This window comes from Chelativorans alearensis, assembly GCF_010993735.1.
Classification (GTDB): domain Bacteria; phylum Pseudomonadota; class Alphaproteobacteria; order Rhizobiales; family Rhizobiaceae; genus Chelativorans; species Chelativorans alearense.
In genome coordinates, this window is sequence record NZ_WQNI01000009.1 from 166,428 (window position 1) to 277,696 (window position 111,269).

Sequence of the window (111,269 nt, forward strand, 5' to 3'; positions counted from 1 at the left end):
TGAGGGCACCGGCATCGCCTTCTCGGCCGACCACGTGATGGCCTGGTCGACCACTATCGTCGCCCCGCCCGATGGGGCGATGGCCGATTTCATGGCCTCGTTGGACAAGCTCCTGGAGCGCCGGGACCGGCTGTTTCTGCCCGGCCATGGCGGACCGGTGGTAAAGCCGCAGCATTTTCTGCGCGGGCTGAAGACGCACCGCAAAATGCGCGAGCGGGCGATCCTGGAGCGGATTTCCTCCGGCGACCGGACGATCCCCGAGATCGTGCGCGCCATCTACCGCGACACCGACCCGCGCCTTCACGGCGCGGCGGCGCTCTCGGTCCTGGCGCATCTGGAGGATCTGGTTTCCCGCGGCCGCGCTTGCGCCGAGGGCGAACCGTCGGTCGATGCGATCTTCCGGCCGGCCTGACTATTCTCCCCCCGACAAATCGCTGAGCGCTTCCATGCGCCTGTCGAGATCGTTCAGGAAGCGCGTTATCCGCTGGGCGTTGTCGCCCATGTCGTGGCGGCCGTAACGGGAGGCGGAGCGCATGTCGACATAGGTGGCGTTGCCCCGGTCCTCGATGCGGATGGCGACGTCCGACAGGAAGCCGAGCAGGAAGGAGTGGGCGACCACCTCCACGGTGAGGCTGCTTGATCCCGCGGCGGGCGGCATGGGTTCGAGCGGCCGCCACCGGCGGGCGGCGATAAGCGCGCTCACCGCCTGCATCACGCTCTCCCTGGCATGCTCATAGCGCCGCCCGCTGAGTTGGGGATAGGCTTCCTGTTGCAGGAGCGCATCTTCCTCGCGCCCCGGCCGCAGGGCATTCATGGGCGGCGTGCGCAGCGCGGCGGCATTCAGGAACTGCGGTGGCCGTGAAATGTCCGTCGAGATGTCTACCAGCGGCGGATGGACGGCAAACCGGTAGGCCGAGACGGCATAGGGCAAAAGCACCAGCACCGAGAAAAACGCCCCGAGCCCCGCCGCCTTCAGGCCCGACAGCCCATGTTCCCACATCTGCACGAAACCGGCGACGGCGAAAAGCAGGCCGGAAAGCGCCAGAAATCCCGAGAGACCAAGGAGCCACAGAAACGGCACCGTCTCCAAGAGGCCGAAGCGGTGCGACAGGCCGGAGACGACGAAGAGCATCGCCGAAAAGGCGCCGAGCCGGCGCGACCACCGTGCAGCCGGCGAAAAACGCCGTTCCAATATTGCCGTCATCCGACACCCGTGCCCAGGTCTGCCCGCCTGTTGTCTTATCGGTTCGCCGGCGGGCGGTCAAAGCACTGGCAAGGGTCCGAAACCGCCGCGCTGCATGAATATGGAAGACCCTACCCGTCCACGGCGCGAGGTGGACCGAATCATTCACTGACTATAACTATCGCCGGCAGGGAACTTTTCCGGGTTCCCACGCGTTTGATTTCTTCTAGGGGTTGGGGGAAGTAATGGTAGGCAATGGACAGGTCGGCTGGACGAGATTCCAACACTCCCGCACTCCCCCTTGAGATCGTAGAGTTGGAGTTGGCGCTCCGGCATCAGGATTTTCTGCAAACAGGGTTCGAAGGAGCCGTTCTGCTGGCGCTCAAGCGCATCGGCGGAACGATGCTCTTCCGCATGCGCATGAACGGCATGGCCGGCTGCGACTGGATCGCCGCCGTGGCGCTCGAAGGCGGCGGCGAAGAGAGGATCGCGCTCGTCGCGCAGCCGGCCGAAGGCGGGCCGCTCAGGGTAGAGGACGCGGCGACGAGCGACCTGCCGGTGGCGCGCATCGCCGAAGCTTATGCGGAGATCATGGGGCGGCTCGGCACGCCTGCGGCCGAGGACGACAAAACGCAACAGGACCCGAAAGCCGAAGCGTGAACCGGCCTTACCGGCGGCAGGCCGCCTGCGCCGCCGCCAGCCGCGCGATGGGCACGCGGAAGGGCGAGCAGGAGACGTAGTCGAGCCCCACTTCCTCGCAGAAGGAGATCGACGCCGGATCGCCGCCGTGCTCCCCGCAGATGCCGAGCTTCATGGCCGCGCGTTTTGCCCTGCCGTTCTCCGCCGCCAGCCGCACCAGCGCCCCCACCCCGTCGACGTCGATCGAGACGAAGGGGTCCTGCTCGATAATGCCCTTCTTGCGGTAGACCTCCAGGAAGCTCGCCGCGTCATCGCGCGAGATGCCGAAGGTGGTCTGCGTCAGGTCGTTGGTGCCGAAGGAGAAGAACTCCGCCTCGCCGGCGATCTCGCCGGCGTTCAACGCCGCGCGCGGCAGTTCGATCATGGTGCCGACGAGATAGTCGATCCTGACGCCCGCCTCTTCGAGCACCGCCTTCGCCACGCCCTCGATCAGCCCCTTCACGAAGGAAAGCTCCGAGGCCATGCCGACGAGCGGCACCATGACCTCCGGCACCACCGGCGCACCGGTGCTGCCCGCGGCCTCGATCGCCGCCTCGAAAACGGCCCGCGCCTGCATCTCGGCGATCTCGGGATAAGAGACGGCGAGCCGGCAGCCGCGATGGCCGAGCATGGGGTTGAACTCGTGCAGCGCCTCCGTGCGCTGGCGCAGCCGCTCCGGCTCGACGCCCATGGCGGCCGCCACCTCGGATATCTCTTCCTCCGTCTTCGGCAGGAACTCGTGCAGCGGCGGGTCGAGCAGGCGGATGGTGACCGGCAGGCCGGCCATGATCTCGAACAATTCGACGAAATCCGCCCGCTGCATGGGAAGGAGCTTGGCAAGCGCCGCCCGGCGCTCCTCTTCCGTGTCGGACAGGATCATCTCGCGCATGGCAAGAATGCGCTCGTCGTCGAAGAACATATGCTCGGTGCGGCACAGCCCGATGCCTTCCGCCCCGAACGAGCGCGCCGTCCGTGCATCGGCCGGCGTTTCGGCGTTGGCGCGCACCTTCATGCGGCGCGCGGCATCGGCCCATTCCATGATGGCGGAGAAATCGCCCGAAAGCGCCGGCTGCCGCATCGGCACGGCGCCGGCGAGCACCTGGCCGGTTGAACCGTCGATGGTGACGACGTCGCCCCTGCGGAACGTGCGGCCGAGCGCGGTCATGGTGCCGGCGCGGTAGTCGACGCGCAGCGTGCCGGCGCCGGAAACGCAGGGCTTGCCCATGCCGCGGGCGACCACCGCCGCATGGCTCGTCATGCCGCCGCGCGTTGTCAGGATGCCCTCGGCCGCGTGCATGCCGTGGATATCCTCCGGGCTCGTCTCGACGCGCACGAGGATCACCTTCTCCCCGCGCCCCTTCATCTCCTCCGCCTCGTCCGGCGAAAAGACGATGCCGCCCGTCGCCGCCCCCGGCGAGGCGGGCAGGCCGGCGGCGATCATGTCGCGCGCCGCATCCGGGTCGATGGTCGGGTGCAGCAGTTGATCGAGCGAGGCGGGATCGATGCGGCAGACGGCCTCCTCGCGCGAGATCAGCCCTTCATTGGCCATCTCGACGGCGATCTTGAGCGCCGCCTTGGTGGTGCGCTTGCCGGCGCGCGTCTGCAGCATCCACAGTTTGCCGCGCTCGATGGTGAACTCCAGGTCCTGCATGTCGCGGTAATGCGCCTCGAGCTTCCCGGCGATCTCCACGAAGGCGGCGAAAGCCTGCGGCATCACCTTTTCCAGCGACGGCTTGTCGGAGCCGGCCTCCAGCCTTGCGGCCTCCGTCAGGCTCTGCGGCGTCCTGATGCCGGCCACCACGTCCTCGCCCTGCGCGTTGACCAGGAACTCGCCGTAGAGCGCCTTCTCGCCGGTCGAGGGGTTGCGCGTGAAGGCGACGCCCGTCGCCGATGTCCCCCCCATATTGCCGAACACCATGGCCTGCACATTGACCGCCGTGCCCCATTCCTCGGGAATGTCGTGCAGGCGGCGATAGGTGACGGCGCGCGGGTTCATCCAGCTTGAGAAAACCGCACCGATGGCGCCCCAGAGCTGCCTGCGCGGGTCCTGCGGGAACGGCTCGCCGAGTTCACTTTCCACCCGCCCCTTGTAAAGCGCGATGACATGCAGCCAGTCGGCGGCGGAAAACTCCGTGTCGACGTCGTAGCCGAGCCGCCCCTTCTCGTCGGCCAGGATCTCCTCGAACACCTCGTGATCGAGGCCCAGCACCACGTTGGAATACATCTGGATGAAGCGGCGGTAGCTGTCGTAGGCAAAGCGCGCGTCGCCGGATGCGGCCGCCAGCGCCTCCACCGTCTTATCGTTGAGGCCGAGGTTGAGCACCGTATCCATCATGCCCGGCATGGAAGCCCGCGCCCCCGAGCGCACGGAAACGAGCAGCAACCGCTCGGGGTCGCCGAAACGCCGGCCGGCGATCCTGCCGACCTCCTCGAGCGCCTCCTCCACCTGGGCAACGAGCTCGGGGGGATAGGCGCGGCCGTTGGCATAATAGTGGGCGCACAGTTCGGTGGTGATGGTGAAGCCCGGCGGCACGGGCAGGCCGAGACTGCACATCTCGGCAAGGTTCGCCCCCTTGCCCCCCAATAGGTTCCTGTCGGATGCCCTGCCCTCGGCGCGACCGTCCCCGAAGCTGTAGACCCACTTGGTCATGCTGTCCCCGCTTGAGAAATAGCAACGGCGCGTGCGGCGCCTCGACATGTGGAGCGATAAGGGGGGCTTGTGGCGAAGGCAAGATGCGGCCGCGCCTTCCTCCTCATCTCAATCGATTTGGGTGACAACATGCCGCTTGACGCGGTGCGCCCGATGCGGCAGATTTGGAACATAGAGTGAACATGGAGGACGTCATGCGCGAGACGGGAAAGCTCGACTACATCGAGATGCCGGCCACCGGCGGCGCGCTCGACAGTGTCAAGGCGTTTTACGCGAATGCCTTTTCCTGGACATTCACCGACTACGGCGCCAGCTATTCGGCCTTCAGCGAAGGGCTCGACGGCGGTTTTTACGGCAGCCCGCTGGAGGGCACCGAAAAGCCCCTGCCCGTTCTTTATTCGCACGAGCTGGAAGAGACGCTCAAGCGCGTGGAGGAAGCCGGCGGCCGCATCGTCAAGCCGATCTTCCCGTTCCCGGGCGGGCGGCGGTTTCATTTCGCGGATCCGGCGGGGAATGAGCTGGCGGTGTGGAGCGAGGAATAGGGCGGGCGGTTGGTTGGCGGCATACCCCCACCCTCAATCCCTCCCCTCAAGGGGGAGGGAGGCTTCTTTCGTGCCCGGCGCCAAGGTTGAAGCCAATCGCGCGACGCCGACGTCCCCCTCCCCCTTGAGGGGAGGGATTGAGGGTGGGGGTCGCTTATGCCAAGGCCGACAAAAAGCAACTGTAGAGCTAGGACCTATCCACCCTCCGACACCGGAAGCTTACTCAGCACCCGGCGCAACCCTCCGGTGGCCAGGGCGACATCCGGCGCCTTTTGAAGAGCCGTCAGGTAGCGCAGGCGGAATTCGGCGCTCTCGCCTTCTTCCTCGCCCAGCATGCGGGCAACCTCGTCGCGGAAGGGCAGAAGATCATCGGCGGTCGAGAATTCTTCCTCTTGCAGCATCTCGTCCAGCCGCACGATGAGCTGTGACAGCCGGCTCGTCCAGGCAAAGCGCGGGTCGTCGATCAGGGCGAAAAGCAGCGTATAGGGGTTCTTCAGAGCTTCTTCGTCCCCAGCCTCGGCCAGGATGAGCGCCCTGTGCAGAGACTTCAGCGCCGAGGACAGCGCCCCGGCAAGGACGGCTACGGAGTCGGTCGGGTCTTTCATGTCGTTGCTCCTGTCTTTCCGGAGCCACTTCCTGCGAAAGGCTGCCGCCTCTCACACCTGCCTTGTCCCTCAACTCGCCTCACGCATCTGCTCCGCAGTCTGCAGGTCGACCGAAACGAGCTGGCTCACCCCCTGCTCGGCCATGGTGACGCCGAACAGACGGCTCATGCGCGCCATGGTGATGGGGTTGTGGGTGATGATGACGAAGCGCGTGTCGGTGGAGGCCGCCATCTCGTCCATCAGGTTGCAGAAGCGCTCGACATTGTGGTCGTCGAGCGGCGCGTCCACCTCGTCGAGCACGCAGATGGGCGCCGGGTTCGTCAGGAACACGGCGAAGATGAGGGCGGTCGCCGTCAGCGCCTGCTCGCCGCCGGACAGAAGCGTCATGGTCTGCGGCCGCTTGCCGGGCGGGCGGGCGAGGATCTCCAACCCCGCCTCCAGCGGATCGTCGGATTCGATGAGCTGCAATTCGGCCGTGCCGCCGCCGAAGAGGTGCGTGAAGAGACGCTGGAAATGCCCGTTCACCACGTCGAAGGCGGCGAGCAGCCGCTCGCGGCCCTCGCGGTTCAGGTTCTGGATGGCGTGGCGCAGTTTGTGGATGGCCTCGATCACGTCCCCGCGCTCGGAAACCAGCGTGTCGAGCCGCTCGGCAAGCTCGGTCTTTTCTTCCTCGGCGCGCAGGTTCACCGCGCCCAGCCGCTCGCGCTCCATCTTCAGCCGTTCGAGGCGCCGCTCCACCTCGCCCACGTCCGGTAGCGGATCGTCCGGCGAAAGCCCGGTCTGGCTGACAACCAGATGCGGCGCCACGTTGAGCGCCTGCTGGATGCGCGCCTCGGTGTCCTGGCGCCGCTCCTCGGCGGCCGCCTGGCGCTCCTCGGCGCGGGCGCGGCCCTCGCGCGCGGCAGCCAGCGCCTGGATCGCCTCCGTCGCCTTCCTGTCGAGTTCCGCCTGTTCGTTCTCGGCCTCCTGCAGCCGGTCGGCGGCGCTTCTGCGCAGAACCTCCGCCTCGGAAATGCGCGACAGGAGTTCACGCCCGCGCGCCTCGATCTCGTCCGGCGCCTCGGCCAGCTTCTCCATCTCGCCCGCCGCCTCGACACGCCGTTCGGTCAGCGAGGCGATCTGCCGGTCGGCGTTTTCCGCGCGCGCGATCCAGCTCTTGCGCTCCTCGCCGATGGCGGCAAGCCGGCGCTGGCGCGCTTCCGTCTCGCGCTTCAGTCCTTCATGGGCCGCGCGCGCCTCCGCCGCCCTGCCCCGCGCCGTTGAAACCTCGGCCGTCACGCGCTCCAGCCGGCCCTGCAACTCGGAGATGTCGGGGGCGGCGGCAAAGGCGGCTTCCGCCTCGGTCACCGCCTTCAGCACCTCCTCGTGATCCTCGGCCAGCCGGCTGCGCGAATCTTCCAGCGCCGAGCGGCGGCTCGCCAGTTCGCCGGACGCCTTCTCCGCGCCGGCCAGCGCATCGCGGGCGCTGCTGACGGCGCGGCTCGCCTCGCGCAGGCGCTCGCGCGCCTGCCGCTCGCCCTCGACCGCCTGCCTGACGGCATTTTCGGCACCGGCAAGAGCCTCTTCGGCGGCGCGCAACGTCTTCCTGGCGGAGACAGCTTCGCTGTCGAGCTCGGCCAGGCGGTTCTTCTGCGCAAGGCGCTGGGCGGCGGCCGTCGGCGCGTCGGCGCTGGCCCTGTAGCCGTCCCAACGCCACAGCGCGCCGTCCGCGCTCACCAGCCGCTGGCCGGTCTTCAGATGCTCCTGCAGCCGCGCTCCATCGGCCGTCTCGACAATGCCGATCTGCGCAAGCCGCCGGGCAAGCTGCGCCGGCACGGTCACCACTTCCGAAAGGGGCCGCACGCCCGCCGGCAGCGCCGGGTCGTCGCCCGCCGGCGCGACGTCGCCCCAATGGGCGGGGGCGGCCTTGTCCAGCGGCACGTCGAGGTCTTCGCCAAGGGCCGCGCCCAGCGCCGTCTCGAAGCCGCGCTCCACCCGCACCCGCTCGAGCACGGCAGGGAAGAGATCGTTGCCGCCGGCATTCAGCACCTTGGCGAGCGTGGCGGCCTCGGTCTCGATGCGCTGCAGTTCGGCGCGCGCCTCGCTCACCGGCTGGCGCGCCGCGTTTTCCGCCGCACGGGCGGCGGCAACGGTTTCTTCCGCCGCGGCCGCGTGTTTTTCCGCCTCTTCCTGGGCGGTGACCGCATCCTCCAATTCGAGCCGCTTCTGCGCCGGGTCCGGCAAGGTGCTGATTTCGGTGGCGATTTCCGAAAGCTGTCGGTCGGCGGTTTCCAACTGGCGGGCCAGCCGGTCGCGGCGCTCGGCGCTGTCGCGCATGGCGCGCTCGGCCTGGCTGCGCGTTGCCGTCGCCTCGGCCTTCTCCGCCGTCAGCGCCGTCAACTCGGCCTCGCGCTCGGCAAGCTCCGCGCTCGCCTTGTCGAGGGCCGCCCGCGTCTCGGTCTCGCGTCCTTCGGCGCCGGCCTCGGCGTCCTTCAGCCCGGTCTCTTCCGTCTCCAGCCGTTTCAGGATGTCCGCATTGTCGCGGACCATCTGCTCCTCGCGCGCAATGTCGGCGTCGAGCTGTCGCACGCGCTTGTGGAGCTCCTCCGCGCGGTCGCGCACGCGGCGGGCCTCTTCCTCGATCTGCGTGCGGGCGATGGTCAGCCGCTGCAGGGCCGCGGCGGCCGAAGCTTCCGCCTCGCGCAGCTCCGGCAGGCGCTTGGCGGAGATCGCCTGCGCCTTCGCGGCCTCCATCTGCTGGTTGGCGCGCTCGGCGACCAGCCCCATCGCCGCAGAAAGCGCCGACTTTGCCTCCGCCTCCTGCGCCTTGGCCTGCGTCCAGCGCAGATGCAGGAGAACGGCCTCGGCCTTGCGGACCTCGGCCGACAGGTTCTTGAAGCGGGCGGCCTGGCGGGCCTGGCGCTTCAGGCTCTCGATCTGGGTTTCCAATTCGGTCACCACGTCGTCGAGCCGCTCCAGGTTCTGCTCGGCGGCGCGCAGGCGCAACTCCGCCTCGTGGCGGCGCGAATGGAGGCCGGAGATACCGGCCGCCTCTTCCAGCAGCGCCCGGCGGGCCTGGGGCTTGGCCTGGATGAGTTCGCCGATGCGCCCCTGCCCCACCATGGAGGGGGAGCGCGCGCCGGTCGACTGGTCGGCGAAGAGAAGCTGCACGTCGCGGGCCCGCGCCTCCTTGCCGTTGATGCGGTAGACGGAGCCCGCCTCGCGCTCGATGCGGCGGGAGACCTGCAGTTCGTCGGCATCGTTGAAGGCCGCGGGCGCGGTGCGGTCGCCGTTTTCCAGAAACAGCGTCACCTCGGCCGTGTTGCGCGCCGGCCTTGTCGCGGAACCGGAGAAGATGACGTCGTCCATGCCCGAGGCGCGCATGTTCTTGTACGAGCTTTCGCCCATCACCCAGCGCAGCGCCTCGACGAGGTTCGACTTGCCGCAGCCGTTCGGCCCGACGACACCCGTCAGGCCGGGCTCGATGACGAACTCGCTGGGCTCGACGAAGGATTTGAAGCCCAGGAGGCGAAGCTTGGAGAACCTCATGCGCGCGCACCCCGGCGCGCGGGGCGGGTGCGCCCTGCGCGGTCGGCTGCCGCCCTAAAGCAGCGGATCGATGATCGCCGCCATCTGCTCAATCGACATCGCTCCCGAATACTTCTTCCCGTTGATGAAGAAGGTGGGTGTCGCATCGACGCCGAATTCCTCGGCGCCGCGCGCGCGCACGGCTCTCACATCGTCCAGAAGTTTCTGGTCCGTCAAGCAAGCCTCGAAGGACTCCTGTGAAAAACCGGCAAGTTTTGCGATGTTGAGCAGCGCGCTCTGCGCATCCTGCACCGGCGCCCAGCTGTTCTGCTGCTTGAACAGGACGTCGACCATGGCGAAGTACTTGTCGTCCGCGCAGCGCGCCAGCATGAAGCCGGCCTCGGCGCGCGGGTCGAACGGGAACTCGCGCATGATGAGGCGCGCCTTCCCGGTGTCGATGTACTGCTCCTTCAGCGCCGGATAGGTGTTGACGTGGAAATTGGCGCAGTGGCTGCAGGTCATCGAGGCGTATTCGACAATGGTCACCGGCGCGTCCTCCGCGCCTTCCGCCTTCTCGGGCAGGGCGCCGGGCTCGAGCAGCTTGTCCATGTCGACGTCGCCCGTGGATTGCGGTGCGTCGACCGCCCCGGTGGTCATGGGCGAGGTGCCCTGCGCATCCGCCTCGCCCTCACCCTCGCCGCTGTCGCTGCAGCCGGCCAGGAGGGCGGCTGCAGGCAGGGCGGCCAGGGAGATGAGGATGCGCCTGCGCGCGATCGGTCCAGTCATGCGAATCACCCGAGTTTGTTCAAAATCCTAGCGATGGCAGAGAAAATAGCGATAGTCGGCGTGGAATTAAGGCATCCGCGGCCAAGCGCCAAACGCTAATTGCCGCAGGCCCCTCACGTTTCCGCGAGCGGCTTCTTGCGCGCCGCCATCACGTTCGCCCCCAGCCGCTCCAGGCTGGCCCGCAGCCCATCGTCCTCGATGTGGTCCGTCAGGCTGGCGAGCCTGCGGCGCTCCGGCTCGGAAAGCGGGCGCGGGGCCGGCCTCCTTTCGCTGCGCGGCGAGGAAACCTGCTTCTGCACGATCTTGACGCGGCCGATGGCGCCAAAGCCGAGGAACGCATTGGCGCGGGCGATGATCTCCGACGTCTCGTGCTGCACGTGAAGGGCGGCCGGCCCGCTGCAGGCGATGATCAGCGTCGCCGGCTCGAACGGGTCGTCCTCATGCGCCCGGCGCGGCCAGGCGATCTTCTCCGGCCGCGTGCGGGAGGCCAGCCGCTCCCCGACGATTTCCGCCCACGACTGCACCAGATCGATGGAAAGCCCGGCGCGCCGCCGCAACACCGGGTCGAGCAGCGCCGTCGCCAGGTCGCTCACCGGGACGGGATTGCCGCCTTGCCATTTCCCTGCCATGTGCTCATCCCTTGTTCCAAGCTTCACCCTAGCGCATAACGGCCGCCGATGACACGTCCCCTGACGGCAGAACGCTTGAACGCAACGCAAGGCACCTCCCCCGCCGCCCGCCTGCTTGCCTGGTACGACCGGCACCACCGGCGCCTGCCCTGGCGCCTTGCCCCGGAGGCGATCCGGCGAGGCCGGCGGCCGGACCCCTACGCCGTGTGGCTGTCGGAGATCATGCTGCAGCAGACGACGGTGGGCGCGGTAAAGCCCTATTTCGACGCCTTCATGGCGCGCTGGCCGACGGTGGAGGCGCTCGCCGCGGCCGGAACCGAAGACGTCATGAAGGCCTGGGCCGGGCTCGGCTACTATTCGCGGGCGCGCAACCTGAAGAAATGCGCCGACGAGGTGGCGGCGCGGCATGGCGGCGCCTTTCCCGACACGGAGGCCGGCCTGAAGGCGCTGCCGGGCATCGGCGACTACACGGCGGCCGCCATCGCGGCAATCGCCTTCGGCCGGCCCGCGGCGGTGGTCGACGGCAATGTCGAGCGCGTGGCCTCCCGCCTTAATGCCATCGAAACGCCCCTGCCCGCCGCCAAGCCGGAGATCAGGAAGGCCGTCGCCGCCATGGTGCCCGCCGGCCGCCCCGGCGATTTCGCCCAGGCGATGATGGACCTCGGCGCCACCATCTGCACCCCGCGCCGCCCCTCCTGCATCCTGTGCCCCCTCACCGAAGACTGCACCGCGCGCCGGTTGGGCACGGCCGAGCGCCTCCCCCTGAAGGCGCCGAAGGCGGAAAAGCCGGTGCGCCGCGGCGCCGCCTTCGTCGCCATACGCGAGGACGGCGCGGTGCTCCTGCGCCGGCGGCCGGACAAGGGCCTCCTCGGCGGCATGAGCGAAGTGCCGACCAGCCAATGGACGGCCCGCCTCGACGGCGCGCACGAGGCAACGGCCGCTCCCTTTCCCGCGCAATGGTCGGGCAGCGGCGTGGTGACCCACGTCTTCACCCATTTCACGCTTCGGCTCTCGGTGTTCCATGCCGCCGTTACCGAGATGGCCGCCCCCGCCGGCCATTGGTGGTCGGCGCCCGCCGCACTCCACGGCGAGGCCTTGCCGACAGTCATGAAAAAAGCAATCGAGGCGGCTATACCCGGCGCCACCAAGGCAAAGCGAGGAACGACGGCAAAATGAGCGAAATCCGCCACATCGTGTTCGATATCGGCAAGGTTCTCATCCACTACGACCCGGAAATCCCCTTCTCCCGCCTCATCCCGGACGAGGAGGAGCGGCGCTGGTTCTTCGCCAACGTCTGCACCAACGACTGGAACCTCGAGCAGGACCGCGGGCGCGGCTGGGCCGAGGCCGAGGCGGAGCTGATCGCCCTTCACCCCGACCGCGAGGCACACATCCGCGCCTTCCGTCGCCACTGGCACGAGATGGTCTCGCATGCCTATGAAGGCTCGGTGGCGATCCTGGAAAGCCTCATCAACGGCGGCCACGACGTCACCATGCTCACCAATTTCGCCGCCGACACCTTTGCCGAGGCGAAGGAGCGCTACACCTTCCTCAAGCGGCCGCGCGGGGTGACGGTTTCCGGCGAGATCAGGCTGGTGAAGCCGGACCCGGCGATCTACGCGCACCACGCCGAGAGCTTCGGCCTGGAGCCGGCGGCAACGCTGTTCATCGACGACAGCGCGAAGAACGTCGAAGGCGCGAAAGCGGCCGGCTGGCAGGCGGTGCAGTTCGTGGGGGCGGAGGCGCTGCGGGGGGATTTGCAGCGCTTCGGATTGGCGGCTTAAGGATGGGCGCTGCCTCTCCGACCCATTAGTCTCCGGCCAACACCAGCCTCACGCCCCCACCGCCTGCAGGCTCTGCCGCGCCACCTGGCGCAGTTCGTCGATGGGCTTCAGCGCCCCCGCCTCCTCGAAATGCCAGAAGGTCCAGCCGTTGCAGGCCTCCAGCCCCTGCACGCGGGCGCCGAGGCGGTGGATGGAGCCGGCCTCGTGGCCGATGGCCAGGGTGCCGTCGGCGCGCACATTCGCCGCCCAGCGCTTCTTGTGGTCGAAGAGCTGGGTGCCTGGCTTCACCAGCCCCGTTTCGATCAGGCTGACGAAGGCGACGCGCGGCTCGGCGCGCTTGCCCGCCATGAGGGTGAGGCTCTCCTCGTCCAGCGACTCGATCGCGGCGATGCGCTGCCGGGCCGCCTCGATGTAGCCCGGATCGCGCTCGATGCCGATGAAGCGGCGGCCGAGGCGCTTGGCCACCGCGCCCGTGGTGCCGGAGCCGAAGAAGGGGTCGAGCACCACGTCGCCGGGCTTGGAGGAGGCAAGCAGAACGCGGGCGAGCAGCGCTTCCGGCTTCTGGGTCGGGTGCATCTTGGCGCCCTCGGCGTTCTTCAGCCGCTCCTTGCCCGTGCAGATGGGGAACAGCCAGTCCGAGCGCATCTGCACGTCGTCGTTGGCCGCCTTCATGGATTCGTAGTTGAAGGTGTAGCCCTTGGCGTCACGGTCGCGCGAGGCCCAGATCATGGTCTCGTGCGCGTTCTGAAAGCGGCGGCCGCGGAAATTCGGCATCGGGTTCGTCTTGCGCCAGACGATATCGTTGAGGAACCAGAAGCCCAGGTCTTGCATGATGGCGCCGACGCGGAAGATGTTGTGGTAGGAGCCGATCACCCAGATGGTGCCGTTCGGCTTCAGGACACGGCGGGCGGCCAGAAGCCAGGCGCGGGTGAAGGCGTCGTAGGCGGCAAAGCTGTCGAAATGATCCCAGGCGTCGTCGACCGCGTCGACCAGCGATTGGTCGGGCCGGTGCAGCGCCCCCTCGAGCTGCAGGTTATAGGGCGGGTCAGCGAAGACCACGTCGGCCGACTTCTCCGGCAGCCTCTCAAGCGCGGCGACGCAATCGCCCTTCAGGATCGTATCCAGCCATTCGGCCTTCACGGGAGCCGAGGAGAGTTCCTCGAGACGACGCACCGCGGACATACGCAACACCTCAACGCTGACTGTTAACCTGCCGTTATGGTTACCGAAGAGAGTAAAAATTTTCGTAAAGGCTGTGACCGCATTTTGGATGCGCGGCATCCCCACCGGCGTCATCCCGGAAGCCGGAGCGAAGCGGAGGCTGTCCGGGACCCACTCCGTGACTCATCCACCTTCCGGCCCGCTTCGCCGGAGCTTTAGCACGGCGAGAATGGATCCCGGACAAGCCTTCGGCTTGCCCCTGATGACGATCACATCCTCACCGGAGGCTTTCAACATTCACTCCCGGCGGTTGCAGGCATCGCACGGAAGGTCTATCTGCCTGCCGTCCCGCCCAGAAACTTCCAGCCACAACGGATACACGCCATGCCTGCCCCGGACCTCATCATCTTCGATTGCGACGGCGTTTTGGTCGATTCGGAGATTGTGGCCGCGCGCGTCGAGGCGGAGATGCTGCGCGAGGCGGGGTACGAGATCTCCGCCGAGGAAATCGCCCAGCGCTATTCCGGCCTCACCTTTCGCGACATCCTGATGTCGATCGAAAAGGAGGCGGAGATGCTGTTCCAGGCTTCGCTCATCGACCATGCGGAAGCGCGGACGGACGAGCGCCTGCGCAGGGAGGTGAAGGCTATTTCCGGCGTCGCCCAGGCGGTGGCCGCGATCACCGTGAAGAAGTGCATCTGTTCCAACTCCACCGGCGAGCGCATCGCCGCGATGCTCAAGAAGACCGGGCTCAGCCCCCTCTTCCACGGCGTCATCTTCTCCTCGCTGGAGACGCCGAGCAAGCGGCCGAAGCCGGCGCCGGACGTCTTCCTCTTTGCTGCTGAAAAGATGGAAGCCGACCCCTCCCGCACCTTCGTCATCGAGGATTCCGTGCACGGCATCGCCGGCGCGCGGGCGGCCGGTATGCGCGTCATCGGCTTCACCGGCGCCTCGCACAGCCATCCCAACCACGCCGACATGCTGATGGAAGCGGGCGCCGAGACCACCATCAACCGCATGGCCGACCTGAACGGCGTGATCGCCGCGCTATCGGAGTGGTCGGCGGACGTTTGAGCCTGCGCAGGATTGGAGGGGCCGGCCCCCTCAAGAACAGGGCTATCGCATATAGGTCATCTTTGCCGGCTTCGCCGGACCCCCACCCTCAATCCCTCCCCTCAAGGGGGAGGGAGGCAGGCCGCGCACGACTTCGTCCCCCTCCCCCTTGAGGGGAGGGGTTAGGGGTGGGGGTCCGAGCAAGGCTCCTGGATTTCACCCCTGAACCGGCCCCACCTAATCCCTCCTACTCATACGGCCCCTCGTCATACCCCACGATGAGCTGCACCCCGCGGTCCACCTGGCCGGGAATGACGACATTGGGATCGGTGAAAAGGAACTGCGTGGCGCCCGACGTATCCGCGATCGAGACGGAGTGCCTGAAAAGCTGGGAATAGAGCACCTCGTCCCCGCGCACGGCGGCCACGCGGATGGGCATGGTGATCGTGCCGGTCCGGCCCTTCGGCCCCGGCACCACCTTGCCGGCAACGGCCACCGTCATGGTCATCGACCCGTCGCCGCGCTTGCAGGCGCGGGTCACGTCGGCGATCGAGGCCTGGTAGACGATGTTGTCGGGGTTGCCCTCGCTCCCCCGCTCGTAGGTCCTGAAGTAAGCAGTGCCGTCGCGCAGGGTGGCGGGCGGGCAATAGGCCCTCAGCTCGCTTTCGCGGATCGGCTCGTTCTGCGCGCCCCCTGCCCCGAGGCCGCCGGCATTCGGCGTCGCCCCTTGCTGGCAGCCTGCCAGAAAAACCGAACCGAGGAGGATGAAAGCCGCAGCACTATGTCTTATGAACAATGGTCGTCCCATGAACTCACACTTTCCTATGACTAGGTCGCTGTTCTATACCAACCGCGCGAGAGAATTTCGACCAGCAGTTTGGCGCATTTCTCCCCAACCTTTGTGGCGGCTTGTAGACCCGGAGCAATACAGATGAATTACGTGAGTACGCGCGGCGAAGCGCCGGTGCTGGGCTTCTCCGACGCGCTGCTTCAGGGCCTCGCCCGCGACGGCGGCCTCTACCTGCCGCGCGAGTGGCCGCGTCTTTCCCACGAAGAAATCCGCGCGCTGCGCGGCCTCTCTTACGCCGAAGCCGCCTTCATCCTGATAAAGCCCTTCGTCAACGAGGAAATCGCCGACGCGGCGCTGAAGCGCATCATCGAGGAGAGCTACGCCACCTTCCGCCACAAGGCGGTCTGCCCGCTGGTGCAGACGGGGCCGGCGGAATTCGTGCTGGAGCTCTTCCACGGCCCGACCCTTGCCTTCAAGGACGTGGCGATGCAGCTTCTGGCGCGGCTGATGGACCATGTGCTGGCGGAACGCGGCAAGCGCGTCACCATCGCCGGTGCCACCTCGGGCGACACCGGCGGGGCGGCGATCGAAGCCTTCGCCGGGGCGCAGCGCGCCGACGTCTTCATCCTGTTCCCGCACGGCCGGGTCTCGCCCGTGCAGCAGCGGCAGATGACCACCTCGGGGGCGGCCAATGTCGAGGCGATCGCCGTCGAGGGCAATTTCGACGACTGCCAGGCCCTCGTCAAAGCCATGTTCAACGACCACGCCTTCCGCGACCGTGTGTCGCTGTCGGGCGTCAATTCCATCAACTGGGCCCGCATCATGGCCCAGATCGTCTACTACTTCACCGCCGCCGTATCGCTGGGCGCGCCGGAGCGGCCGGTCTCCTTTACGGTGCCGACGGGGAATTTCGGAGATATCCTCGCCGGTTACGCGGCAAAGCTCATGGGCCTTCCCATCGGCCGGCTCGTCATCGCCACCAACGAAAACGACATACTGGCGCGCGCATTGGCGGGCGGCGATTATGTCACGCGCTCCGTCGTCCCGACGACCTCGCCGTCGATGGACATCCAGATATCGTCCAATTTCGAACGGCTTCTGTTCGAGGCCTCGGGCAGGAACGCGGCGGAGGTGCGGGGCTACATGGAAAGCCTGCGGCAGTCCGGCAGCTTCCTCATCAACGCGGGCACATTGTCGCGCATCCGCTCCGAATTCGCCGCCGGCCGCGCAAGCATGGACGAGACGGCCGAGACCATCCGCGCCACGCTTGCCCAGAGCGGGTATCTCGCCGATCCGCATACGGCGACGGCGCTCAACGTGGCACGGGCCCATGCCCTCCCCGGCGAGACGATGGTGGTTCTTTCCACCGCCCATCCGGCCAAGTTCCCCGATGCCGTCAACAAGGCGTGCGGCGTCACTCCCTCTTTGCCCGCATGGCTGAAAGGGCTTATGGAGAAAGAAGAGATCTACACGGTCCTTCCATCGGACCTGAAAATGGTGGAAGATCACATAAGCCGCCGAACAAGGGCGGAAGGTTAGGGAGTGAGTACCATATGAACGTAGAGGTAAGCCGTCTGTCGAACGGCTTGACGGTGGCGACCGAAACCCTTCCGCATCTTGAATCGGTTGCGCTGGGCATATGGGTCAAATCCGGCTCGCGCAACGAACACGAAAACGAGCACGGCATCGCCCACCTGCTCGAGCACATGGCCTTCAAGGGCACCGGCAAGCGCAGCGCCCTCAAGATCGCCACGGATATCGAGGATGTCGGCGGCGAGATCAACGCCGCCACCAGCGTCGAGACCACCGCCTTCTACGCCCGCGTGCTCAACGACGACCTGCCCCTGGCCATCGACATCCTGGCCGACATCCTGACGGATTCCAAGTTCGATCCGGAGGAGCTGGAGCGCGAACAGCACGTGATCCTGCAGGAGATCGGCGCCGCCCACGACACGCCGGACGACGCCGTCTTCGACCGCTTCACCGAAACCGCCTTCCGTCACCAGGCGGTGGGCCGCTCCATCCTCGGCACGCCGGAGACGGTGGAATCCTTCACCTCGCCCCAACTGCACGGCTTTCTGGAGCGCCAGTACGGCGCCGATCGCATGGTGGTGGTGGCCGCCGGCGGCGTGAAGCATGACGACTTCGTGCGCCAGGTGGAAGAGCGGCTGGGCGCGTACCGCGAGAAGGCCGACGCCGTGGCGCCGCAATACGCCCACTATGTCGGCGGCGACTATCGCGAACATCGCGAATTGATGGACGCGCAGATCATCCTCGGCTTCGAGGGCCGCGCCTATCACGTGCGCGACTTCTACGCCTCGCAGGTGCTTTCCATGATCCTCGGCGGCGGCATGTCCTCGCGCCTCTTCCAGGAGGTGCGGGAGAAGCGCGGGCTGTGCTACTCCGTCTACGCCTTCCACTGGGGCTTCTCCGACACCGGCGTCTTCGGCGTGCACGCGGCCACCGGGCGCAGCGACATCGAGGAACTTATCCCGGTGATCTTGAGCGAACTGCAGAAGGCGGGCGAGCGCATCGACCAGGCCGAGCTCGACCGGGCGCGGGCGCAGTACCGCGCCGGCCTGATGATGTCGCGCGAAAGCCCGGCAAGCCGCGCCTCGCAGATCGCGCGGCAGCTTCTGCTCTACGGCCGGCCGATCAGCATGGAAGAATTGATGGACCGTCTCGCCGGCCTCACCGTCGAGCGCCTGGCCGACCTTTCGGCGCGCCTCTTCTCCTCCAAGCCGACGGTCACCGCCATCGGCCCGGTCGGCGCGCTGGCCCCGTTCGAATCCATCCAGGATACGCTCACCGCGCCGCGTCCGATGCTGCGGAAGCTGGCGGTCTAGTGGTGCGATCCTGACAGATGGTACCCATCTGTCAGGACAAATCGCCCCACCAGATTAATAGCTTGTGGGCTGACTTTTCCAAACAGATGGGTACCATCTGTTTGGGTCAGACCACTAGGTGTGTTGAGATTCAGGTCAGGGCGAGGCGAAAATGGTGATTTTCGAGAACCGGAGCGCAGTGTACGTACGGGTACATGAGCACCGGAAGCGCAGAAAATCGCCATTTGCAGCCCGCCATGGCCTGAATATCGGCACACCCTAAGCGCCCGACGGACATGTTTCAGACGCCCTTCTTCCGCCGCGACGTTCCGGCGCTCGAGGGCGGGAACGTGCGTCTGCGCATGCCCCTATCGCAGGATTACGCCGAGTGGGCGGCGCTGCGCGAGGCAAGCCGCGCCTTTCTGGAGCCCTGGGAGCCGCAATGGGCGCCGGACGAGTTGTCGCGCCGCTCCTTCCGCCAGCGGCTGAGGCGCTATCACGACGAATACGACCAGGGCACGGGCATCTCCTTCTTTCTCTTCGAGCGCACGGGCGGCCGCCTTGCGGGCGGCATCTCTCTTACCAACATCCGCCGCGGCGTCGCCCAGTCCGCGCATGTGGGCTACTGGATGGGCGAGCGCTTCGCCGGCCGCGGCATGATGCTGGAGGCGCTTAACCTGGTAATTCCCTTCGCATTCGAGACACTGAGCTTGCACCGCCTGGAGGCCGCCTGTATTCCCAAAAACACGCGCTCCATACGGTTACTTGAAAAAGCCGGATTTCAGCGCGAAGGGCTTTTAAGGTCCTACCTGCGGATCAACGGTACATGGCAGGACCATTATCTCTACGCCCTCATCGCGGGGGAGCATCGGGGCAAATCGAGGCGAGGCTGATACGTGTTGCGTTCCTTACCAGCCGCAAAGCATGCTGTTGCCCTTCTTCTTGCGGCACTGCTCCTCGCCTTGGCCGCCCTTCCGGCCTCGGCGGTCGAGCCGATCAAGATCTCGCCCGACGATGTCGCGCTCGACCTGTCGCGCGCCGTCGAGATCCACCGCGACCAGGGCGAGAACTTCCAGATATCCACCGCGCCGGGCGCCGACGGCATCGTGCGGCGCATCGAGGTGGAGGCGCAGGACGAGCGCTCGACCGGCGACTGGGCCGTCTTCGCGCTCGCCAACACCACGGACGAGCAGCTCGACCGGCTGATCGTGGCGCCGCATTTCCGCCTCGTCGATTCGGGCCTCATCTGGCCGGACCTCGGCTCGCAGCGCATCTCCGCCATCACGCCCAGCGAGGGCTTCGCGCTCGACCGGCAGGAGAGCGGCGATGCCGACGAGTTCCTGGTCACGCTCAACCCCGGCACCGTCGTCACCTTCGTCGCGGAGCTGTCCTCCCGCAACCTGCCGCAGGTCTATCTGTGGGACCCCGCCGCCTATAAGGAGACCGTCAACTCCTACACCCTCTTCCGCGGCATCGTCATCGGCATCGCCGGTCTTCTGGCGCTGTTCCTCACCATCCTGTTCGTCGTCAAGGGCACATCCATGTTCCCGGCCACGGCGGCGCTGGCGTGGGCGATCCTGGCCTATATCTCGATCGATTTCGGCTTCCTGACGCGCCTCGTCGATATCTCGCCCGGCAGCGAGCAGCTGTGGCGCGCCGGCAGCGAGATCGCGCTTGCCGCCACCCTCGTCGTCTTCCTCTTCGCCTATCTCAACTTGAACCGCTGGCACGAGCGCTTCAGCTACGGCATGCTGGCCTGGATCCTCGGCCTCGTCATCATCGCCGGCGTCGCGTGGATCGACCCGGCCATGGCCGCCGGCATCGCCCGCATTTCCTTCGCCGCCACCGCCGTCGTCGGGCTCGGCCTCATCGTTTATCTCGGGCTCCAGGGCTACGACCGCGCCATCATGCTGGTGCCGAGCTGGCTGATGGTGCTGGTGTGGCTCGTCGGCGCCTGGATGGCGGTGACGGGCCGGCTCGACAACGACATCGCGCAGCCGGCGATCGGCGGCGGGCTCATCCTGATCGTGCTCCTCATCGGCTTCACCGTGATGCAGCACGCCTTTGCCGGCGGCGCCCTGTTCCAGGGCCTGTTCTCCGACATGGAGCGCCAGGCGCTCGCCATCACCGGCTCCGGCGACGTCGTCTGGGACTGGGACGTCCTGCGCGACCGCGTGGTCACGAAGCCCGACATCAGCCGCCAGCTCGGCCTGCCGGAGGCGAGCCTCAACGGCCCGGCGCGCAGCTGGCTGCCGCTTCTCCACGCCGACGACCGCGACACCTTCCGCACGACGATGGACGTGGTGCTGGAAAACCGGCGCGGCCGCATCGCCCAGAGCTTCCGCCTGCGCGGCGCCGACGGGCACTACCACTGGTTCACCCTGCGCGCCCGCCCCGTCATCGGCTCGGACGGCGAGGTCATCCGCTGCGTCGGCACCATGGTCGACGTGACGGAGCAGAAGAAAGCGGAAGAGCGGCTCCTGCACGACGCCGTGCACGACAACCTGACGGGCCTGCCCAACCGCGAGCTGTTCATCAACCGGCTGGACGCGACCATCGCCATGGCCGGCAGCGAGCACAACATCCGCCCCACCGTCTTCGTCATCGACATCGACCGCTTCAAGCAGGTCAACGACGAGCTCGGCATCTCCGCCGGCGACACGATCCTGCTCACCATCGCACGGCGGCTGCACCGGCTCCTGAAGCCCGGCGACGCGCTCTCCAGGGTCGCAGGGGACCAGTTCGCCATGATGCTCCTGTCCGAGCAGGAGCCGGCGCGCATCGCCTCGGTCGCCGACGCGGTGCGCCAGGCGATCCGCTCCCCCGTCACCTTCGCCCGGCGCGAGATCGTCCTGACGCCCTCCATCGGCCTCGTCTCCTGGACCTCGGCGCAGAACGCGGCCGAAGAGATGCTGAAGGACGCGGAGCTTGCCATGTACCAGGCCAAGCGCTTCGGCGGCGACCGTATCGAACCCTTCCGCCCCGCCTTCCGCTCCATCGGCACGGACCGTCTGCAGATGGAATCGGACCTGCGCCGCGCCGTCGAGCGCAAGGAGTTGAGCCTCGTCTATCAGCCCATCGTGCGGCTCGAAGACAGCAGCATCGCCGGCTTCGAGGCTCTCCTGCGCTGGGAGCACCCGCGCCGCGGCGCCATCCCGCCTGCCGATTTCATCCCCATCGCTGAAAGCTGCGAGCTCATCGTGCCGCTCGGCCTGTTCGCCATGAGCCAGGCGGCCGAAGACCTCTACGCCTGGCAGAAGCAGCTCGGCGACCTGCCGCTGTTCATGTCGGTCAACCTGTCGAGCCGCCAGCTCATCCGCCGCGATCTCGTCGGCGACGTGCGCTCCATCATCGCCCGATCCAACATCAAACCGCGCTGCTTCCGCCTGGAGCTGACGGAATCGCTGGTGATGGACAATCCCGAGCAGTCCGCCCACGTGCTCGGCAAACTGAAGAAACTCGGCATCGGCCTGTCGCTCGACGATTTCGGCACCGGCTACTCTTCCCTCGCCTATCTCACCCGCTTCCCCTTCGACACGATCAAGATCGACAAGAGCTTCGTCGACGACCCGAGCTCGAAGGGCGACGTGCTTTTGAAGTCCATGATCACCATGGCCCACGAACTCGGCCTCTCGGTCGTCGCCGAGGGCGTCTCGGAAAAGCGCGACCTGAAAGCGCTGCGCCAGGTCGGCTGCGAATACGCCCAAAGCTTCCACTTCGGGCCACCGGCCGACGCGGAGGCGAGCCTCAGGCTGCTGATGGAACAATATCCGGGGCCGGTGGCGGGGTGAGGGGTCAGCCAACGATTTGGCTTTTTGAGCGACGAACGCCCGGAGCCATAGCGGAGGGCAGCACCCATGGGTAGGCCGGGATTTAAAGCTTTTTCGGCCATTTCCGGGCGCCATGCATGACGCAGAGAATGGTCACTACCTCGCTCTCAACCAGATATGGAACCACGAAGGGCGTCCCGGCAATGACCAACTCACGCGTTCCTTTCACACGGCCCGGCCGGCCGATCCCTGGATATTCGGCCGGTTTCGCCGTTTGCTGCCGGATCGCTTCATGGACATCATAGGCCGCTTGAGGACTGTCAGCGGCGATGAAACGGACGATCTCTCCAAGGTCGCGCTCTGCGAGCGGTCGCCACTCAACCCTCACGGCGTGCCTTTGCCGCGGCGATCTCGTCAATGATGGCGCGCGTTCGCTCCATCACAATGTCGCGGGGAACGCTCGGCCGCGGATCGTCGATCGCCTCTTGCACCTGGTCTCGGAACCATGCGTCATATCCTGGCTCCGCTGGCCGATTTTGCTCGACATAGGCGCGCATGAAGTCGCGGAGCACCTGCGCGGCCGGGCGATCGGCTGCGTCGGTAGCAGCCTTGAAGGCAGCCTTCAGATCGGCCGGGACGCGGAAATTGAAGTTCTCTTCCTTGGGGTAGCGAGTAGTCCGGGGCATGGCCAGATCCTGAACTGCACTGATTTTGTAATCACATAATACGTGCATCCATTAATGGCAAGGTCTTGCCGTGGCGATCTGTTCCCTGCCGTCGCTTAAGATTGGAAGCAGATCTCCCACGAGCCAATATTTCGAGAAAGACGCGGCGCCGTCACCGCCGACTTCGGATCGATGCCACAGAGCTTGATTGATGCGAAGAATCCCGATCACAGCGCGGCGTCATGGATCACCGGTCCCGTGTTGGCAAAGGGCTTTCCCGCCGCCTAGGCGCATAATCCGGCGCGGAGGTTGCCCCTATGCCTTCCATGTACGAGAGCAAGACGTAAGCGAAGGTCAGCACCCCCGCCATTTCGAGACCCTCCTCGATGTTCGTCAGCATTCGATAGCGAAATGACTCCGTGCCTTCTACCTCCGCAATGCTGCCGCCGACCATTTCGAAGCCGACAGCGCCGCTGAGGAAAAGAACGGCGGAAAGCACCAGGAGTATCTCGAGCCGCGGCGGAAACGACCGGATGAACGGAATGAAGGCGGCAAGTCCCAACAGACTGATGACGCCGGCCGGCGCCGCCCAAGCGAAATACAGGATACCAGTGTTTTGGACCCTCGACGCCAAGGCGGCGGAAATCTTCTCGTGAACGGTTACGAATTCATCGAACGATACCAGCAGGAAAAGAACGGCGAGGAAGTACCAGTGCCACTTGAACCGGCTGCCGCGCATCGCTGCATCGCCCCCAGCCACAAGAAGCAGCCATGCCACGGAAAATGCCGCCACCACCGAAAGCCACGTGAAGGCGCTCTGCTCGGAGTCCACGTCGAGCAGCCATATCTTGTTGGAGAGATCCAACCTCGTTCCAGAATACAGGATCAAATCCTGTGAAACGCTTGCGCAGAAAAGAAGCAGGGAAAAGAGGCAGGAAAGCGCGAATAGCTGCTTCCATTTCACCAAAAATCGCCATGGCGAATGGAAGCTCGTTGCATGGGACCCGCGGAACTGGACGTTCACAGGCGTCTGCGAATGGAAGGTCGCTATACGGGATCCCCGGAGATGGGCGTTCACAGGTGTCAACGGGCCGTCTCGTAATCTCGTGTTTATGAGCTGTCGTATGAACTGTCATAAATATGTCATAAAAGCGTCATCCCGCCGGATGGCTCCTGTCACAAGAAATTTCAATACCGCGCCCGGCGTGTTTGCGGGCTGTCCTGCCGGACATCTCCCCCACCCGCGCGCGTCATCCCGGAAGTCGGAGCGAAGCGGAGGCTGTCCGGGATGACGCGCGTTGGTGAGGCGGCCGGCGCCCTTCACCTCAGCCGGCGATGCCTCGCCTGCGCGGGGATAAAATGTGGCGACAAGAATTCTTTCTTCCCCACCAACCCATTGTTTTCACTCACTGCAGAAAGATTTCTCCGACTTTTTTCGCAGGATTTTATCCCCCCTCCCCAGCCCACCCTTATAATCCTCCCCATCGCCCTCACGGGAACCTTGGTCCGGACCGGGGACACGGGGAGGGCGGCGGAGACCTCGCCCTGCAGGAACGGTACCTGCAGGCGTGAGGGCCCGCGACAGGCCGGCGGTACCGGGGGTGCTGGGTATGAGACAGCATCACGGAAAAGCCGGGCACCGGGTGAGAGACGGTGCCAGGCGACCGCGGAGAAGCCGCTAGGGCCTTTGTTCGGCCCGGCTAAGACCACCCCCTAATTGGGTGCAGCCGGGAAGGAGAAAGGCCCAAGTGACCGGCCGACTGTCGGGACAGCCTCCGGTGGGGCGCGTTGGACGCGCCTTATTTGAGGCGCTCCCAAAGCGCCTCGTGCGGTGCCGAAGACGCGCCCCGCTTCCCACCTACTCAATGGCCAGACGGTGAAAACCGGGCGTGGCAACGATGGCGCTTGCCCCTGGTTCACAGCCCAAAAAGAGAGATGGATGGACGAGAACGATCTGCTTCCACCCGAACCGGCGCGAGCACCCGGTCGACAAGACCGCGATTCTCCCTCCTCAGGCGTGTCCCGCCGTCTGGCTCAGATGCGCCAGATCGACGCCGATGGAGGCCAGGATGCGGTCGTAGAGGGAATCGATGTCGCCCTCGAACAGGAGGTCCGGCGAGGCCGGGCAGGCGAGCCAGCCGTTTTCGGCGATCTCCATCTCGAGCTGGCCGGCGCCCCAGCCCGAATAGCCGAGCGCCATCAGCGCGTGGCGCGGGCCCTTGCCGGAGGAGATGGCGCGCAGGATGTCCATCGTCGCCGTCAGGCACACCTGCTCGGAGACGGGCATCGAGGAATCCACCATATAATCGCCCGTGTGCAGCACGAAGCCGCGGCTGCGGTCGACCGGGCCGCCGCTGCGCACCGGCATCTCACGGGCGCGGGCGGGAAGGCGGATCGACTGGCTGCGGTCGAGGATGCCGAGCTCGACCAGGACATCCGTGAAGCCGAGCTGCTGGGTGCGGTTGATGATGAGGCCCATGGCCCCGTCCTCGCTGTGCGCGCACAGATAGATGACGGAGCGCGCGAACCTCTCGTCGCGCATGCCCGGCATGGCGATCAGGAAGTGGTTCTGCAGCGTGCCCTCTGGGCCCGCCCTATTGGCGCCTATCTCCCATTCCATGGCATAAGCCTACCGCGTTTTGACCAAGCTTGAAAGACGCCAACCGTGCCTGCCTCACGCGAAAATGATGATCGGCGTTACCGGGAGCGCATTGCGCTGAGGCGGCGTAGCCGGCAATGTCCGCCAATGTTTTACGCGCTCGCAATCCCGGTGTTCGCCCTCACTCTCGCCACGCCCGCGGGCGCGGCCTCCAGCCAGTGGTTCGAAAGCGACGGCGGCGCCGTCCGCATCGTCACATCGGGCCTGGCGGACGAGGAAGGCCGCCTGCGCGGGGCTCTGGAGATCAAGCTGGAGCCCGGCTGGAAGACCTATTGGCGCGACCCCGGCGAAGCGGGCGTGCCGCCGCAGATAGAGCTTTCGCCCTCCTCCGACATCAGGCACGCGGAAATCCTCTTCCCGCCGCCCAAGCGCATCACCGATCCCTACGCGACATGGGCGGGCTATCCACAAAGCGTCGCGCTGCCGGTTGTCTTCGGGCCCGCCACGCCAGGGGCCGCCGGCATTATCGAGGGCAGCATGTTCCTCGGCATCTGCGAGACGATCTGCATTCCCTTCGAGGCTTCCTTCTCCTTCGACGCCGGCGCCGACCCGGACAATGCGGCCGACGGCATCGTGGTGACGGCCGCCTTCGCCGCCCTGCCCGACGATGCCGGCCCCGGCTTCGAACTGACCCGCGTTTTACGGCAGGGAAGCCGCCTGCTGCTTGATGCCGATCTGCCCCCGGAGGCGGGCGAGCCGGTGCTTTTCCTCGACGCACCGGAAGGCATGCGGCTGGCAACACCGGCGCTCGAGGAGCGTGAGAACGGCACCGCTGCCTTCGTTGCCGAAATCCTCGACGCGCCCGATGAGGCGGTGGAGCTCCACTATACGCTTGTCCTCGGCGGAAAGGCCGTCAGCGGCACGGTCGCAATGCCATAGAGCGATACCAATTCCCTACACGGCCCTACTGGCCGCGCCGCCGTTTCCGCCTTAGGTTTCAGGCGCGCCGCATCCTTCTCAACGGCAGATCCAATCCAACACCATCCAGGAGACTATAAATGACGATTTCCATCGGCGACCGGCTACCCGACGTGATGCTCAAGAAGGCCTCTCCGGAGGGCGCGGAGGATGTCGGCACCGCCGATTTCTTCGCCGGTCGCAAGGTGGTGCTGATCGGCGTGCCTGGGGCTTTCACGCCCACCTGCAGCAACGATCACGTGCCGGGCTTCGCGGAGAATTACGATGCCATCCGCGCCCGCGGCGTGGACGTCATCGCCGTCCTCGCGGTCAACGACCACCATGTCATGGGTGCCTGGGCGCGCTTTACCGGCGCCGAAGACAAGCTCGTCTTCCTGGCCGATGGAAACGGCCAGTTCACCAGCGCACTGGGCCTCGAAACGGACCTGTCGAAAGCCGGTCTCGGCACGCGCAGCCGGCGCTTTTCCATGCTGGTCGAGGATGGCGTCGTCAAAGAGCTCAACATAGAGGAAGCGCGCGGCCAGGCGGTCACCAGCGGCGCGGCGCGCATTCTCGAGCAGCTTTAGGCGTTAAGAGGGCGTGGCCCGCGCAGCCGGCCTGGTGCGGCGCTTCTTCTTGAAAGGCGCCATGCCGGCGCGGGCGAGCGCGTCGGCGCGCTCGTTCTCGGGATGCCCGGCATGGCCCTTGACCCAGTGCCAGCGCACCTTGTGGCGGTCGGTCGCCTCGTCGAGGGCCTGCCACAACTCGACGTTCTTCACCGGCTTCTTGGCCGCCGTCTTCCAGCCGTTCCGCTTCCAGCCCTTTATCCAGCCGGAGATGCCGTCGCGCACGTAGTTGCTGTCGGTGTAGAGGTCCACCTCGCAAGGTTCCTTGAGGGCATTGAGCGCCTCCGTCGCCGCCTTGAGCTCCATGCGGTTGTTGGTGGTCTCCGCTTCACCCCCCGAAAGCTCCTTCTCGGCGCCGTTGTAGCGCAGCACCGCCCCCCAACCGCCGGGGCCCGGGTTGCCCGAGCAGGCGCCGTCGGTGAAAATCTCGATCTTCTTCACGCGATGTCGATCCCATATTCGGTGGGCGCGGCGATCTGCCGGTGGAAGCGCAGGCGGCGGACGTATTCCATCGGATCGCGCTTGTTGACGAGGGCGCCGTCGGGGATGGTCAGCCAGTCGTGCAGGCGCGTCAGCATGAAACGCAAGGCAGCCCCCCGCGCCAGAAGCGGCAGCGCCTCCACCTCGGAAGGCTGCAGCGGCCGCACGCTCTGATAGCCGGCAAGAAGCGCCGCGCCCTTGGTGAGGTTGTAGGAGATGTCCTTTTCGAAACACCAGGCGTTGAGACAGGTGGCAATGTCGTAGGCCAGGAGGTCGTTGCAGGCGAAGTAGAAGTCGATGAGGCCCGAAACCTTGCCGCCGAGGAAGAAGACGTTGTCGGGAAAGAGGTCGGCATGGATGATGCCCGAAGGCAGGTCCGTCGGCCAGTGGCGCGCGATCTCGGCGAACTCCCTTTCCACTTCGCGCGTCAGCCCCGGTTCCACCTCGTCGGCGCGCCCCTTCGCGCCCTCCCACAGGTGCATCCAGCCCTCGGGCGAGAGCGCGTTCTTGCGTTTAAGCGGGAAATCGGCCGCTGCCTGGTGCAGGCCCGCCAGCGCCTTGCCCACCTCGCGGCAATGCTGCGCCGTCGGCCGGCGCATCCACATGCCTTCCAGGAAGGTGATGAGGGCGGCGGGGCGGCCGGCAAGCTCGCCGATCGTCTGCCCGTCGCGCCGGTGGACAGGCAAGGGACAGGTGACGCCTTTTCGCGCCAGATGCTCCATCAAGCCCAGGAAGAAGGGCAGATCCGCTTTGTCCACCCGGCGTTCGTAGAGGGTGAGGATGAAGGCCCCTTCGGAGGTGTGCAGGAGGTAGTTCGAGTTCTCGGTACCCTCGGCGATACCCTTGTAGGAAAGCAGCTCGCCCACCGGATACTCCCGCAGGAAAGCGCCAAGCTCTTCCTCCGAAATGTCGGTGTATACGGCCATGTCAGCTCACGCCGTTGACGAAGGCCATGTCCGACTTCGTCAATTCGACATCGCGCAAGGGGCGCATGACGGGGAAGTTCTCGCGCTCCTCCGCGGTGATGGCGAGGTCGACGGTCACCTCATAGCGCTCGGCGAAGGCGTCGATGATCTCATCGACGATGATCTCCGGTGCCGAAGCGCCAGCCGACAGGCCAAGCACGGCGATCTCGCCGATCTCGGCCCAGGGAATTTCCGAAGCGCGCTGCACCAGGAGAGCGCGGCTGGCCCCTGCCCTTTCGGCGACCTCGACCAGGCGGCGCGAGTTCGACGAATTGGGGGCGCCGACGACGAGGAAGAGGTCGGCGCCGGGGGCGGCTTCCTTCACCGCCTCCTGGCGATTGGTCGTGGCGTAGCAGATGGATTCGGCCGACGGCGCCCGCAAGGTAGGAAGACGCTTCTCCAGCGCGCGGATGATGTCGGCCGTGTCCTCCACCGAAAGCGTGGTCTGGGTCACGTAACCGAGTTCCATGCCCTCGGGCGGGGAGAAGCGCTCCGCATCCTCCACCGTCTCGATGAGCGAGACGGTCCCCTCCGGCAACTGCCCCATCGTGCCGATCACCTCCGGATGCCCGGCATGACCGACGAGAAGCACATGGCGGCCCAGGCGCTGATGGCGCATGGCCTGCTTGTGCACCTTGGAGACCAGCGGACAGGTGGCGTCGAGATAAAAGAGGTTGCGGCTTTCCGCGTCGGCCGGCACGGATTTCGGCACGCCGTGGGCCGAGAAGACCACGGGGCGGTCGCGGTGCGTGTCGGGGATCTCGCTCAGCTCTTCGATGAAGACGGCGCCGCGCTCCTGCAGGCCCTCCACCACGTAGCGGTTGTGCACGATCTCGTGGCGCACATAGACAGGCGCGCCATATTTCTTGAGCGCCAGGACGACGATCTGGATGGCCCGGTCGACGCCGGCGCAAAAGCCGCGCGGCCCGCACAGCCGCACGATCAGCTTCCGCTTGTGCCCATTCATCGGCATCGCCTCAAAAAACTCCTGTCGTCCCGCCCGGAAAGTGGGTGCGGCCTGCGGCCGGTGTCAAGTATCGCCCGCGCTGCGACGGCGCAGGAACCAGTAGCCCAGGACGCAGACGAGCGCAAAGGCCAGGCCGTACCAAGTGACGGCGTATTGCAAATGACTGTTCGGCAGGTCGATCCGGGTGACGCCGCCAACCGGCAGGCCGCCGGGATTGGGCGCATCGTCGGCATCGACGTAGAACGGGTAGACCTTCTCCCCGGCAAGCCCGGCCGAGCGGGCCATAGAGCCAAGGTCCTTCCAGTAGAAGATGTTTTCCGTCGTGTCGTTGTCGGGCACGATGAAGGAAGGTTTCTCCGCCGGTGCCGTGCGCGCGAGGCCGCCGACTTCCACGCTACCGGGCACCTGTCCCGCGGAACGGGTGGCCGGGTCCTTGCGGTCATACGGCACGAAGCCGCGGTTGACGAAGATGTAGTGGCCGTCGGCGAGCCGCAACGGCGTGTGCACAAAGAAGCCGGACTGGCCATGCCAGGTGGCGAGATAGTGCCGCTCCGCCTCGTGCAGGAATGAACCGGTGACCGCCACCGGGCGGTAGTCGACATCACCGCCCTCGGCGTTGAGGCGGGCAACCTCCTCAAGCGGCCTGGGCGCGGCGGCAATCCGCTCTTCGATGCGCTGGACCAGCCCTTCTTTCCATTGCAGGCGCTTGACCTGCCACGTGCCGAGCACCAGGAGCAGCACCAGCACGGGGATGCTGATGGCGAGAAGCAGGAAGCTCCCGCGGGGGCCGGTGTCGTGCACGGCTACACTCATTCCGCCTTTTCCAACCGCCCTTCGGCGGCCTTGTTCCGGTATTGCAGGGCGATGAGAAGCCCCTTTATCAGCCGAAGCGCCGTCAGTGAAAGCACCAATGTTAGCGGTACCCACAGCAGAAAATGCAGCCAGAGCGGCGCGCCGGTCGTCACCTCCAGCCACAGGGCAAGGCCGACGACGATGAAGCCGATGATGAGGATGACGAAGGCAGCCGGGCCGTCGCCCGAATCGGCAAAGCCGTAGTCGAGCCCGCAATTGGCGCAGCGCTTGCCGACGCTCAGGAAGCCGGAGAAGAGCCGGCCCTCGCCGCAGCGCGGGCAGCGGCCGGAGAGCCCGGCGCGGACCGGATCGACCGGCGGCCAGATGGCCTTGTCTTCACTCATCGCAGGTTTCCCGTTTCACCAAAAAGGACAGGGGCAGCCGTTCGTCGCGGCCGCCCCCTCCACAAATTGCGATCTTCGCCGGTCAATGCGCGATCGTCGCGCCAGCCGAGGCCCACACATAGACGAAGGAGAAGAGGAACAGCCACACGACGTCGACGAAGTGCCAGTACCAGGCGGCGGCCTCGAAGCCGAAATGCTGCTGCGGCGTAAAGTGGCCGGCCATGGCGCGCAACAGGCACACGGCCAGGAAGATCGTGCCGACGATGACGTGGAAGCCGTGGAAGCCCGTCGCCATAAAGAAGGTCGCGCCATAGATCGAATCGCTGAAGGCGAATGGCGCGTGCATGTACTCATACGCCTGAACGGCCGAGAACAGAAGGCCGAGCACCACGGTCAGCGTCAGGCCATAGACCAGGCCCTTGCGGTCGTTCTCCAGAAGCGCGTGATGCGCCCAGGTGACGGTGGTGCCAGACAGGAGCAGGATGATCGTGTTGTAGAGCGGCAGGTGGAAGGGATCGAGAACCTCAACGCCCTCCGGCGGCCAGACGCCGCCGGTGAACTCGGCTCGGCTTACCTGGGCCGCCTCTCCCGGGAACAAGCTGGCATCGAAGAAAGCCCAGAACCAGGCCACGAAGAACATCAGCTCCGAGGCGATGAACATGATCATGCCGTAGCGCAGATGCAGCGAGACCACCTTGGTGTGATGCCCCTCCTGGGCTTCCTTGATGGTATCGCTCCACCAGGCGAACATGGTGTAGAGCAGGATCAGCATGCCGACCAGGAAGAGCCAGAAATTGGCGGCCGCGAGGTTTATGCCGAAGAGCGGGAAGGTCGCGCCCTGCGCTGCTTTCATCCAGGCGATGGCGCCGATGGCCGTCACAAGCGCGCCGACCGAGCCGATGAAGGGCCAGGGGCTCGGATCGATGATGTGGTAGTCGTGGTGCTTTGCGTGGGCGCCAGCCATGTTATCCCTCGATCTTCTGGTTCTTTGCTTCCTCGGGGCGCGGCGCTTCGACCGATTCCTGAGGCAGCGGGTAGAATGTGTAGGAAAGCGTGATCACCTTCAGGTCTTTCAATTCCGGCACGTTCACGATCTCCGGGTCGACGAAGAACTGCACCGGCATCTCGTATGACTGGCCGGGCTGCAGCTCCTGCTCCGTGAAGCAGAAGCACTCGACCTTGTTGAAATAGGCGCCTGCAAGACCCGGCGCGACGTTGAAGGTTGCGGTACCGGTGGTGGGCCTGGAGGAAAGGTTGCGCGCCACGTAGGCGATCTCCACCGTCTCGCCGATCTTCATCGTCACCTGACGCTGCTTGGGCTTGAACTCCCACGGCAGCGCGGCGTTCGTGTTGGCGTCGAAGCGGACGGTGATCTCGCGGTCCAGGATGGTGTCGGAATACTGCTCCACCCGCTGCGTCGTGCCGCCGTAGCCGGTAACCTGGCAAAAGAGCTGGTAGAGCGGCACGGCCGCATAGGAAAGCCCCACCATGCCGGCGAATACGCCGACGCAGAGCACGGCCACGCCGCGGTTGCGGCGGTCGCGAGCGCTGTCGGAACTCGTCGTGCTCATCGCGCTCCTCACATGGCCCGGTCGAACAGGGACGGCCCCAGCTTCATGAGGCTGCCCAGATAGACGATGATGACAAAGGCGGCGAGCGCCAGAGCGATCGCGATGGAGCGGTTGCGCCGCGCCTTCAACTCTTTCTCCGTCGGCTTGATACGATCGTCGTCCGGCATCGCATCAGCCTCCAACACGCGAGATCATGCCGTCGACGAGCAAAGCGGCGAAGATGGCGAAGAGGTAGACAAGCGAATAGGCGAACAGCGCTTTGGCCGGGCCCATCGCCCGGTCGCCGTCAGCCATCCTCAGCACATGCCAGGAGTACCAGACGAAGCCGCCGCCCAGCACTGCCGCCACGGCACCGTAGGCCATGCTGGCGAAGCCGAGAACGCTCGGCAGAACGCCGCTTGCGGCGACCAGAACGGCATAGGCGAAGATTTGCCGCTTGGTGTGCCCCTCGCCGGCAACATTCGGCATCATGGGAATGCCGGCACGGGCATAGTCGCCGGTCTTGAACAGCGCCAGCGCCCAGAAATGCGGCGGTGTCCAAAGGAAGATGATGAGGAAGAGCACGAGGCTTTCCAGCGTCACCGAGCCGGTGATCGCCGCCCAGCCGATGACCGGCGGCAGCGCACCGGCGGCTCCGCCGATAACGATGTTCTGCGGCGTCGAGCGCTTCAGCCACATGGTGTAGATGACGACGTAGAAAAAGATGGTGAAGGCCAGAAGGCTGGCGGCCAGCCAGTTGGCCATCAGGCCCAGCGTCATCACCGAGAAGGCCGACAGAAAGAGGCCGAAGCCAAGCGCCTCGCCCGGCGCCACGCGCCCTCTCGGCAAAGGCCTGCCCGCCGTGCGCGCCATCTTGGCGTCGATATCGGCGTCGTACCACATGTTCAGCGCGCCCGCCGCACCCGCGCCGACGGCGATCGCCAGGATGGCGATGACAGCCAGAAGCGGGTTGGGCGTGGCCGGCGCCAGGACCATGCCGACGAAGGCGGTGAAGACGACGAGCGACATGACGCGCGGCTTCAGAAGCGCGATGAAATCGCCCGCCGTCGCCTCGGAGAGGCGACCGACGTCTCCATCCACATGCTTTCGTTCGACCAACGCCATGTTTCTACATTTCACTCAAAGCTGGCGCGCCCGGACATCGGTTCCGGGCCACGCCGTTTCCCAGTTTACCTGATCCTCGGCAGCTCTTCCCACTGGTGGAAGGGCGGCGGCGAGGGAAGCTGCCACTCCAGCGTCGTTGCGCCCTCGCCCCACGGGTTGGCGCCGGCGATGCGCTTCTTCGCGAATGCCTCGATCACGCCGTAGAGGAAGACGAGCACGCCGATCGCCGCCAGATAGGAACCGTAGGAGGAGACCATGTTCCAGCCGGCGAAGGCATCCGGGTAGTCGATGTAGCGGCGCGGCATGCCGGCGAGCCCGAGGAAATGCTGCGGGAAGAAGATCAGGTTCACGCCGATGAAGGTGATCCAGAAGTGCAGCCGGGCGACGAAGGAATTGTACATGTAGCCCGTCATTTTCGGGAACCAGTAGTACCAGGCCGCGAAGATGGCGAAGACGGCGCCCATCGACAGGACGTAGTGGAAGTGGGCCACCACGTAGTAGGTGTCGTGCATCGCCCGGTCGAGGCCGGCATTGGCAAGCTGCACGCCTGTCACGCCGCCCAGCGTGAACAGGAAGATGAAGGCGACCGCCCACAGCATCGGCACGCGGAAGGAGATGGAGCCGCCCCACATGGTGGCGATCCAGGAGAAGATCTTCACGCCCGTCGGCACCGCGATCACCATCGTCGCGAAGACGAAGTAGCGCTGCGCGTCGAGCGACAGGCCCGTGGTGTACATATGGTGCGCCCACACGACGAAGCCGACGGCGCCGATCGCCACCATGGCATAGGCCATGCCGAGATAGCCGAAGATCGGCTTCTTCGAGAAGGTCGACACGATGTGGCTGACGATGCCGAAGCCGGGCAGGATGAGGATGTAGACCTCCGGGTGCCCGAAGAACCAGAACAGATGCTGGAAGAGCACGGGATCGCCGCCGCCATCCGGCGCGAAGAAGGTCGTGCCGAAATTGCGGTCCGTCAGGAGCATGGTGATGCCGCCGGCCAGAACGGGTAGCGACAAGAGCAGCAGGAAGGCCGTGATCAGCACGGACCAGGCGAAGAGCGGCATCTTGTGCAGCGTCATGCCGGGAGCGCGCATGTTGAAGATGGTGGTGATGAAGTTGATCGCGCCGAGGATCGAGGAGGCGCCGGCGATATGCAGCGACAGGATGCCGAGATCGACGGCGGGGCCAGGCTGGCCGACGGTCGAAAGCGGCGGATAGATCGTCCAGCCCGTACCGGCGCCGTAGCTGCCGGCCGCACCAGGCACGAACATGGTGAGCAACATCAGGATGAAGGCCGGCGGCAGGAGCCAGAAGGAGATGTTGTTCATGCGCGGGAAGGCCATGTCCGGCGCGCCGATCATGATCGGCACCATCCAGTTGGCAAAGCCGCCGATGAGCGCCGGCATCACCATGAAGAAGATCATGATAAGGCCGTGGGCGGTGGTGAAGACGTTGTACATCTCCTTGCCGGCATCGATGGCCGCCGCACCCTCATAGCCGTAGACCATGGACGCCAGGCCGTGGAAGATCTGGATGCCCGGCTCGGCAAGCTCCCAGCGCATCATCACCGACAAGAAACCACCGATGACGCCGGCGAAGATCGCGAAGATCAGATAAAGGGTGCCGATGTCCTTGTGGTTCGTGGAATACACCCAGCGCACCCAGCCCTTCGGCTTGTGGTCATCGTGGTGGGTCTCAGTCGCAGCGCCTGCCATGTTTCCTACCGCTCCAAGTTATTCTTAGCGTCGCCCGGCTTACTCAGCGGCGGCGACCTTGTCCTCGCCCTTGCCGTCCTCGATCGCCGCCATCAGCGCCCTGTTGGCGCCTTCCAGATCTTCCTGCGCGGCCGCGTACCAGCTCTGGTACTGGTCCTGCGAGACGACGCGGATGGCAATCGGCATGAAGGCATGGTCCTTGCCGCACAGCTCCGAGCACTGTCCGTAGTAGAGGCCTTCGCGTTCCGCCTTGAACCAGGTCTCGTTGATACGGCCGGGCACCGCGTCGGCCTTGATGCCGAAGGCCGGCATGGCGAAGGCGTGGATCACGTCGCTGGAGGTGACCAGCACGCGCACGGTCTGACCGGCCGGCACCACGACTTCGTTGTCGACGGTGAGAAGGCGCGGATACTGAGCCCTGTCCTCCTTGCCGGCGCTTGCACGATCGCCGTCCTGAAGCATCAGCGAGGTGAAGGAGAGCGGATTCTCGGTGTCCTGGTACTCGTAGTCCCAGTACCACTGAACGCCGGTAGCCTTGATGGTCACGGCCGGCTCTTCCTCCGGCGTGTACTGGGCCGTCAGAAGCTGGAAGGAGGGTACGGCCAGAAGCAGAAGCACGATCACCGGGCCGACGGTCCACAGGATCTCGATGAGGGTGTTGTGGCTGGTGCGCGAGGGCACCGGATTGGCACTGGCGCGGTAGCGGACGATGCACCAGGCCAAAAGCGCCATCACCAGAAGGGTGATCGGCACGATGAACCACAGCGTGTAGGCCTCGAACCAGCGAATCTGCTCCATGATGCCCGTCGCGGCGGGCTGGAACCGTACCTGCCAGGGTTCGGGTTGCGCGGCGTGGGCACCGGTGGCGACCAGCGACAGCGCGAAGACCCAAAGGCTCGCAACAAACTTCTTCATAACCCTCGTCATCTCCCGATCAATGCGCTTTCCGCCGGCGGTGCGCCGGATACGCCAAAAGCCTGCAGCCCGGCGAGAAGCCGCATCGAGACCTGTTCAATACAGGCGCGTTCAAATCATACTCTCATGCGAACCGCAAGAAAGGCGTAGAGCCTCGCATGCGGCATTTTTGCGCTGCCGCCCCGCCAGCGCCGGCTTGTCCGCAATTCTGACCGATTCGGCAACGAGTGTGGGCGGCGCTTTGGGTAAAGGCCCGCTGGAATGGCTATTTCCTTTTCGGGCATGCATCGTCAGGATGGGTGGCCGTGATTCGTCGGGGAAAAGAGGTTCATCATGCCGTTGGTCGTACGTGTGGTGGCGGTGCTCGCCGCAACATTGGCCGTCATCCTGCCCGCCGCCGCGCAGCAGCAACAGCAGGAGGGATCTGTGCGCTCGACCCACGGCGCCTGGTCGATCCTCTGCGACACGCCGGCAGGCGCCGCCAGTGAGCAGTGCATCATGATGCAGAACGTGGTGGCGGAGGACAGGCCGGAGGTGGGCTTGTCCGTGGCGGTGCTGCGCACCGCCGACAACAAGGCGGAAATCATGCGCGTTCTGGCGCCGCTCGGTGTGCTCTTGCCGAACGGGCTCGGCCTCTACGTCGACGGCGAGGATATCGGCCGTGCCTATTTCGTGCGCTGCTTCCAGGATGGCTGCTATGCCGAGGTGATCCTCGAGGATACGCTTCTCGGAAAGTTGAGGAACGGCGAATCGGCCACCTTCATCGTCTTCCAGACTCCCGAGGAGGGTATAGGCATCCCGGTCGACCTCAAGGGCTTCGGCGAAGGCTTCGACGCTCTGCCTTAATGAAGACGCGCCGGGTGGCATCTTCGGTCAGATGCAAGAGGCAATTCCGCCCCGGCACTGGATCGGATCGTCCTCTGCCCTTAGATGAGGGAAGAAAGAACAGGATACCCGTCCATGCCCCGCTCGCTCATCGATTCCTTCGATTGTTCCGCTGACAAGCTCAAATCCCTCGTGTCCGATACCGTTTCGGGCGCCGATGATGGAGAGCTGTTCCTCGAATACCGCGAAGGCGAGGCTCTGGTCTTCGATAACGGCCGGCTGAAGACGGCCAGCTTCAACACCGACCAGGGCTTCGGCCTGCGCGCGGTGGCCGGCGAAGCCACGGGCTATGCCCATTCGAGCGAGCTTTCGGAAGCAGCGCTGAAGCGGGCGGCGGATGCCGTCTCCACCGTCAAGCATGGCTATTCCGGCACGCTCGCCGCGGCGCCATCCGGCACCAACCAGCGCCTTTATAGTGAGGACAACCCCATCGCCGCGCCCGGTTTCGAGGAGAAGGCGAAGCTCCTGCAGGAGATCGACGGCTGGCTGCGCGCGAGGGACTCGCGCGTGCGCCAGGTGACGGCCTCGCTCGCCGCGTCCTGGCAGCATGTGGAGATCCTGCGTGCGGACGGGCAAATCGCGCGCGACATCCGCCCGCTGGTGCGCATGAACGTTTCCGTCGTGGTCGGTGACGGCGACCGGCAGGAGACGGGCTCCTACGGCATGGGCGGGCGCAAGAGTTTCGGCGAGTTCCTGGTCGAGGATTCCTGGCGTTTCGCCGCAGAGGAGGCGCTGCGCCAGGCGCTGGTCAACCTGGAGGCGGTCCCCGCGCCCGCCGGCACCTTCGATATCGTGCTTGCCAATGGCTGGCCGGGCGTGATGCTGCACGAGGCGGTGGGTCACGGGCTCGAGGGCGACTTCAACCGCAAGAAGACCTCGGCGTTCGCCGGCCTGATGGGGAGTCAGGTTGCCGCCAAGGGCGTCACCGTCGTCGACGACGGCACCATTGCCGAGCGGCGCGGCTCGCTCACCATCGACGACGAGGGCACGCCATCCGGCCACAATGTGCTGATCGAGGACGGCAAGCTGGTCGGCTACATGCAGGACCGGCAGAACGCCCGCCTGATGGGCATGCGCCCGACCGGCAACGGCCGGCGCGAATCCTATGCGCATGAGCCCATGCCGCGCATGACCAACACCTACATGACGGCTGGCGACAAGACGCCCGAGGAGATCATCGCTTCGGTGAAGAAAGGCGTCTACGCCGTCTCTTTCGGCGGCGGACAGGTGGATATCACCTCCGGCAAATTCGTTTTCGGCTGCACTGAGGCCTACCTGATCGAGGACGGTAAGGTGACCCGGCCTATCAAGGGCGCCATGCTGATCGGCAACGGGCCGGACGCCATGCACCGCGTCTCGATGGTCGGCAACGACATGAAGCTGGACACCGGCATCGGCATGTGCGGCAAGAACGGCCAGGGCGTGCCCGTGGGCGTCGGCCAGCCGCATCTGAGGATGGACAAGATGACGGTGGGCGGCACGCAGGCGTGATGCCGGCCTCCATCGTCATTCTTACCGGCGCCGGCGTCTCGGCCGAATCGGGCGTCGACACCTTCCGCGACACGGGCGGCATCTGGTCTCGATACGACTACCGGAAAGTGGCCACACCGGAAGGTTTTGCCGCCGATCCGGCGCTGGTGCACGATTTCTACAATCAGCGCCGCAGCGGACTGGTCAAGATCGCGCCCAATGCGGCGCATTACGCGCTGGCGCGGCTTGAAGCCGGGCATCCGGGCCGACTGACCCTTGTCACGCAGAATATCGACGACCTGCATGAGCGGGCAGGCTCGAAGAACCTGATCCACATGCATGGAGAGCTCACCAAGGCGATCTGTGTCCGCTGTGGATCCCGGCATGAGTGGCACGGGGATCTTTCAACAGAAGTGCCCTGCCCCGCTTGCGCCGAAGCCGGCGGCCTGCGGCCGGATGTCGTGTGGTTCGGCGAGATGCCTTATCACATGGAGCGCATCTACGAGGCGCTGGGCGACTGTGATCTCTTCCTCGCCATCGGCACCAGCGGCAGCGTCTATCCGGCGGCACAATTCGTGCAGGAGGCGAGCCGTGCCGGCGCGCATACGGTGGAGCTCAATCTGGAGCCTTCGGAGACGTTCGGCGATTTCGATGAGGCGATCCATGGGCCGGCGAGCCGGGTGGTGCCGGACTATGTGGAAAAGCTTTTGAAGGGCAAATAGAGCCTTAGAACACGGCTTGAATGCCACGTCATACCGATCACCACGCCGCCCACGGTGCCGCGCAGCTTTCGCGTCCCGCATAATCGAACGGGGTGCGCGGCTACCGCGCGCTCTGCAAGACGGCGCGGCGGGCAACGCCGGGGCCAGAGGATGGCGACGGCATAAGTGGGCTAGCGCATGATGACCGGAAGCGGGCGCGGGCGCTCCTGAGCGACCTCGGCTCTGGGTGCAGGTACCCGAAGCCCCGGGACCAGGCAGGCCGCCAAAAGCGAGATCGTAACAAGAATCAGGAAAGAACCGGCATAGGCGGGCTCGAGCAGCGACCCGCCGAGCCTGCCGAGCGCCGGGCTGAGCAGTGCGGACGTGTAGGCGTGCGGTAAGACGCTCCGGTTCAGCCGCGTTTCCCCGGCCTTTCCAGAAGCGCCACCACCTCGACATGCGGCGACCACAGGAACTGGTCGACGGGGATCACTCGAGTGAGGCGGTAGCCGCCTTCAACGAGGATCGCCAGATCGCGGGCGAGCGTGCCGGGATTGCAGGAGACGGCGGCCACGCGGCGGACCGTGGAGCGGGCGACCTGCCGGCACTGATCTTCCGCGCCGGCGCGCGGCGGGTCGAAGACGAGACCGTCGAAGGCGGCAAGTTCCTTCGCTGTCAGCGGGCGATGGTAGAGGTCGCGCTTCTCGGCCGTCACCGGCTTCAGGCCGGGCGTATTTCTTGCCGCTGTCTCCAGTTCAGCCAGGGCGGCCGCATCGCCCTCCACAGCATGGACGCGCATGCCGCCGGCAAGCCGCAGCGCAAAGGTGCCGCTGCCGGAAAAGAGGTCGGCCACGTGCTTCGCGCCCATCAGATGCGCCGCCACAAGGCCAGCCATCGCTTCCTCCGCCGCAGCGACTGCCTGCAGGAATCCGCCAGGCGGCACGCTTACCGGCACCTCACCGTGAAGCACTGTCGGCTTCTGGCGCTCCACAAGCACCTCACCGTCGAGCGAAAGGCGCGCATACCCCTTGGCCAGCGCGAACGCCACTGCCTGTTGCCGGCGCTTGTCGTTCAGCCTGCCGGCGCCTTCCGCCGCGGCGTCCAGCCCGGTGCGGGTGGCTGTGACCGTGAGGCGGAACGGCTTTGGCGTGGCCGCCAGCAGCCTGGCAAGCTGGCGCAGATCCGGAAGGGCAGCGACGATCCGCGGATCGGCGACCGGGCATTCCTCGACATCGATGAGGCGGTGCGACTGGACAGCGTTGAAGCCCAGCAGCATGCGCTGCCCGATTGCCCGCGCGGTGAAGGCAAGGCGGCGGCGCGAGGCGGGCGGACAGGCAACGAGCGGCGCCACATCGGCGTCGAGGCCACGGCTTTGCAGGGCGTGGACGACCTTCCCGCGCTTCCACCCGGCATAGGCTTCCCTATCGAGATGCTGCACGGCGCAGCCGCCGCAGGCGCCGAAATGCCGGCAGGCAGGCTCCGCACGCCGCTCGGAAGCCTGGTCGATCTCGACAAGTGTGCCCCGCCGTCCCGATACCCGGACCTTCACCTTCTCTCCCGGCAGCGCGAAGGGAACGTAGAGGGGGCCGGCCGCCGTGTTGGCCACGCCGTCGCCCTGGGCGCCCAGCGCTTCGATGTGCAGCGTCTCGTTCATCACACCTTCCGCCCGGCGAGCAGAAACTCGCGGTTGCCGTCGCCGCCCTCGATGGGCGACGGGACGAGGCCGACGGCACGCCAGCCGTCGTTCGTCTCCAGCCAGTCCCTCATTTCGCTTGCGACCTCCTCCGCCTTTTCCGGCGCGCGCAGCAGGCCTCCCTTGCCGATCGCCTCGCGTCCCGCCTCGAATTGCGGCTTGACGAGGAAGAGGCCCTGCGCGCCGAGTGTGGCCATTGCAAGCGCCGCTGGCAGTGCCAGCTTCAGCGAAATGAAGCTGACGTCGGAGACCAGGAAATTCGGCCGCCGCCCGCCGATCGCCTCGAGCGTGAGATGGCGCGCGTTCACGCGTTCAAGGCAGGTCACGCGCGGATCTGCCTTCAGCCGCTCGTCCATCTGGTCGGCGCCCACATCGATAGCCGTCACTTGGGCCGCACCGCGCTCCAGAAGCACCTGTGTGAAGCCGCCGGTGGAGGCGCCGATATCGAGCGCGTGGGCGCCTTCTGGGTCGAGGCCGAAGGCGTCGAGCCCGTGGATGAGCTTGAGCGCGGCGCGCGAGACGTAGCGCTGCGCTGGGTCGTCCACAGCGATTTCCGCATCGGCCGCCACCGCCTGCCCCGGCTTCACCGCCGCGGTGCCGGCCACACGCACCGTGCCGCGCAAAATGGCGTCGCGGGCGCGGGCGCGGCTTTCAAACAGGCCGCGCTCGACCAGAAGCTGGTCGAGACGGAGACGGGTCGTCAGTGCGGTCATCGGTGTTCGGTGAAGGATAGTGGCGGGGATTGGCAAGTGCGCCACTCAAGCCCGCGCCACCTGCTCCTCCTGTCCAAGTGCGGCGAATACCGCACGCACGATGCCGGCAGCGTCGAGGCCCGCGTCGGCGTACATCTTCTCCGGCTTCGCCTGGTCCATGAAGACGTCGGGCATCACCAGGGGGCGCACCTTGAGGCCGCTTTCCAGGAGGCCCTGGTGGGCGAGGAAGTGGAGCACATGGGCGCCGAAGCCGCCGATGGAGCCTTCCTCGATGGTAAGAAGCACCTCATGCCCGCGCGCCAGTTGCGTCACGAGGTCGGCGTCGAGCGGCTTGGCGAAGCGCGCGTCGGCGACCGTTGTCGACAGGCCGGCGGCTTCCAGTTCGTCGGCCGCTTTGAGGCATTCCGCCAGGCGACCGCCCAGCGACAGAAGCGCCACCTTGGTGCCCTCGTGGACGACGCGGCCCTTGCCGATCTCCAGCGCCTGTCCGCGCTCCGGCAGTTCGACGCCAACGCCGTTGCCGCGCGGATAGCGGAAGGCGATGGGGCCGTCATCGTGTAGTGCCGCCGTGCGCACCATGTGCTTCAGCTCCGCCTCGTCGGCGGCGGCCATGACGGTGAAGTTCGGCAGCGTCGCCAGATAGGCGATGTCGAAGGCGCCGCAATGGGTGGCGCCGTCCGCACCCACGAAGCCGGCGCGGTCGATGGCAAAGCGCACCGGCAGGTTCTGGATCGCAACGTCGTGCACCACCTGGTCGTATGCGCGCTGCAGGAAGGTGGAGTAGATGGCGGCGAAGGGGCGATAGCCTTCCGTGGCAAGCCCGGCAGCGAAGGTCACGCCGTGCTGCTCGGCGATGCCGACGTCGAAGGTGCGCTCTGGGAACTCCTTGCCGAAGAGGTCGAGCCCGGTGCCGGACGGCATGGCGGCGGTGACGGCGACAATGCGCTCGTCCTCACGCGCTTCCTGGATAAGGCTTTGCGCGAAGACTTTCGTGTAACTCGGTGCATTCGCTGGCGACTTTGCTTGTGCACCGGTGATGACATCGAACTTGGCGACGCCGTGATACTTGTCGTCCGCCGCCTCCGCAGGGGCGTAGCCTTTGCCCTTCTGGGTGACGACATGGATGAGCACCGGGCCGTGGCCGTGGTCGCGCACGTTCTTCAGGACGGGCACGAGGTGCTCCAGATTGTGCCCATCGATAGGGCCGATGTGGAGGAAGCCCATTTCCTCGAACAACGTGCCGCCGGTGACATAGCCGCGCGCGTGCTCGACGGCGCGGGTGATTGCGCGGTCGACGCTCTTGCCGAGATAGGAGGTGAGCTTCTTGCCGAAGTCGCGGATGCCCTGGTAAGCGCGGCCGGAAGCAAGGCGCGCCAGATAGGCGCTCATGGCGCCGGTGGGCGGGGCGATCGACATGTCGTTGTCGTTCAAGATGACGATAAGCCGCGCGTCGAGCGCGCCGGCGTTGTTCATCGCCTCATAGGCCATGCCGGCGGACATGGCGCCGTCGCCGATGACGGCGATCACGTTGCGCCGCCCGCCCGAAAGGTCGCGCGCTACGGCCATGCCGAGGCCGGCGGAGATGGAGGTGGAAGAGTGCGCCGCACCGAAGGGGTCGTACTCGCTCTCGGCGCGCTTGGTGAAGCCCGACAGCCCGCCCTCCTGGCGCAGCGTGCGGATACGGTCGCGACGGCCAGTCAGGATCTTGTGCGGATAGGCCTGGTGGCCGACATCCCATATGACCCGGTCTTCCGGCGTGTCGAACACGTAGTGCAGCGCCACTGTCAGCTCGACCACGCCGAGCCCGGCGCCCAGATGCCCGCCGGTCTGCGAGACGGCGTCGACCAGTTCCGCGCGCAGCTCGTCTGCGAGCTGGGGCAGGTCTTTCTCGTCGAGCCCTTTCATGTCCGCCGGGATGCGGACACGATCAAGGAGAGGTGTTTCGGGAGGCGATTTCACGCTTTGCTCGCTCGTTGCAGATTGCAGGGACATAAGCGTTCGCGGACGCAAAGTAAACGCGGCAAGGCCGCGCTGCTTCTACTGCGGGTCGAGCGGCTCGGTGCCGGCAGGCACGCCCTCGCGGGAGAGGCGGATCTTCTCCACCTTGTCTTCGGCCGCCTTCAGGAGCCGGTCGCAATGGGCCTTCAGCGCCTCGCCGCGCTCGTAGATGCGGATCGACTGCTCAAGAGGCACGTCGCCCTGCTCCAGGTCGTTGACGATCTTCTCCAGCGCTTCCAGCGCCTGCTCGAAGGTCATCGCCTTGATGTCGTCGTTGGCTGCGGCATTGTTGGCGTCGGCGTTCATCCTTTACCCCTTCATCAAGCGCCCGACATGGGCGGCCACCGAGAGGGCCAGCCCTTCGAGGTCGTAACCGCCCTCGAGCAGGCTGACAAGCCGGTTGTCCGACCAGCGCCCCGCCCGTTCCATCACTCTCGCCGTGGCCCAGCTGAAATCGTCCTCGGTGAAATTGAGCTCGGCCAGCGGGTCGCGATAATGCGCATCGAAACCGGCCGAAATGATGATCAGATCGGGACGGAACTCGTCGAGCCGCGGCAGGATCGTACCCTTGAACGCCTCGCGGAATGCTTCGCCGTCGGTACCCGCGGAGAGCGGCACGTTGACGATGTTGCCGGCGCCGGTCTCTCCAGCCGCACCCGTGCCGGGATAAAGCGGCATCTGATGGGTGGAGCAGTAGAGCACCGACGGGTCGTCCCAGAAAATGTCCTGGGTGCCGTTGCCGTGGTGCACGTCCCAATCGACGATGGCCACGCGCTCGGCTCCATGCGCGTCCTGCGCGTGGCGAGCGGCGATCGCGGCGTTGTTGAACAGGCAGAAGCCCATCGCCTGGTCTTTCTCGGCATGGTGGCCGGGCGGACGGATGGCGGCGAAGGCATTGTCGGCGCGCCCGGCGAACACGTCGTCCACCGCGGCAGTGGCCGCGCCTATGGCCCTCAGCGCGGCCTCCCAGCTCCTGGGGCTGACGGAGGTGTCGGCGTCGATGCGCGCCAGGCCTTCGGCGGGGATCGTGCCCTTTACCCGGCGGGCATAGCTTTCCGGGTGTGCGAGGAGGATTGCCGTCTCGTTCGCCATCGGCGCCTCCACCCGATCAAGCGGGGCGAAGATTTCGTGCGACAACACCTTTTCAATAGCGCGCAGCCTGTCCGGCCGCTCGGGATGGCCGAGCGGGGTCAGATGCTCCAGGCAGACGGGATGGGTGTATAGCCGCGTGGTCATGCCCCGATATAGGCGTTGACGCCGGCTTTGGCCACGCCGCGCGGCGCCCTTCAACAGGGTTTCGGGCGTCAAGCGCCGCAGTGACCCTATTCGCGCTCCTTGACCCGAAGCCCTTCCAGAAGTGCCTTGAAGGCGTGCACGGCCTTGCGCGAGGAGGCTCGCGGCTCCGGCGAATTGGCGATCCACAAGGAAGCGCTCAGCATCGCGCCGTTGAGGAGACGCGCCAAGGCCTCGGCATCCGTGGCGACGATCGTTTCCTCCTGCACGAAACGCTCCAGGCTCGCGGTCATGGAGTTGATACAGGCGCTCTGATTGGGCCAGTTGGCGGGATCGCCCAACACCGCCGGCCCGTCGCGCAGCACGATGCGCTGTATCTCCGGCTCGAGCGCCATCTCGATATAGGCGATGCACTCGTCGACAAAGCCCCGCCACGGATTGCTCGCCTTTGCGGAGATGGCGCAAAGGCGTGCGTTCATCTCCGCATCGATCTCGGCGATAACGGCCTGCAGAAGCCCCTTCTTGTCCCCGAAATGGTGATAGAGCGCACCGCGGGTCAAACCGGCCTCGGCGGTGAAATCGTCCATGGAAGCATCGGCATATCCCACGGCGCCGAAGGCATGACGGGCGGCCGTGACCAGCTTGCGCCGGGTCTCCGTTATCATTTCGCTGCGAGGTTTGTGGGCCATTCTCTTCCTTTCACATACGGCACGTATATATTTAGTTGACATACGCTGCGTATGCAATTACCTCATTGACATACGCCGCGTATGTCAGCGGCGCGCTCTTACCAATCGAAGGATCGCGTCATGCCGAACCCGTATAGTGAAGTCTTCCAGGCGCCAGGGGCCAAGGGCTTTGCCGCCGCCGGATTTCTGGCGCGCCTGCCTGTCGCCATGGCCACCATGGGTATCGTCACCATGCTTTCCCAGAGCCATGGTGAGTACTGGTTGGCCGGTGCGGTCTCCGCTACGTTCGCCCTCACCAACGCCTTTGTCGCGCCGCAGATTTCCCGGCTCGTCGACCGCCACGGCCAGAGCCGTGTCCTGACGCCTGCAACAGCCGTCTCCGTCGCGGCCTTTACCGGGCTCATTCTTGCCACCCATTTCAGGTGGCCTTACTGGACGTTATTCGCCTTCGCCTTCATCGCCGGCGTCATGCCCAGCATGCCGGCCATGGTGCGGGCGCGGTGGACGGGGCTCTATCATGGCACGCCGAAGCTTCACACCGCCTTCGCCTTCGAGTCGGTGCTCGACGAGGTGGTCTATATGGCCGGCTCTGTGCTGGCGATCGGGCTAAGCGTCAGCCTCTTTCCGGAGGCAGGACCGCTGGCGGCCACACTGTTCCTGGCCGTGGGCACGGCGCTGTTCGTCGCGCAGAAATCCACCGAGCCGCCGGTCCGCCCGGTCGAGGAGAAGGCAAGCCGGTCAGCCCTCGGTGTCCCGGCGGTGCAGATCATCACCTTCACGCTGATCGCGGTCGGCACGATCTTCGGCACGGCCGAGGTGACTGTGATCGCGTTTTCGGAAGAGCTCGGCCAGAAGGGCGCGGCAAGCTTCGTTCTGGCCGGTTATGCGGGCGGCTCGCTGGTCGTCGGCCTCGTCTTCGGCACGCTAAAGCTCAAGGCCTCGCTTGGCCGGCAGTTCCTGGTCGCCAACGCGATCGCCATGCTGACAACCCTGCCCCTTCTTTGGGTGAACAGCATTCCGCTCCTGGCGCTCATGCTTTTCCTCGCAGGCGCTTCGATCTCGCCCACCTTCATAACCGCGTTCGGGCTGATCGAGCGGCTGGTACCCTCCTCGCAGCTTACCGAGGGCATCACCTGGGCCATGACCGGCATCTTCATCGGTATGGCCGTCGGCTCTTTCATCTCGGGCTATGTCATCGATGCCTTCGGTGCGCAAAGCGGGTTCTGGGTGTCGGTCGCGGCGGGCGGCGTGGCTCTGGCCACCGCGCTTTCCGGCCAGCGCATCCTGCAGAGGCCTTCAGCCGCCATCATGCCCAAAACAGCGGTGGCCTAGCGGCTACCCTCCGTGTCCGGCAAGGCCATCCGCAAGGCGGATGGCCTTACAATATCTCCGTCGAGGCGATCTTGATGCCGAAGCCTTCGAGGCCAACATAATGGCGCTCACGAGAGGCGAGCAGCTTGATGGAGGTGATGCCGAGATCCTTGAGGATCTGTGCTCCAAGACCGACCTCGCGCCATTCGCTCTCGCGCTTCACCGCTTCCTCGTGTGCTTCGGCCTCCCCGGCCCGGGGGCGGTGATGATGATGGGCGACGCCGACGGAACCCTCACGCAGATAAACCAGCACGCCACGCCCCATGGTGCCCATGGATTTCATGATGTCCTGCAGCCGGTATTCCGTGCCGAACACGTCGGCGACGACGTCCTCCGTATGCAGACGCACCGGTACATCCGTGCCATCGCGGATGTCGCCGAAGACGATGGCCAGATGCTGCATGGCCTCCCAGGGCAGCGTGTAGGTATGGACGGTGGCCGTGCCGCCGGGGGTCTCGATCTTGAAGCAGGCGATGCGCTCGACCAGCGTTTCCTGGCGCTGGCGGTAGGCGATGAGATCGGCGACGGAGACTTGGCTGAGGCCGTGCTCTTCCGCAAACGCCGTCACCTGCGGTCCGCGCATGACGGTACCGTCGTCGTTGACGAGTTCGCAGATGACGCCGATTGGCGGCAGACCGGCCAGCTTGCACAGATCGACGGCTGCCTCCGTATGGCCGGAGCGCATGAGCACGCCGCCCTCGCGGGCGATCAGCGGAAAGATGTGGCCGGGCCGTACGAAGTCGCTACTGCCGACATTGGGATTGGCAAGGTTGCGCACCGTCAGCGTGCGATCTTCGGCAGAGATGCCGGTGGTGGTGCCGTGCTTGAAATCGACGCTGACGGTAAAGGCCGTCTGATGGGGGGCGTCGTTTTCCGCCACCATGGGCGCGAGGTTCAGCCGCCGCGCCTCCTCCCGCGGCATCGGCGCGCAGACGATGCCGGAGGTATGGCGCACGATGAAGGCCATCTTCTCCGGCGTGGCATGGACCGCGGCGACGATCAGGTCCCCTTCGTTCTCGCGCCCGTCATCGTCCATGACGATGACGATCTCGCCGCGCTCAAAAGCGCGCAGGGCGTCGACGACTTTCCGCTGGTCATAGGGCATGGTTTCTCGCTGCGGTTAGGGGAATAGGGTCTACCCTTTCCCCGTTTGTCCTCGGTGACGCAAGTAGTGATCGGCGATGGTGCAGGCAAGCATGGCCTCGCCGATGGGCACGGCGCGAATGCCCACGCAGGGGTCGTGGCGGCCTTTGGTCGTCACGTCGACCTCCGCGCCTGTCTTGTCGACCGATTTCCGCGGGGTGAGGATGGACGAGGTGGGCTTCACCGCGAAACGGGCGATCACCGGCTCGCCGGTGGAGATGCCGCCCAGCACGCCACCGGCGTTGTTCGACAGGAACACGGGCTTGCCGTCAGCGCCGGTGCGCATCTCGTCGGCGTTCTCCTCGCCGGTGATGCGGGCGGCCTCGAAGCCGTTGCCGATCTCCACGCCCTTCACGGCGTTGATCGACATGAGGTTGGCGCAGATGTCCTGGTCGAGCTTGCCATAGATCGGCGCGCCGAGGCCCACCGGCACTCCCTCGGCCACCACCTCGATCACCGCGCCGACGGAGGAGCCTTTCTTGCGGATGCTGTCGAGATAATCGGCGAAGACGGCGACGGATTCCGGGTCGGGCGTGAAGAAGGGATTGTCGGGGTGGCCGATGAAATCCCAATCCCAGTTGGCGCGGTCGATTGCCTTCTCGCCCATCGAAACCAGCGCGCCGCGCACCTTGAGGCCGGGAACCACCTTGCGGGCAAGCGCGCCGGCGGCCACACGCACCGCGGTTTCGCGCGCCGAGGAGCGCCCGCCGCCGCGATAGTCGCGCAGGCCGTACTTCATCTCGTAGGTGTAGTCGGCATGGCCGGGGCGATAGCGCTGGGCAATCTCGCTATAATCCTTGGAGCGCTGGTCGACGTTCTCGATCAGCATGGAGACCGGTGTGCCGGTGGTGACCAGCGTTTCGCCGTCGTCTTCCGGCAGCACACCCGACAGGATCTTCACCTGATCGGGCTCGCGGCGCTGCGTGACGAAGCGGGACTGGCCCGGCCGGCGCCGGTCGAGATCGGCCTGTATCTCTTCGCGGGTAAAGCGGATGCCGGGCGGACAGCCGTCGACGACGCAGCCGATCGCCGCCCCGTGGCTTTCTCCCCAAGTGGTGACGCGAAACAGATGACCGAAGGTGTTGTGCGACATTGTAAGCGTTTCCTTGCGCGGCGGCGCCGGAACCGCTTCTATTTGCCTTTGCGGACGCGGTCAAACAGTGGAGGGGGACACTTTTGACACATTTTATCATTTCAATTCGGACAACCGTCACCCGCTTGCATTACGCTTCTTGCAACACGACATCTTGAGGTTCCGCCCCATGCGAATCCCTACCGCCGTCTTATCCCTTGCCCTTCTCGCCACGCCGGCCATTGCCGCCGACACGGAGGGCACCATCACCGCGGTCGACGAGGAGCGGATGACGATTACGCTCCATGACGGCGATACCTATAAGCTGCCCCCCGAGATCGACATGTCCGCCATCTCCGACGGCATGGAAGTCGTGATCGCTTACCGGGTCGATGATAACGGCGAAAAGCAGATCATGGACATGCTGCTGCCGGAATAAGCTACAGCCATTCCAGCGCGCCATTGTCCACCCGCAGGATCAGGTCCTGCGGGACGTTCAGTTCTGCCGCCTCTTCGGCCGACAGCCCACCCACCCAATGAAACACGGCGCGCATGACGCCGCCATGGGTGACGCATATGGTCGGCCTTTCCAGAGCATCCAGCCAACCCCGTACGCGCCACGCCAGCAGCTCGTAGCTTTCCGCCTCCGCCCCCGGCGGCAGGAAATGCCATTTGCGCTGCGCGCGTGCTCTGGTGCAGCCTGGCTCACGAGCTTCCAGCTCCTCATATGTGAGGCCCTGCCAGTCTCCGAAATGCACCTCCTTGAGGCGCGGGTCGGTGCTGTAGCCATGCGGGGGAAGGCCCATCTCGGTGCGCACCCGCTCCATGGTCTCGCAGGTGCGGCGTAGCGGGCTTGCAACGAAGTCGAAAGCGGCGGGGTCGTCTATGAGACCCGCCAGGCGACGGCCGTTGCGGTCTGCCTCGGCGCGGCCCTTGGCGTTGATATCGGTGTCCGCCTGCCCCTGAAACCGCTCCTCGACGTTCCAGTCGGTCTGGCCGTGCCGGATGATGTAGAGAAGCGGAAGCACGGAAACCTCATGGACGGGCGCCCTGCCCGTACTAGTCGTTCACCACGGAGATATCGGGCGCATCGACGGCCTTCATGCCGACAACGTGGTAGCCCGAATCGACGTGCAGAACCTCGCCGGTCACGCCGCGCGCCAGATGCGAGAGGAGGTAGAGGGCGGTGTCGCCCACCTCCTCGATCGTCACCACCCGCTTCAGCGGCGAGTTGTACTCGTTCCAGCGTAGGATATAGCGGAAATCGCCGATGCCAGAGGCGGCGAGCGTCTTGATGGGGCCGGCCGAGACCGCGTTGACGCGGATGTTGGACCCGCCGAGATCGACGGCGAGATAGCGCACGCTGGCCTCGAGCGCTGCCTTGGCAACGCCCATGACGTTGTAGTGCGGCATCACCTTCTCGGCGCCGTAATAGGTCATGGTCAGGATGGAGCCGCCGTCCGCCATCAACGGCTCGGCGCGCTTGGCGACCGCCGTCAATGAATAGACCGAGATGTCCATGGTGCGCAGGAAATTGTCGCGTGTGGTCTCGACATAGCGCCCGGTCAGTTCGTCCTTGTCGGAGAAGGCGACGGCGTGGACGAGGAAGTCCAGCTTGCCCCAGCGCTTCTCGACTTCGGCGAACACCGCGTCGACGGTGTCTAGCTCGGTGACGTCGCAGTGACCGACGACGATGGCGCCCAGTTCGGCGGCCAGCGGCTCGACCCGTTTTTTCAGCGCGTCGCCCTGATAGGTCAGCGCCAGTTCGGCCCCTTCGGCCGCGCAGGCTTTGGCGATGCCCCAGGCGATCGAGCGATTGTTGGCTACACCGAGCACAAGCCCGCGCTTGCCGGCCATCAGGCCGTTACCACCTGCCATAGACGATTCTCCGAACTTGTTACGGCGAACGCCCTATCGCACAGCGATAGCAAAGCATCAAGTTGGCAGAAGGAGATGTGGGGGAAAAGGAGAAGCCCTACTCGCTCTCCACGTTCTTGCGAAACAGCTTCTCCAGCGCCGCATCCCCTCCTTCCGGCAGCATGATGCGCACATGGGCATAAAAATCGCCGTTGCCGCCGCTCTTCAAAGGCAAGCCACGCCCCTTGAGCCTGAGCGTGCGGTCGGAGCTCGACCAGGCGGGCACGGCAACGGCCACCTTGCCGGTCGGCGTCTCCACCGCCACCTTGGCGCCGAGCACGGCGTCGCGCAAGCTCACGGGAAGGTCGGCATGCAGATCACGCCCCTCCACGCGGTAGCGCTTGTGCGGGCGCAGCTTCAGCTTCACCAGCGCATCGCCGCGTTCGCCGAAAGGTGTCTCGGCCCCCTGGCCCTTGAGGCGGATCGTCTGGCCGTCCTCGACATAGCGCGGCAGCTTCACGGCAATGCGCCGGTCGTCGGGGAAGACCGCCGTCACCTTGGCCGCGGTCGCCACGTCCTCAATGCTGACGGAGAGCGTGGCGTTGAGGTCGCCCAGCCCTTCCGGACGCGTGGTGCGCCGCGCACCCTGCGGGCCGCCATGCGAAAAAGCCTGGCCGAAGATTTCGCTGAAGATGTCGGCGCCGCTGAAAGGCTCGCCGTCCATGCCGCTCGTGCGGAACTCGAAGTGGGTACGGCCCTGTCCGGCACCGGCACCGGCACGCCGGAAGCCGGCAAAGGGGTCGCCGTGGGCGCCACCCTCGAAGCCGTGGAAGCGCGGCTTACCGCTGGCGTCGATCTCGCCGTTGTCGAAGGCTTGCCGTGTCTTTTCGTTGCCGAGGATTTCGTAGGCCTGGCCGATTTCGGCAAAACGCTCCTTCGCCCGCGGGTCGTCCGGCCGCTGGTCGGGGTGGTACTTCTTGGCCAGGCGGCGATAGGCCGCCTTTATGTCCTTCGCCGGTGCGCCCTTCTGCACGCCCAGCGCCTCGTAAGGGTTCTTCATCGTCAGCCTTGCCCAAGGAGCGGCGGGAAAGCCGTCAACCGGGTGTTTTGCATAGGTTTTCGGTCGCGCCAGTTATATGCGCATTGGCGGAGCAGAATTCCAGTATCCTGCGGTATGGCTACAGCATTGCAAAGGCGCGCGTGTGCAAAAAGCCCGTTGCGCCCTCACAAGCAAGCCCTCGGTAGAGGTTGATGCCATCAAAGCTTTGGCGCGTCGTGGTGAAGGCAAGGCAATCTTGCCCGTCCGCTTCCTGCTTTGTCACGGCGGTAATCCTGCCGCGTGCGCCGCTTACCGGGTTCTCCCATTCGTGGCCGACAGCATCCAGTACTTCGCGCGCCAGGACGGCGAGGACGATCTCGGCATCGGTCTCCTTGCCAGACGCGGTGATAGCCGGCACGGAGGCGGTGGTGATGGTCCCGTCCGACCGCTGGCCGACGGTGTCTTGCGCGCTGGCCGCACAGCCGTGTGCCAGCGCCGCAAAAACACAAAGAAGTGCCGCCTTTCTGAGAAGGCGCAGCACCAAACGGGCTCCGTTATCTGCCCCTTGCATCGGCCCCCGCAATCGGCATGCTCCGCAAAACAGCATAAGTGAGCAGGACGATGGTTACGAATGCCTTAAACGAGAGCGATTTCACCGAAAGCGGCGACCCCTATCGCCTGTTCGGTGAATGGCTGGTGGACGCCGAGGGTTCGGAACCGAACGATCCCAACGCCACGGCGCTGGCGACCGTGGACGCGGACGGCATGCCCAATGTGCGCATGGTGCTGCTCAAGGGTTTCGACGAGCGCGGCTTCGTCTTCTACACGAACTTCGAAAGCGCCAAGGGGCAGGAGATCCTCTCCTCGATGAAGGCCGCCATGTGCTTCCATTGGAAGAGCCTGCGTCGGCAGGTGCGCGTGCGCGGGCCGGTGGAACAGGTGAGCGAGGAGGAGGCGGACGCCTATTTCGCCTCCCGCCCCCGTGGCAGCCGCATCGGCGCCTGGGCCTCGAAACAGTCGCGGCCGCTGGAGAGTCGCTTTGCGCTGGAAAAGGCGGTGGCGGAATATACGGCCAAGTTCGCCATCGGCGCGATCCCGCGGCCGGAGTACTGGTCGGGCCTGCGGATTGTGCCGGACAGCATCGAATTCTGGCACGACCGCCCCTTCCGGCTGCACGACCGGGTGATCTTCAGGCGCGTGGAGGGCGGCTGGGAGAAGACGCGGCTTTATCCCTAAGCGGACCCTTGCTTGTAAGGCGGACGCTCAGGCGCCGTCCCGCTTCCGGTTCATGAAGGCCGTGAAGGCGGCGCGGGCTTCGTCCGATTTCAGCCGCGCGCGAAAGTGTTCGCCCTCCTCCCGTATACGCGCAAAAACCTCATCACGGGGTCCGCGCAAAAGATCACGCGTGATCCGCAGCGCCTCCGGCGGTTTTGCCGCAAGGGCTCGGGCGGCGGAAAGGGCCGTTTTCTCCAGCGAGGAAGCGTCGACGATGCGGTGGATAAGGCCCGCCGCGAGCGCCGCCTCGGCGTCCAGCGCCTCGCCCAGCGCCAGAAGCGCGAAGGCGCGCTGGGGGCCGAGGACGCGGGGGCCGAGCAGGCTGGAGCCTGCCTCCGGCACAAGGCCGAGGTCGACGAACGGTGTCCGGAAGACGGTCTCCGGCGTGGCGAAGGTCAGGTCGCAATGCAGGTTGATCGTGGTGCCGATGCCAACGGCGATGCCGTCGACGCCCGAAACCAAGGGCTTCCTGCAGCCGGCGAGCGCCAGCAGAAAATCGAACACCTCTTCGCCGCCCTCCCCGCCGGTGGCGACGGTGAGGAAATCGGCAAGGTCGTTGCCCGCGGAGAAGGCCTCCGGTCCACCGAAGATCGCATGGCATCGCACCGCCTCGTCGCCGTCGCCCTCGGTGAGCGCAGTGGCCATGGCGGCGTACATCGCCCGGGTGATGGCGTTCTTCTTCTCCGGCCGGTTGAGGCGGATGATCTGCACCGCATCGCGGCGCTCGACGAGGATGTGGTCGGTCATGCTCAGCCCTCCACCAACGCGCCGGCAGCCGCGATCAGGCTTTCCGCGCCCTCGATCACCGTGCGTTTCAACGCCGCCGTCTCGGCCAAATGGTTTTCCGCGAGATAGCGGCTGAGGCGCGCCTGCGCGGCATTTCCCGCCGAAACCGCGCCGCGCGCCACCATGACAGCGCCGGCGGCGAGCGCGAAAAGACGCAGATAGGGCGTGGCGCCGCACAAGGCGGCCTCCGCCTGCCCCTCCCCCTGAAGGCGCAGAAGATGCTCCGTCGCTTCCTCCAGATCGTCCAGCGCCGCGCTTAGGCGCTCCCCGGTCTCGCCCAGTTCCGGCATGTTGGCGCCACGCACGGTCTCGGCGTCCTGCCGCAATTCGGCGATGAAGCCGCGCACATGCGCGCCGTCAGCCTGCGGCAGCTTGCGCATGACGAGATCGATAGCCTGGATGCCGTTGGTGCCCTCGTAGATCGGGGCAATGCGCGCATCGCGCAAAAGCGCGGCCGCGCCGGTCTCCTCGATATAGCCCATGCCGCCGTGCACCTGTAGGCCGAGCGAGGCGACCTCGACGCCGACGTCGGTCGGGAAAGCCTTGGCGAGCGGCGTGAGCAGGTTCGCCCGATGCTGCCAATGGGCGACCTCCTCTCCACCGGTGAAGCGGGCCATGTCCATCGCATGGGCGCAGGAATAGGCGATGGCGCGCGCAGCCTGCGTCATGGCCTTCATAGTCAAAAGCGTGCGCTTGACGTCCGGGTGTTCGACGATGGGGCTCATCTCACCGCCCTTGTCGCCCTCGGCCCGGCCCTGGCGGCGCTCGCGCGCGTAGGCGAATGCCTTCTGGTATGCGGCCTCGGCTACCGCCACGCCCTGCATGCCAACGGCGAGGCGAGCGTTGTTCATCATGGTGAACATGCAGGCGAGCCCGCGGTTCTCCTCGCCGACCAGCCAGCCGACCGCGCCGGGCGTGGCGCCGAACTTTCCGTCGCCGTAGATCATGGTGCAGGTGGGCGAGCCGTGGATGCCCATCTTGTGCTCGATCGAGGCGCAGAAGACGTCGTTGCGCGGGCCGAGCGAGCCGTCATCGCCCACCAGGAACTTCGGCACCAGGAAGAGCGAGATACCCTTGGTGCCGGCCGGCGCATCCGGCAGGCGTGCCAGCACGAGGTGCACGATGTTTTCAGTGAAGTCCTGCTCGCCGTAGGTGATGAATATCTTTTGGCCGAAGATGCGGTAGGTGCCGTCGGCAGCACGTTCAGCGCGCGCCTTGAGCGCGCCGAGGTCGGAACCGGCCTGCGGCTCCGTCAGGTTCATGGTGCCCATCCATTCGCCGGTGACGAGCTTTTCCAGATAGGTTTTCTTCAGGTCCTCGCCGGCGTGCTTTTCCAGCGCCTCGATGGCGCCCATGGTGAGCGTCGGGCCGATGGCGAAGGCCATGGAGCCGGAATTCCACATCTCGAGCGCGGCCACGGCAAGCATCATCGGCAGGCCCTGCCCGCCCCAATGCTCGGGCGCGGCCAGCGCATTCCACCCACCCTCGCACCATTTGCGGTAAAGCTCGGGCCAGCCGGGCGGTGTGGTCACTTCACCACTCTTCAGCTGCGCGCCCCTCTCGTCGCCGATGCGGGCCAGTGGCGCGATCTCCTCGCTGGCGAAGCGGCCGGCCTCGGTCAGTATGGCCGAGACGAGATCGGGCGAAAGGTCGCCGGCGAGCCCCTCGTCCAGCATCTTCTTCAGCCCGGCGACATGAGTGAGCGTGTGGCCGATCTCCTCCACGGGTGCGCGATACATGGCTTGCCTCCTCGATACCCGGCGCTTGGGAAGGAGCCTAGTCGCGCCCTGCCCGCACGACCAGCCCTGCCCGCACGACCGATAGTTTCTTTTTACGTAAACGTCAAATACAACCGCCTTGAGCTGCCGACGAGCAGGCGGTAGGACAGATCCAACCGCTATCCTCGAGGAGGCGCCCATGCTCGCGCGGCCGGAAAAGTACCAATGCATCGAGTGCGGCAAGGCCATGGGCACGCCCGACTTCGCCTATCACGAGGGGCGCATCGAGCATGGCCCTGCCTACTGGTGCGACCGCGGTATCCTCTGCTCCATCCAATGCTCTTTGGCCCACCACCAAAAGCGCCAGGCAGAAGGCACGCAGCCGCAGCGACCAGCACCGAATCCCTTCGAAGACGATTGAGCACGGCTCGAAGGCGTCGGCGCCCGCGACCACATCGGCTTCCAATCTCCCTCCCCGCAACGTGGCGGAACGGCTAGAGACCCGACGCCTCGCGCTTGACGGCGCGCCAGCCGATGTCGCGGCGGCAGAAACCTTGCGGCCAGTCGATGCGGTCGACGGCGCGATAGGCTGCCTCGCGCGCCGCGGTGACGTTCGCGCCCAGCGCCGTCACGTTCAAGACGCGCCCGCCATTGGCGACGAGCACGCCGTCGCGTAGCGCGGTGCCTGCGTGGAATATCTCGACACCTTCCTCGCCCGCCGCTTCAACACCTTTGATCACGCTGCCCTTCTTGGGGGCTGCGGGGTAACCGTCGGCCGCCAGCACCACGGTCAGCGCCGCCTCGTCGCGCCAGCGCGCCGACATGTGCGCCAATTGGCCGTCGGCGGCGCCCTTCACCAAGGCGAGGAGATCGTCCTTGAGGCGGGGCATCAGCACCTGACATTCCGGATCGCCGAAGCGGACATTGTATTCGATGAGGCTCGGGCCGTCGGGGGTGATCATCAGCCCCGCATAGAGCACGCCGGTGAACGGCGCGCCCATTTCCGCCATACCCTTCAGGGTCGGCTCGATGATCTCGCGCATGCAACGCTCGACCATCGCCTCGGTCATCACCGGCGCCGGTGAATAGGCGCCCATGCCACCCGTGTTCGGGCCGGTATCGCCTTCGCGCACGCGTTTGTGGTCCTGTGCCGTGCCGAAGGGCAGCGCCGTCTTGCCGTCGCACAGGCAGAAGAAGCTGGCCTCCTCGCCTTCCAGGAACTCCTCGATCACCACTTCCGCGCCCGAGGCGCCGAAAAGGCCGGAGAAGCAATCGTCAATGGCCGCGTAGGCCTCGTCCTCGCTCATGGCGATCGCGACGCCCTTGCCGGCGGCGAGCCCGTCCGCCTTGACGACGATGGGCGCGCCGACGTTGCGCACATAATCCTTGGCGTGGGTTGCATCGGCAAAGCGGGCATAGGCGGCGGTGGGAATGCCGTAGCGGCTGCACAGGTCCTTGGTGAAGCCTTTGGAGCCCTCCAGGCGTGCCGCTTCCGCCGTCGGACCGAAGACGGGAATGCCGGCGGCGATCAGGTCGTCGGCCAGCCCCGCCACCAGTGGTGCCTCGGGCCCCACCACCACCAGATCGATCGCCTGGCCGTGGCAGAAGTCGACCACCGCCCGGTGATCCTTCTCGCTGAGTGCCACGCACTCGGCGTGCTGCGCGATGCCGGGGTTTCCGGGAGCGGCGTAAAGCTTCTCCAGCATGGGCGAGGCGGCGATCTTCCAGGCCAGCGCGTGTTCGCGACCGCCCGAACCGATGAGGAGAACCTTCATGTCGCCCAAAGCCCTGCTTCAATCCACTCTGCCGGCAACGGGCTATGGCCGAAATGGCCAAAGGTCAAGCGCGCGCTCGGCATGTCCAGAAAGAAGTGAAAGGCCATTCGGGCTTTATACGCCAATCATCGTACCAATCACCGCCGGCATCTTGACGGCGCGCCCGCGCCTTGCCACTCCACAGGGACACAGCGACGAAAGGCAAGGGCATGGATATCATCCAGTCACGGCAGGCACGGGGCCGCGTGGCCGATGCGCCGTCGGGCCATTGGGCCTATCGGCTCCTGCCGCGCGCGGCGTGGCCTTACGCACAGCTTGCGCGGTGGGACAGGCCGATCGGCTGGAAGCTTCTCTTGTGGCCGTGCTGGTGGTCGCTCGCCATGGCGGCGAGTGCGGGCGCCGAGCCCGGCGCGCCGCTTCTGAGCGTCCTGCCGTCGCCCTTTCTGCTGGCGCTCTTCCTCGTCGGCGCGGTCGCCATGCGGGGGGCCGGCTGCACCTACAACGACCTGGTGGACCAGGATATCGACGAGGCGGTGGAGCGCACGCGCTCGCGGCCTCTTCCTTCCGGCCAGGTGTCGCGGCGCCAGGCCTGGGCGTTCCTCCTCGCGCAGGCGCTCGTTGGTCTTCTCGTGCTCGTGCAGTTCAACGGCTTTGCCATCCTTCTCGGCTGCGCATCGCTCCTGGTGGTGGCGGTCTACCCCTTTGCAAAAAGATTCACGAACTGGCCGCAACTCTTTCTGGGGCTTGCCTTTTCATGGGGTGCGCTGCTCGGGTGGGCAGCGCATTTCGGCAGCCTCTCGCTGGCGCCCTTCCTGCTCTACTGCGGCTCCATCCTGTGGGTGATCGGCTACGACACGATCTACGCCCACCAGGACAAGGAGGACGACGCCATCGTCGGTGTGCGCTCCACCGCACGGCTTTTCGGAGAGAAGACGAAACCCTGGCTTATCGGCCTCTACGGCATGGCCCTCCTCTTCTTCGCCGTCGCCTTTGCCAACGCCGCCGTCCCCATGCCGGCACTGGCCGGGCTGGTGGCGGCGGGCGCGCATATGGCGCGGCAGGTGCGCACGCTCGACATCGACGACCCCGACCAGTGCCTGGCGCTCTTCAAGTCCAATTCGGTGGTCGGCTGGCTGATCTTCCTCGGCCTTCTGGGCGGCGGCGTGTGGGCGACGGTCAGCCCTTATTTTTGAGATGGCGTGAGGTTCACCACGGAGAGGTAGTGCATGCCTTCACCCTCGTCCTTCGTCCCTCGACAAGCTCAGGAGGCTCAGGATGAGGGCGAGGCATCGTCGTGCCGGCACTGACCTTGGAGGTCAAGCGCAAACACAAGCCCTCATGGTGAGCCTGTCGAACCACGAGGGCGGGATGTCGCGCATCCCCCCTAAACGCATCGTCCCCTAATCGCGCGCGATGATCTCGTCGCCGTCCACCACAAGGCGCAAGCCGAGCGTGCCCTGCTTGCGGCGGGCGAGGAAGCGCGGGCGGCGCTGGCGCACGGCGCGGCCCTTGCGGCGCTCCTTCGGCGGCTCGGCCTTCACCTGGCCGATGGATTCCTCCAGTGTGCGGGCGACGCCGTCGGCCTCAACCAACAGCATCGGCAGGCGGTAGGCGTCCGCCCAGGCGCGCCAGTCGGCGGCCACGTCGTCCAGATCGCCGGCGACCAGCAGCGGGACCGACAGCATCGGATCGCTGTGGAGCAGTTCCAGCGTCACCGTCACCAGGCCGCCCTCTTCCTCGATGGCCCGCGCGGCGACGCCGCGAAAAGCGCTGGGCGGCAGGGCGAAGGTGACGGGAAGCTGGCTCTTGTCGAGCAGTCGGCGCATGCGCACGCCGCGCTTCGTGATGGTGAACGTCACCTCGCCGAAATCGTCCTGTGTTGCGTAGCTGACCGCCTGGGGCAGGCGGAAGGGGTCGAGCCGCATCTGGCGGCCCGCCCATACCGGCTTGAGACCACTCGCCATTCTTATGTGCCTTCCTGTTACTCCTGAGAGCCCGTTTTCCGGTTCTCTCCGGGCCGCTTTTGCGGCCTCTTATGGAGGAGGAGACTAGCGTGCGGGTGTTACTTCCGGCCTTAGAAAGTCGGTTAAATTTTGCTGACTTGCCAGTTGGTTAGCGCTTTGCAACCGGGTGAAAGATGCCGGAAAGGTTTGTCTACGAAGGGTAAATTCCAGCGAAGCGCACCCGGCTAAATCACCTTCCCCGGATTCATGATCCCCGCCGGGTCGAACGCCTTCTTCACCCGCCGCATCAGGTCGGTTGCCACCGCCGGCTGGGTGGCGATCAGCTCGTCGCGCTTCATCCGCCCGATGCCATGCTCGGCGGAGAACGAGCCGTTCAGTTCGCGCACCACGGCATGCACCGCATCGTTCATGGCGCGGTAGTGTGTGAGATATTCGGCGCGGTTCATGCCCACCGGCTGAGAGACGTTATAGTGCAGGTTGCCGTCGCCCATATGGCCGAAGCAGACGACGCGGCTTCCCGGCAGCACCTTCTGAACCGCCTCCCCCGCCCAGACGATGAACTCCGGGATGGCGGCGACGGGCACGGAGATGTCGTGCTTGATGGAGCCGCCCTCGGGCCTCTGCGCTTCAGACATCGCTTCGCGCAAATGGCGAAGGGCGAGCACCTGCGCCTCGTTCTGAGCGATCACGGCGTCCGCCACGTGCCCGGCTTCAAGCCCCTGCGTCAGCACCTCTTCCATCAGCGCTTGCGCATCCTCGGCCGAGCGGCCGGAGGAGATCTCCAGCATCACATACCAAGGGTGCTCGCCGGCAAGCGGGGGCTGCACGCCGGGTATGTGCTTCAGCACGAAGTCGAGCGGCGTGCGCTCCATCAACTCGAACATGGTGAGCGCGGTGCCGGCCCTATCGTTGGCCGCCTCGAAGAGGGCAAGGGCGGCGATGGGCGAGCCGACCCCGGCTAAGGCGAGTTCACGCCCCTTCGGCTTCGGATAGAGCTTCACGACGGCAGCGGTGATGACGCCGAGCGTGCCTTCGGCGCCGATGAACAGGTTCTTCAGATCGTAGCCGGTGTTGTCCTTCTTGAGCTTCCTCAGGTCGTCCAGCACCTCGCCCGTCGGCAGCACCACCTCCAGCCCTAGGCACAGGTCGCGCGCCGTGCCGTAGGCGAGCGCGCCGATGCCGCCGGCGTTGGACGAAAGGTTGCCGCCGATCTGACAGGAGCCCTGAGAGCCAAGCGATAGCGGAAACAGCCGGTCGTTGGCGCTTGCGGCCTCCTGTAAGGTCTGCAGAACGACGCCGGCTTCGACCACGGCCGTATTAGAGCTAAGGTCGATCTCGCGGATGCGGTTCAGGCGGGAAAGCGAGAGTACCACCTCGCGGCCCGTCGCATCCGGCATCTGCCCGCCGACGAGCCCGGTATTGCCGCCTTGCGGCACGATGGGCGTGCCTGTCTCCGTTGCAAGCTTCAGGATGCGGCCCACCTCTTCGGTGCTACCCGGCTTCAGCACCAGCGACGTGACGCCTGCAAAAAGCCCGCGCGGCTCCTCCAAATGGGGCGCGATATCCTGGGGGACCGTCAGCGCATGGCGCTTGCCGACGATCGCGACGAAGCGGTCGACAATGGCGGGGTCGAGGGTCTCGGGTTTCGTATCCATGGCCGGCAACGCTAGCGCTCCTCGTCTTGTCTGTCACGCGGGGCGGCAGCGCGGGACAGCCGGTCGTTGATGGCCTCTCCGAGACCCGCCATCGGCACCGGCTCGACGGCAATCGTTGCTGCGCCGGCGGCATCGAGCGCCGAAAGGTGCGAGAAGAGGTTAGCAGCAGCCTCGCGCAGATCGCCCGAAGGAGACAGGTTCAGCACCTGCGCCGCCGCCTCCGCCCCCTTCGCCCTTGCCGGACCGAAAGCCAACAGCGCCTCACCCGGCATCACCTCGGCCACACTGAGCCGCATGCGGGCATGGGGCGCGTAGTGGGAGGCAAGCATACCGGGCGCCTCGATCCCCTTCGCACCGCGCGAAAGCGGCATTCCAGCCACCCGCTCGATCTCCTCGGCGGCAACCCCGCCCGGCCGCAGCATTGTCAGGCCCTCGTCCGTCACCTTGAGAATGGTCGATTCAAGCCCCACCGGCGTCGGCCCGCCATCGACGATCAAGGGGATGCGGTCGCCGAGGGCGGTGTCGACGGCTTCCGCCGTCGTGGCGCTGACGCGGCCGGAGATGTTGGCGCTGGGGGCGGCGAGCGGACGGCCGAGGCGGGCGATGACGTCACGGCCGAAGCCCTTCGGACAGCGCAGCGCAACGGTCTCGAGACCGGCCGTCACCAGCGGGTGAACGCCGGAACTCTCTCGATGCGGCAACACCAGGGTGAGCGGCCCCGGCCAGAAAGCCTCGGCCAGCCGCACGGCCAGCGGCGAAAAGACGGCGATGCGCTCGGCCATCTCCTGATCCGCCACATGGGCGATCAGGGGATTGAAGCGCGGCCGGCCCTTGGCCTCGAAGATGCGCGCCACGGCCTCGCCGTTGGTCGCGTCGGCGGCCAGCCCATAGACGGTCTCCGTCGGGATAGCCACCGGCTCCCCGGCCGCCAGCAGGCGGCAGGCTTCCTCCAGTGCCCGGTCTTGCCGCAGGATCTCGGCCAAGAGTACGCGTCTCCTTTTCCGAGCGGTGCCTACCCTGCCGGCGCTTGGCGGGCAAGAGTGGTGCAACGGATTGCCCTGAAAGGGATATGCTGTCGCGGAACGATACCGTTAGAATGCCGCCTTTCCCATCACCCGTTTATTAATCCCCCGGCGCTACCTTTCCGTGAAAGCGGGCGGGGGATTGTCGCAATGAGGATACGCATTATCGGGCCGTTGGTGGTGGCTGCCGTTCTGGCGGCCGGTCATGCCGGCGCCTCCTCCATTCTCGAGCTCGAGGCGATGGAGTTGGATACCGCCGCTGAGGCCGCACCGGGCGAAGCGCCTGTCGCCATCAGCACTTCCGTTTCGATCATCGGCGAGCCGGAGGTGACCTTCGAGAGCACCGCCGCCGTCAAGAAGGAAGACAGGCGCCGTTTCGATCCCGCCCCTCTGGTCATTCGCGGCGGTCTTGCGGGCGATCCCTTCGTGCATGCCGCGCCCAAGCAACCGGCGTCCGCCGCCCCGCGCCAGGCAAGCGCGCCCGCAGCCGCCGCACCGGCGCCGGCCGCCCCCCCGTCGCCGGTTGTCAGGAGACCCGAATAAGCCGGCTTGACGGCTCTGCCCTTCCGGCGCAACGTCCGCCCGTTCGATTGGTTGAGAGGGCGGACAATGCTCACGTTCATGAAGATCCTGCACCTGTTCGGCCTCATGCTGGGCGCCGGCGGCGGCCTTGGAAGCATGATGGTCGGCATCCAGGCAAAACGCGCGGAGGGACCGCCGCCGCCCGCCCTCCTCGCGCTCAGGAAGAACTTCGCGCTTGCCGCCCTGACCGGCGTCCTGCTCCTCTGGGTGACGGGCCTGTGGATGTGGCTAGTCGACTATGGCGGCGCCTGGCTCGGCACCGCCTTCGCGCTGAAGATCCTCGCCGCGGCAGCGATCCTCGCCATCCTCATCGCCGCGCGTATCGCCATGGCGCGCACTGCGCCCGGCAGCCCGCCGCCGGCCTTCCTCCAGCGGCTGGGGCCGGTCTCGGGCCTCTTGTCCTACATCGCCGTGGCGCTGGCGGTGATCGTCTTTACCTGAATTTAACCGGCGATCTTCGAGAAGTCGGCCACCTGAACCGTCGCCTCGCGGATGCGGGACAGAAGCGCCAGGCGGTTGGCGCGAAGTGAATCATTCTCGATATTTACGAGAATATCTTCAAAAAACGAGTCAACCGGTCCGCGAAGATCGGCCAGCGCCTTCATGGCAGCGGAAAAGTCTTGCTTTTGAATCGCTTCGCCGGCTTTCTTCTCGGCCTGATTCACGGCCTCGAAAAGTCGAATCTCGGCGCCTTCCTGCAAGAGCGCGGGATCGACGGCATCGGCAATCCGCGTACCCTTTTTCTCCTCGATGTCGACGATGCTCGCCGCCCGGTTAGTGCCGGCGAGCAAGTTCTTGCCGTCCTCGGTTTCGAGCAGTTCCGAGAGGGCCTCGACGCGGCGGACGGTGAGGAGGAGGTCGTCGTTCTGCGCCTCCCCGCCGCCGCTCGCCAACACGGCGTCGATGAGGTCGTAGCGAGCGCCCTGGTCGCGGAGATAGACTTTTAGGCGGTCGTGGAAGAAGGAGAGGAGATCTTGATGCAGAGGATGGGCACCAAACAGATTATGCGACGCCTCTTCAAGAAGAACATACTCTGAATCGTCTACACCCTCGAATCTGTTGACCGCTATTGCGTTAAGCGTGAACTTCGCGGCGCTTTCCAGTTCTTTCCTCAAAGAATCATCTACCTGTACAGATTCATCATGAATAAATTCTTCCAATGCAATATTGTTTATCAAATCAAGCTGAACTTGAAAATCCTCCAAGCTCTCTTTGTACTGATCATTCTTTTGAATGGTATAAACAGGCAGCAAATTAAGTGGTAAGCGAACCCCATTCTCCACCACGATCCTGATCACCCCCAGTGCCGCTCTTCTCAGCGCGTAAGGGTCCTTGCTCCCAGTCGGCCTCTCATCGATCGCCCAGAAGCCCACAAGCATGTCGAGCTTGTCGGCCAGTGCCACGGCCACCGATACAGGGTCCGTCGGGACCACGTCGGAGGGTCCTAGCGGCTTGTAGTGCTCCTCCAGCGCCGCCGCCACGGAAGCATGCTCCCCCTGCAGCTCGGCGTATTTCCGACCCATCGCCCCCTGTAGCTCCGGGAACTCCCCCACCACCTCCGTCGTGAGATCCGCCTTGGCGAGCACCGCCGCGCGCTCGGCCAGATCGGGATCGGCGCCGACGATGAGCGCAAGCTCGCGCGCCAGCCGCCGGATGCGCTCCACGCGCTCACCTTGCGTGCCGAGCTTCGCGTGGAAGGTGACGTTCAGATGGTCGAGCCGCGCCATGCGCTGGTCGAGCGGCTTGTCGAGGTCGAGGCCGAACTTTTCCGCCGAAGCGTTCAAGGTGGCGAGGTCCGGCAGGTCGGCCTGGTCCGTCTTCCAGAAATAGAACGCGTCGGAGAGGCGGGCGCGGACCACCTTGCCGTTGCCGTAGGCGATCTCCCTGCCGCCGTCCTTGGCCTCGATATTAGCGGTTATGACGAAGCGGTTGGAAAGCTTCTCCGCTTCCCCTTGCGGGCGGGTGACGAAGCACTTCTGGTTGGCGCGGATCGTCAGGCGGACGACCTCGGGCGGGATCGCCAGATAGTCCTCCTCGAACTCGCCCATCAGCACTACCGGCCATTCGACGAGGCCGGAGACCTCCTCCAGAAGCCCCTCGTCCTCTACCAGTTCCAGCCCGTTGGCGAAGGCCAGGTTCCTGGCGTCGTCAAGGATCATGCGCTTGCGGCGTTCGGGGTCGAGCACGACCTTGGCCTTCTCGAGGCTCGCCACATAGTCGTCGAAACGGCGCACGGTGATCGCCTCGGGCGCGTGGAAGCGGTGGCCGTAGGTGACGTTGCCAGAGCGGATGCCGTCGACCGCGAAGTCGACCACCACCGGCTCCTCCGTCTCCGGGCCGAAGGTGCACAGGATCGATTGCAAGGGACGCACCCAGCGAAGCGATCCGGGGTTCTTCGAGGCCGCCCCCCAGCGCATGGATTTCGGCCACGGGAAGTCGCGGATGATGCCGGGCATCATCTCGGCGACGATCTCTTCGGCAGCCCTCCCCTTCTTCTCGATCACGGCGACGTAGAAATCGCCCTTCTTCGGGTCGGTCTGCACCTTGGCCTCACCGACGGAGGAAAGACCGGCCGCCCGCAGAAAGCCTTGAACCGCCTTTTCCGGCGCATCGACACGCGGCCCCTTGCGCTCCTCGCGCACATCCCTGGAGCGGACGGTGACGCCGCGCACGTCGAGCGTCAGGCGGCGCGGGGTCCAGTATTCCTGGCAACCCTCATAGGTCAGCCCGGCTTCCACCAGACCGTCGGTGACCAGCTTCTTCAGGTCGCCCGCCGCCTTGCGCTGCATGCGGGCGGGGATTTCTTCCGAGCGAAGTTCAAGAAGCAGGTCTGGCATGGATCAATTCTTTCGTGAGGGTCCGGCGCGGCAATAGCAAGTCCGCTGTCCCCTGTCACCTTTTTGGATGGCAATCCGATACACGACAACGCAAACAGCTGCGTCCGCGAGGGGATGAGATTGTCGTCCCAACTTCATCCCGCTCCAGACATAAAAAAATTTCACCCGCCATGTCGGACCGGCGGGCACATGCCCGTCCTCGGGACGAAATCCCCGATGAACCAAGTAAGGCGCGCTGAAGCGGCGGTCGCTTCAGACAAGGGAGTCTTGCGCGCCGAACCGCGGCTTAACGGTAGCTTAACGGCGCCGCCACGCCCGGTTCAGCCGCCATGTGCACAATGGGGAAAGGATGAACTCTCGGCCGGCCAGGAGGAAGAAGAGGCCGGGAGGTTCGGGAAAAGGAAAGGGACGATGAAAGCCGCTTCGACGCTCATTCAGGTCTTCGCACTCAGCGCCTGCCTCGCAGTGCAGGCCTCGTCGGGCGGCGAACTCAAAATGGCCGGCGTGCGCCGCGCGATCCAGACCATCGCGACAACCGGAGCCTCCACGCAGCTCATGCTGCCGGCCGAAATAGAGGCTGCCGACGACGGCGCCGCCTTTACCGGTTGACCCTCAGGCCGCTTCCGCCAATCCGCCAGCTTGCGTCTTCAGGAACGCCTCTCCACAGGCCTTCGCTAGGTCGCGCACGCGCAGGATGTAGCTCTGCCGCTCGGTCACCGAGATGACGCCGCGCGCGTCCATGAGATTGAAGACGTGGGAGGCCTTGATGCACTGGTCGTAGGCTGGGAAGACCATCCTGTGCAGGGCGGAATTGTCGGTGGAGGACGGCGCTCCCGCCTTAAGCAGCGCCCGGCATTCCTTCTCCGCATCCTCGAAATGGCGGAAGAGCATGGCGGTGTCGGCGTATTCGAAATTGTGCCGCGAATACTCCTGTTCCGCCTGCAGGAAGACCTCGCCATAGGTCACCTTGTCCGGGCCTTCCAGCCCGTTGAAGTTGAGGTCGTAGACGTTGTCGACGCCCTGCACATACATGGCAAGCCGCTCCAGCCCGTAGGTGAGCTCGCCCGAGACCGGCGCGCATTCTATGCCGCACACCTGCTGGAAATAGGTGAACTGCGAGACCTCCATGCCGTCGCACCAGCATTCCCAGCCGAGCCCCCAGGAACCCGTCGTCGGGTTCTCCCAGTCGTCCTCCACGAAGCGAATGTCGTGGGTGAGCGGGTCGAGGCTGATGGCCGCCAGCGAGCCGAGATAGAGCTCCTGGAGATTGGAGGGATTGGGCTTCAGGATCACCTGATACTGGTAGTAGTGCTGCAGCCGGTTGGGGTTTTCGCCGTAGCGGCCGTCCTTCGGCCGGCGCGAGGGCTGCACGTAGGCGGCGTTCCACGGCCGCGGCCCCAGGGCGCGCAGCGTTGTCGCCGGATGCAGCGTGCCGGCGCCCACCTCCATGTCATAGGGCTGCAGGATAACGCAGCCGCGCTCCGCCCAGTAGTTGTGGAGCGTCAGGATAAGGCCCTGGAACGAGCGGGCGGGATGCATGTGCGGCAAGGGTTCGGCGTTCACGCGGGCGTCTCCGGCGATTGCGGGCGCTTCGTCCTATTGCGCGGGGGTGTGGGCGTCAAGCGGGGGCAGGTGGTGCCGAGCGCCGTCTTCGACGTCACCTTTCGCCCCTTTCCCTCGACGGCAGTTTCAATTCCTGACCGGCACCAACGCGATCCGGGTCACCTCGCAGGAACGGGTTCAGCTCGAGGATATCGTGGTAGCGGTTCCCGTCGCCCAGCTCTTCCACGGCGATGGACCACAGGGTCTGCCCCGGCTTCACCGTGTAGGACCTTGTTGAAGCCGCATCCGCCGGTGCGCCGGCTTCCCCAGTGTTACCGTCGTTCATTGCGTTGCGCGCCGTGCCGGCGGCGTCGGCAAACTTCTTGCCCTCCTCGGGCGGCAGGCCCTCGGCCAGCTTCTTCTCCACTTCGGCCAGAAGCTCGGGCTCGGGCTCGAGGCTGCGCGCGTGCGACCACTGGAAATGCGCCTCCAGCCGGCGGCCGACGCGCCAGTAGGCGTCGCCCAGATGATCGTTGAGCACCGCATCGTCCGGGCGCAGGGAGACCGCGCGCTCCAGCTGCTCGACCGCCTCCTCGTATTCGCCCAGCCGGTAATGCGCCCAGCCGAGCGAATCGACGATGTAGCCGTCGCTGGGCCTGAGCTCCACGGCGCGGCGGATGAGGTCCATCGCCTCCTCCAGGTGCATGTTCATGTCGACCCAGGAATAGCCGAGGTAGTTCATGACCTGGGGATGGTCGGGGTAGAGTTCCAGCGCCGTCTTGAAGTTCGGCTCGGCCTTCTCCCATTCCTTCAGCCGCTCATAGGCGATGCCGCGCTGATAGAAGATGTTCCAGTGCTGGCGCTCCGGCTCTTCGATCTGGTCCACCGCACGGTCGTATAGGTCGGCGGCGGAACGGTAGTCCTTCTGCGCGGCATAGACCCCGCCGAGGGCGAGATAGGCACGCATGTCTGACGGATCGGCGTCCAAAACCCTCTTCAGATGATCGACCGCCTCGTCGTTGCGATCGAGGTCGGCGAGGTTGAGGCCGATCTGGAACTCGGCGATGCGCGCCCATGGCGAGCTTTCGTCGATTTGCTCGTAGAAGGCGATGGCGCGCTCGGATTCCTGCTGCCTTTCGGCCACTTGCGCAAGCTGCAGGAGAATGGCGTCGTTTCCGGGTCGCAGCGCCTCCGCGAAACGAAGGTAGAGCCGGACAAAGGCATCGCCGCCGCCGCTGGCAAGCTCGGTGGCGATGTTGAGCAGGATTTCCGATGCTCCTCCGGCGAGTGCCGCCACCGGCGGGACGAGTGTTTCGCCGGCCGTCAGCCGCTCGCGCAGCACGGGGATCGAGGCGACTGCGCCGCCCAGCTCCTCCGTCCGGTCGAGCACCTCCATCGCTTTCTCGGGCTCACCAAGTTGCGACAGATGGGCGGCATAGGCCTCGCCCAGGCGCCCAAGCGTCTCCGGCGCCACGGAACGGGGCGCGATCCCGCCGAACAGCCCCTCGAAGGCCTCCGTGGCTTGCGGCTCCCTGCCGCCCTGGCTCAACATAAGCGCACGGTGGTAGTCCTTGAACAAACCGTACCAACTCGGCCCATCGAGACCGTCCAGTTGGTCTAGCGCGCCGTCCAGGTCGCCCTGCCCCGCGATGCTCCAGGCGGTCATGATGCCGGTGATCAGCCGGTCAAGGTCGGATTCCACGACGATCTCCAGCCAACGCTCGGCGGCGGCGAAATCGTCCTTGCGAAGAGCGTCCACGGCAAGCGTCAGCCGCGAGAAGCGCTCCACCTCGGGCTCCGACTTCAGTTTTTCGGCGTGGGGCAGCGCCTCGTCCAGCCGGCCCTGCGAGACGAGCGCCAGGAGCAGGTTCTGTTGCAGCGCCACGTTGTCAGGATCGTAGGAGAGCGCGCGTTCGTAATAGGTGGCCGCGCTTTCCAGGTCGTCGTCGGCTTCCGCCGCCCTGCCGGCAAGATAGGCGCCGGAGAAGGAATGGGTGGGCACGGTCTCGACCGGCTTCGTCGTCTCTTTGGCGAATCCCGCATCGAGCGAGAATGCCATGAACGCCGCCAGCGCCGCGGTCGCTTTCAATCCTGTTTTCATCCGCCGCATTTTATCCCTTCTGTCCAGCCGTATCCGTTGCAGCGCCCGGCAGCGCTGGAAGGCTGTCCCCTATGGCAAGAGCATGGCCTTTTTGCGATGAGGCTTCAACGTGTAATGGCAATTTTCGGCCGATCGCCGATCACGTCACCCGGCTGATGCAGAAATCGATGACGTCGAAGAGTGCCGCTTTCTGCGGTGTGGACTTCAGGGGCGCCAGCGCGTCGCGGGCGATCTCGCCGAAATGGCGGGCGCGGCCGATCGTATCGCCGATGGCGCCGTGCTTGTTCATCAGGTTGATGGCCTTTTCGAGCGCGGCACCATCGCACTCGTTCTCCTCGATGGCGCGTTTCCAGAAGTGGCGCTCCTCCTCGGAGCCGCGGCGGTAGCTGAGGATCACCGGCAAGGTCACCTTGCCCTCGCGGAAATCGTCGCCGATGTTCTTGCCGAGATCGCTGCTGTTGCCTCCATAGTCCAGCGCATCGTCGACGAGCTGGAAGGCGAGGCCGAGATTTGCACCGAAGGAGCGGAGTGCGGCGCGGTCGTTGCGCGAGGCCTCGGCGATCACCGGGCCAACCTCGGCCGCAGCGGAAAAGAGCGCGGCTGTCTTGGCCTTGATGACCGCCAGATACTCGTCTTCCGTCGTCTCCAGGTTTTTGGCCACGCCAAGCTGCATGACTTCGCCTTCGGCGATGACGGAGGCAGCGGCGGAAAGAATATCGAGCGCGTCCAGAGAGCCGACGTCGACCATCATGCGGAAGGCCTGGCCAAGCAGGAAATCGCCGACCAAAACGCTCGCCTGGTTGCCCCAGATCATGCGCGCTGTCTTGCGGCCGCGCCGCATGTCGCTCTCGTCCACCACGTCGTCGTGCAGGAGCGTGGCCGTGTGCATGAACTCCACGCTGGTGGCGAGCTTCACGTGGCCTTCGCCCGCATAGCCGAACATCTGTGCCGCGGCCAGCGTCACCATGGGGCGGAGGCGTTTTCCCCCGGAGGAGATCAAGTGGCGGGCAAGCTCGGGGATCAATTCTACGTCCGAGCCGGCCTTGGAGAGGATGAGCTCGTTGACGCGCCCCATATCCTCCTTGGTCAGGTCGATCAGACCCTCGATCGAAGCCGCACCGCGTTTGCCGCCTTCGAGATTCACTACGACGCCCACCGGGAGATCCTCCATTCCACTGGTTTCCGGGCAGACGCCCGGTTCGGACTGTATGGCCGCAATCGCCCTTGCCGCAAGCGGCGAATTCGCGCGTCAGCGGGTTAGGACAACCGCTCGGCATTTACAAGCGTCGGTCAACCTGCCAACGTCGCTGACCATGATCGAGCTCATCCGCACCAACGACGCCGTTACCATCTCCTTCATAGAGAGCCTGCTGCGCGATGCCGGCATCGACTATCTGGTCGCCGACCAGAACATGAGCATCATGGAAGGCTCGCTCGGGGTGCTGCCACGCCGCGTGCTCGTCGATGCGGTAGAGGCGGAAACGGCGCGGCGACTTCTGGCCGATGCCGGCGTGATGGATGGCGGCGACGCCGGCTGAGCCGATGCGCGAAGCGATGGCCTTCACCACCGACGCCTTTCACCGCGGCCGATTCCATCTCGTTCAGCCTGCGGGCAAAGGGCACCGTGCCGGCCTCGACGCCATGCTGCTCGCCGGTGCAGTGCCGGAAGGCTTCGGCGGGCTCCTGGCCGATCTGGGCGCCGGCGCCGGCGCGGTGGGCTTTGCCGTCGCCGCGCGCTGCGCGAAGGCGCATGTCGTGCTGGTGGAGCGGGCGGCGGAGATGGCGGCCTGCGCGCGCGAAAGCCTCGCCCTGCCTGAGAACGACGTACTGGCGTCCCGGATCGCCGTTGTCGAGACGGATGTGGAGCTGTCCGGCCGGGAGCGGCAGAGCGCAGGGCTTGCCGACCGATCCTTCGACTTCGTCGTCATGAACCCGCCCTTCAACACCGCGCGCGACAGGGCGACGCCGGATACGCTCAAGCGGCAGGCGCATGTGATGGAGGACGGCCTGTTCGAGCGCTGGCTGAGGACGGCGGCCGCCATCGCGAAGCCCGGCGCCGGGCTGGCGATCATCGCCCGCCCCGGCTCGATCGCCGAAATCCTCGCCGCGCTGGCCGGCCGCTTCGGCAGCCCGGAGGTCATGCCCATCCACCCGCGCCCGCCGGTAGAGGCGATCCGTATTATCGTCAGGGCACGCAAGGGCGCACGGGGCGGCCTGCGCCTTCAGCCGCCGCTCGTGCTGCATGGAGAGAGCCATGGCTTTACGCAACGCGCCGAGATGGTGATCAACGGCCGAGCAACCCTTTTTGGCGATTGACGTTCATTCATGCCGCGCGCCATTGCGCGGCGATGGCAAATGCCTACATGAAAGCCGACCCGAGGCACTGGAGACCCCGCATTGAAACAGCCGCTGTCGCGCCTTCTGCCGAAATCGCTCCGTTCCGACATCGTCACCATCCCGGTCATCAGGCTGCAAGGCACCATCATGGCCAGCGGCAGCCCAGTGCGCCAGCACCTTTCGCTCGCTTCCACCGCCGGTCTCATCGAGAAGGCATTTTCCTATTCGGCGCCAGCGGTAGCGATCGCGCTCAACTCGCCCGGCGGCTCGCCGGTGCAATCGCGCCTCATCTACAAGCGCATCCGCGATCTGGCGGAGGAAAAGACCCGGAAGGTGTTCGTCTTCGTCGAGGACGTGGCGGCTTCCGGCGGCTACATGATCGCGCTCGCCGGCGATGAGATCATCGCCGACCCCTCTTCCATCGTCGGCTCTATCGGCGTGGTGTCGTCCGGCTTCGGTTTCCAGGAGATGATCGGCAAGATCGGCATCGAGCGGCGCATGCACACGTCCGGCCGCAACAAGGCGATCCTCGACCCCTTCCAGCCCGAAAAGAAAGAGGATGTGGAGCATCTGAAGTCGATCCAGGAAGAGCTGCACCAAGCCTTCATCGCGCTAGTGAAGGCGCGGCGCGGAGCCAGGCTCGCCGATGACGACGACCTCTTCACAGGCCTGTTCTGGAGCGGCGAGCGGGGCAAGGCGCTGGGGCTTGTGGACGGGCTCTCCGACATGCGCTCCTATCTGAGGAGCCGTTATGGCGACAAGACCCGGCTCAAGCTGGTGAGCCAGCCGCGCGGCCTGTTCGGGCGCCGGCTGACGCTTTTCGGCGCGGCGACGCGCGGGGTCGACATCGCCGCCGCGGCCACGGATGGGCTTCTGCAGGCGGCCGAGGAGCAGGCACTGTGGCGCCGCTACGGGCTCTAGTCTGCGCATCGTGCTTTCCGAAAATCGATTCCGATTTTCGGGCCGATGCTGTAGAGCGCCGCGCATCCGGTTCCAATCTTCGAGCCGGTGCTGCCGCGCTTCCTTTGCACCTTTCGGCAAACAGGCTTATCATGGAATGACCGCCAGGGAGGCAACACACATGCCGCAACTGATCTTCTTCTCCCTCATCGCCTTCGTGGCCTACTACGGCTATCGGGCCTTCGTACGCGAGGCCGAGCGGGTGACCCAGCGGGCCGAACGTGCCCGCAGGGAAGCAGCAACAGGGAGCATGGGGACGCTCGTCAAGGACCCGGAGACGGGCGAATACCGGCTGGCGAAAGACTGAGACGACCTTCATGCCGACAAGTCTGGAGCGCGCCGCACCGGCGAAGGTCAACCTGGCGCTCCATGTCACCGGGCGCCGTGCCGACGGTTATCACCTCCTGGAAAGCCTTGTCGTCTTCACTCGCCATGGCGACCGGCTGCGCGCCGCGCCGGCGGAACGCGACACCTTCTCCCTTACCGGACCTTACGGTGCGCAGGTACCGCGCGACGCGGACAACCTCGTGCTGCGCGCCCGCGACCTTTTGCGCCGGCATTTCGGGGTGGAGAAACCGGTGGCGCTGACGCTGGAGAAGAACCTGCCGGTCGCTTCAGGCATCGGCGGCGGATCGAGCGATGCGGCCGCCGCGCTTCATTTGCTTTCACGCCACTGGCGCCTTGAGGCCGGGCAGCGCGATCTCGCAAAGATCGCCCTGGCGCTCGGTGCCGACGTGCCCATGTGCCTGGCGGCCCGGCCGCTTCTGGCGCGCAGCATCGGCGAAGCGCTGGAGCCGGTCCGTCGCCTGCCGGCGTTACCCCTCCTCCTCGTCAATCCCGGGCGGATGCTCGCGACGCCGCGTGTCTTCGCCGCGCTCGAAAGGCGCGATAACGCCCCTCTCCCGCCCTTTCAGGGCGGCGAGGTGTCCGACGTCGTGCACTGGCTCGGCTCGGTGCGCAACGATCTGGAGGCGCCGGCGCTGGGGCTTGTGCCGGAGACCGGCATTGCGCTGAAGGAACTCCGTTCGGAAGGCGCGCTGATCGCCCGCGTGTCCGGCTCAGGCGCCACCTGCTTTGGTATCTTTAAGACGGAGGGAGAAGCACAGGCGGCCGAAAAGGTTATTGCCGGCCGCCGCCCCGAGTGGTTCGTTCAGGCGACGATAACCACGCCTTCCGCGGAGGCAATCCACAATGGCTGACCGTAGCTTCATCCCGGTACGCTTCGCCGTGCTCACGGTCTCCGACAGCCGCACGCTCGAGGACGACAAATCCGGCGACACGCTGGCCGAGCGCATCGAGGCTGCCGGCCATCAGCTCATCGATCGCGCCATCGCCCCCGACGAGACAAAGCGTATCAGCGACATCGTCGGCGCCTGGTGCGTCGACAGCGAGATCGATGCCGTAATCACCACCGGCGGCACGGGCTTCACCGGCCGCGACGTGACGCCGGAGGCGCTGGAGCCGCTGTTCGACAAGCGCATGGACGGCTTCTCGCACCTCTTTCACCGCATCTCCTTCGACAAGATCGGCACCTCCACCATCCAGTCGCGCGCTACCGCGGGCCTTGTCGACCAGACCTTTGTCTTCGTGTTGCCCGGATCGCCCGGCGCTTGCCGCGACGCCTGGGACCATATCCTGAAAGACCAATTCGACTACCGGCACAAGCCCTGCAACTTCGTCGAGATCATGCCACGCCTCGACGAGCACCTGCGGCGCGGTGGCGGGTAGGCGCCGCTGTCCGCATTGAGCCGTCGTCCCTGAAAGCCGTAGGCTTGTCCGGGACCCACTCCGTCACTCCTCCACGTTTCGGAATGGATTCCGGACAACTCGCTTCGGTTTCCGGGATGATGCCGCTGCTATGCTTACCCACAACGCCCGCAAAAAGTTCTTGCTTTGTTCTCATTCCTAAAATAGGAATAGATTCATCGACGAATCGCGGAGGTGCAGAGCCATGGATCAGATTGCGCGAGCAGATCTTGCCGCCTCGGAAGGTGGTGGCGCTGCGATGGCCAATGCGATGATCGAAGAGGCGGGCCTGCGCATCGGCGAAGACCGCCGCCGCGGGCGCGCCGCCGGCATCAACCCGACAGGCCGCTTCGAACCGCTCACGCGGCACGTCTTCGACGACGGGTGGGAGACGCTGGAGGATCTGCCGCCCTTCAAGACGGAAGTGCAGGTGGAAAAGCCGCGCACCATCATCACGCGCAACACATCGCCCGACATCTCCTTCGACCGCTCCATCAATCCCTATCGCGGCTGCGAGCACGGCTGCGTCTACTGCTTCGCGCGGCCGACACACAGCTACATGGGCATGTCACCGGGGCTCGACTTCGAATCGCGGCTGTTCGCCAAGCCGGATGCGGCGCGGCTTCTGGAAAGGGAGCTTTCCAAGCCCGGTTACGAGCCGCGCACCATCGCCATCGGCACCAACACCGATCCCTACCAGCCGGTCGAGAAGAAGTGGCGCATCATGCGCGAGATCCTCGAGGTGCTGGAGGCGCACGGGCATCCGGTTGGCATCGTCACGAAATCGGCGCTGGTCACGCGCGACATCGATATCCTGTCGCGCATGGCCGAAAGGGGGCTTGCCAAGGTGGCGCTGTCGGTGACGACGCTCGACCGCAAGCTCGCGCGCACCATGGAGCCGAGGGCGGCCACGCCGTCGCGCCGGCTGGAGGCGCTGCGCAGCTTGAGCGATGCCGGCATTCCCGTCTCGGTGATGATCGGCCCGGTGATCCCCGGCATGAACGACAGCGAGATGGAGCGTATCCTGGAATCTGCCTATGCCGCAGGTGCGCGCGAGGCCGGCTACATCATCCTGCGCCTGCCGCTGGAGGTGAGCCCGATCTTCAAAGACTGGCTGCTGCGCCACTATCCGGATCGCTACCGCCACGTCATGTCGCTCATCCGTTCCATGCGCGGCGGCAAGGACTACGATGCCGAGTGGGGCAAGCGCATGAAGGGAACAGGGCCTTATGCCTGGCAGATCGGCCGCCGCTTCGAGATCGCGGCTAAACGCATCGGCCTCAACATCCAGCGGCGCAAACTGCGCACGGATCTGTTCAAACCGCTCAACGGCCAGGGAGAACAACTCGTGCTTCTTTGAGTTTGGCTTCGGACAGACCTTAACGCTCATGCTTTCCAGTCTTCCCGTCGCGAGCCCGTCCCCCGGCCCGACGGCGCCTTCCCGGTTTTTCTCCGCCCCCTGACCGGGAAAGGCTTGCGGAGAATCGGAAGCGATGCGAGCATCGCCGACAATGGCTCCTTCGCATTCCGATTCTCCGCTTCTTTTCGACCTGCCGGTGCGCCCAGACTTCGTGCTGGAAAAGGGCATCATGCGTGATGGCCATGCGCCCGTGGCGGGCCTCGACGAGGCCGGACGCGGGCCGCTGGCCGGTCCCGTGGTGGCGGCAGCGGTGGTGCTCGACCCCGAGCGTATTCCGAATGGTCTAGACGATTCGAAGCGACTTTCGCCAGAAGCCCGCGAGAGCCTGTTCCTAGACATTTTCGAGGCAGCGCTTTGCGTTTCCGTCGCCTCGCTGTGCGCCAGCTCCATCGACGGATCGAACATTCTCAAGGCGAGCCTGGAGGCCATGCGCCGGGCGCTGGACGGCCTCACCCTACGCCCGGCCTATGCGCTTGCCGACGGGCGCGACGTGCCGCCGGGCCTTGCCTGCCCCTGCCGCGCCGTCGTCAAGGGCGATCAGCGCTCGCAGTCCATCGCCGCCGCATCCATCGTCGCCAAGGTCGTCCGCGACCGCATGATGGTGCGCACCGGGGCGCTGGTGCCGCACTATGGCTTCGACAGCCACGTCGGCTACGCCACGACGCGCCACCGCTCGGCGATCGCCGAGCACGGCCCCATCGCGCGTCTTCACCGCATGAGCTTCTCGCCCTTCAAGCCGGTCGAGGTCTGAACCGTCTCAGAGAGGCGACACGCCGAAGAGCACCCAGTGCAGCCCGCTGACGAAGACGACGTAGACAAGCAATCCGCCGACCACCGCGATCACGTCGTTCCTCAATGAAGGTGCCCTGGAAGAAGCACCCCCCTGCGGCCGCCGCGTCACCGAAGCCCAATCGGCAGCAGCCCAAAGGGCAACGCCTCCGAAAAGGAACAGGTCGGCCAGTGTGCCATTGGAGAGAAGATGTGCCGCACCCCAGAGGATGGTGGCGATGAGCATGGGATGGCCGATGGCGGCCTTGATGTGCCCGGGAGCATAAGCCGCGATGAGAAGCGGAAAGACCGGCAGCATCAAGAGCAGCGTTACGTGCCGCAGCGCCAGAGGCGGCGCGTAGAGAACGGTCGGATCCTGCCGCGCCAGCCCGTATCCCCAGACGATCAGCACGAAGCCGATGATCGAGGCGATGGCATAGGGCAACATCCAGGCGCCCTTGCCGTGGGCCGCCGTGACGCTCTCCCGCAGATGCGGAGCGGCCATGCGAAGCGAGTGTGTTCCCAGGAACAGCAGAAGACCGAGGATGAGGACCAGCATGCGACTTCCTCCGCTTCCCGCTCCGCCCTATCCCCAGTCGCGACATGGGCGGCTTCAAGCGGTTCACTTGCACCACTTACTAATGTTAGATACTCTAACTAACGTTATTAGCAATTTCGTGTCAACACACCGATGATCAAACAAGCCGTCACCGCTAAGCAGTCGATGAGCCGGAGAGAAAAACTCCGCGAGGCCACGCTGGTGGAAATCCGGACAACAGCGCGCAAACTGCTCGTCACCAAGGGGAGCACCGCTGTCACCATCAACGCCGTCGCCCGAAAGATGGGGATGAGCGGTCCGGCACTTTACCGCTATTACGCCAGCCAAGCCCAACTGATCGAGGCGCTCAGGGCGGACTTCTATCGCGAGCTGATTGCCAAGATGCGCCACGCCGGCGAGAGCCGTGCTGGCACGGCCGGCTGCCGGCTCCTGGCCATCTGCCGCGCCCTGCGCGGCTGGGCGGTTGCGCATCCGGCCGAGTTTCGCTGGCTTTTCGCCAGCCCCGCGCCCCCACTGGAAGAGCGGCGGTGCGATCCATCGACAAGCGGGTCGGGCCAGGCCTTCGGCCTTGTGTTCCTGGAACAGGTGGTGGAGATCTGGCAGACGCGACGCTTTCCCATCCCCAGCCTCGAAGACATGGACCCCTCGATCGCCGGCCAGCTTCGCGCCTATTCGGAGAAAATCGGCGGGAGCCTGCCCCCCGAGGCGGCCTATATCTTCCTTTCCTGCTGGATGCGGCTCTACGGCCTTCTATGCATGGAGGTGCTGGGCCAGATTAGCTTCGCCTACAGCGATCTGGAGCCGGTCTTCGAGGAGTGCCTGCAGGAGTTGTGCCGGTTGCTGGATATTCCCTACGAAGCGCGGGCTTGAGAGGTGGGGGCCGGTGGCCCCACACCAACACGTCCCTCATCAACAAACAAAAATGCCGCCGGAGACCGGCGGCATTCGGTGATCCCGGAGGACGCACAGCCCTCAATTCAGCTTCGACTTCACTTCCTTCAGCGAATTGTCGAACAGCGCCCCGCTCACTTTGCCGTCTACCTTCTCGGCCAGGATGCTGCTGGCCGCGGCAACGGCCACATCGACGGCACGAGCGCGCACCTCGTTCACGGCGTCCTGCTCGGCCTGGGCGATCTTCTGCTCGGCCAGCGCGGTGCGACGGGTGACGTACTCTTCCGTCTTCGTCTTCGCCTCGGCGACGATGATCTTCGCCTCGCGCTTGGCGGCAGCGACCATCTCCTCCGCCTCCCGCTCGGCTTCCTTGCGCTTGCGCTGATACTCGGCCAGAAGCTGCTGAGCTTCCTCGCGCAGGGCACGTGCCTCGTCGAGTTCATTCTTGATGCGCTCGGCCCGCTTGTCGAGCGCGCCGTTCAGCATCGCCGGCACCTTCAGATAGGCGAGAATGGCGAGGAAGATGATGAGGGCGATCAGAGCCCAGAATGTCGCGTCCATGGCCTTCTCCTACTGCCGTGCAGCCTTGACGGCGGCGGCAAGCGCCTTCTTGTCGACCTCGCCGCCGACAAGCTCGCCGACGATGGCGCCAGCGGTCTCCTCGGCGATAACGCCGACATCGGCAAGGGCCGTGGCCTTGATGTCGGCGATGCGGCCCTCGGCGTCTTTCAGCTTGGCATCGAGCGCTTCTTCCACCTTGCGGCGCTCGGCCTCCGCCTCGGCCTTGGCACTATCGCGCGCTTCCTGGGCGATGCCGCCGGCCTTCCTGCGGGCCTCGGCCAGTTCCTGCTCGTAGGCCGCCACCGCCGCGTCCGCCTCGTCCTTCATGCGCGCGGCCTCGTCGAGGTCCTGGGCGATGCGGTCGCGCCGCACTTCCAGGATACCGGCGATGCGCGGCAGTGCCACCCGCTTCAAGAACAGGTAGAACAGGCCGAAGGTGATCGCCAGCCAGAGAAGCTGCGAGGGATAGGTCTCGGTTTGAAACGGCGGAAAGCCCCCGCCGCCGTGGCCAGAGTCCTCCACGGTATGGGCTTCGTCCAGTGCAGGCGGTGTTTCCTGCGCGAATCCCGGTGTCACAAACATACGCTTCCCCTGTTCACATCGGCCGGCCACGCATCCCGTGGCCGGCGTTGCCAGCGATGCCGCGCTCTTAGGTAAAGAGCAGGAGGAGTGCGACGAGCAGCGAGAAGATGCCGAGAGCCTCGGTCACGGCAAAGCCGAAGATGAGGCGGCCGAACTGGCCGTCAGCCGCCGACGGGTTGCGCAGGGCGCCCGCCAGATAGTTACCGAAAATGTGACCGAGGCCGATGCCGGCGCCGCCCATGCCGAGGCAGGCGATGCCCGCGCCGATTGCCTTCGCTGCTTCTACTTCCATCTTGCAACTCCTTGTGGATCGTAGCTTTTTTTCAAACTGCCTGGATTATGGCGGAGAAGCCCGCCGATGAGGCTTCCTAGTGACCGGGGTGCAGTGCGTCGTTGAGGTACATGCAGGTCAGGACCGCAAAGACATATGCCTGCAGGAATGCCACCAGAAACTCGAGACCGGTCAAGGCCACCGTCATGGCGAGCGGCAGCACGGCGCCTGCAGCACCCGCCACGCCGAACGCCCCAAGCGAGGTGACGAAACCGGCAAAGACCTTGAGCGTGATGTGGCCGGCCAGCATGTTGGCGAACAGGCGCACGGACAGGCTGACAGGCCGGGAAAGGAAGGAGACCACCTCGATCGCCACCACGAGCGGCATCAGCACGCCGGGCACACCGTCGGGCACAAACAGCTTCAGGAAGCCGAGCCCGTGCTTCCAGAAGCCGTAGACCAGCACCGTGCCGATGACGAGGATGGCAAGCGCGAAGGTGACGATGACGTGGCTGGTGACGGTGAAGAAATAAGGGAACATGCCCAGAAGGTTGGCCACCAGAACGAACATGAACAGCGAGAAGACGAAGGGGAAGAACCGCATCCCATGGCTGCCTGCCGCATCGCGCAGCATAGAGGCGATGAACTCGTAGGCCATCTCGGAAATGGACTGCAGCCGACCGGGGACCAGGCCGCGGCTCGACGTCGTCAGGAAAAGAAAAGCGCCGGCGCCGGCCACCGTGGCGACCATGAAGGCGGAGGCGTTGGTGAAGGAAAAGTCCAGCCCGCCGATTTCGATCGGAATCCATTTCGAGATCTGAAACTGGTGGATCGGGTCTGTGGCCACTGGGAGCCCCTCGCTTTCACGCAGCGGCCAAGCGCCGCTTTCCTTCCTTAAAGATCGTCGTCGCCCTTCTTCGGCGCCTTCGATCCAAACTCGGCAATCAGCCCCGCGGAACGCAGGACATTGAGAATGCCCGCCCCGAAACCCAGGAGCAGGAAAATGATCAACCCCCAAGGCGACGTGCCGGCCATCCGGTCGATGAACCAGCCCAGCGCCACACCGACCACGACGCCGGCGATGAACTCGCTGGAGAGTTTCAGCGCATTCGCGAAATCGCTCTTACCGCCCCTCTCCGCGCCCTCGCCGCCGCTCGGCCTTTCCCGCCGCCTGGCTGCCAGCGCCGCCTCAAGGTCACGCCGGCGTCCGTCCAGATCGCCCGGCTTTCCTCGATTGGCCACCGCAACCTCCGCACCGGCTACCGGTCAGCTTCCGTCGCCTCAAAGTCGCGCGCAACATAGAGAGCGGCCCGGCGCCAGTCAAGCCGCGCGACCCCGACTCCAACAGACCATTTTCTACAGCAGTAACAATGTGTTAGCCAGGTGCGACAAAGCGCCTTCGGCGGTGCACACTCTTCGCCCAGCGGAATCGGGCGCTTTTGCGCGTCAAGCCCGGCCCACGCGTGTGCTCAGTTCCAGCCGCCGCCATAGGTGCGGTAGAAGATATGCTGGCCGATCTTCTTCATGCGTTCCATGGCCGAGGCCCAGCGCGGGCGCACATAGGTGGCGTGGTAGTGGGTGGAGGAGCCGACCTCCTCCAGCCAGATCTTGCCGGCGGTGACGGCCATCGCCACCTGGCCGGCGGTCTCGAAATGGCCAGGGCTCTTCACCCGATCGCGGATGCCATCGCAAGCGAAGGAGAACTGGCAGCGGTTGCGCCACTTCTCGTTCTGGTAGACGACGCCGCAGATGGAATCCGGATAGGCGGGATTGCGGACGCGGTTGAGGATGACCTGGGCAACCGCCGCCTGCCCCTCCACCGGCTCGCCGCGCGCCTCGAAGTAGATGCCGGCGGCAAGGCACTGCTGCTCGCGCTCGGAAAAGACGGCGGCGGGAAGCGGCTGGCGTGCCCACGGATGGTCGCTCGGCGGCACCGGCGGGACGAAGCGCCCGTCGTTCTCGTCGCGCAGGATGCTGGCAAACGGAGAAGCCTTCGCATAGTCGGGCTCGGGCGGTGCATAGGCGGTGGCCAGGATGTCGGCCTTGTCGTTGTTCACGAGGCTGGCGATCATGGACGGCAGCGCGGGCCCGGCCGGCTCGTCGTGCTTCAGGTGAAAGGCGGAGGCGATCTGCACTTCCTGGCCTTCTATCTCCGGCTTTACGAAAGCCATCAAGGTATCGCCCGCCTGCGGGGGCGCCATAAGCACGGCGCTCTTTTCCTGAAAAATGGAGCCGGCGTTGAAGAGCCTGGGCGGGGCCATAGGCAGGGTCTTGACCACACGCCCTTCCTTGTCGGCACGGTTGATACGCTCCTCATCCGGCGTGGCCGCCGCCTTGCCCTTGGTGCGAAAGGCGACCTCGCCGATGCCCGGCGCGGCAACCCCGGAGCCGGAGATCGCGCCGAGCTTGGCATCGGCGCTGGCAAACGGCATCTCCGCCTGGTGTACGGAACCGGCCACTGAACGTTCGATGACGGCGGCCCAGCGGTTAGCGCCTTCCTGATTGGCGATCAGGCTCGTCATATCCTGGTAGGCGGCAACGGTCGGAAAGCCGATCCACATGCCGAAGCCCACCAGCAAAGGAGAAAGAAGAGAACGATTCCGGCCGAAAAACCGACGCAGCCACTCTACACCCGAAGCAAGCACCCGACCCCTCACTGAAACGCACGCAACGCCACCTGACGGGCAAGCTAATTCATTAACCTTGACCACCCGTTAACGACCGAAACGAAATTGTATCCACCCCCTCGCCGCAGGCAGAAGAACCGCCACGGAGCGCAGCGGCGGCGGAACCTGTGGAGCGAACACGCCGAATCGTGGCTGCGCCCACGACAACTTGATGCGACGGCCGCATCATATGCGGTATGCTGGCGCCGGCGGCGGAAACGGGAGGAGAAAGACGATGGATGCCAGCACGCTGCGCGCCCTTCAGGCGCCGATCAAGGAACGCTACAAGTCCGACCCGCAGGCCGCCCGCATAACGCTTTGCGCCAGCGGCACGCTCGACGAGCAGAATGTCGCCTGCAAGGTGGAGACCGGACGGGCGCTCGCCGTTGCCGGCCTGCACCCGGCGACCGGCGGAACGGGCCTCGAGCTCTGCTCCGGCGACATGCTGCTGGAGGCGCTAGTGGCGTGCGCGGGCGTGACCATGAAGGCTGTGGCGACGGCACTGGAAATCCCGCTCCACGCTGCCGCCGTATCGGCGGAAGGCGATCTGGACTTCCGCGGCACATTGGGTGTCGCCAAGGATGCGCCCGTGGGCTTTGCGCAGATCCGCCTCAGCTTCGACGTCGAGACCGACGCGCCGCAGGAGAAGCTCGATCAGCTCCTCAAGCTCACCGAGCGCTACTGCGTGGTCTACCAGACCATCCGCAGCGGGCCGCCGGTCGAGGTGAGACTGCAGCGCTCGGGCAAGGCCGGCGCTTAATCCCGCCGACGCTTGGCGCGCCCCGCATAGGGGTTGTCCGATGTGCGCAGGGCGATGCGGATGGGCACGCCGAAGATGTCAAAGGTCTCGCGCAGGCCGTTCACGAGGTAGCGCACATAGGCTTGCGGCATGGCTTCCGGGCGCGAGCAGGACAGCGCGAAGCCCGGCGGCCGCGTCTTGATCTGCGACATATACTTCACCTTCAGCCGGCGCCCGGCCACGGCGGGCGGCGGATGCCGCGCGGTCGCCGCTTCCAGCCAGCGGTTGAGCGGGCCGGTGGGTACACGCCGGTTCCACACCGCGTGGGTGGCAAGTGCGGCCTCCATCATCTTATCAAGGCCGCGGCCGGTCTCCGCGGACACGGGTACCGCCCTCAGTCCACGCGCCTGCGGCAACAGGCGTTCCGTCTTCTCGCGCAGCTCGGCCAAAGTCTGCTCGCGGTCCTCGATCAGATCCCATTTGTTGAAGACGACGACGGGGGCGCGGCCCTCGCGGATGACGAGATCGGCGATCTGCAGGTCCTGCTTGTCGAAGGGCATGGTCGCGTCGAAGACGATGATCACCACCTCGGCAAAGCGGATGGCGCGCAGCGTCTCGGCCACGGACAGCTTTTCAAGCTTGGCCTGCACGCGCGCCTTGCGCCGCATGCCGGCAGTATCGAACAGCTTTATGCCGCGTCCGCGCCAACGCCATTCGACGGAGATGGAATCGCGCGTGATTCCCGCCTCCGGTCCGGTCAGCATGCGCTCCTCGCCGATCAGCGCGTTGATCAGCGTCGACTTACCGGCATTGGGCCTGCCGATCACGGCGACGCGAACCGGCTTGTCCGGGTCGTAGGCCGGCTCTTCCGCATCCGCGTCGATGTCGTCGCCCACCAGCGCCTCGTCGGCAGGCACTTCCATCTCCGCCTCCTCAGCCATCTTGCCGGCCACGGCGGCAATGGCGTCGCGCAGCTCCGCCATGCCGTTCCCGTGCTCGGAAGAGACGGCGATGGGCTCACCGAGCCCCAGGTTCCACGCGTCCAACACGCCGGCTTCGGCACTGCGCACATCCGTCTTGTTGGCAACCAGCACGACCGGCTTGCCCTTGCGGCGCACGATCTCGGCGAAGGTCTGGTCGTCAGGCAGCACCCCGGCCTTTGCATCGATCATGAAGATGATGAGATCTGCCTCGTCGATGGCAATCTCCGTCTGCGTGCGCATGCGCGCTTCCAGCGTGGGAGCGGCGGCATCCTCCAACCCGGCCGTGTCGATGACGTCGAAACGCAGATTCTGCAGGCGCGCCGGATGCACGCGCCGATCCCGCGTCACGCCGGGCGTGTCGTCGACGAGCGCTATCCTGCGTCCCACCAGCCTGTTGAAAAGGGTCGACTTGCCGACATTCGGCCGGCCGACAATGGCGACCTTGAATGCCATGGCTAGCCGGGCTCGCCGGAGCCGGCGATCAGTTCGGACATCATCTCCGCCCGCTGGCGCGCGCCGGCCGGAGCCTGCGGGTCGTCGATGATCTGCCCGAACAGGGCAAGCGCGTTTTCCCGGTCGCCTTCATTCCAGGCGGCAAGGGCAAGGGTCTCGCGGGCGGTGTGGCGCATGGCATTACCCTCGGCTGTCAAAGGCTCGACGCGGGTGGCGACATCGGTATAGCTGCCATGGTCGACAAGCAGGAGCGCGGCGCGCAGGCGCGCCATGTCGCGGATGGCAGAAGGCACCGAGTTGTCGCCGGCGACAGCATCATACTTGGCGACCGCCTCTTCAGCTTTGCCGCCGTCGGCAAGGGTCGCCGCCGCGCGCAGGCGCGCCAGCACCGGATATGAGCCATAGCCGGAGGTCTCCAGTTCCTCCAGGGCGGCGAGCGCCTCATCCGTGTTGCCCTCGTCGGCCAGTTCCAGAGCGCGGGCGAAGGCGTCGCCCGCCTGGTTGGCGCGCGACGTCGACCAGTATTCGTAGCCCACATAGGCGGCCGTCGCGAGAATAACGAGGGCCGCGGCGGCAATGGCCATGGTCCCATAGCGTCGCCACAGTGCCTTGAGCTGGTCCTGGCGAAGCTCTTCGTTGACCTCGCGGATGAAACTGTCGTCTGACATGAAAACCCTGTTCACGGCCGGGCGGCGCCCGGATTACTTTTCTGCCCGCGTTTTAGCGGAAATTCGCGCGCATGGAAGGGGGGTGGCGGAAAGAGACGATTGCGGCCCCGAAGCCGCATGCCTACGATGGCGCCATGGCGATCGACCCAGACCTGGCGCAGCGGCGGCTTGCCGCGAAGCGCTCCGAACTCGAAGAGTTTTCCCGCCTCTCCGAAGAGGCGCGCAAGCCGGTGGAACTCGACCAGCAGTCGGTGGGTCGTTTGTCGCGTATGGACGCCATGCAGCAGCAGGCAATGGCGGAGGCAACCGAGCGCGCGCGGCGCCGCGACCTCGCCCGCATCGAATTGGCCGAGCGGCGGCTGGCGGAAGACGAATACGGATACTGCCTCGACTGTGGCGAGGAAATTCCCGAGCGGCGGCTGGAGATCGATCCGATGGCGGAGCGCTGCGTACGGTGTGCGGGCAGCCGGTAGCACCACGCCGCTTCCCACTATCCAAACCTGTGCAAACCCCGTCGCGGGCCCACACCGCGCCATAATTCCCCCCTACCCGGCGTGCGGGGTTGTTCTTTCATACATGGCTGTTGAATGTCGTTCCTATTGCGTCTTGTCGCGTCCGTGCTTCTTCTCCTCGCCTTTCCCGCTCATGCCGTCCAGCGGCCGCAATATGTGATCGTCTCCTTCGACGGCGCGTCCTTCATCGAGCAGTGGGAGCGCAGCCGCGAACTGGGAAAGCGGACAGGCGCGCGCTTCACCTACTTCCTGTCCTGCGTCTATCTGCTCTCGCCCGAGACGCGCGATGTCTATCGAGGCCCCGGCACGGCGGCGGGCAGGTCCAATGTCGGTAACGGCGCATCCAAAGAGGACGTGCGCCGGCGGCTCATGCAGATTTGGCAGGCGCGTGGTGAAGGCCATGAGATCGCCAGCCACGGCTGTGGCCATTTCGACGGCGGCGAATGGAGCGTTTCCGACTGGAAACAGGAGTTCGGCCAGTTCAGCACTATTCTGCGGAACGCTTGGAAGATCAACGAGATCGACGGCGAGCCCAAAGGGTGGCACCGTTTCGCCGACAGCGAGATCGTCGGCTTCCGCGCGCCTTACCTTTCCACCGGCCCCGGCCTCTTCGCCGCACTGGATGAGGAGGGCTTCCGCTACGACGCCAGCACCGTGTCGCGCGGGCCGGCAGCGCCCGCTGCCAAGGGCTTCGTGACGCATTTCTCCCTGCCTCTCATCCCTGAGGGGCCGAAGGAGAAGCGCATCATCGCCATGGACTACAACCTCTATGTGCGCCATTCGGGCGGGCTGGAGCGGCCGAGCCAGACGCAGGCCTTCGAGGACCGCGCCTATAACGCCTTCGAGGCCGCCTTCGAAAAGGAATATGCGGGGGAGCGCACGCCGCTGCAGATCGGCTTCCACTTCACCCTCATGAACGACGGTGCCTATTGGCGCGCGCTGGAGCGCTTCGCCGAGGCCGTCTGCGCCAAGCCGGCGGTGCGCTGCGTCAGCTATCGGCAATACCTCGACGAGACCGCGCCGGCATCTGCCGCACTGCGGGGAAGCGTCGACGGGTGAGAATACCTCCGCCATGCGCCCTCGTGGTTCGGCAAGCTCGCCTGAGGGCGCTTGGCGCCGTCTAAACCTCACGCCGCCGGCTGGTCCTCCGGCGTCACGCCAGCCTGCTCGCGCTCCATGTAGTGCCGGTCGATGTCGGGCAGCGGCTCGCCCTTGAGCGTCGCCTCGAAGGCCTTCAGGCGCTTGTAGATCGACATCAGCTCGACGATCGTCGTCCAGGAATTCACCAGATACTGGAAGGAACCTTCAACGCGGCTGAAAGCGCGGATGATCTGCTGCATGACGCCCAGCGTTATGGCGCCGCCGACGATGGAGGGTCCGAGCGCGATATAAGGCACCAGGTTGCCGATCTGCAGATAGAAGATACGCACCAGGTTGAAATACATGTAGTTGAGATAGAGGCGGAAATAGTTGCGGCGGACATTGTCGAACAGCTCGCGCACTGTGGGCGGCTCGGCGCGGTCGGCATGGTCCTCGCCATAGACCAGTTCCTTGCGGTAAGCCGCCTCCACCCGCTGGTTGCGGAACTCCAGGCCCGGCAGCCGGATGCCGGCCACGGCCACCAGCGCCGTGCCCAGTACAGACCACAGGATGGCCACAAAGACGAGCCCCTGGCTCACCTCGCCGATGATCGGCAGTTCCTTCACGTTCGCCGACAGACCCCACAAAAGCGGTAAGAAGGCGATCAGCGTCATCAGCGAGTCGAGCAGGCTGATGCCCAAGCTCTCGGTGATCGAGGCGAAGCGCATCGTGTCTTCCTGCACACGCTGCGCCGCGCCCTCGATGTGCCGCAGCTTCTGCCATTGCGCCATGTAGTGCGCGTTCATCGCCGTGCGCCAGCGGAAGATGAAATGGCTGACGAAGAAGCGGAAAAGCGTGCCGAAGAAGACATAGACCAGCGCAATGCGCAGAAAGGCGGCGATCTGCCAGTAGAATTCGCTCGCCTCCACGGCGTTCGGCGTGCCGAGGGCCGTCTGCACCATGTCGTAGAAGGTACCGAACCACTCGTTGATCATCACGTCGAGCTGGACGAGGAACCAGTTCACGAACAGGATGAGCGCCGAGCCGGCAACCGACCAGCGCGCCCATGTGTGCGGCGAGTACCACATCCAGCCGCCGACGAAGATGCCGATGACGGCGATGAAATACTGATAGAACCAGAAACCCCCGGCTGACGACGCCGCTTCGGCAGCGGCGGCACGCGCCGCCTCCTCCGCCTCGGGGCCGAGCGCGGCGGGATAGCCGTAGCCGAAGAAGCCGCCGAGGCTCAGCGACGGTCCGAGGCCCTTTGCCAATCCGTACCACAGGAGAATGCAGAAGAGGCTCCAAAGAATGAAGCTGGCGAAGAACAGACGCGGACGGGGGAAGAAGGAGACGAACATGGTGCATTCCTGAGTGCGGGTATAGAGCTGACGCAGGCCCCGCGGGGCGTTATCTATCGCGCCGTATCCGAAGCGATACGGCGCGCCGCACATTACGGACGCCCATCACGCACCACAACATACGATTCTGTAACGTTGTGGTGACGGCCGTAAGCCCTACAAGTAAAGGGCCCGCCGTTTATGGCGGGCCCTTTATCCACCAGATAACTGACTCTGCCTTGTCTTTCCTCAGCGCTCCTCTGTCGCCAGTGCCCGCCAGGTGGCGTAGAGCATGAGCATCAGCAGGATGGCGAACGGGAAGCCGGTGGCAATGGCGCCGGCCTGCAACGCCGTTAGGCCGCCGCCCAAAAGCAGAACGATCGCCACCAGCCCTTCGAAGATCGCCCAGAAGACGCGCTGGGCCACCGGAGCGTCGATCTTGCCGCCGGCGGTGATGGTGTCGATCACCAGTGAGCCCGAGTCGGACGAGGTGACGAAGAAGACGATCACCAGGATGATGCCGATCAGCGAGGAGATGGCGGCCAACGGCAGGTCCGCCAGCATGGCGAACAGCGAGAGTTCCGGCACATAGTCGACCACCGTCTGCTGGACGCCCGTATAACCCTCGACCAGGAACTGATCCAGCGCCGTGCCGCCGAACGTGGTCATCCAAAGGATGGACACCAGCGTCGGGATGATGAGCACGCACGTGATGAACTCGCGCACCGTGCGGCCCTTGGAGACGCGGGCGATGAACATGCCGACGAAGGGCGACCACGATATCCACCACGCCCAGTAGAAGGTGGTCCAGCCGTGCACGAAGCCAGTGTCGTCACGGCCGACCCAGTTGGAAAGTGTGGGCAGGTTCTTCACATAGGCCCAGACGTTACCGAAGAATCCGGTGATGATCGCCAGCGTCGGCCCGAGCAGGATGACGAAGAGCAGGAGGGCGATGGCCAACACCATGTTGATCTCCGACAGCCGCTTGACGCCCGCATCGAGCCCCGCCACGACCGAGACCAGTGCAATCGCCGTGATCCCCATGATGAGAAGCACGGTGTTGGTGTCGTTCACCGCAACCCCGTAAAGCTCATTGAGGCCGGCCATGGCCTGCGAGGCGCCCAAACCCAGCGAAGTCGCCAGGCCGAACAGGGTGGCGAACACCGCCATGGTATCGATGACATGGCCGACCCAGCCGCGCACGCTCTCGCCGAAGATGGGATAGAAGGCGGAACGGATGGAAAGGGGCAGGCCCTTATTGTAGCTCGCCAGCGCCAGCGACAGCGCGAGTACCGCATAGATCGCCCAGGGGTGCAGGCCCCAGTGGAAGATGGTGGCCGCCATGGCCATCTCGCGCGCTTGGGCCACGGCGCCCGGCACCACCGCGCCGTCGACCACCGGCGGCGCCACGCCGAGTGGCGGGTTGTTGAAATGATACATCGGCTCCAGCACGCCGAAGAACATCAACCCGATGCCCATGCCGGCGGCGAAAAGCATCGCGAACCAGCCCGCATAGGAATATTCGGCCACGGCGTCCTTGCCGCCGAGGCGCACCTTCCCAAGCGGCGTCAACGCCACCACGAGGCAGAAAATGACGAACAGGTTGGCCGAGATCATGAAGACCCAGTCAAAGGTCGAGGTGAGCCAGGTGCGCAGCCCCTCGAGCACCGGGCCGACGCTGTCACGGAAAATCAATGTGACGATGACGAACGCGACAATGACGACGGCAGAAACGAAGAAGACGGGATTGTGGACATCCAAGCCCATGATCCGGACATTGTCCTGCCCCGGCGCAAGGCCGTGCTCCTCCTGGACGGGCGTATCAGCCATATTTAACTCCATTTTTGTCCGGCACAGGCAAGAATAAAGGCCCCACGGCCCACGCGCCGGAACATTCCTCCGCACAACGAGCCTGTAGAAAAACAGACGTCGGAAATGGTCTCTTTGCGACCTCAACCGTGCGGAATGAGACGAAAGTCCAACAATTCAGGCGGAAAATGAACCCCGCGGCGGCAAAAATGTGGCGACATCGGCGCGTTTCCAGAAGATTCTCGCCGCTTGGGCGCATGACGCTTGACGCGAGGAGTGCGACAGGGAAGCATCTACAACGTTCATAGCCGGAACAATTCGTCGCAGGGCGCATTATATCCGGTGCAACGTCACGTTGGAGAGTCTTATGAGAAAGCTCATTCTTTTGGTGCCGTTCCTGGTTGCCGCCGCAGCATGCACGCCCACGGAGCAGGGCGCGGCAATCGGCGGTCTGGGTGGCGCGGCAGTCGGCGCGGCGGTGGCTGGTAACGAGCTCGAAGGCGCAGTCGTCGGCGGCGCAGCCGGCGCTATCGCCGGCGCGCTCATCGGACGTGCGTCCGAGGGCCGTAACCAATGCATCTACCGCGACGAGTACGGCCGCCGCTATACCGCACAGTGCCCGCGCGGCTACTGAGCTTTCTGCCGCGGCACCTGCCGAACGGCAAAAACCAAATGGAAAGGCCGAAGCGCGCTTCGGCCTTTCTCCTATTCGCGACGACCCGTTGATTTCGGGAAGACTGCTCGCTTAGCTAGGCTACCCGCCGCTTCGTCTCCCCCCCGCGCCCACTCGGGCAGCATGTCGCCATGGGCGGCGATGAGGTCATCGGTAAGGTTCCATATCTGTTCAAGGTCGAGTTCCGCCGCCGCGTGCGGGTCCATCATCGCCGCGTGATAGATATGCTCGCGGCTCTCCTTCATGAGCGCGGCCACCGTCAGTTCCTGTACGTTGATGTTGGTGCGCATCAGCGCCGTGAGCTGGGGCGGCAGGGAGCCGACCACCGTTGGCTGAATGCCGTTGGCGTCCACCAGGCACGGCACCTCCACCGCACAACCCTCAGGCAGCGACGTGATGTAGCTTTTGTTGGAGACGTTGCCGTAGATGACGGAAGGCTCGCCGGTCCACACGGAGTTCATGATCGAGGAGGCATATTCGTGGCTCTCCTCCACTTCGATGCGCTCGGCTTTGCGATAGGCGTCGGCCTGCGCCTTCCAGCGCTCGATCTGCTCCACGCAGCGCTTTGGATATTCGTCGAGCGGGATGCCGAACTTCTCGATGAGGTCGGGCCGGTCGCGCTTGATGAACCATGGTACGTATTCGGCGAAATGCTCGGAGCTCTCGGTGACGAAATAGCCGAGCCTCGTCAGCATCTCGTAGCGCACCTTGTTGGGGCAGCGCGGGTTCCAGTGGCTAGGCTTCGGGAAACGCTCTTCACGGTAGCCCTTGAGAAGTTCGGGATAGAGGTTCTTGTAGCTCCCGTCCGGCTGCCGGTGCTCGAAACTCAGGTAGAAGGCCATGTGGTTGATGCCGGCGGCACGGTAGCGGATATCCTCCACCGGGATGCCGAGATCGCGCGCAAGCTCCCACGCCGTGCCCTGTACGGAGTGGCACAGCCCCACCTGCCGGATCTGCGGATATTTTTCGGCGATCGCCCAAGTATTGATGGCCATCGGGTTCACATATTGCAGGAGGATAGCCCCGGGGCATACCTCCATCATGTCCGCACACACGTTCCACAGGTGCGGCACGGTCCTGATGGCCCGCATGATGCCACCCACGCCCAGCGTGTCGGCAATCGTCTGGCGCAGGCCATACTTCTTCGGCACCTCGAAGTCGATCACCGTCGATGGCTCGTAGCCGCCCACCTGGAAGGCGACGATGACGAAATCAGCGCCATCGAGCGCAGCACGCCGCTCCGTATACGTCTCCACCTTCGCCGGCCCCCCCAGCGTCGCCACCAGCTTATTGGCGACGACCGCGCTTTCCTCCAGCCGCTGCCGATCGACGTCCATCAGCGCGACGGTGGCGCCGGCAAGGGCGGGACGCTGCAGCACGTCGCCGATGATGTTCTTCATGAACACCGTCGAGCCCGCGCCGATGAAGGCAATTCTCGGGTATGCCATTCTGCTTTCTCCGAAATTCAAGCGGCAATTTCAAACGCGGCACGGACGAGCCGCGCCGTATAGTCGGTCTTGGGGTTGGACAACACGTCTTCCACCGGGCCTTCTTCGACGATCTTGCCGAACTGCATCACCATCACCCGATGGCACAGAGCCCGCACCACCTTCAGGTCGTGCGAGATGAACAGGTAGGAAAGGCCCTTCTCGTCCTGCAGCTTACGCAACAGCTCGATGATTTGCGCCTGCACCGACAGATCGAGCGCCGAGGTCGGCTCGTCGAGAAGGATGAATTCCGGCTCTAGAGCGATCGCCCTGGCAATGGCGATGCGCTGGCGCTGCCCGCCGGAGAATTCGTGCGGAAAGCGGTTGAGGATCGTGTCTGGCAGCCCGGCGTCGACGAGTGCCTGGCGCACGCGGTCCACCCGCTCGCGCGTGTTCGCGCCAATGCCGTTGACGATCAGCCCCTCCTCGATGATCTGCCTGACCGACATGCGTGGGTTGAGCGAGGCGAAGGGGTCTTGGAACACCACCTGCATGCGCGAACGCAGCGGCTGCATGGCCTTGCGGTTCCGCCCGTGGATCGCATCACCATTGAAGAATATCTCGCCGCCCTGGTTGTCGATCAGCCGGATGAGGGCCTGGCCGAAGGTGGTCTTGCCCGAGCCGCTCTCACCGACGAGGCCAAGGGTCTCATGGCGCTTCAAGCCCAGGTCGAGATTATCGACGGCCACCAGGTCGAAATAGTCGGGCTTGAACATGCCGCCGCGCCGGAGCTTGAAGGTGACGTTGACCGTTCTGCCCTCCAGCACGATCGGCTCACCCCCGCCGAGTGGCTTTGCCGAACCCTTGGGTTCAGCGCCCATGAGACGTTTGGTGTAGGGGTGTTGTGGCTTGCGGAACAGCGCCTCTGTCTCGTTGTGCTCCTGCACGACGCCGTTCTGCATCACATAGACGTATTCGGAGAACTGCCGGACGATGGTCAGGTCGTGGGTGATCAGGATCACCGCCATCCCGTACTTATCCTTCAGCTCCTTGATAAGATTGAGGATCTGCGCCTGCACCGTCACGTCGAGCGCCGTCGTCGGCTCGTCGGCGATGAGGATATCCGGCCGGTTGGCCAAGGCCATCGCGATCATCACGCGCTGCCGCTGACCGCCGGAAAGCTGGTGTGGGTACTGCCTCAGCCGCGCCTCTGGCTCGGGAATATGCACTTCCTCCAGAAGCTGCCGCGCCCTTTCCGTAGCTTCCTTGCCGCTGATGCGATTGTGCAGATGCAGGATCTCGCAGATCTGCCGGCCGATCGTATAGACCGGGTTGAGCGAGGACATGGGCTCCTGAAAGATCATCGAGACCTTTTTGCCGCGCAGACGCCGCATCCCCCGATCGCTCATGGACACGATGTCCATTCCCGAAAGCGTGATGTTCGTGCCCGGTTTGATCGTCGCCCGCCGCGACAAGAGCCGCATCACCGTGCGCGCGGTGACCGACTTGCCCGACCCGCTCTCGCCCACCAGCGCGATCGTTTCGCCCTTGTGGAGCTGGAAGGAGACGTCGCGCACGGCATTCACCACTCCACCCTCGACCTTGAAATCGACGGCGACGTTGCGCGCGTCGAGGATCAGCTCGCGGCCGTGCTGGCCGAGGTCGTGCCGCTCGGGCGGGGCGAAGGGATTGCTTCTGTCGAGCATCTGTTCCCCCTCAATACGGATCGATGGCATCGCGCAGGCCGTCGCCCAGCGCGTTGAAGGCGAAGACGGTGATCAGCACGAACACCACCGGCGAAAGGATCCACGGGTAGGAGCCGATTACCGAGAAGTTTGACGTGTCCTGCAGCATCAGCCCCCAGGAGATGAGCGGTGGCTTCACCGCAAAGCCGAGGAAGCCTAGGAAGCTTTCCAGGAGCACCACCGTCGGGATCGCCAGGGTGACGGCGACAATCACATGGGAGAGCACATTGGGCAGGATGTGGCGCAGGATGATGCGCCCGTCGCCTGCCCCCACCGCCATCGCCGCGCGTACATAGTCGACGCGCGCCAGCGCCAGCGTCTTGCCGCGCACCTCGCGCGAAAGCTGCGCCCAACCGAGCGCGGCGAGCACGACGACGACGAAGGCCAGGAAGACGTTGGACGACGCGGTGGCCGGAATCAGCGAAGCGAGCGCGAGATATAGCGGCAGCTGCGGGAAGGCCAGCACCAGCTCCACGAAGCGCTGTAGCCAGGTGTCCGCGCGCCCGCCCAGATATCCGGAGGTGATGCCGACCAGTGTGCCGACGGTCGTCGTGATGCTAACGACGATAAGAGCGATGGCGAGCGAGATGCGTGCGCCGACAATGCCGCGCGAGAAGATATCGCGGCCGAACTTGTCGGTGCCCAGGAAGTGCACCGGCTGGCCGTCGCGCGCGCCGAAGAAGCGCACCTTGGCTGGAACGAGGCCGAAGAGCCGATAGGAACTGCCCTCGACGAAGAAACCGAGCACAATCGGGTTCCCCAGGTCCGGCCCGGTAACAGGCTGAAACGTCACGGGGTCAAGCTCCCCCGTCTCTCCGATCGGATAGGCGTAGGGCATGAGAGAGAAGCCGCCGTCGGGCGCGAAGAATGTGATGTGGTCCGGCGGCGCAAAGGCGATGCCGGGCTCCTTCGGGTTCATCGGCGCGAAGAAATCGCCGAAGATCGTCACGATCACCAGGAGCGACACCAGCACCAGGCCGACCATGCCGCTGACGGAGCGGCGGAGGCGCCGCCAGACGAGGCGCGAATAGCTCTCCTCGCCATGTCCGGGCCGGGTCATCGGTACCTCCGGCGGCATTCCAGGCGTGGTTTCCTCGTGCTCGGTCGGTGTGGGAAGAATGGTCGTGCTCATTCGGCTGCTCCTCCCAGTCGTACGCGCGGGTCGAGCAAAGCCAGCAGGAAGTCGGCGATGATGTTGCCGATGATCAGCGTCGCCGCCAGCACCAGCATGAACGTGGCCGTCACATAGACGTCGCCGCGGTTCATGGAGCCGACGATGGCCGGCCCGACGGTGGCGAGCGAGAAGACGATGGCGACCTCGATCTCGCCGGTCAGCATATAGGGCAGCACCACGCCCTGATAGGCGACGAGCGGATGCAGCGCGTTGGGCACGGCATGCTTGAGCACCACCGCGCCTTCCGACAGGCCCTTGGCGCGCGCCGTCTCCACATATTGCGCGTTCAGCGTATCGAGCAAGTTCGACCGCATGACGCGCATGTTGTAGGCAAGCCCACCGAAGGTGGCGATGGCGACCACCGGCCAGACGTGCTTTACCAGGTCGACGAACTTACCCCACGACCACGGTGCCCCGCCATAACGCGGCGAGAAGAAGCTGCCAAGCTCCTGCACGTTGAGCTTGAAGGCGAGGATGTAGAGAATGATCAGCGCCAGCAGGAAGCGCGGGATCGTCATCCCGAGGAACGAGATGAACGAGAACAGCGTGTCGACCCAGCTATACTGCCGTGTCGCCGCGACAATGCCGAGCGTGATGCCCAAGATCGACGCCAGGATGTGACAGGTAAGCGCCAGCAGGATCGTGCGCGGCAGCCGCTCCGCGACCACGTCGCCGACAGGCTTGTTGTAGAAGAAACTATGCCCGAAATCGCCGCGCGTAACGATGCCGGTGAGCCAGCGCGCATATTGCACGGGGATCGGATCGTTGAACCCGCGCGCCTCGCGCCAGGCCTCGGCCTGCGCCTCCGCCTGCTCGATAGAGGCGCCGCCCTGGTTGATAAGCTGGGAGCGGATGTAGTCGCCATAGTCGCCCGGCGGCGCTTGAATGATGGCGAAGGTCACCACGCTCAAAACGAACAGAACGGGCAGCGCCGACAAAACGCGTATGGTCACGAAGCGCAGCATGTTTCAACTCTTCCTGGTGGACGAGGGGGCGGCCCCCTCGTCACCGTTGTAGCCTCAGTTCACCGGACCGTCCGCGCCCGGCTCGCCGGGCAGCGTCTCGGCAAACAGCTCGTAGTCCTGCTGCTTGTCCTCCGGCACATACACCCGCTCGCGGATGATGTTGTCCTCGGCCCAGTTGAACATGAAGATGGGCGCGCCCGCGGGGATGTTGGCAAAGCGCTTGTTGATGATGAGCGCACCAGGATATTGCGTCACGCCGATCCCCCACAGGTTCTCGGTGTAGAGCTTCTGGTACTTCTTCATCAATTCCTTGCGTTCCGCATTATCCTGGCTCGCTGTGAAGGCGTTGACGGCCTCAACCATCTCCTCCTCGAAAGGCAGGAGGTCGAGCGTGCCGTCCGAGCCCGCACGTCGCGTCCAGGTGGAGCGCGGCCCGACGGCCGCCAGCCGCTCCGTGAACTTGAGCGCTGTCGCGAGTTCCTCTGAGTTGCGGTTCAACGCCCAGTCGAACTTGCCGCCCTGCATGAGCTGGGAGTGCGTGTTGGAGTTCTGGATGTCCAACACCACCCTGAGGCCGATCCGCTCCATCATGGCGATGACGCCCTCGGCAAGGCTCCTGTCGGTCTGGTAGTCGCCATTGATGAGCATGACGACCTCGACGTCCTCACCGCCCACACCCTCCGCGTCGGCAGGGAAATTCACGATACCGTTGCCATCGGTGTCGGTCAGCCCGGCCTTCTCGAGAAGGGCCTGCGCGGTCTCCACCGAATAGGGATAGTAGACCGTGGACTCCTTGTCATAGAAGGACGTTCCGGAATAGAGCCCGCCCGGATAGATAGCCGTGAACGGCCCCTTGACCAACGCCTCGCCCAGCCGCTGCCGGTCGAGCGCATGGGACACGGCCTTGCGGAAATCGAGATTGCGGTTGAGTTCCCTCAGCGCCTGGCCGCGTGCATCGGGGCTACCCCAGCCGTTTGCCGAGAGGTTCGGATAGACCGTGTAGCCGATGGTGCGTGCACCGAAGGCGAGCCGCGCCGGTGCGTCCTCGTTGGCCGCCTTGCGCAGCGCCTCGACATAGTTCTCCGGCTGTTCGAGGTTGGAGAAGTCGCCGGTGCCCGCCACCGCCTGCACGTCGCGGTCGGCCCAGGTGGACAGCTTGTAGTGCAGTTCGTCGAGATAGGGCAGTTGGTTGCCTTCCTCGTCCACCTTCCAATAGTAGGGGTTGCGGCGCAAGACGATGATATCGTCCGACCGGTGCTCGACCGGCACCCACGCCCCCATCACCGGCCAGTTCATGAATTCCGGCGGGAAGGCATTCTTGTACTGCTCGTAGGTGTTGTCCGAGTATTTCGGATGCTCGGGCTTCAGGATATGCGCCGGCCCGGGGCAGAAGGTGCCGTAGGCCATCTGGTAGAGGTATTGCTCGGGAAACGCCTCCTCGAACGTCCACCGGATCGTGTAATCGTCAAGCGCCTCCAGTTTCGTGCCGGCGCCGCCGAAGGTGTCGGGTGTCGCGCCGTTGAGGGGCGAGACGTTCGGGTCGAGTACATGGTCTTCCCAGTAGAACATCACGTCCTCGGCATCGAAGGGATCGCCGTCGGACCATTTCGCGCCCTCGATCAGCTTCATCGTCAACTGGTGGCCGTCCTCCGACCATTCCCAGCTTTTGGCGAGGTTCGGCATCGGCTCGAGCTCGTCCGCTCTCACCGTGAAGAGCGGCCCGACGCGGGTCAGGCATTCCGACATGCCGATGTCGATGCCGCCCCAGCCCTGGCTCTGGCCGGCGATGTAGTTCCAGCCCTCCGGCCTCCCGCCGATGACATGGCGCATTACGTCGCCATAAGTGCCGATACCGTCGGGCATGTTGCCGGCCTTGAAGACCAGCGGCTCCTTTGGCAGGCGCTCGGCCACCGGCGGCAGCTTGCCTGTCTCGACGAACTTCTCGGTCACCCAGCCGGGCTCGTGATATTCGTCCAGCGCGCGGTATTCCATGATGTCGGAAATGCCGACGAAAACCGGCTCGGTCTGGGCCGCAAACTCCGGCGGATCCGGCGGGACGGTCGGCTCGACCATCTCAGCATGTACTGCCAGCGCGGACGCGCCCAACAGCAGACTTGCCCCGCCAAGGGCAATCAGCTTCCTGTACATCTTTCCTCCCTTTCATCGCTTTACGCGTATTGCCGGAACTCCCATCCGGGCACAGTTGCGTACCCCATGACGGTACCCCTTGCGCAAAGCCACGCAATCCGGTTCTCTAAGCACTTGTTCCGGTTTTTAAAGATCGGGGAGGAAGCATGTCGGATGTGATCGAAAGGAGCCGTGCGCGGGAGGGAAAGGCGAAGGCGCCGAAGCCGGTACCGCGTCCCGATCGCCGGTTCTATGCCACCACGAAAGCCTTCGGCCGCTTCGGCATCCGCTGGTTCGACCCGCAACTGATGCCGTCCGAGCATTGGCACGGCCATATCGAGTTCAACTGGCTGACCGAGGGAGGGATGGGCTATCTCTTCGACGGTCGGCCCGTGGGGATACCCCCGCAGCGCCTGGTGATGTTCTGGGCCGGCATTCCGCACCGTACGGTGAGCACCGACCGGGGGAGGAGCGGTGAGGCCCGCCAGTGCAACATCTACCTGCCGCTCGACACCTTTCTCTACATGCCCAATCTGGGCCGCCTTACCGAAACAATGATCGGCGGCGGCGTCATTGCGCTGCCGGACGACGCCGTCGACAACGCGCTTCTGGAGCGCTGGTACCAGGATTACCGCAGCGGCGACGCCGAGCGCACGGACATCCTGAAATCCGAGATCGCCAATATGCTGCGGCGTACGACACTGGTCGGCTGGGAAGAACTCCTGCCGCCATGGATCGAGACGCTGGAGCCGGTGACCCGCACCGCCTCGCCGCTCAGCTACGTGGTGGCGATGGTGCGCTATATCCACGAGAACCTGGCCGAGCCGATCTCCTCAAGGGACATTGCCCGCGTCGTCGGCCTGCACCCCAACTATGCGCTAAACCTGTTCACACGGGTCATGCGCATTCCCGTGCGCCGCTTCGTCATCCGCATGCGGCTCATCCGCGCCCGCGCGCTGCTCTTCGAGGGCAACCTATCGATCGCCAACGCTGCCTTCCAGTCCGGCTTCACCTCGCTCAGCCAGTTCTACGCCCATTTCCGCGCCGCCTACGGTATGACGCCGCTGGAGATGCGGCGGAACCTGGTGGCGAGCGGAAAGCTCTCCGGGAAGCCGGGAAAGGATACCTGGACAGACTGCCAGCGCGATGCCGTGTGAGGCGGGGCCGTGGGAGGCGGGTCGTTCAAGCCGCCCGCCGCACCTCCTCCACCTCCTTTGCCAACGCCACATGCACCAGCGCCGACAGAAGCCGTGGCAGGTCGCGCCGCGTCACCAGTTGCGCAAGCCCCTCCGCGCTCGCGGGCAGCCCCACCTTCTTCGCCGCGTCCAGCGCCTTGCGGTCGGCAAAGGGGTAGAGCTCGTCCCAGGCGCTTTGCACCTCGCGGAAGAAGATGTCCGCACCGACATCGCCGATGCCCTTGAATTCCTTCAAGAGCTCACGCTCGCGCTTGGGGTCGCGCCCCGCCGTCTCGCGCAGCTTTCTGAGATCGCCACCGTAGCGCTCCAGGATAAGGTCGGTGGAAAAGCCGATATAGCGCGAGGTGCTCTCGTCGTAGCGGGCATAGCCGGAGCGGTTGAGCACTTTCACCCGTTCCGCCCACGTCGTCGCCGCCATCTTCTTCGGCGTGCGCCAGCCCTGGTCGAACAGGGCTTGCGCCGCGTTCTGCGCAGCGCAGGCGGAAATGCGCGCACTGAACAAGAGCGAGGCGATCAGCCACTGGTAAAGGGGCGCCGGCGTGTTCTTCGCCACGTCGATGCGCAGCATGTCGGCATAGCTCTTGGGATAGCGGTCGAGTGCTGCCCGCGCGAGATTTCGGTCGCTTGCCTTGGCCATCGTCACACCTTTCTCGCTTTCGCCTACCAGACGCGCGAGAGCCAGGAATGTTCCGATGTCCTCAAGCCGCGGCTTTCGCCCGCTCCGGAAACAGCTTCGCCAGCCCCTCGGCGGAAGCCTCGGCGATCCCGCGCTCGGTGATCAGCCCGGTCACCAGCCGCGACGGCGTCACGTCGAAGGCGGGGTTGCCAGCGGGGGTCGCGTCGGGCGAGATGCGCACCTGCCGCGTCTTCCCGTCCTCGTCACGCCCCCACACCAGCGACACCTCGTCGCCCGAGCGCTCTTCGATGGGGATCTCCTTGACCCCGTCGCGCACCGTCCAGTCGATGGTCGGCGAAGGCAGGGCGACGTAGAAGGGAACGCCATTGTCCCGTGCGGCGAGCGCCTTCAGGTAGGTGCCGATCTTGTTGCACACGTCGCCATGGGCGGTTGTGCGGTCCGTGCCGACGATCACCATGTCCACTATGCCCCTCTGCATCAGGTGCCCGCCGGCATTGTCGACGATCAGCGTATGCGGCACGCCATGCCCCGCCATCTCCCACGAGGTGAGATGCGCTCCCTGGTTGCGCGGCCGCGTCTCGTCCACATAGACGTGGACGGGGATGTTCTCCTCCGTCGCCAGATAGATCGGCGAGGTCGCTGTGCCGTAGTCCACCGTCGCCAGCCAGCCGGCATTGCAGTGGGTGAGGATGTTCACCGGCTCGCCCGGCTTCTTGGACCTGGCGATCTCCCTGATGATCTCCAGCCCGTGCTTGCCGATCGAGCGGTTCAAGTCCACGTCTTCATGGGCAATCTCCGCCGCGCGGCGATACGCCGCCTCTGCGCGTTCGGGCTCCGGCAGGGGCTTGAGCAGATTGCGCATCTCGTCCAGTGCCCAGCGCAGGTTGATGGCCGTGGGGCGCGTTGCGTGCAGCTCTTCCCACACCGCGTCGAGCGCCCCGTCGGACGGATCCTCGCGCATCCTGATCGCCACGCCGTATGCCGCCGTCACGCCAATCAACGGCGCCCCGCGCACCCACATGTCGCGGATGGCGGTGGCGATGCCCGCGACGTCGCGCACGTTTTCCACGCGGAACGCGTGCGGCAGCCAGCGCTGGTCGATGAGGTCGACGGACCAGCCGTCCACGTTCACCCAGATGGTACGGTAGTGCTTGCCTGCGACTTTCATGACTGCCTCCCCGTCAAGGCGCCAGCGCGCCCTTCATCAAGCAGTTGCGCCAAGTGGTTGATCTCCGTGAGCGAGGCGATGTGGCGCCGGTTCACCGCGATGTGACGCCCGAGCTTGAGCGCCGCGGCCTCGCAGGTCGCCCTCAGCCCCGTATCCTCGATATCCTCGAAGTCGGCATTGTGGGCGAGGCCGAGGATGCGCCGGTGCATCTCCACCCCGGCAAAGCCCAGCATGTCGGTCCAGATCTCGTGCAGCACATGGCCGAGCGCCTGTTCGGCTCCCAGCGCGTCGCCCTGATCCTCGTAGAGGCAGCTAGGATACAGCATGCCCGCGCGCTCCGTGCGCCACAGCCGGGAAAACTCCGCCCGGAAGACGGCCCACGTGTCCTCGATCACCTGCAATAGATAGGCGCGCATTGCGTCACGGGAACCCCCGGCCTCGTGGCCTTTCTGCGAGAAGAAGGCCATCCAGTAGTTGGCGAGCAGCATGCCGACGTCGAAGGCAATGGGGCCGTAGAAGGCGAATTCGGGATCGATGACGCGCGTATCCTTAGCCGTCACCATCACCGAGCCGGTATGCAGGTCGCCATGCACCAGCGTCTCGGCCTTGGCGGCGAAGAGATGCTTCATCCTCTGCGCTTCGACCTTGAGGTCGCGGTCAGCCCTCAGCTCCGCCACCACCGGGTCGAGCTCCGGCGTGTGCCGGTTCATGGGTGCGTCGAAATAGGGATCGGTGAAGACGAGGTTCTCGGTGATGTCGCAAAGCTCGGTGTTGTCGGCAAACAGCGCCAGGTCCGCCTTGCGTTCGCGCGTCTCCATGTGGAAGTCCGAGCCGCGGAAGAGCGTGCGCGCCATGAAGAGCCCGAGGTCCTCGGCGATCCTCGGAAGCCGTTCCCCCTTGATGAGCGCGCGCCGCAGGATGATGTGCGGCGACAGATACTCCATGACGATCAGCGCCTGAGCCTCGTCGAAGAAAAAGACCGCCGGCACCGATCCCGGCGCCCGCTTTTCCTGCCGCGTCAGCGCGTGATACTCGAAGAAGGAGCGTTTCAGCGGCAGCGGCCAGCTGTCGCCGACGAGCCGCACATAGGGAAGCGCCTGCTTGACGACGACGCTGCCCACCTCGCCCTCGGCGATGAAGACGAGGTTGAGGTTGCCGTCGCCCACCTCGCGCACCTTCCAGCGCTCCGGCGCCGCACCGACCCGCTCCGCAACGGCCGGAATCGCACTCAGCCGCGGGGCCAGCGTCTCCACCGTCAACGCCTGAAACGCGTCTTCCTTCATTCTTTTGCCTCCTCCCGTCTCCTCCAGCGGTTGTGGAACAGGGCACCGACCATCCACAATCCCGACCCACGCTAGCAAGGCTCTGTCATTTGTCAATGATGTTGACAAATGCTTGGCCTGTGCCTAGCGTCGTTCTGGGAGGAAGTCATGGCAGAGGACGCCACTTTCCGCATTGCGGGTCTCGGCAAGTCGTTCGGCCGCAACGAGGTACTGCGCGGCATCTCGCTGGAATTGCGCGCCGGCGAGGTGACCGTGCTGATGGGCGCCAACGGCGCCGGCAAGTCCACCCTCGTCAAGATCATGAGCGGCATCCACCGTGCCGACAGCGGTTCCATGGCGCTGGGCGCCTCCCCCTTCGCGCCCGCCACACCCGCCGAGGCGATGCGCGCCGGCGTCGTCACCGTGCATCAGAACATCGACGACGGCGTGGTCGGCACGCTCGACGTCGCCACCAACCTCGTCCTCGACCGGCTCAACGGTGCCGGTCGTGGCACCTTCTTCAACCCCCGCCGTGTGCGCCGCGAAGCGCGGGAGGTCGCAAGCCGCATGGGGCTCGCCATCGACCTGTCCGCCGATGTTACCGAGCTTGCGCTGGCCGACCGGCAGATGGTGGCCATCGCCCGCGCCATGGCACACGAGCCGAAGGTGATGATCCTCGACGAGCCCACCTCGTCCTTGTCGAGCAACGAGGCCGAGCGCCTCTTCGCGCTTATCGAACGCCTGCGCGCCCGCGGCGTCGCCATCCTCTACATCTCGCACCGCATGTCCGATATCCGCCGCGTGGCCGACCGCATTATATCCTTGCGCGACGGGCGCATCACCGGCCTCTTCGAAAAGCCGCTCGACTACGAGGGCGCGGTCAACGCCATGCTGGGGCAGAGCCTGGGGGTGAGCGGCGTTGCCTCGCAGGCGGCAACGCGGGCGATCTTCGCAGCAAGCGGTCTGCAGCTTGCCGAGGGCACGCCGCCGTTCTCGCTCGAACTCGGCGCCGGCGAGGTGGTGGCCGTCACCGGCCTCGTCGGCGTCGGCAAGACGCGGCTGGCCGAAATCCTCTTCGGCATCCAGGCTCCGCTCGCCGGCGAAATGCACCTCGACGGCAGCCCCTACGCGCCGGCAACCCCCACCGAGGCCATCCGCCGCGGCGTCTTCCTGGTCGCCAAGGACCGCGCCAAGACCGGCATCGTGCCCGATTTCAACATTTACGAGAACATGAGCCTGCCCTTCCTGCCGCGCTTCTCGCATTTCGGCATGGCCAGGCGCCGGGCAGAACGCGCCGCCGCGCGCCGCCAGATCGCCGACCTCAAGGTGGTCTGCCGCTCCGAGCGCGACGATCTCGCCACCCTTTCGGGCGGCAACCAGCAGAAGGTGACGGTCGCGCGCTGGCTGTCGCAGTTCTCCCGGATGCTCATCCTCGACGAGCCCTTCCAGGGAGTCGACATCGCCGCCCGCCACGACATCGCGGCCAAGCTGCGCGAGAGCGCCGCCAAGCGGGCAACGCTCCTGTTCCTGACGGAACTCGACGAGGCCTTGGAGACGGCAGACCGCATCCTCGTCATGTCCGAGCACACAATCGTCGGCGAGCATTTGAACCGGGACGTGGACATGGATCGCCTGCTGGCCGAGGTGGCGGGCAAAGGGCTTCAGGGCGCGGCGTGAAGGAAGTGGAGAGTTCAACTCATGGACAGTAACCTGGCCGAGAAACCGACGGCTGAAATGCGCGAGACGACGCCCGCCCGTCCGCGCCTTCCGCTGCGCGCGCTCGTCATCCGCTACGGCTTTCTCGCCCTCCTTGCCGGCCTCGTCGTCTTCTTCTCGCTGGCCACGCGCGGCTTCGCCTCGCCGCAGGCCGCTGTCTTCATCCTGCAGTCGGTCTCCATCACCGGCATCCTGGCGCTCGGCGTCACGGCCACCCTGGTCGTCGGCGGCTTCGACCTTTCCATCGGCTCCATCGCCACCTCCGCCATGATGGCAGCCGCCTATGTCATGGTCATCCTGGAGCAGAACGCCTTCGTTGCCGTCGTCGCCTGCCTCGCCATCGGCGCTTTCGTCGGCCTCATCAACGGCCTCATCATCTGCTATATGCGCGTGCCCGATCTGCTCGCCACCCTGGGCATGATGTTCCTGCTCATCGGCCTGCAGCGCATCCCCACCGAGGGCCGCTCCATCGCTGCAGGCATGACCATGCCCGACGGCTCCACCGCCGAGGGCACCTTCAGCGCCGCCTTCCTGGCGCTCGGTCGCCACCGCTTCGACTTCTTTATCGAAAACCTGGTGCCGGCCGCGGTGGTGGTGCTCATCGTGCTCGCCGTCCTCATCTGGTTCTTCCTCGAATACACCCGCTTCGGCCGCATGATGTATGCCGTGGGCTCTAATGCGCGCGCCGCAGAGTTCGCCGGCGCACCGGTCAAGGCCTACAAGATCTGGGCCTATGTCATCTCCGGCGTCTTCGCATCCATCGGCGGCATCCTCTTGGCCGCCCGTCTCGGCCGCGGCGACATCGCTTCGGGCAACAACCTTCTGCTCGACGCGGTCGCCGCCGCCCTCATCGGCTTCGCCGTCCTGGGCGCGGCCAAGCCAAACGCCTTCGGCACGGCCATCGGCGCGCTTTTCGTCGGCGTGCTGCTCCAGGGGCTGACCATGATGAACGTGCCCTATTACACACAGGATTTCGTCAAGGGGGCGGTGCTGGTCGTCGCGCTCGTATTCACTTTCGCACTGCTTGGCCGCAACGGCCGGTAGGCGGGACATCGGGAAGGTAAAAGTGGAGGAAACCATGAAATTCTCACGCAGACATCTGGGCAGGCTCGCCGCCGGCCTTCTGGGGGCAAGCATGCTGTGGCCGGCGGCCGCAGGCGCGCAGGACATGCCCGCCCCCTTCGACAATCCGGGCGACGTGGAGATTGCGCTGGTGCGCTATCTTTCGACCGGCGATTTCTTCCAAGCCTATCTGTCGGGCGTCGAGGCCCAGGCCAAGGCGCTTGGTGTCAACCTGCGCGTCTTCGACAGCCGCCAGGACGCGGCCCTTCAGGCCGACATGGTGGACCAGGCGATCGCGCTCGGCGTCGACGGCATCGTCATCCAGCACGGCCTGACGGAATCCATGAAGGAAGCCGCGCAGCGCGCCGTGGACGCCGGCATCAAGGTCGTCGCCTTCGACGTCAACGTGGAGAACGAGGCGATCCCGCAGATCGAGCAGTCCGACCGCGACCTTGCCCGCCTGGCGCTCGAACAGGCGATTAAGGACAATGGCGAAGAGTGGAAGGCGGGCTATGTCTACGTCGCCGGCATCGCGCCGCTCGACCGGCGCAACGAGACCTGGGTAGAGTTCAAGGAGAAATATCCGGGCATCGAGGAAGTCGCGCAGTTCGGCACGCTCGACAACCCGATCGCCAACTCCGTCGCCAACCAGGCGCGGTCCGTGCTCTCGGCCAACCCGGACGTCCAGGTCGTGTTCGCCCCCTATGACGAGTTCGCCAAGGGTGTGAAGATCGCCGTCGACGAGGCGGGCATGTCCGACGCGATCAAGATCTACTCCGCCGACATCTCGACGGCCGACATCTCCGCCATGCGCGAGCCCGGCAGCGCCTGGGCGGCGACGGCCGCCACCAATCCGGCCGTGGTCGGCGAGGTCTCCGTCCGCGCGCTCGCCATGCTTCTTGCCGGCGAGGACCCCGGCCAGAACGTCATCGTCCCGCCGACGCTGATCACGCAGGCCCAGCTCAACGAGGAGGACATCAAGAACATGGAGGAACTGTCGCAGAAACTGCCGCAGTTCGCCCATGCCGATGTCGCGGTGCCGGAATGGATGCCGCTGCCGCCGCGGGATTGAGGCGATTTCGCCGTAGAATATGAAGGGCGGCTCTTGGGCCGCCCTTTATTGCGTTTGGATTGAGGCATTTCAGGGAAATAGGCGGCGTCACGCTCTCGTGGTTCGACAAGCTCACTATGAGGGCTTGGGCGCAGCCCAACGTTCAGCGTTGAGGATTGCAGGGCCGCCTGCCTGCCTTCACCCTCATGGTGAGCTTGTCGAACCACGAGGGTGAAGGCACCCACCGTCAGGCCTTTACCGCAGCGCCGCCGCGATATTCCCGCCATCCACGGTCGTCACATCCGCCGTCGTGCGCTCCGCCAGCGCCTGGTGCAGGAAGGCCTGCGCCACGTCTTCCGCGCGCACCTCCAGCCCCAGCAGGTTGCCGCCCATATAGTCCTTCTCCGACACCCCGCGCGCCTTGGCGCGGCTGGCGATCATCTCGTCGGTCAACAGCCCGGAGCGGATGCGGTCGGCATTGACCGCGTTGGAGCGGATGCCGTCGGCCCCGTAGTCGAGGGCGTATTGGCGGGAGAGGAACAGGGTGGCGGCCTTGGGCAGCCCGTAGGCACCGAAATTGGCGCCGGGATTCACTGCCTGCTTGGACGTGTTGAAGAGAAGCACACCGCCGGTCTTCTGCATCTGAAAGATGCGCACGGCGTTCTGCGCCACGCTCTGGTGGGCGAAGAAGTTGAGCTCGAAGCTCTTGCGCAGGGTGGCGTCGTCGAGCTCGCCGATCCTGCCCTGCCAGGCCGCACCTGCGTTCGAAATGGCGATGTCGACACCGCCATAGACCTCCACCGCGCGGTCGAAGGCGGCGCGCACGGAGGCGAGGTCCGTCACATCGGCACCGACACCGGTCGCGGCGTTGCCCACTTCCTTGGCGACTGCCTCGGCCTTCCCGGCGTCGAGGTCCACCAGCACCACATGCGCGCCCTGGGCGGCGAAGAGCCTGGCCGTGGCGGCACCGATGGCGCCGGCGCCGCCGGTGATCAGCATCACCTGGCCGGACAGCGCCTTCGGCTTGTTGGCGGCGAGCTTGGCCTGCTCCAGCGACCAGTATTCGAGTTCGAAAAGGTCAGAAAGGGCGAGCGGATGGAAGGAGCCGACGGTCTCCGCCCCGGTCACCGCCTCCACCAGCATCTCGCCGCAATCGGCCGCGATCTTCGCTTCCTTCATGCTGCGCCCGTGGCCGAAGAGGCCGAGGCCCCGAACGAGGGTAAGCCGCGGCATGGGGTCGAGCATGGTGCGCTTGACGTCGTCGCGCGCGTCGTTGCTCTCGAAATAACCACGATAGCGGGCGGAGAACTCCGCCACCTTCGCGCGGATCGTCTCGCCGTACTCCTCGAGCTTACCCGCCTCCGGCGCCGGCAGCACCATCGGGCCGGTCTTGATGCGGATGGAAAGATCGGGCGTGGAAACGCCGCGCGTGGCAAGCTCCTCAGCAGTCTCGGCGTTCACATAGTCGAGTATCTTCGGCGAGGTACGGAAATCCGAGACCATGCGGCCGAAGCGGCCCTCCCCCTCGGGAATAGCGATGGCGCCGCGCAGATAGGGTCCGATCTCGGCCGGCTTGGCGAGCGCTGCGGGCGGCGTCACGGTGGCGAAGGGCTTCTTGCCCTTCCGCGCCACGCAATCCTCGGCCATGGTCACGAACTCGATCATCAGATCGTAGGCTTCCTTCGCCCCTTCGGCGAAGGTGAAGATGCCGTGCTTGTCGAGGATGAATCCTTCCATGGAAGGGTCGGCGTCGTAGATGTCGGCGGCCGCCTTGGCGAGGTCGAAGCCGGGCTTGATGTAGGGCACGAAGCCGAGGCGCTTGCCGAAGACCTCGCGGCACAGCGGTTCGCTGTCCTCCTGGTCGACCAGCGCCAGAATGGCGGTGGAATGCGTGTGGTCGACGAATTTGTGCGGCAGGAAGGCGTGCAGCAGCGTCTCGATGGAGGGGTTGGGAGCATAGGCGTCGATGAGGTTGGCGCGCTGCATGGCCACCATGTCCTCGTCCGAAAGCGCGTCGAGCTTGCGGGCGGCCAGAAGCGCGTCCATCTTCACCGCCGGCAGGCCGGCAGGCTCGATGACGCCCATATCCCAGCCGCTGCCCTTGACGCAGAGCACGTCCCATTCCTGGCCGAGAATGTCCGTCGCCCTGGTCTTCAGCGAGGTGTTGCCGCCGCCGTGCAGCACCAGCCGCGGCTCGCCGCCAAGCAGGCGGGTCGTGTAGACCCTGAGCGCCAGGTCGCGGCCAACGCCCTTTTCGGCATAGTCCTCGACAAGCTTTTCGGCATGGCTGTCGTTCCAGAGATTCTGCATCGTCTTCCCATATATCGTTTGTCAGGTTGCGGCTGGCGGCCTGGCCGTCACGCGGTGGCTTTGGCCGGTTCGTGCTCATTCGCCCTTGCGTCTGTGTGCTCGATGAGGCGCGCGGCCATGCCCGAGGTCAGCACCAGATGGGTGAAGAAGCGCCCGTTGATCGCCGCCAGAAGCGGCTCGAACTTCTCGTCCTCCTGCACCACCATGAGCCGGCGCGGGATGGCACGGATGGCGTCGAAATCGGCCGAGATCATGCGGCGGTTGTAGTCGCAGTCGAGCCACGCGCCTTCGGCGTCGATGATCTGTCCGGCGATGACGCCGGTCGCCCCTTGTTTCTTGAGCCGGTGAAGCTCCTCAAGGCCGAGAGCACCGCATTTGATGACGTGGCTGTCCTCATCGAGCGTGCCGACGGTGAACAGCGCCAGATCGCAGGAGCTGATGCCGTCGAGCTGCTCGCGGACGACCGGCTCCTCGCGCAAAGCGCGTGCCAGCTCTTCCGTGCTTAGCACCAGCGGCGCGTAGAAATTGAGTCCGCGCGCGTTGAGCCGGCGGGCAATCTCCATGGTGCACTGGTCGGGGCGGTAGGAATAGGGCGAGCCGAGATTGCCGCACAGCTCCACCACCGTGACGCCCTGGCGGTCCGCATAGGCCATGGCGTCGGCGATGGCATACACCGTGCGTCCCCAGGCTACACCGACACGGTCGCCATTCTTTACCATCTCCAGGAACACGCTTGCCGCCAGCGTCGGGATCTCGGCGGCGGGGTCCTGCGTCAGCCCCTCCTCGCCCACCAGCCACACCGTCTCCAGCCCCAGCGCGTCCTCGAGACGCCGCGCCATCATGTCCTTCCGGAAAAGCTGTGTTGAGGTAGAGATGTTGACGATGCCCGCCTCGCGCGCGCGGCGCAGGTAGAGCGCCACGGAGGCGCGCGAGATATTCAGCCGCTGCGCTACTTCGTCCTGGCGCAGGCCATGCGTATAGTAGAGCCACGCGGCCTTGTGGACAATCTGATCTGCCGGACGATATGCCATCGCTCTCCTCCGGCTAGACATTATTCATGCGCATTGACAAAAGTCAATGCGCTGCTTTTCCCGAATAGCCGGAGCCCCTTCGCGCCCCCTAAACACCCCGCCCCTCACCGGTTGATCGGCGGTCCCTCGAAGACATGCCGCTCATATTGCGGCAGGTCGTCGTTGATCGTGTACCACGGCGCCTTGGAGCCGACGAAGATATGCTCGTTCGGCCGGATCGTCGGGTCGTCGGTGAGCGTGCCCATGACGATGTGCACGAACGCGCCGTCGCGCACGACGGAGTAGAGGAACGAACCACAGGTGCCGCAGCGCATGTCGTGGTTATCCTCGCCGCCGAAGATGCGGAGGCGGTCTTCACCCTCGGTGACCATCATCCTCTCCCGCTCGATGCCGGCGAAGGGTTTGAAAGCCGAGCCGGTCGCCCGGCGGCAGTCGGCGCAATAGCAGTTGGCCGCGTAGGCGAATGCGTCGTCGACGGTGTAGTGGACGGCGCCGCACAGGCATCTTCCGGCAAGCCTGCGGACGCCGTCCGGTCCAGCACTTGTCATAGCGCCTCTCCCGGTGCGTTTCGGCGGCGATCCGCGCCGCCGCTGCCGCACACTACATCTACCGATGCGCCCCCGCCATCTGCCTGAGCTCCTCGACCGTCCGCACGCGCTTGCGCGCCGCGCCCTGCCAATCGCGCGTAGCGACCTTCGAGTTGGCGAGCCGCTCCTTCGCAGCGGGCACCGCGTCTGCGTATTGCGGCAGCCAAGCGGCCTGCGCGACGACCATCTCGTCCACCATCGCCCACACCTCCTCGGGCGTGCAGACGGCGCCAACCAGCGGGTCGTGCAGCATGGCGAGCTTCAGGAGGTCGATGTCGCCCGTCATCGCCGCTTCGGCAGCCATGCGCTGGACGGAGATCGAGGCCGAGCACGTGGCAGCGCAGGCGAGCGGCAGGATGATGCCCTCTACCATGTTGATGCCGAAACGGTCCACGAAGCCGGGGCTTTCGATGATGGCATCCTTTGGCAGGTTCGTGATGATGCCGCCGTTCTTCACGTTGAAGTGGCCGCGATAGACGCGCCCCGTTTCCAGCGCCTCGATGATGTGGCTGGCGTGCTCGGTTGTGCGCTTGTGCTCCGCGAGCGGCTTTCCGGCCTCTTCGAGGAATTTTGGAAAATCGGTCTCGAACCAATTGCGGCGCTCGGTGCAGTAGCGCAGGTACCCACCGGTCTCACCGTGGATCCACTCGCTCATGTCGATCCAGTTGCCGATCTCGTCCGGACGCTTGCGATACCAGGGCAGGTACTCGGAAAGGTGGCCGTTGCTCTCGGTCGAATAGACGCCGAAGCGCTTCAGCACGTCGATCCTGAGCTTCTCCTGCTTCGAATAGACCGGATGGCGCTCGAAGGCGGCGATCAGCTCTTCCTTCCCGATCCTGCGCCCGTTGACGCGAAGGTCGATGTACCAGGTCTGATGGTTGATGCCGCTGCAGACGTAGTCGAGTTCCTCGTCCTTCACGCCCAGGACCTGGGCTATCTGGTGGGCGCCGTGCTGCACGCCGTGGCACAGGCCCACCGTGTTGACGCCGCCGTATTCGAGCGCCGCCCAAGTGTTCATGGCCATGGGGTTGGCGTAGTTGAGGAACAGCGCCCCCTCCTCCGCCACCTCGTTGATGTCCTTGCAGAAGTCGAGGATGACAGGGATGTTGCGCTGGCCGTACATGATGCCGCCGGCGCAAAGCGTGTCGCCCACGCACTGGTCGACGCCATATTTGAGCGGAATGTCGACGTCCGTGGCGAAGGCCTCCAGCCCGCCGACGCGCACGCAGCTCATGATGTAGCGGGCGCCCTCCAGGGCCTTGCGGCGGTCGGTGGTGGCCGTCACCCTGGCCGGCAGGCCGTTCACCGCGACGATCTTCTCGATGATCTGGCGGATCATGTCGAGATTGCGCTCGTTGATGTCCGTCAGGGCGATCTCGATGCCGCTGAACTCTGGGACCTTGAAGAGGTCCGAAACAAGCGTCTTGGTGAAGCCGACCGAGCCGGCGCCAATGATAGCCACCTTGAACATGCGCGCTTTCTCCTCGTGAGCAAAGGCTGCGGAGTGATATCTATGGCCTTTGTCGATCGATCGTCGGCAGTTTGGACGTCCTGCAAACGGTCAAGCACAAAGCCACCGGCATGAGTAGCGCTTCGCGTGCTTTCCGTGTAGAGAAAGCTTGTGCTGGAAAGGGTAATTTTGTGCTTTCGAAGTTGATCGAGCACGGCCACGGGATGCGCCGCGTCGAGCCGCCAAAGGGCGGGGTCGGGCTTTTCTGCATGGCCAGCGGCGCTGGCTACGAGCTGCGCGTCAACGAGGTCTATTCCTGGGATGGCTTGCAACGCGGCGACGTACCGTTTGTGCTTATCCAGCACACGATCGCCGGCGAAGGCCGGCTCGACTACGAGGACGTGCGGCATGTGCTGTCGCCGGGCGAGACGATGCTGCTCACCTTTCCCCACGCCAACCGCTATTGGCTGGAGCGGGGGAAGAGCTGGGAGTATTT

General features: G+C 65.4%; 110 protein-coding genes (2 of these 110 cut by a window edge). 42 read left to right on the forward strand and 68 right to left on the reverse strand.

Translation table 11 applies throughout. The features are described 5' to 3' along the window. Positions 1-412: the end of an MBL fold metallo-hydrolase gene (locus GPJ75_RS14935; RefSeq protein WP_163269116.1), read on the forward strand. The gene continues 494 nt to the left of window position 1, outside the view; 412 of the gene's 906 nt are visible here — the last part of the coding sequence; the start codon falls outside the window, past its left edge; the stop codon is at positions 410-412. Here GPJ75_RS14935 and GPJ75_RS14940 read toward each other — a convergent pair whose 3' ends face one another. Beyond that, a complete protein-coding gene (locus GPJ75_RS14940) occupies positions 413-1,204 on the reverse strand; it encodes a DUF1499 domain-containing protein (protein WP_163269117.1) in 792 nt (263 codons plus the stop codon). Between the two features lie 300 nt (positions 1,205-1,504). On the opposite strand from GPJ75_RS14940, the gene GPJ75_RS14945 reads away from it, so the two are divergent. Next, positions 1,505-1,843 (forward strand): hypothetical protein, encoded by a 339-nt coding sequence (locus tag GPJ75_RS14945; protein ID WP_246249071.1) that lies wholly within the window; start codon positions 1,505-1,507, stop codon positions 1,841-1,843. Positions 1,844-1,850: 7 nt separating this feature from the next. On the opposite strand, the gene ppdK is transcribed toward GPJ75_RS14945, so the two are convergent. Next, entirely contained in the window at positions 1,851-4,511 is a 2,661-nt protein-coding gene (gene ppdK / locus GPJ75_RS14950; protein WP_163269119.1) for a pyruvate, phosphate dikinase, read from the reverse strand. Positions 4,512-4,705: 194 nt separating this feature from the next. Here ppdK and GPJ75_RS14955 point away from each other — a divergent pair, with 194 nt between their 5' ends. Continuing rightward, on the forward strand, positions 4,706-5,053 hold the full coding sequence (locus tag GPJ75_RS14955) for a VOC family protein (RefSeq protein ID WP_163269324.1): 348 nt from the start codon (positions 4,706-4,708) through the stop codon (positions 5,051-5,053). Positions 5,054-5,247: 194 nt separating this feature from the next. Here GPJ75_RS14955 and GPJ75_RS14960 read toward each other — a convergent pair whose 3' ends face one another. The 4 genes from GPJ75_RS14960 to GPJ75_RS14975 form a co-directional block, all read right to left on the reverse strand. Beyond that, on the reverse strand, positions 5,248-5,658 hold the full coding sequence (locus GPJ75_RS14960) for a hypothetical protein (protein WP_163269120.1): 411 nt from the start codon (positions 5,656-5,658) through the stop codon (positions 5,248-5,250). 69 nt (positions 5,659-5,727) lie between these two features. Further along, complete coding sequence (gene smc / locus GPJ75_RS14965) at positions 5,728-9,186, reverse strand: chromosome segregation protein SMC (protein WP_163269121.1); 3,459 nt, start codon at positions 9,184-9,186, stop codon at positions 5,728-5,730. A 54-nt stretch (positions 9,187-9,240) separates the two neighbouring features. Further along, positions 9,241-9,951 (reverse strand): DsbA family protein, encoded by a 711-nt coding sequence (locus GPJ75_RS14970; RefSeq protein WP_163269122.1) that lies wholly within the window; start codon positions 9,949-9,951, stop codon positions 9,241-9,243. A gap of 113 nt (positions 9,952-10,064) precedes the next feature. Next, the gene (locus tag GPJ75_RS14975; protein ID WP_159587413.1) at positions 10,065-10,580 is read right to left on the reverse strand and encodes a DUF721 domain-containing protein; all 516 of its coding nucleotides are present in this window, start codon (positions 10,578-10,580) and stop codon (positions 10,065-10,067) included. A 48-nt stretch (positions 10,581-10,628) separates the two neighbouring features. On the opposite strand from GPJ75_RS14975, the gene mutY reads away from it, so the two are divergent. Beyond that, the gene (gene mutY / locus GPJ75_RS14980; protein ID WP_163269123.1) at positions 10,629-11,756 is read left to right on the forward strand and encodes an A/G-specific adenine glycosylase; all 1,128 of its coding nucleotides are present in this window, start codon (positions 10,629-10,631) and stop codon (positions 11,754-11,756) included. Beyond that, positions 11,753-12,364, forward strand: a complete 612-nt coding sequence (locus GPJ75_RS14985) for an HAD family hydrolase (protein WP_163269124.1) — start codon at positions 11,753-11,755, stop codon at positions 12,362-12,364. The genes mutY and GPJ75_RS14985 overlap by 4 nt, the downstream gene beginning before the upstream one ends. A gap of 48 nt (positions 12,365-12,412) precedes the next feature. Here GPJ75_RS14985 and GPJ75_RS14990 read toward each other — a convergent pair whose 3' ends face one another. Then, positions 12,413-13,546, reverse strand: coding sequence for a site-specific DNA-methyltransferase (locus GPJ75_RS14990; RefSeq protein WP_163269125.1), 1,134 nt, complete (start codon positions 13,544-13,546; stop codon positions 12,413-12,415). A 363-nt stretch (positions 13,547-13,909) separates the two neighbouring features. On the opposite strand from GPJ75_RS14990, the gene GPJ75_RS14995 reads away from it, so the two are divergent. Then, complete coding sequence (locus GPJ75_RS14995; protein ID WP_163269126.1) at positions 13,910-14,599, forward strand: HAD family hydrolase; 690 nt, start codon at positions 13,910-13,912, stop codon at positions 14,597-14,599. A 226-nt stretch (positions 14,600-14,825) separates the two neighbouring features. On the opposite strand, the gene GPJ75_RS15000 is transcribed toward GPJ75_RS14995, so the two are convergent. Further along, positions 14,826-15,386, reverse strand: a complete 561-nt coding sequence (locus tag GPJ75_RS15000) for a hypothetical protein (protein WP_163269127.1) — start codon at positions 15,384-15,386, stop codon at positions 14,826-14,828. Positions 15,387-15,509: 123 nt separating this feature from the next. Between GPJ75_RS15000 and thrC the strand changes: the two genes are divergently transcribed. The 4 genes from thrC (at position 15,510) to GPJ75_RS15020 (ending at position 21,984) form a co-directional block, all read left to right on the forward strand. Then, entirely contained in the window at positions 15,510-16,907 is a 1,398-nt protein-coding gene (thrC, locus tag GPJ75_RS15005) for a threonine synthase (protein ID WP_163269128.1), read from the forward strand. A gap of 14 nt (positions 16,908-16,921) precedes the next feature. Continuing rightward, positions 16,922-18,214, forward strand: coding sequence for a M16 family metallopeptidase (locus GPJ75_RS15010; RefSeq protein ID WP_163269129.1), 1,293 nt, complete (start codon positions 16,922-16,924; stop codon positions 18,212-18,214). A 275-nt stretch (positions 18,215-18,489) separates the two neighbouring features. Next, positions 18,490-19,086: a GNAT family N-acetyltransferase gene (locus GPJ75_RS15015; RefSeq protein WP_163269130.1), complete on the forward strand. Its 597-nt coding sequence runs from the start codon at positions 18,490-18,492 to the stop codon at positions 19,084-19,086. Positions 19,087-19,092: 6 nt separating this feature from the next. Beyond that, a complete protein-coding gene (locus GPJ75_RS15020; RefSeq protein ID WP_163269131.1) occupies positions 19,093-21,984 on the forward strand; it encodes an EAL domain-containing protein in 2,892 nt (963 codons plus the stop codon). Between the two features lie 82 nt (positions 21,985-22,066). Here the strand turns inward: GPJ75_RS15020 and GPJ75_RS15025 are convergent, their stop codons facing one another. The 4 genes from GPJ75_RS15025 to GPJ75_RS15040 form a co-directional block, all read right to left on the reverse strand. Further along, positions 22,067-22,351, reverse strand: coding sequence for a type II toxin-antitoxin system RelE/ParE family toxin (locus GPJ75_RS15025; protein WP_163269132.1), 285 nt, complete (start codon positions 22,349-22,351; stop codon positions 22,067-22,069). Continuing rightward, positions 22,341-22,649 (reverse strand): antitoxin PaaA2 family protein, encoded by a 309-nt coding sequence (locus GPJ75_RS15030; RefSeq protein WP_163269133.1) that lies wholly within the window; start codon positions 22,647-22,649, stop codon positions 22,341-22,343. Before GPJ75_RS15030 ends, GPJ75_RS15025 begins: the two co-directional genes overlap by 11 nt. 226 nt (positions 22,650-22,875) lie before the next feature. Then, positions 22,876-23,592, reverse strand: coding sequence for a hypothetical protein (locus tag GPJ75_RS15035; protein WP_163269134.1), 717 nt, complete (start codon positions 23,590-23,592; stop codon positions 22,876-22,878). Positions 23,593-24,639: 1,047 nt separating this feature from the next. Continuing rightward, positions 24,640-25,248, reverse strand: a complete 609-nt coding sequence (locus GPJ75_RS15040; protein WP_163269135.1) for a YqgE/AlgH family protein — start codon at positions 25,246-25,248, stop codon at positions 24,640-24,642. A gap of 126 nt (positions 25,249-25,374) precedes the next feature. Here GPJ75_RS15040 and GPJ75_RS15045 point away from each other — a divergent pair, with 126 nt between their 5' ends. After that, positions 25,375-26,166, forward strand: coding sequence for a protein-disulfide reductase DsbD domain-containing protein (locus GPJ75_RS15045; RefSeq protein WP_163269136.1), 792 nt, complete (start codon positions 25,375-25,377; stop codon positions 26,164-26,166). 119 nt (positions 26,167-26,285) lie between these two features. Next, the gene (locus GPJ75_RS15050; protein WP_163269137.1) at positions 26,286-26,771 is read left to right on the forward strand and encodes a peroxiredoxin; all 486 of its coding nucleotides are present in this window, start codon (positions 26,286-26,288) and stop codon (positions 26,769-26,771) included. A gap of 3 nt (positions 26,772-26,774) precedes the next feature. On the opposite strand, the gene rnhA is transcribed toward GPJ75_RS15050, so the two are convergent. The 11 genes from rnhA to coxB form a co-directional block, all read right to left on the reverse strand. Continuing rightward, positions 26,775-27,251 carry a ribonuclease HI gene (rnhA, locus tag GPJ75_RS15055; RefSeq protein ID WP_163269138.1) on the reverse strand — a complete coding sequence of 159 codons (477 nt, stop codon included), beginning with the start codon at positions 27,249-27,251 and terminating at the stop codon, positions 26,775-26,777. Next, positions 27,248-28,216, reverse strand: a complete 969-nt coding sequence (locus GPJ75_RS15060; protein WP_163269139.1) for a homoserine kinase — start codon at positions 28,214-28,216, stop codon at positions 27,248-27,250. The genes rnhA and GPJ75_RS15060 overlap by 4 nt, the downstream gene beginning before the upstream one ends. Before the next feature lies 1 nt (position 28,217). Then, a complete protein-coding gene (ispH, locus tag GPJ75_RS15065) occupies positions 28,218-29,222 on the reverse strand; it encodes a 4-hydroxy-3-methylbut-2-enyl diphosphate reductase (RefSeq protein ID WP_163269140.1) in 1,005 nt (334 codons plus the stop codon). Positions 29,223-29,285: 63 nt separating this feature from the next. Further along, positions 29,286-30,035: an SURF1 family protein gene (locus GPJ75_RS15070; protein WP_163269141.1), complete on the reverse strand. Its 750-nt coding sequence runs from the start codon at positions 30,033-30,035 to the stop codon at positions 29,286-29,288. Further along, positions 30,032-30,418, reverse strand: a complete 387-nt coding sequence (locus tag GPJ75_RS15075) for a DUF983 domain-containing protein (RefSeq protein WP_163269142.1) — start codon at positions 30,416-30,418, stop codon at positions 30,032-30,034. The genes GPJ75_RS15070 and GPJ75_RS15075 overlap by 4 nt, the downstream gene beginning before the upstream one ends. Positions 30,419-30,500: 82 nt before the next feature. Beyond that, positions 30,501-31,382, reverse strand: a complete 882-nt coding sequence (locus GPJ75_RS15080) for a cytochrome c oxidase subunit 3 (RefSeq protein ID WP_163269143.1) — start codon at positions 31,380-31,382, stop codon at positions 30,501-30,503. 1 nt (position 31,383) lies between these two features. Beyond that, positions 31,384-31,989 (reverse strand): cytochrome c oxidase assembly protein, encoded by a 606-nt coding sequence (locus tag GPJ75_RS15085; RefSeq protein WP_163269144.1) that lies wholly within the window; start codon positions 31,987-31,989, stop codon positions 31,384-31,386. Positions 31,990-31,997: 8 nt separating this feature from the next. Next, positions 31,998-32,156 carry a hypothetical protein gene (locus GPJ75_RS15090; protein ID WP_163269145.1) on the reverse strand — a complete coding sequence of 53 codons (159 nt, stop codon included), beginning with the start codon at positions 32,154-32,156 and terminating at the stop codon, positions 31,998-32,000. Positions 32,157-32,160: 4 nt separating this feature from the next. Beyond that, on the reverse strand, positions 32,161-33,093 hold the full coding sequence (locus tag GPJ75_RS15095) for a heme o synthase (RefSeq protein WP_163269146.1): 933 nt from the start codon (positions 33,091-33,093) through the stop codon (positions 32,161-32,163). Positions 33,094-33,158: 65 nt separating this feature from the next. Next, entirely contained in the window at positions 33,159-34,811 is a 1,653-nt protein-coding gene (gene ctaD / locus GPJ75_RS15100; protein ID WP_163269147.1) for a cytochrome c oxidase subunit I, read from the reverse strand. Positions 34,812-34,850: 39 nt separating this feature from the next. Next, complete coding sequence (coxB, locus tag GPJ75_RS15105) at positions 34,851-35,726, reverse strand: cytochrome c oxidase subunit II (RefSeq protein WP_163269148.1); 876 nt, start codon at positions 35,724-35,726, stop codon at positions 34,851-34,853. A gap of 333 nt (positions 35,727-36,059) precedes the next feature. On the opposite strand from coxB, the gene GPJ75_RS15110 reads away from it, so the two are divergent. The 3 genes from GPJ75_RS15110 to GPJ75_RS15120 all read left to right on the forward strand — a co-directional run bounded on the left by GPJ75_RS15110 (position 36,060) and on the right by GPJ75_RS15120 (position 38,803). Next, positions 36,060-36,572 carry an invasion associated locus B family protein gene (locus GPJ75_RS15110; protein WP_163269149.1) on the forward strand — a complete coding sequence of 171 codons (513 nt, stop codon included), beginning with the start codon at positions 36,060-36,062 and terminating at the stop codon, positions 36,570-36,572. A 114-nt stretch (positions 36,573-36,686) separates the two neighbouring features. Further along, positions 36,687-38,102, forward strand: coding sequence for a metalloprotease TldD (tldD, locus tag GPJ75_RS15115; protein WP_163269150.1), 1,416 nt, complete (start codon positions 36,687-36,689; stop codon positions 38,100-38,102). Beyond that, complete coding sequence (locus GPJ75_RS15120; RefSeq protein WP_163269151.1) at positions 38,102-38,803, forward strand: NAD-dependent deacylase; 702 nt, start codon at positions 38,102-38,104, stop codon at positions 38,801-38,803. The genes tldD and GPJ75_RS15120 overlap by 1 nt, the downstream gene beginning before the upstream one ends. Positions 38,804-39,194: 391 nt before the next feature. Here the strand turns inward: GPJ75_RS15120 and GPJ75_RS15125 are convergent, their stop codons facing one another. The 6 genes from GPJ75_RS15125 to GPJ75_RS15150 form a co-directional block, all read right to left on the reverse strand. Further along, on the reverse strand, positions 39,195-40,436 hold the full coding sequence (locus GPJ75_RS15125) for a class I SAM-dependent RNA methyltransferase (RefSeq protein ID WP_163269152.1): 1,242 nt from the start codon (positions 40,434-40,436) through the stop codon (positions 39,195-39,197). Beyond that, positions 40,436-41,188 (reverse strand): TlyA family RNA methyltransferase, encoded by a 753-nt coding sequence (locus GPJ75_RS15130; RefSeq protein ID WP_163269153.1) that lies wholly within the window; start codon positions 41,186-41,188, stop codon positions 40,436-40,438. Before GPJ75_RS15130 ends, GPJ75_RS15125 begins: the two co-directional genes overlap by 1 nt. A gap of 45 nt (positions 41,189-41,233) precedes the next feature. Further along, positions 41,234-43,180, reverse strand: a complete 1,947-nt coding sequence (gene dxs, locus GPJ75_RS15135) for a 1-deoxy-D-xylulose-5-phosphate synthase (protein WP_205602544.1) — start codon at positions 43,178-43,180, stop codon at positions 41,234-41,236. A gap of 45 nt (positions 43,181-43,225) precedes the next feature. Next, positions 43,226-43,492 carry an exodeoxyribonuclease VII small subunit gene (locus tag GPJ75_RS15140; protein WP_163269155.1) on the reverse strand — a complete coding sequence of 89 codons (267 nt, stop codon included), beginning with the start codon at positions 43,490-43,492 and terminating at the stop codon, positions 43,226-43,228. 3 nt (positions 43,493-43,495) lie between these two features. Then, on the reverse strand, positions 43,496-44,422 hold the full coding sequence (locus GPJ75_RS15145; RefSeq protein WP_163269156.1) for a histone deacetylase family protein: 927 nt from the start codon (positions 44,420-44,422) through the stop codon (positions 43,496-43,498). An 86-nt stretch (positions 44,423-44,508) separates the two neighbouring features. Next, the gene (locus tag GPJ75_RS15150; protein WP_163269157.1) at positions 44,509-45,108 is read right to left on the reverse strand and encodes a TetR/AcrR family transcriptional regulator; all 600 of its coding nucleotides are present in this window, start codon (positions 45,106-45,108) and stop codon (positions 44,509-44,511) included. A gap of 120 nt (positions 45,109-45,228) precedes the next feature. Between GPJ75_RS15150 and GPJ75_RS15155 the strand changes: the two genes are divergently transcribed. Next, positions 45,229-46,440, forward strand: coding sequence for an MFS transporter (locus GPJ75_RS15155; protein ID WP_163269158.1), 1,212 nt, complete (start codon positions 45,229-45,231; stop codon positions 46,438-46,440). Positions 46,441-46,486: 46 nt separating this feature from the next. Here the strand turns inward: GPJ75_RS15155 and ribB are convergent, their stop codons facing one another. After that, positions 46,487-47,584: a 3,4-dihydroxy-2-butanone-4-phosphate synthase gene (ribB, locus tag GPJ75_RS15160; protein WP_163269159.1), complete on the reverse strand. Its 1,098-nt coding sequence runs from the start codon at positions 47,582-47,584 to the stop codon at positions 46,487-46,489. A gap of 30 nt (positions 47,585-47,614) precedes the next feature. Continuing rightward, the gene (gene aroC / locus GPJ75_RS15165) at positions 47,615-48,715 is read right to left on the reverse strand and encodes a chorismate synthase (protein ID WP_163269160.1); all 1,101 of its coding nucleotides are present in this window, start codon (positions 48,713-48,715) and stop codon (positions 47,615-47,617) included. A 169-nt stretch (positions 48,716-48,884) separates the two neighbouring features. Here aroC and GPJ75_RS15170 point away from each other — a divergent pair, with 169 nt between their 5' ends. After that, positions 48,885-49,133 (forward strand): DUF1344 domain-containing protein, encoded by a 249-nt coding sequence (locus GPJ75_RS15170; protein ID WP_163269161.1) that lies wholly within the window; start codon positions 48,885-48,887, stop codon positions 49,131-49,133. Between the two features lies 1 nt (position 49,134). Here the strand turns inward: GPJ75_RS15170 and GPJ75_RS15175 are convergent, their stop codons facing one another. The 4 genes from GPJ75_RS15175 to GPJ75_RS15190 form a co-directional block, all read right to left on the reverse strand. Then, complete coding sequence (locus GPJ75_RS15175; protein ID WP_163269162.1) at positions 49,135-49,722, reverse strand: histidine phosphatase family protein; 588 nt, start codon at positions 49,720-49,722, stop codon at positions 49,135-49,137. A gap of 31 nt (positions 49,723-49,753) precedes the next feature. Then, entirely contained in the window at positions 49,754-50,572 is an 819-nt protein-coding gene (fabI, locus tag GPJ75_RS15180; RefSeq protein ID WP_163269163.1) for an enoyl-ACP reductase FabI, read from the reverse strand. Between the two features lie 97 nt (positions 50,573-50,669). Next, positions 50,670-51,611, reverse strand: a complete 942-nt coding sequence (locus tag GPJ75_RS15185) for a DnaJ C-terminal domain-containing protein (RefSeq protein WP_163269164.1) — start codon at positions 51,609-51,611, stop codon at positions 50,670-50,672. A gap of 118 nt (positions 51,612-51,729) precedes the next feature. Beyond that, positions 51,730-52,131, reverse strand: coding sequence for an RT0821/Lpp0805 family surface protein (locus GPJ75_RS15190; protein WP_163269165.1), 402 nt, complete (start codon positions 52,129-52,131; stop codon positions 51,730-51,732). 80 nt (positions 52,132-52,211) lie between these two features. Between GPJ75_RS15190 and pdxH the strand changes: the two genes are divergently transcribed. Then, positions 52,212-52,826: a pyridoxamine 5'-phosphate oxidase gene (gene pdxH / locus GPJ75_RS15195; protein ID WP_163269166.1), complete on the forward strand. Its 615-nt coding sequence runs from the start codon at positions 52,212-52,214 to the stop codon at positions 52,824-52,826. 27 nt (positions 52,827-52,853) lie between these two features. On the opposite strand, the gene GPJ75_RS15200 is transcribed toward pdxH, so the two are convergent. Beyond that, complete coding sequence (locus GPJ75_RS15200) at positions 52,854-53,612, reverse strand: crotonase/enoyl-CoA hydratase family protein (protein ID WP_163269167.1); 759 nt, start codon at positions 53,610-53,612, stop codon at positions 52,854-52,856. 2 nt (positions 53,613-53,614) lie between these two features. Then, the gene (locus GPJ75_RS15205; RefSeq protein ID WP_163269168.1) at positions 53,615-55,390 is read right to left on the reverse strand and encodes an acyl-CoA dehydrogenase family protein; all 1,776 of its coding nucleotides are present in this window, start codon (positions 55,388-55,390) and stop codon (positions 53,615-53,617) included. A 178-nt stretch (positions 55,391-55,568) separates the two neighbouring features. Here GPJ75_RS15205 and GPJ75_RS15210 point away from each other — a divergent pair, with 178 nt between their 5' ends. Then, positions 55,569-55,790 carry a hypothetical protein gene (locus GPJ75_RS15210; RefSeq protein ID WP_163269169.1) on the forward strand — a complete coding sequence of 74 codons (222 nt, stop codon included), beginning with the start codon at positions 55,569-55,571 and terminating at the stop codon, positions 55,788-55,790. A gap of 73 nt (positions 55,791-55,863) precedes the next feature. Here GPJ75_RS15210 and purD read toward each other — a convergent pair whose 3' ends face one another. Continuing rightward, a complete protein-coding gene (gene purD / locus GPJ75_RS15215) occupies positions 55,864-57,144 on the reverse strand; it encodes a phosphoribosylamine--glycine ligase (protein WP_163269170.1) in 1,281 nt (426 codons plus the stop codon). A gap of 209 nt (positions 57,145-57,353) precedes the next feature. Between purD and ubiA the strand changes: the two genes are divergently transcribed. Then, positions 57,354-58,337 carry a 4-hydroxybenzoate octaprenyltransferase gene (gene ubiA, locus GPJ75_RS15220; protein ID WP_163269171.1) on the forward strand — a complete coding sequence of 328 codons (984 nt, stop codon included), beginning with the start codon at positions 57,354-57,356 and terminating at the stop codon, positions 58,335-58,337. Between the two features lie 207 nt (positions 58,338-58,544). On the opposite strand, the gene GPJ75_RS15225 is transcribed toward ubiA, so the two are convergent. The 3 genes from GPJ75_RS15225 to GPJ75_RS15235 form a co-directional block, all read right to left on the reverse strand. Further along, positions 58,545-59,108, reverse strand: a complete 564-nt coding sequence (locus GPJ75_RS15225) for a DUF6101 family protein (RefSeq protein ID WP_163269172.1) — start codon at positions 59,106-59,108, stop codon at positions 58,545-58,547. 224 nt (positions 59,109-59,332) lie between these two features. After that, positions 59,333-60,763, reverse strand: a complete 1,431-nt coding sequence (locus GPJ75_RS15230) for an FAD-binding oxidoreductase (RefSeq protein WP_163269325.1) — start codon at positions 60,761-60,763, stop codon at positions 59,333-59,335. 11 nt (positions 60,764-60,774) lie between these two features. Then, the gene (locus GPJ75_RS15235) at positions 60,775-61,746 is read right to left on the reverse strand and encodes an L-threonylcarbamoyladenylate synthase (protein WP_163269173.1); all 972 of its coding nucleotides are present in this window, start codon (positions 61,744-61,746) and stop codon (positions 60,775-60,777) included. 189 nt (positions 61,747-61,935) lie between these two features. Between GPJ75_RS15235 and GPJ75_RS15240 the strand changes: the two genes are divergently transcribed. Both GPJ75_RS15240 and GPJ75_RS15245 read left to right on the forward strand, forming a co-directional pair. After that, positions 61,936-62,328: a hypothetical protein gene (locus tag GPJ75_RS15240; protein ID WP_163269174.1), complete on the forward strand. Its 393-nt coding sequence runs from the start codon at positions 61,936-61,938 to the stop codon at positions 62,326-62,328. A 66-nt stretch (positions 62,329-62,394) separates the two neighbouring features. After that, a complete protein-coding gene (locus tag GPJ75_RS15245; RefSeq protein ID WP_163269175.1) occupies positions 62,395-62,808 on the forward strand; it encodes a hypothetical protein in 414 nt (137 codons plus the stop codon). A gap of 2 nt (positions 62,809-62,810) precedes the next feature. On the opposite strand, the gene glyS is transcribed toward GPJ75_RS15245, so the two are convergent. After that, complete coding sequence (gene glyS / locus GPJ75_RS15250; RefSeq protein WP_163269176.1) at positions 62,811-65,204, reverse strand: glycine--tRNA ligase subunit beta; 2,394 nt, start codon at positions 65,202-65,204, stop codon at positions 62,811-62,813. 411 nt (positions 65,205-65,615) lie between these two features. Between glyS and GPJ75_RS15255 the strand changes: the two genes are divergently transcribed. After that, positions 65,616-65,813 carry a hypothetical protein gene (locus GPJ75_RS15255; RefSeq protein ID WP_163269177.1) on the forward strand — a complete coding sequence of 66 codons (198 nt, stop codon included), beginning with the start codon at positions 65,616-65,618 and terminating at the stop codon, positions 65,811-65,813. 3 nt (positions 65,814-65,816) lie between these two features. Here GPJ75_RS15255 and GPJ75_RS15260 read toward each other — a convergent pair whose 3' ends face one another. Next, on the reverse strand, positions 65,817-66,767 hold the full coding sequence (locus GPJ75_RS15260; RefSeq protein ID WP_205602545.1) for a glycine--tRNA ligase subunit alpha: 951 nt from the start codon (positions 66,765-66,767) through the stop codon (positions 65,817-65,819). A 94-nt stretch (positions 66,768-66,861) separates the two neighbouring features. After that, positions 66,862-68,805, reverse strand: coding sequence for a tetratricopeptide repeat protein (locus GPJ75_RS15265; RefSeq protein WP_246249072.1), 1,944 nt, complete (start codon positions 68,803-68,805; stop codon positions 66,862-66,864). Between GPJ75_RS15265 and GPJ75_RS15270 the strand changes: the two genes are divergently transcribed. Continuing rightward, positions 68,804-68,947, forward strand: a complete 144-nt coding sequence (locus GPJ75_RS15270; protein ID WP_163268977.1) for a hypothetical protein — start codon at positions 68,804-68,806, stop codon at positions 68,945-68,947. The two genes, GPJ75_RS15265 and GPJ75_RS15270, sit on opposite strands and share 2 nt — an antisense overlap. 39 nt (positions 68,948-68,986) lie before the next feature. Here the strand turns inward: GPJ75_RS15270 and GPJ75_RS15275 are convergent, their stop codons facing one another. Beyond that, a complete protein-coding gene (locus tag GPJ75_RS15275) occupies positions 68,987-70,003 on the reverse strand; it encodes a polyprenyl synthetase family protein (protein ID WP_163269327.1) in 1,017 nt (338 codons plus the stop codon). A 157-nt stretch (positions 70,004-70,160) separates the two neighbouring features. Between GPJ75_RS15275 and GPJ75_RS15280 the strand changes: the two genes are divergently transcribed. The 8 genes from GPJ75_RS15280 to GPJ75_RS15315 all read left to right on the forward strand — a co-directional run bounded on the left by GPJ75_RS15280 (position 70,161) and on the right by GPJ75_RS15315 (position 76,061). Next, a complete protein-coding gene (locus tag GPJ75_RS15280; RefSeq protein ID WP_163269328.1) occupies positions 70,161-70,385 on the forward strand; it encodes a putative signal transducing protein in 225 nt (74 codons plus the stop codon). Continuing rightward, the gene (locus GPJ75_RS15285; RefSeq protein WP_163269179.1) at positions 70,366-71,163 is read left to right on the forward strand and encodes a tRNA1(Val) (adenine(37)-N6)-methyltransferase; all 798 of its coding nucleotides are present in this window, start codon (positions 70,366-70,368) and stop codon (positions 71,161-71,163) included. The genes GPJ75_RS15280 and GPJ75_RS15285 overlap by 20 nt, the downstream gene beginning before the upstream one ends. Positions 71,164-71,244: 81 nt before the next feature. Further along, positions 71,245-72,105: a S49 family peptidase gene (locus GPJ75_RS15290; protein WP_163269180.1), complete on the forward strand. Its 861-nt coding sequence runs from the start codon at positions 71,245-71,247 to the stop codon at positions 72,103-72,105. Positions 72,106-72,265: 160 nt separating this feature from the next. Next, the gene (locus GPJ75_RS15295; RefSeq protein WP_159587318.1) at positions 72,266-72,451 is read left to right on the forward strand and encodes a hypothetical protein; all 186 of its coding nucleotides are present in this window, start codon (positions 72,266-72,268) and stop codon (positions 72,449-72,451) included. A gap of 10 nt (positions 72,452-72,461) precedes the next feature. Beyond that, positions 72,462-73,343, forward strand: coding sequence for a 4-(cytidine 5'-diphospho)-2-C-methyl-D-erythritol kinase (locus GPJ75_RS15300; RefSeq protein ID WP_163269181.1), 882 nt, complete (start codon positions 72,462-72,464; stop codon positions 73,341-73,343). Continuing rightward, a complete protein-coding gene (gene moaB / locus GPJ75_RS15305) occupies positions 73,336-73,872 on the forward strand; it encodes a molybdenum cofactor biosynthesis protein B (RefSeq protein ID WP_163269182.1) in 537 nt (178 codons plus the stop codon). Before GPJ75_RS15300 ends, moaB begins: the two co-directional genes overlap by 8 nt. A gap of 223 nt (positions 73,873-74,095) precedes the next feature. Continuing rightward, positions 74,096-75,250, forward strand: coding sequence for a PA0069 family radical SAM protein (locus GPJ75_RS15310; RefSeq protein ID WP_163269183.1), 1,155 nt, complete (start codon positions 74,096-74,098; stop codon positions 75,248-75,250). 151 nt (positions 75,251-75,401) lie between these two features. Continuing rightward, complete coding sequence (locus GPJ75_RS15315; protein ID WP_163269184.1) at positions 75,402-76,061, forward strand: ribonuclease HII; 660 nt, start codon at positions 75,402-75,404, stop codon at positions 76,059-76,061. A 6-nt stretch (positions 76,062-76,067) separates the two neighbouring features. On the opposite strand, the gene GPJ75_RS15320 is transcribed toward GPJ75_RS15315, so the two are convergent. Then, positions 76,068-76,637, reverse strand: coding sequence for an NnrU family protein (locus GPJ75_RS15320; RefSeq protein WP_163269185.1), 570 nt, complete (start codon positions 76,635-76,637; stop codon positions 76,068-76,070). A gap of 165 nt (positions 76,638-76,802) precedes the next feature. On the opposite strand from GPJ75_RS15320, the gene GPJ75_RS15325 reads away from it, so the two are divergent. Further along, positions 76,803-77,507, forward strand: coding sequence for a TetR/AcrR family transcriptional regulator (locus GPJ75_RS15325; protein WP_246249073.1), 705 nt, complete (start codon positions 76,803-76,805; stop codon positions 77,505-77,507). 102 nt (positions 77,508-77,609) lie between these two features. Here GPJ75_RS15325 and GPJ75_RS15330 read toward each other — a convergent pair whose 3' ends face one another. The 6 genes from GPJ75_RS15330 to GPJ75_RS15355 all read right to left on the reverse strand — a co-directional run bounded on the left by GPJ75_RS15330 (position 77,610) and on the right by GPJ75_RS15355 (position 81,503). After that, positions 77,610-78,089: a F0F1 ATP synthase subunit B gene (locus GPJ75_RS15330; protein WP_163269187.1), complete on the reverse strand. Its 480-nt coding sequence runs from the start codon at positions 78,087-78,089 to the stop codon at positions 77,610-77,612. Positions 78,090-78,098: 9 nt separating this feature from the next. Continuing rightward, complete coding sequence (locus tag GPJ75_RS15335) at positions 78,099-78,671, reverse strand: F0F1 ATP synthase subunit B (protein ID WP_163269188.1); 573 nt, start codon at positions 78,669-78,671, stop codon at positions 78,099-78,101. 67 nt (positions 78,672-78,738) lie between these two features. Then, positions 78,739-78,963 (reverse strand): F0F1 ATP synthase subunit C, encoded by a 225-nt coding sequence (locus tag GPJ75_RS15340; protein ID WP_008595464.1) that lies wholly within the window; start codon positions 78,961-78,963, stop codon positions 78,739-78,741. A gap of 76 nt (positions 78,964-79,039) precedes the next feature. Beyond that, a complete protein-coding gene (locus tag GPJ75_RS15345; protein ID WP_163269189.1) occupies positions 79,040-79,789 on the reverse strand; it encodes a F0F1 ATP synthase subunit A in 750 nt (249 codons plus the stop codon). 47 nt (positions 79,790-79,836) lie between these two features. Further along, positions 79,837-80,184, reverse strand: coding sequence for an AtpZ/AtpI family protein (locus tag GPJ75_RS15350; RefSeq protein WP_163269190.1), 348 nt, complete (start codon positions 80,182-80,184; stop codon positions 79,837-79,839). Between the two features lie 227 nt (positions 80,185-80,411). Next, positions 80,412-81,503 carry a cell wall hydrolase gene (locus GPJ75_RS15355; protein ID WP_163269191.1) on the reverse strand — a complete coding sequence of 364 codons (1,092 nt, stop codon included), beginning with the start codon at positions 81,501-81,503 and terminating at the stop codon, positions 80,412-80,414. A 340-nt stretch (positions 81,504-81,843) separates the two neighbouring features. Here GPJ75_RS15355 and GPJ75_RS15360 point away from each other — a divergent pair, with 340 nt between their 5' ends. Further along, positions 81,844-82,368 carry an OsmC family protein gene (locus GPJ75_RS15360; protein ID WP_163269192.1) on the forward strand — a complete coding sequence of 175 codons (525 nt, stop codon included), beginning with the start codon at positions 81,844-81,846 and terminating at the stop codon, positions 82,366-82,368. On the opposite strand, the gene der is transcribed toward GPJ75_RS15360, so the two are convergent. Then, the gene (gene der, locus GPJ75_RS15365; protein WP_163269193.1) at positions 82,365-83,783 is read right to left on the reverse strand and encodes a ribosome biogenesis GTPase Der; all 1,419 of its coding nucleotides are present in this window, start codon (positions 83,781-83,783) and stop codon (positions 82,365-82,367) included. The two genes, GPJ75_RS15360 and der, sit on opposite strands and share 4 nt — an antisense overlap. A 2-nt stretch (positions 83,784-83,785) precedes the next feature. Then, positions 83,786-84,451, reverse strand: coding sequence for a tetratricopeptide repeat protein (locus GPJ75_RS15370; protein ID WP_163269194.1), 666 nt, complete (start codon positions 84,449-84,451; stop codon positions 83,786-83,788). Between the two features lie 134 nt (positions 84,452-84,585). Between GPJ75_RS15370 and GPJ75_RS15375 the strand changes: the two genes are divergently transcribed. Next, on the forward strand, positions 84,586-84,924 hold the full coding sequence (locus GPJ75_RS15375; protein WP_163269329.1) for a TraR/DksA family transcriptional regulator: 339 nt from the start codon (positions 84,586-84,588) through the stop codon (positions 84,922-84,924). A gap of 114 nt (positions 84,925-85,038) precedes the next feature. Then, positions 85,039-86,022 (forward strand): polysaccharide deacetylase family protein, encoded by a 984-nt coding sequence (locus tag GPJ75_RS15380; RefSeq protein WP_163269195.1) that lies wholly within the window; start codon positions 85,039-85,041, stop codon positions 86,020-86,022. A 68-nt stretch (positions 86,023-86,090) separates the two neighbouring features. Here GPJ75_RS15380 and sbmA read toward each other — a convergent pair whose 3' ends face one another. Then, positions 86,091-87,404: a peptide antibiotic transporter SbmA gene (gene sbmA, locus GPJ75_RS15385; RefSeq protein ID WP_163269196.1), complete on the reverse strand. Its 1,314-nt coding sequence runs from the start codon at positions 87,402-87,404 to the stop codon at positions 86,091-86,093. Positions 87,405-87,632: 228 nt separating this feature from the next. Then, on the reverse strand, positions 87,633-89,213 hold the full coding sequence (locus GPJ75_RS15390) for a BCCT family transporter (RefSeq protein ID WP_163269197.1): 1,581 nt from the start codon (positions 89,211-89,213) through the stop codon (positions 87,633-87,635). Between the two features lie 346 nt (positions 89,214-89,559). Between GPJ75_RS15390 and GPJ75_RS15395 the strand changes: the two genes are divergently transcribed. Further along, positions 89,560-89,826: a YMGG-like glycine zipper-containing protein gene (locus GPJ75_RS15395; RefSeq protein ID WP_163269198.1), complete on the forward strand. Its 267-nt coding sequence runs from the start codon at positions 89,560-89,562 to the stop codon at positions 89,824-89,826. 71 nt (positions 89,827-89,897) lie between these two features. Here GPJ75_RS15395 and melA (GPJ75_RS15400) read toward each other — a convergent pair whose 3' ends face one another. From melA (GPJ75_RS15400) to GPJ75_RS15420, 5 genes are read right to left on the reverse strand one after another with little or no spacing between them, the layout of a single operon-like run. Continuing rightward, complete coding sequence (gene melA, locus GPJ75_RS15400) at positions 89,898-91,313, reverse strand: alpha-glucosidase/alpha-galactosidase (RefSeq protein ID WP_163269199.1); 1,416 nt, start codon at positions 91,311-91,313, stop codon at positions 89,898-89,900. Between the two features lie 17 nt (positions 91,314-91,330). Next, entirely contained in the window at positions 91,331-92,998 is a 1,668-nt protein-coding gene (locus tag GPJ75_RS15405; protein ID WP_163269200.1) for an ABC transporter ATP-binding protein, read from the reverse strand. A 10-nt stretch (positions 92,999-93,008) separates the two neighbouring features. Beyond that, a complete protein-coding gene (locus GPJ75_RS15410; RefSeq protein WP_163269330.1) occupies positions 93,009-94,115 on the reverse strand; it encodes an ABC transporter permease in 1,107 nt (368 codons plus the stop codon). A gap of 50 nt (positions 94,116-94,165) precedes the next feature. Continuing rightward, complete coding sequence (locus GPJ75_RS15415; protein WP_163269201.1) at positions 94,166-95,176, reverse strand: ABC transporter permease; 1,011 nt, start codon at positions 95,174-95,176, stop codon at positions 94,166-94,168. Positions 95,177-95,230: 54 nt separating this feature from the next. Next, on the reverse strand, positions 95,231-97,324 hold the full coding sequence (locus GPJ75_RS15420) for an ABC transporter substrate-binding protein (protein WP_163269202.1): 2,094 nt from the start codon (positions 97,322-97,324) through the stop codon (positions 95,231-95,233). A gap of 146 nt (positions 97,325-97,470) precedes the next feature. On the opposite strand from GPJ75_RS15420, the gene GPJ75_RS15425 reads away from it, so the two are divergent. Then, positions 97,471-98,460 (forward strand): helix-turn-helix domain-containing protein, encoded by a 990-nt coding sequence (locus GPJ75_RS15425; RefSeq protein WP_163269203.1) that lies wholly within the window; start codon positions 97,471-97,473, stop codon positions 98,458-98,460. A 25-nt stretch (positions 98,461-98,485) separates the two neighbouring features. Here the strand turns inward: GPJ75_RS15425 and GPJ75_RS15430 are convergent, their stop codons facing one another. The 3 genes from GPJ75_RS15430 to mtnK all read right to left on the reverse strand — a co-directional run bounded on the left by GPJ75_RS15430 (position 98,486) and on the right by mtnK (position 101,587). Further along, entirely contained in the window at positions 98,486-99,136 is a 651-nt protein-coding gene (locus GPJ75_RS15430) for a hypothetical protein (RefSeq protein ID WP_163269204.1), read from the reverse strand. A 61-nt stretch (positions 99,137-99,197) separates the two neighbouring features. Continuing rightward, positions 99,198-100,304, reverse strand: coding sequence for an S-methyl-5-thioribose-1-phosphate isomerase (gene mtnA / locus GPJ75_RS15435; RefSeq protein ID WP_163269205.1), 1,107 nt, complete (start codon positions 100,302-100,304; stop codon positions 99,198-99,200). Further along, positions 100,301-101,587, reverse strand: a complete 1,287-nt coding sequence (gene mtnK / locus GPJ75_RS15440; protein ID WP_163269206.1) for an S-methyl-5-thioribose kinase — start codon at positions 101,585-101,587, stop codon at positions 100,301-100,303. Before mtnK ends, mtnA begins: the two co-directional genes overlap by 4 nt. Positions 101,588-101,734: 147 nt before the next feature. Here mtnK and GPJ75_RS15445 point away from each other — a divergent pair, with 147 nt between their 5' ends. From GPJ75_RS15445 to GPJ75_RS15455, 3 genes are read left to right on the forward strand one after another with little or no spacing between them, the layout of a single operon-like run. Beyond that, positions 101,735-103,243, forward strand: a complete 1,509-nt coding sequence (locus GPJ75_RS15445; protein ID WP_163269207.1) for a sugar ABC transporter ATP-binding protein — start codon at positions 101,735-101,737, stop codon at positions 103,241-103,243. A gap of 57 nt (positions 103,244-103,300) precedes the next feature. Further along, a complete protein-coding gene (locus GPJ75_RS15450; protein ID WP_163269331.1) occupies positions 103,301-104,326 on the forward strand; it encodes an ABC transporter permease in 1,026 nt (341 codons plus the stop codon). 34 nt (positions 104,327-104,360) lie between these two features. Then, positions 104,361-105,416, forward strand: a complete 1,056-nt coding sequence (locus GPJ75_RS15455; RefSeq protein WP_163269208.1) for a substrate-binding domain-containing protein — start codon at positions 104,361-104,363, stop codon at positions 105,414-105,416. Between the two features lie 234 nt (positions 105,417-105,650). On the opposite strand, the gene GPJ75_RS15460 is transcribed toward GPJ75_RS15455, so the two are convergent. The 4 genes from GPJ75_RS15460 to melA (GPJ75_RS15475) form a co-directional block, all read right to left on the reverse strand. Beyond that, on the reverse strand, positions 105,651-107,705 hold the full coding sequence (locus GPJ75_RS15460; RefSeq protein ID WP_163269209.1) for a bifunctional aldolase/short-chain dehydrogenase: 2,055 nt from the start codon (positions 107,703-107,705) through the stop codon (positions 105,651-105,653). Positions 107,706-107,752: 47 nt separating this feature from the next. Continuing rightward, positions 107,753-108,736, reverse strand: coding sequence for a sugar-binding transcriptional regulator (locus tag GPJ75_RS15465; protein WP_163269210.1), 984 nt, complete (start codon positions 108,734-108,736; stop codon positions 107,753-107,755). A gap of 104 nt (positions 108,737-108,840) precedes the next feature. After that, positions 108,841-109,284 (reverse strand): GFA family protein, encoded by a 444-nt coding sequence (locus GPJ75_RS15470; protein ID WP_163269211.1) that lies wholly within the window; start codon positions 109,282-109,284, stop codon positions 108,841-108,843. A 58-nt stretch (positions 109,285-109,342) separates the two neighbouring features. Beyond that, positions 109,343-110,794, reverse strand: a complete 1,452-nt coding sequence (gene melA, locus GPJ75_RS15475) for an alpha-glucosidase/alpha-galactosidase (protein ID WP_163269212.1) — start codon at positions 110,792-110,794, stop codon at positions 109,343-109,345. Between the two features lie 170 nt (positions 110,795-110,964). Between melA (GPJ75_RS15475) and GPJ75_RS15480 the strand changes: the two genes are divergently transcribed. Next, positions 110,965-111,269, forward strand: the 5' end (the start) of a protein-coding gene (locus tag GPJ75_RS15480) for an AraC family transcriptional regulator (protein WP_163269213.1). It continues 583 nt past the right edge of the window; the window shows 305 of its 888 coding nt (coding positions 1-305); it begins with the start codon at positions 110,965-110,967; the stop codon falls past the right edge of the window.

Coding starts and splice junctions, on each gene's coding strand:
- moaB (WP_163269182.1), top strand. CDS start 73,336: ATGGCTGACCGTAGCTTCATCCCGGTACGCTTCGCCGTGCTCACGGTC.
- GPJ75_RS15255 (WP_163269177.1), top strand. CDS start 65,616: ATGAAAGCCGCTTCGACGCTCATTCAGGTCTTCGCACTCAGCGCCTGC.
- GPJ75_RS15090 (WP_163269145.1), bottom strand. CDS start 32,156: ATGCCGGACGACGATCGTATCAAGCCGACGGAGAAAGAGTTGAAGGCG.
- tldD (WP_163269150.1), top strand. CDS start 36,687: ATGCCCCGCTCGCTCATCGATTCCTTCGATTGTTCCGCTGACAAGCTC.
- ispH (WP_163269140.1), bottom strand. CDS start 29,222: ATGAATGGGCACAAGCGGAAGCTGATCGTGCGGCTGTGCGGGCCGCGC.
- GPJ75_RS14975 (WP_159587413.1), bottom strand. CDS start 10,580: ATGGCAGGGAAATGGCAAGGCGGCAATCCCGTCCCGGTGAGCGACCTG.
- mtnA (WP_163269205.1), bottom strand. CDS start 100,304: ATGAAAGTCGCAGGCAAGCACTACCGTACCATCTGGGTGAACGTGGAC.
- GPJ75_RS15095 (WP_163269146.1), bottom strand. CDS start 33,093: ATGGCGTTGGTCGAACGAAAGCATGTGGATGGAGACGTCGGTCGCCTC.
- GPJ75_RS15050 (WP_163269137.1), top strand. CDS start 26,286: ATGACGATTTCCATCGGCGACCGGCTACCCGACGTGATGCTCAAGAAG.
- GPJ75_RS15465 (WP_163269210.1), bottom strand. CDS start 108,736: ATGGCATATCGTCCGGCAGATCAGATTGTCCACAAGGCCGCGTGGCTC.
- GPJ75_RS15155 (WP_163269158.1), top strand. CDS start 45,229: ATGCCGAACCCGTATAGTGAAGTCTTCCAGGCGCCAGGGGCCAAGGGC.
- GPJ75_RS15470 (WP_163269211.1), bottom strand. CDS start 109,284: ATGACAAGTGCTGGACCGGACGGCGTCCGCAGGCTTGCCGGAAGATGC.
- GPJ75_RS15045 (WP_163269136.1), top strand. CDS start 25,375: ATGTTTTACGCGCTCGCAATCCCGGTGTTCGCCCTCACTCTCGCCACG.
- GPJ75_RS15330 (WP_163269187.1), bottom strand. CDS start 78,089: ATGGACGCGACATTCTGGGCTCTGATCGCCCTCATCATCTTCCTCGCC.
- mtnK (WP_163269206.1), bottom strand. CDS start 101,587: ATGAAGGAAGACGCGTTTCAGGCGTTGACGGTGGAGACGCTGGCCCCG.
- GPJ75_RS15300 (WP_163269181.1), top strand. CDS start 72,462: ATGCCGACAAGTCTGGAGCGCGCCGCACCGGCGAAGGTCAACCTGGCG.
- glyS (WP_163269176.1), bottom strand. CDS start 65,204: ATGCCAGACCTGCTTCTTGAACTTCGCTCGGAAGAAATCCCCGCCCGC.
- GPJ75_RS15285 (WP_163269179.1), top strand. CDS start 70,366: ATGGCGGCGACGCCGGCTGAGCCGATGCGCGAAGCGATGGCCTTCACC.
- GPJ75_RS15010 (WP_163269129.1), top strand. CDS start 16,922: ATGAACGTAGAGGTAAGCCGTCTGTCGAACGGCTTGACGGTGGCGACC.
- GPJ75_RS15210 (WP_163269169.1), top strand. CDS start 55,569: ATGCTCGCGCGGCCGGAAAAGTACCAATGCATCGAGTGCGGCAAGGCC.
- GPJ75_RS15245 (WP_163269175.1), top strand. CDS start 62,395: ATGCTCACGTTCATGAAGATCCTGCACCTGTTCGGCCTCATGCTGGGC.
- ctaD (WP_163269147.1), bottom strand. CDS start 34,811: ATGGCAGGCGCTGCGACTGAGACCCACCACGATGACCACAAGCCGAAG.
- GPJ75_RS15340 (WP_008595464.1), bottom strand. CDS start 78,963: ATGGAAGTAGAAGCAGCGAAGGCAATCGGCGCGGGCATCGCCTGCCTC.
- GPJ75_RS15380 (WP_163269195.1), top strand. CDS start 85,039: ATGTCGTTCCTATTGCGTCTTGTCGCGTCCGTGCTTCTTCTCCTCGCC.
- GPJ75_RS15425 (WP_163269203.1), top strand. CDS start 97,471: ATGTCGGATGTGATCGAAAGGAGCCGTGCGCGGGAGGGAAAGGCGAAG.
- thrC (WP_163269128.1), top strand. CDS start 15,510: ATGAATTACGTGAGTACGCGCGGCGAAGCGCCGGTGCTGGGCTTCTCC.
- GPJ75_RS15460 (WP_163269209.1), bottom strand. CDS start 107,705: ATGCAGAATCTCTGGAACGACAGCCATGCCGAAAAGCTTGTCGAGGAC.
- GPJ75_RS15355 (WP_163269191.1), bottom strand. CDS start 81,503: ATGTGGATCGGCTTTCCGACCGTTGCCGCCTACCAGGATATGACGAGC.
- GPJ75_RS15070 (WP_163269141.1), bottom strand. CDS start 30,035: ATGAGTGTAGCCGTGCACGACACCGGCCCCCGCGGGAGCTTCCTGCTT.
- GPJ75_RS15230 (WP_163269325.1), bottom strand. CDS start 60,763: ATGGATACGAAACCCGAGACCCTCGACCCCGCCATTGTCGACCGCTTC.
- GPJ75_RS15420 (WP_163269202.1), bottom strand. CDS start 97,324: ATGTACAGGAAGCTGATTGCCCTTGGCGGGGCAAGTCTGCTGTTGGGC.
- der (WP_163269193.1), bottom strand. CDS start 83,783: ATGGCATTCAAGGTCGCCATTGTCGGCCGGCCGAATGTCGGCAAGTCG.
- GPJ75_RS15265 (WP_246249072.1), bottom strand. CDS start 68,805: ATGGCATTCTCGCTCGATGCGGGATTCGCCAAAGAGACGACGAAGCCG.
- GPJ75_RS14970 (WP_163269122.1), bottom strand. CDS start 9,951: ATGACTGGACCGATCGCGCGCAGGCGCATCCTCATCTCCCTGGCCGCC.
- GPJ75_RS15325 (WP_246249073.1), top strand. CDS start 76,803: ATGAGCCGGAGAGAAAAACTCCGCGAGGCCACGCTGGTGGAAATCCGG.
- GPJ75_RS15000 (WP_163269127.1), bottom strand. CDS start 15,386: ATGGGACGACCATTGTTCATAAGACATAGTGCTGCGGCTTTCATCCTC.
- GPJ75_RS15120 (WP_163269151.1), top strand. CDS start 38,102: ATGCCGGCCTCCATCGTCATTCTTACCGGCGCCGGCGTCTCGGCCGAA.
- GPJ75_RS14990 (WP_163269125.1), bottom strand. CDS start 13,546: ATGTCCGCGGTGCGTCGTCTCGAGGAACTCTCCTCGGCTCCCGTGAAG.
- aroC (WP_163269160.1), bottom strand. CDS start 48,715: ATGTCGCACAACACCTTCGGTCATCTGTTTCGCGTCACCACTTGGGGA.
- GPJ75_RS15295 (WP_159587318.1), top strand. CDS start 72,266: ATGCCGCAACTGATCTTCTTCTCCCTCATCGCCTTCGTGGCCTACTAC.
- GPJ75_RS15130 (WP_163269153.1), bottom strand. CDS start 41,188: ATGACCGCACTGACGACCCGTCTCCGTCTCGACCAGCTTCTGGTCGAG.
- GPJ75_RS15410 (WP_163269330.1), bottom strand. CDS start 94,115: ATGCCGCCGGAGGTACCGATGACCCGGCCCGGACATGGCGAGGAGAGC.
- GPJ75_RS15430 (WP_163269204.1), bottom strand. CDS start 99,136: ATGGCCAAGGCAAGCGACCGAAATCTCGCGCGGGCAGCACTCGACCGC.
- GPJ75_RS15150 (WP_163269157.1), bottom strand. CDS start 45,108: ATGGCCCACAAACCTCGCAGCGAAATGATAACGGAGACCCGGCGCAAG.
- GPJ75_RS15375 (WP_163269329.1), top strand. CDS start 84,586: ATGGCGATCGACCCAGACCTGGCGCAGCGGCGGCTTGCCGCGAAGCGC.
- GPJ75_RS15200 (WP_163269167.1), bottom strand. CDS start 53,612: ATGACCGACCACATCCTCGTCGAGCGCCGCGATGCGGTGCAGATCATC.
- GPJ75_RS15170 (WP_163269161.1), top strand. CDS start 48,885: ATGCGAATCCCTACCGCCGTCTTATCCCTTGCCCTTCTCGCCACGCCG.
- GPJ75_RS15280 (WP_163269328.1), top strand. CDS start 70,161: ATGATCGAGCTCATCCGCACCAACGACGCCGTTACCATCTCCTTCATA.
- melA (WP_163269212.1), bottom strand. CDS start 110,794: ATGTTCAAGGTGGCTATCATTGGCGCCGGCTCGGTCGGCTTCACCAAG.
- GPJ75_RS15335 (WP_163269188.1), bottom strand. CDS start 78,671: ATGTTTGTGACACCGGGATTCGCGCAGGAAACACCGCCTGCACTGGAC.
- GPJ75_RS15040 (WP_163269135.1), bottom strand. CDS start 25,248: ATGGAATGGGAGATAGGCGCCAATAGGGCGGGCCCAGAGGGCACGCTG.
- GPJ75_RS15145 (WP_163269156.1), bottom strand. CDS start 44,422: ATGACCACGCGGCTATACACCCATCCCGTCTGCCTGGAGCATCTGACC.
- GPJ75_RS15415 (WP_163269201.1), bottom strand. CDS start 95,176: ATGCTGCGCTTCGTGACCATACGCGTTTTGTCGGCGCTGCCCGTTCTG.
- purD (WP_163269170.1), bottom strand. CDS start 57,144: ATGAAGGTTCTCCTCATCGGTTCGGGCGGTCGCGAACACGCGCTGGCC.
- GPJ75_RS15405 (WP_163269200.1), bottom strand. CDS start 92,998: ATGCTCGACAGAAGCAATCCCTTCGCCCCGCCCGAGCGGCACGACCTC.
- dxs (WP_205602544.1), bottom strand. CDS start 43,180: ATGTCCCTGCAATCTGCAACGAGCGAGCAAAGCGTGAAATCGCCTCCC.
- GPJ75_RS15390 (WP_163269197.1), bottom strand. CDS start 89,213: ATGGCTGATACGCCCGTCCAGGAGGAGCACGGCCTTGCGCCGGGGCAG.
- GPJ75_RS15140 (WP_163269155.1), bottom strand. CDS start 43,492: ATGAACGCCGACGCCAACAATGCCGCAGCCAACGACGACATCAAGGCG.
- GPJ75_RS15030 (WP_163269133.1), bottom strand. CDS start 22,649: ATGCCCCGGACTACTCGCTACCCCAAGGAAGAGAACTTCAATTTCCGC.
- GPJ75_RS14985 (WP_163269124.1), top strand. CDS start 11,753: ATGAGCGAAATCCGCCACATCGTGTTCGATATCGGCAAGGTTCTCATC.
- GPJ75_RS15450 (WP_163269331.1), top strand. CDS start 103,301: ATGCGCGAGACGACGCCCGCCCGTCCGCGCCTTCCGCTGCGCGCGCTC.
- ppdK (WP_163269119.1), bottom strand. CDS start 4,511: ATGACCAAGTGGGTCTACAGCTTCGGGGACGGTCGCGCCGAGGGCAGG.
- smc (WP_163269121.1), bottom strand. CDS start 9,186: ATGAGGTTCTCCAAGCTTCGCCTCCTGGGCTTCAAATCCTTCGTCGAG.
- GPJ75_RS15310 (WP_163269183.1), top strand. CDS start 74,096: ATGGATCAGATTGCGCGAGCAGATCTTGCCGCCTCGGAAGGTGGTGGC.
- GPJ75_RS14960 (WP_163269120.1), bottom strand. CDS start 5,658: ATGAAAGACCCGACCGACTCCGTAGCCGTCCTTGCCGGGGCGCTGTCC.
- GPJ75_RS15240 (WP_163269174.1), top strand. CDS start 61,936: ATGAGGATACGCATTATCGGGCCGTTGGTGGTGGCTGCCGTTCTGGCG.
- GPJ75_RS15015 (WP_163269130.1), top strand. CDS start 18,490: ATGTTTCAGACGCCCTTCTTCCGCCGCGACGTTCCGGCGCTCGAGGGC.
- fabI (WP_163269163.1), bottom strand. CDS start 50,572: ATGGCAGGTGGTAACGGCCTGATGGCCGGCAAGCGCGGGCTTGTGCTC.
- GPJ75_RS15320 (WP_163269185.1), bottom strand. CDS start 76,637: ATGCTGGTCCTCATCCTCGGTCTTCTGCTGTTCCTGGGAACACACTCG.
- GPJ75_RS14940 (WP_163269117.1), bottom strand. CDS start 1,204: ATGACGGCAATATTGGAACGGCGTTTTTCGCCGGCTGCACGGTGGTCG.
- GPJ75_RS15085 (WP_163269144.1), bottom strand. CDS start 31,989: ATGAGCACGACGAGTTCCGACAGCGCTCGCGACCGCCGCAACCGCGGC.
- GPJ75_RS15455 (WP_163269208.1), top strand. CDS start 104,361: ATGAAATTCTCACGCAGACATCTGGGCAGGCTCGCCGCCGGCCTTCTG.
- GPJ75_RS15125 (WP_163269152.1), bottom strand. CDS start 40,436: ATGAACGAGACGCTGCACATCGAAGCGCTGGGCGCCCAGGGCGACGGC.
- GPJ75_RS15205 (WP_163269168.1), bottom strand. CDS start 55,390: ATGTATCGCGCACCCGTGGAGGAGATCGGCCACACGCTCACTCATGTC.
- GPJ75_RS15225 (WP_163269172.1), bottom strand. CDS start 59,108: ATGGCGAGTGGTCTCAAGCCGGTATGGGCGGGCCGCCAGATGCGGCTC.
- GPJ75_RS15185 (WP_163269164.1), bottom strand. CDS start 51,611: ATGAAGAACCCTTACGAGGCGCTGGGCGTGCAGAAGGGCGCACCGGCG.
- melA (WP_163269199.1), bottom strand. CDS start 91,313: ATGGCATACCCGAGAATTGCCTTCATCGGCGCGGGCTCGACGGTGTTC.
- mutY (WP_163269123.1), top strand. CDS start 10,629: ATGACACGTCCCCTGACGGCAGAACGCTTGAACGCAACGCAAGGCACC.
- ubiA (WP_163269171.1), top strand. CDS start 57,354: ATGGATATCATCCAGTCACGGCAGGCACGGGGCCGCGTGGCCGATGCG.
- GPJ75_RS14995 (WP_163269126.1), top strand. CDS start 13,910: ATGCCTGCCCCGGACCTCATCATCTTCGATTGCGACGGCGTTTTGGTC.
- GPJ75_RS15080 (WP_163269143.1), bottom strand. CDS start 31,382: ATGGCTGGCGCCCACGCAAAGCACCACGACTACCACATCATCGATCCG.
- GPJ75_RS15370 (WP_163269194.1), bottom strand. CDS start 84,451: ATGTCAGACGACAGTTTCATCCGCGAGGTCAACGAAGAGCTTCGCCAG.
- ribB (WP_163269159.1), bottom strand. CDS start 47,584: ATGCCCTATGACCAGCGGAAAGTCGTCGACGCCCTGCGCGCTTTTGAG.
- GPJ75_RS15445 (WP_163269207.1), top strand. CDS start 101,735: ATGGCAGAGGACGCCACTTTCCGCATTGCGGGTCTCGGCAAGTCGTTC.
- GPJ75_RS15395 (WP_163269198.1), top strand. CDS start 89,560: ATGAGAAAGCTCATTCTTTTGGTGCCGTTCCTGGTTGCCGCCGCAGCA.
- GPJ75_RS15315 (WP_163269184.1), top strand. CDS start 75,402: ATGGCTCCTTCGCATTCCGATTCTCCGCTTCTTTTCGACCTGCCGGTG.
- GPJ75_RS15075 (WP_163269142.1), bottom strand. CDS start 30,418: ATGAGTGAAGACAAGGCCATCTGGCCGCCGGTCGATCCGGTCCGCGCC.
- sbmA (WP_163269196.1), bottom strand. CDS start 87,404: ATGTTCGTCTCCTTCTTCCCCCGTCCGCGTCTGTTCTTCGCCAGCTTC.
- GPJ75_RS14955 (WP_163269324.1), top strand. CDS start 4,706: ATGCGCGAGACGGGAAAGCTCGACTACATCGAGATGCCGGCCACCGGC.
- GPJ75_RS15360 (WP_163269192.1), top strand. CDS start 81,844: ATGGATGCCAGCACGCTGCGCGCCCTTCAGGCGCCGATCAAGGAACGC.
- GPJ75_RS15110 (WP_163269149.1), top strand. CDS start 36,060: ATGCCGTTGGTCGTACGTGTGGTGGCGGTGCTCGCCGCAACATTGGCC.
- GPJ75_RS15060 (WP_163269139.1), bottom strand. CDS start 28,216: ATGGCCGTATACACCGACATTTCGGAGGAAGAGCTTGGCGCTTTCCTG.
- pdxH (WP_163269166.1), top strand. CDS start 52,212: ATGGTTACGAATGCCTTAAACGAGAGCGATTTCACCGAAAGCGGCGAC.
- coxB (WP_163269148.1), bottom strand. CDS start 35,726: ATGAAGAAGTTTGTTGCGAGCCTTTGGGTCTTCGCGCTGTCGCTGGTC.
- GPJ75_RS15270 (WP_163268977.1), top strand. CDS start 68,804: ATGAACGCCGCCAGCGCCGCGGTCGCTTTCAATCCTGTTTTCATCCGC.